Genomic DNA, 115,343 nt, shown 5'->3' on the forward strand with positions numbered 1-115,343 from the left:
CTATAAGTCCATGCGCAAAGGTGAGAGAACTTAGCAATCATAAGTTCAGCAGCATGATCCATTTCTTCTTTAGAGTTTACGTTAACGGCCTTCGGGTTGAAAGCAGTCAAAGCAGAAGTTAAAGAAGATAAAACTCCCATAGGGTGAGCAGAACGAGGGAAAACGTCGATGATTTTTTTCATCTCGTCTGCAATAAAGTTATATTTTTTTATATTGTTCTCGAAAGAAGTATACTGATCCTGATTAGGCAATTCTCCATGTAATAAAAGATACATTACTTCCGTAAAGTTAGATTTTTCAGCAATCTGCTCGATTGGATAACCTCTGTAGAATAATTCTCCTTTATCTCCGTCTAAGTAAGTGATGTCGCTAATGGTAGCTCCTGTATTTTTGTAACCTAAATCCAGAGTGATTAAACCTGTCTGGTCTCTTAATTTTGAAATATCAATCCCTCTGTCTCCGATAGTACTATCCACAATTGGATATTCATATGAATTACCGTCGTAATTCAATATTACTTTGTTGTCTGACATTATTTATTTTTTTTTAAATATACTACTTTCCATAAAATACGGCAAACAAAAAATATCGCTTGCCGTTATTTATAGATTCAATTATCTTTTTATCTTGAAAGCCTCTAATCCAGGGAAAATAGCTGTTTCGCCTAATGCTTCTTCGATTCTTAAAAGTTGGTTATATTTCGCCATTCTGTCTGATCTGGAAGCAGACCCCGTTTTAATCTGACCGCAATTCATTGCAACAGCCAGGTCAGCAATTGTAGCATCTTCAGTTTCTCCTGATCTGTGAGACATTACTGAAGTAAATTTATTGTTCTGAGCCATTTGCACAGCTGCCATTGTTTCGGAAAGAGAGCCGATCTGGTTTACTTTTACAAGGATAGAGTTTGCTATTCCTTCTTTTACACCTCTTGATAATCTTTCAACATTTGTTACAAATAAATCGTCACCTACCAACTGTACTCTGTCACCAATTTTATCTGTTAGCATTTTCCAGCCTTCCCAGTCATTCTCCTGCATTCCATCCTCGATAGAAATAATCGGATATTTAGCTGCCAGTTCTGCAAGGTAAGAAACCTGTTCTTCTCTTGATCTGTGAGCACCCTTTTCTCCTTCGAATTTCCTGTAGTCATAAGTTCCATCTTTATAGAATTCTGAAGCAGCGCAGTCTAATGCCAGCATGATATCATCACCAGGCTTATATCCTGCTTTTTCGATTGCCTGAAGTAAAGTATCCAAAGCATCTTCTGTTCCGTTGAAAGTTGGAGCAAAACCTCCTTCATCTCCTACTGCTGTAGAAAGACCTCTTCCTTTAAGAATTGATTTTAAGTTGTGAAAAATTTCAGTTCCTTTTCTTAATGCATGAGAAAAAGAATCTGCCTTAACCGGCATAATCATAAATTCCTGAAAAGCAATAGGAGCGTCGGAGTGAGACCCTCCATTAATTACATTCATCATTGGAACGGGAAGTGTATTGGCATTTACTCCTCCTATATACTTATATAATGGCATTCCCAATTCTGCTGCTGCTGCTTTTGCTACAGCCAGAGAAACACCAAGGATCGCATTCGCTCCAAGATTTCCTTTATTTGCTGTTCCATCAAGATCGATCATAATCTGATCAATATAGTTTTGTTCAAAAACCGGCTGTCCAACTAAATTTTCTGCAATTACTTCTTTTACATTTTCAACAGCTTTCAGAACTCCTTTTCCTAAATATTCTGAACCTCCGTCACGCAGTTCTACTGCTTCATGCTCTCCAGTTGATGCTCCTGAAGGAACTGCAGCACGCCCCATTGCTCCGTTTTCTGTAAATACATCCACTTCAATAGTAGGATTACCTCTGGAATCCAAAATTTGTCTTGCTTCTATGTAAGAAATTGCACTCATTTTTTATTTTTTTAGTTTAGACAAATTTAATCAAAATTTAACTTTCAGGCGTATTTCAGCGGATCTTTTTGAAATAATTCCACGTTAAATTATAGTTAATCCATATTATGATAAATCATTAATTTTATCCTTTGAAATTATATTGATTTTAAAAAACAGACCGGTCCCGGTATTTTCAGATAAACTCCAAAATTCTCCTCCCTGCTCCTCTATTCTCCGCTTCATATTTCTAAGACCATTTCCAGGCAGCTGCCCTTCAGGAATGCCAGTTCCATTATCTGATATTTCCATGGAAAATATATTCTGGTTTTGGGAAAACGAGAGCTTTAGGAAACTGGCATGGCTGTGTTTATATATATTATTAACGGCTTCTTTTAAACATAAAAAAAGACAGCGCCTCAGCTCTGTGGAAACTGATGTTTCAGAAACAATATCTTCGCTTTCAGAATACACTGTGATTTCAGTTTTCTTTAAAAAGTTCCTGGTATACAATAATGCATAATCAATAAAATTCCCAAGAGTATCATTTCCTGAATTCAAACTCCACAACATTTCCCGCATAGAGATATTCATTTCTTCAGAAGTTTTTAAAAGTTCTTCTATATCATTATCCAGATCACTATTGTTTGCTTTTTGTTTCAAAAATTCAGCCTGAAGTTTCAATGCTGAAATTCCAGCTCCAAGATCATCGTGCATATCATGGGAAATCCGCTCTCTTTCCTTCTCTATTAATTTTTGCTTTTCAAGTTCCTTCTGAAGAAGCTGGTTTTTGTACTCTGCTTCTTTAAGCCGTTGCTGCTGAATGTAAAACAGTTGTTTTTTATTGTATAAGATGACTATCAAAACAACAAATATGACAAAGGTTATCAACAAAACAGCCGCAATAATATAAGTTAATCTGATTGTATCTGGCAGTTGGCTCATTGTATTTTCTTTATTGCTGATTTTCCAAATTTTCTCAGGGCAACGTAAAACATACTATACATAGCAATATTCACACAGTATTGTATATTTTTTAAAATCTGTAAAAAGGCGGGATCATTATCTTTAAGAAAAAACATGGGAATGGATCTGAAAACAAAAAAAATACTCCAAAATAATAATCCACACGATATCCAGAAATGGGGATCATCAATAATTTTAGTTTCATCAAATTTTTTTAACCTGATATAAAGCCATACAAGAACATTTAATATAAAATAAAAACAAACTAACAGCCCCAGTTCATTTTGGTAGTTTTCATCATAGAATTTAACAAACAGTCCAATATAGACAAGAACAGCAATAGTAATATATAATGAAATTTTTTTTAATTCTCCTGGAAAGATCACAGAATAATACCTGTAAAAAAATACAATCATGAAAATACTGTAATAATTAAATAAGCCGGCAAAATCAAACTCCCCTATATAAATTTTGTAATGCCCGTAAAGTTCGAGACAGAGAGACACGAATAAGAATACAGCCAAAAAATTTTGGCTGGAAAGGCCTTTCTTTCCAGCTAAAATTATGGATTTCACAGCATCTATGAGAAGAACCGCCAAATATAATATCTGCAGAATCATTTTTTACGGATATAGTGATCCCATGTCAAAATACCGTTCACCGGAATATGATACCATGGTAAGCTGCTTTTCCCTGAACTCGTAGTATGTACTGTAAACCACCGTTGATAATCTGAGGTTATTCTGTTTAATAACTGCCATTACATCACTTATTTCACATAAATAGATAAGGTACTTATCACAAACATGACTCAACATATTGGCCAGATCACGGAAATGATAGGAGATGGTAACCGTATTACCTTTTCCATTATTAGGAAAATACTTATTTAATTCATTAAGATATCTGTTTTTATAGGCTGTTTTATAAATCGTCAGGGTCTCATCTGAAATTCTCAAATTCTCCAGGACATCATCTGTATTGAGTATTAAATAGTTATGCCCATCAATAGTCCTTTCAGTTTGATCTTCTAATGAAACCGCAAAATAAATAAGGTTATCCTGTTCAAAATTCGGCTGAAGATACACATTATGATTCTTCCTGTTAATTTCCACCAGACTAAATTTTAAATATTTAGCATCTATCTGAAGCATCTTTTTAAACAGATTTTCCAGAAGCGGGTATTTGATTTCATAAATCCCATTGGCATTAAAGTTCAGATTTTTCTCCCTCATCATTTGCAGCATACCTTTTTGAGAGTTACTAATAAAACTTTCCGCTACAATATGATCAACTTCTATAAACTCCTGCCCTTCTGTTAAAATATCAAATTTATTACCAATCGGTCCATGTGCGATTGAAGTTCTTTTTTCAACAGTTTCCTGATGGGTTTGATTTGAATTTTCCATGATGAATTAGTTTTTTAATTGGTTTAGTTTATTTATTGCTTCCACTTTATTACTTACATGTAGCTTTCTGTAGATATTGCCTACATGCTTTTTTACAGTATCTATACTGATAAAGACCTTATCGGCTATTTCCTTGTACAACAGTCCCTGTGATAACAGTTCAAGTATTTCTTTCTCACGTGCTGTCAGCTCATCAAAGTCTTTGATTTCCGGAAGAACCCTTTCAAAATGGCTCAAAACCCTCCGGGCAATGGAAAAGCTCATTGGAGCCCCGCCATTGTATACATCCCGTATGGAGGCAAGAATTTTATCCATGCTTTCCCCTTTAACCAGATATCCCATAGCGCCAGCTTTTAAAGAGTTAAATATTTTTTCGTCATCTTCAAAACTGGTACACATGATAAATTGGGTTCCCTGCATTTCTTTTTTGAGTTTTTCAATGATTTCAATCCCCAACATATCCTGAAGCTGAATATCCATCATAACAACATCCGGTGCAATGTCCGGCAGATTTCTCAAAGCATCACTTCCATCAAAGAACTGTGCAATTACCTTCATGTCATTTTGATAATTAATAACTTTCTTCAACGCATTGTTGTAGTTCTTTTCATCCTCCACTATAGCTATTGAAATACTCATGAGACTTTTGTTTGTAACAAATTTCAGCAGAAACTAAAGCAAAATCAATTACCTGTTTGTGTAATTTTGAATTTTCAGTCTTTAGTTTTATTAAATTTAATCAATTTTACATTCAAAATAAATATTTATCTGAATTAATTTCAATATAAAAAGGAAAACAGTAAATAAGTGACAATACTGCATCAAAATCAACCCTTATTTGAAATGATCATGATCAGGTCAATTTAAATGAATTTATATATCTTTTTTAGAAACACAGCAAAAAGAGGATCACACTTGAATATTCTTGAAAATTTCCCATATGGTAAGGCATGATTTTTGTAAAATTTTCAAAACAAAAATTAATATTAAATATCAAATAATATAATCATGAAAAAAGGTCTCTCCGTACTTAGTGCAGTACTTGTATTAACAGCAATAAGCTGTAAGAAAAATGAAAGCGGGAATAAAAGTGTTATTAAAACAGATAGTTCAGAAACACTGGTTACAGATACGAATGGAAAAATTGACTCAGTAACTCAAAGCTCAACAATCACAGATATTAACGGGAATAAATTTGTAAAAACAGACTTTGTTTATAAAGCAACGGACGGGACACTGGTAAAAGTAGTCTTTAAAAATGATCCAAAAGAAAGTACTGTAGCCATCACCAGCAATAAGAAAACATTTACACTTCCGAAAGCAGAAACAAAAGGTGATGAAACCATTTACAAAAAAGATGATATGACTGCAAGAGTAAAAGGAGACAGTCTCCATCTGGAACAGGGTGATAATATTATTGAGCTGAAAAGAACTAAGATATAAAATGCAGAAAACGTCCACATAATCGGGCGTTTTTCTATTAATGAGAAAAATAGTTTTATCTCTTATCCGATAGCTAATACAAAAAAAACCATCCAGAATCTGGATGGTTTTTATTTATCTCTGAATGAATCTTATTCCTCAGTTTTTTCTTCAGCAGAATCAGCTGCTTCAGCCTTAGGCTCTTCAACTTTCTCTTCTGCTTTTGGAGCTTCAGCAACTACTGCTTCTGCTTTTTTAGCAGTCGTAGATCTTCTGCTTCTTCTTGTAGCTTTTTTCTCTTCAGCATTAGGGTTGTAAAGCTCATTGAAATCTACCAATTCGATAAGAGCAGTATCAGCAGCATCACCTGGTCTGAATCCTGTCTTGATGATTCTTGTATAACCACCGTTTCTTTCAGCGATTTTAGGAGCTACAGTTCTGAATAATTCAGCAACCGCAAATTTATTTTGAAGGTAAGAGAATACTACTCTTCTGTTATGTGTAGTATCTTCTTTTGCTTTTGTTAATAGAGGCTCAACATATACTCTTAAAGCTTTAGCTTTAGCTACAGTAGTGTTGATTCTTTTATGCTCAATTAGAGAACAAGCCATATTAGAAAGTAAGGCACTTCTGTGAGAAGCTGTTCTTCCTAAGTGATTGAATTTTTTACCGTGTCTCATTATTAATTATTTATCAGCGTCTAACTTATATTTTGCAACGTCGAAACCGAAGTTAAGACCTTTTGAATGCACTAATTCTTCTAGTTCTGTCAAAGATTTTTTACCAAAATTTCTGAATTTCATCAAATCAGACTTACTGTAAGAAACCAATTCTCCAAGAGTTTCTACTTCAGCTGCTTTCAGACAGTTAAGGGCTCTTACTGAAAGATCCATATCTGCTAATTTAGACTTAAGTAATTGTCTTGTGTGAAGAGTTTCTTCATCGTATTGGATAGATGCTTTTACAGCTTCAGTTTCAAGTGTGATTCTCTCATCAGAGAATAACATGAAGTGATAAATTAATATCTTAGAAGCTTCAGTTAAAGCATTCTGAGGGCTGATAGAGCCATCAGTTTCTATATCTAATACAAGTTTTTCGTAGTCTGTTTTTTGCTCTACACGATAATTTTCAATGCTGTATTGTACTTTCTTGATTGGCGTGAAAATAGAGTCAATAGCAATAGTTCCTACAGGAGCATTGTTTGACTTATTTTGTTCTGAAGGAACATACCCTCTACCTTTTTCAATATTGAAAGTAATTTCGAAAGTTACATCACTGTTTAGGTTGCAGATCAGTAAATCCGGGTTTAGAACCTCAAATCCGTTGATAGACTTTCCTAAATCACCAGCAGTAATAACCGTTTGACCTGAAACCTTAGCAACTACCTGCTCGTTAGCCTGGTTTTCTGCTACAGCTTTTAATCTTACTTGTTTAAGGTTAAGAATAATTTCGGTAACATCTTCGATTACTCCTGGAATAGTTGAAAATTCGTGCTCTACACCTTCTATTTTGATAGATGAAATAGCGTATCCTTCCAGAGAAGAAAGCAACACTCTTCTCAAAGCATTACCGATTGTAAGCCCGAAACCTGGTTCTAAAGGTCTGAATTCAAATTGACCTTTAAATTCATCAGAGTTAAGTAAAATTACTTTATCGGGTTTTATGAATTGTAAAATTGCCATATTATTGGGTTGAGCAAAAATTTGATTAAAAAATTATTTAGAGTAAAGTTCGACGATAAGCTGTTCCTTAATGTCCTCCGGTATCTGGATTCTTTCAGGAGCAGAAACGAAAGTACCTTCTTTCTTCTCATCGTTGAATTGTAACCACTCATAGTTTGACTTAGAAGCCAATGCATTGGTAACAACTTCAAGAGACTTAGACTTTTCTCTTACAGCGATTACATCACCAGCTTTAAGCAAATAAGATGGAATGTTTACCAGTTCTCCGTTCACAGTAATGTGTCTGTGAGAAACTAATTGTCTAGCAGCAGATCTTGTTTTAGCAAAACCTAATCTGTATACTACGTTATCCAATCTGGATTCGCAAAGTTGTAATAGAACTTCACCTGTTACACCCTTACTTCTGTGTGCTTTATCGAATAAGTTTGCAAACTGTCTTTCTAAAATACCATACGTATATTTAGCTTTTTGTTTTTCAGCTAACTGAACTGCATATTCTGATTTTTTAGCACCTCTTCTCTTGTTAGGACCGTGTTGTCCTGGCGGTTGGTTCTTTCTTTTTTCGAAGTTTTTATCATCTCCGTAGATTGCAGCACCAAACTTTCTAGCAATCTTAGTTTTAGGTCCAATATATCTTGCCATAATGGGTAAATTCTAAAAATTAAACTCTTCTTCTTTTTGGTGGTCTACATCCATTGTGTGGCATTGGAGTCACATCAATGATTTCGCTAACTTCAATTCCTGAATTGTGGATAGATCTGATTGCAGATTCTCTACCTGCACCAGGACCTTTCACAAACACCTTTACTCTTCTTAGTCCAGCTTCGTGAGCTACAGCAGAGCAATTTTCTGCTGCCATTTGAGCAGCGAAAGGAGTATTCTTTTTAGAACCTCTGAATCCCATTTTACCGGCAGATGCCCAAGAAATTACTTCTCCGTTTTTATTTGTCAAAGAAATAATAATATTATTGAAAGACGCTTGGATGTGAGCTTCACCAATTGCCTCTACTTTTACTTTTCTTTTTTTAACTACTTTAGTTTGTTTTGCCATAATTCCTAACGATTATTTACTAGCTTTTTTCTTGTTAGCAACAGTTTTTCTCTTCCCTTTACGTGTTCTAGAGTTGTTTTTCGTTCTCTGGCCTCTTAAAGGTAATCCAAGTCTGTGACGTATTCCTCGTTGGCATCCTATGTCCATCAATCTCTTGATGTTCAATTGCACTTCAGATCTCAATTCTCCTTCTACTTTAACGTTTTCAGAGATATATGTTCTGATTGCAGCCAATTCATCGTCATTCCATTCGTTGACTTTCTTGTCTTCGCTGATACCGGCAGCTTTAAGGATTTCAGAAGAAGTACTTCTTCCTACTCCGTAGATGTAAGTTAAACCGATAACACCTCTTTTGTTTTTTGGTAAATCAATACCTGCAATTCTCGCCATAATTTAATGTTAACCTTGTCTTTGTTTAAATTTTGGGTTCTTCTTGTTGATTACGAAAAGTACACCTTTTCTGCGTACAATTTTGCAATCAGCACTTCTTTTTTTAATTGATGCTCTTACTTTCATTTTGATAGTATTTATTTTTTAACAAATGCCAAATGGAATGCTTGTTCCATTTGGCTATTGTTTAATATCTAAATGTGATTCTCCCTTTTGTTAAATCATAGGGAGACATTTCTAGTTTTACCTTATCACCAGGTAAAAGTTTAATATAATGCATTCTCATTTTGCCGGAGATATGAGCAATAAGTATATGCCCATTTTCCAACTCTACACGGAACATGGCGTTCGAAAGTGCTTCCACGATCACGCCATCCTGTTCAATATGTTTTTGTTTTGCCATAAATTAATATCCAGTCGTTCTTGATAATTTAGACTGCATTAAGCCATCATAGTGATGGTTCAGCAGATATGTATTAATCTGTTGAACTGTATCTAAAATTACACCCACCATAATTAATAGGGACGTTCCCCCGAAAAACAGGGCAAACGCATCTGTCTGAACAAAGCTTCCATGCACAATTGCTGGAAGGACTGCAAAGATAGATAAAAAAATTGCACCTGGCAAGGTAATTTTTGATAAAATATCATCTAAATAATCAGCGGTCTCTTTTCCGGGTCTTACTTTCGGTACTAAACCTCCGTTTCTCTTTAAATCATCAGCCATCTGGTTTACCGGAATTGTAATCGCAGTATAGAAAAATGAGAAGATAATAATTAATAGCGCAAACAATACATTGTACTGCCAGCTAAAAACATTCTTGAAACCAGCAAGAAAAGTATTTGATTCATCGAATTTTGTTAATAATCCTGGTACGAACATCAATGCCTGGGCAAAGATAATCGGCATTACACCAGCAGCATTTACTTTCAATGGAATCCATTGTCTCGCTCCCTGCATAAGATTTCTGTTTACACCTCCTCTTGCTTGAGCTCTGCTTACATACTGAATCGGAATTTTTCTGACAGCAACAGATAGTATTACTGCCAAAAGAACTACCAGCATCCAGAATAATACTTCAATAAGGATCATGATTGATCCCATTCCTCCTTTTCCGTTCTGCACGGCCATTTCCTGTACGAATGCCTCAGGTAATCTTGAAAGGATCCCCACCATAATCAGGATAGAGATACCATTTCCGATTCCTTTATCGGTAATCTTTTCACCCAGCCACATTGCAAACACTGAACCGGCAACCAGGATAACAATACTTGGTAACCAGAACATGATTGAATTAGGCTCTACATAATATGCAGACTGGAACTGAGCATATGGTAAGAATAATTGAGTAATAGAAGTTAAGTAAGAAGGTGCCTGTACCAGACAAACTCCGATTGTTAACCATCTTGTAATTTGGTTCAATGTATTTCTACCTGACTCTCCATCTTTCTGAAGCTTCTGAAGATAAGGAATAGCCATCCCCATCAACTGAACAATAATAGAAGCAGAAATATAAGGCATGATTCCTAACGCCATTACGGAAGCGTGGCTGAAAGCTCCCCCCGTAAACGACGAAAGCAAGCCAAGGAGACCTGCTCCTTGCTTGTTACCGCCTTGATTTTTATAATGCTCTAAGAGATCTCCCACCTCCGCAAGGTTAATTGCAGGAAGTGAAATATAAGATGCGAATCTATACACAAGGATAATACCTAACGTAAAGAGAATTTTATCTCTTAATTCCTTTAGGCTCCAAATATTTTTAAGGGTTTGTATAAATTCTTTCATTAGTAAGTATTATAAGGTAATTGCTTTTCCACCTGCTTTAGCAATAAGCTCTTCAGCAGATTTAGTGAATTTGTCAGCAGAGATTGAAACCGCAGATTTCAATTCTCCTCTACCCATAATTTTCACTAATTCGTTTTTAGAAATTATCCCGTTTTCAATTAAAACTTCTTTCGTGATATCTCCGGTGATGGATTTGTTCTCGATTAAAGTTTGAATAGTATCAAGGTTAACTCCTCTAAACTCTTTTCTGTTTACGTTTTTGAATCCGAATTTAGGCAATCTTCTTTGTAAAGGCATCTGACCTCCTTCAAAACCGATTTTCTGAGAATAACCAGCTCTAGATTTCTGACCTTTGTGTCCTTTTGTTGAAGTACCTCCTTTTCCACTACCTTGACCTCTACCAATTCTTTTTGAGTTGAAAGTAGATCCTGCAGCAGGTTTTATGTTATTTAAATTCATTTTAATTTCTCTTTTTTAAAATTATTTTTGAACTTCAAGTAAGTGGCTCACTGCAGCTATCATTCCTAAGATAGAAGGAGTAGCTTCATGTTCTACAACTTGGTGAAGTTTCTTTAATCCTAATGCTTCAAGCGTTCTCTTTTGGGTTTTTGTTCTACCAATAGCGCTTCTTACTTGCTTTACTTTAATTGTTGCCATTGTTTTAATTATTAACCGTTAAACACTTTACTTAGAGAAACTCCTCTCATTCTAGCGATTTCTTCAGGTCTTCTGATATCCAATAACGCTTTGAAAGTAGCTTTCACTACGTTGTGAGGGTTAGAAGATCCTTTAGATTTTGAAAGGATATCGTGAATACCAGCAGATTCCAATACTGCTCTTACCGCACCACCTGCGATAAGCCCTGTACCGTGAGAAGCAGGTCTTAAGAAGATATCTGCACCACCGTATCTGGCAGTAGTCTGGTGAGGAATAGTGTGGTTCATTACAGGAACTTTCACAAGATTTTTCTTAGCATCTTCAACAGCTTTAGCAATTGCAGAAGCAACCTCTTTAGATTTTCCTAAACCAAAACCGATAACACCTTCTTCATTTCCTACTACAACGATAGCAGAAAATCCGAAAGCTCTACCTCCTTTTGTTACTTTTGTTACTCTGTTAACAGCTACGAGACGATCTTTTAATTCTAATCCTCCCGGTTTTACTCTTTCTATATTATCTAGTCCTAACATATTTTCCGAAATTTAATGATTAGAATTTAAGTCCTCCTTCTCTCGCACCATCAGCTAGAGCTTTTACTCTACCGTGATATACGAATCCGTTTCTGTCAAATACAATATTTTCGATTCCTGCAGCGATAGCTTTAGCAGCGATAGCTTTACCAACAGCTGTAGAAACTTCTGTCTTAGTACCTTTAGCGTCAACACCTTTCTCTCTGGAAGAAGCTGATACTAAAGTTTTACCATTTTTATCGTCGATTAACTGAGCGTAAATTTCCTTATTACTTTTATATACAGATAATCTTGGCAATTCAGAAGAACCAGAGATTTTTCCTCTTACTCTTCTTTTGATTCTTATTCTTTTTTCTAATTTACTTAATGCCATAATACTTATAATTTATTAAGCAGATTTACCAGCTTTACGTCTAACATTTTCACCAACGAATCTTACACCTTTTCCTTTGTATGGCTCAGGCTTTCTGAAAGAACGGATCTTTGCAGTAACCATTCCTAGAAGTTGCTTGTCATGAGACGTTAAAGTAATAATTGGGTTTTTACCTTTTTCAGTCAATGTATCAACTTTTACTTCACTTGGAAGTTCTAATACGATACCGTGAGAGAATCCTAAAGCCAACTCAAGTTTTTGACCTGCGTGAGAAGCTCTGTATCCTACCCCTACTAGTTCTAGTTTCTTTTCGAAACCTTCTGAAACACCAACAATCATGTTGTTGATTAACGCTCTGTATAAACCGTGAAGCGCTTTGTGTTGTTTAGAATCAGATGGTCTGTTCACATTAAGTTCACCATCTTTCTGTTCTAAAGTAATTCCTGCTGTAAGCTCCTGAGAAAGTTCTCCTTTAGGACCTTTTACAGTTACCACACCATTATTTTCAGTGATTGTAACTCCTGCTGGAATTGTTATAATTGCTTTACCAATTCTTGACATTTTCCTCTGATTAAAAATTAATAAACATAGCAGATTACTTCACCGCCTACTTTCTCTTCTCTAGCTTTCTTATCAGTCATTACTCCTTTAGAAGTAGAGATGATAGCTATACCCAAACCGTTTAGTACTCTTGGAAGCTCAGCTGAACCTTTGTACTGTCTCAAACCTGGTCTTGAAGCTCTTTGAATAGACTTAATAGCAGGTTTGTTGGTTTGCTTATCATACTTTAAAGCGATTTTGATCGAACCTTGAACAGCGTTATCCTCAAACTTGAAGTTTAAGATATACCCTTGATCAAATAAGATCTTAGTAATCTCCTTTTTGATTTTCGATGCAGGAATTTCCACCACTTTGTGGCCTGCGCTTTGTGCGTTCCTTACTCTTGTTAGGAAATCTGAAATTGGATCTGTTACCATTTTTCTTTTATAAATTATTGGTTAAAGAACAATCAGTTTTGAAAAGACTTGAAGAGTAAAATATCAGACTTCAGAAATCTTCGGTCTGATATTTTTATTCTTTAGTATCTTGACAACTTAATTGTCCCGATTTTAATTAGTGATTATTACCAACTAGCTTTTCTTACTCCCGGGATCAATCCGTTATTTGCCATTTCTCTGAAAGTTACTCTGGAAATACCGAATGTTCTCATGTATCCTCTTGGTCTACCTGTTAGTTTACATCTGTTGTGTAATCTTACAGGAGAAGCATTTTTAGGCAATTTTTGAAGTCCTTCGTAATCACCAGCTTCTTTAAGAGCTTGTCTTTTAGCAGCGTATTTAGCAACCAGTGCTTCTCTTTTGCGCTCACGCGCTTTCATTGATTCTTTAGCCATTTCTTAGTTCTTTTTAAATGGTAAACCGAAGTGAGTTAATAATGCTTTAGCTTCTTTATCTGTTTTCGCAGTAGTTACGAAAGTGATGTCCATCCCCTGGATTTTTTTCACTTTGTCGATTACGATTTCAGGGAAGATAATCTGCTCAGTAATACCTAAGTTGTAGTTACCTCTACCATCGAAACCATCAGCCTTGATTCCAGAGAAATCTCTGATACGAGGCAAAGCAGAAGAAGTAAGTCTGTCTAAGAATTCATACATTCTGTCAGCTCTTAATGTTACTTTAGCTCCTACAGGCATTCCTTTTCTCAATTTGAAGGCAGCTTCGTCTTTCTTAGAGATCGTACCAACAGCTTTCTGACCTGTGATATTCGTTAGTTCTTCTACAGCATAATCAATGATCTTTTTGTCTGCAGTAGCATCACCTAAACCTTGTGATACAACGATTTTCTCTAATCTAGGTACTTGCATTACTGACTTATACCCAAATTCTTCCATCATTGCAGGAACAATTTTCTCTTTATATGCTTTCTTGGGTCTTGCTATATATTCCATGTGTTATTTAAAATTATAAAGTTTCACCCGTTTTTTTGTTGATTCTAACTTTCTTATCTCCTTCGATTTTGTAACCTACTTTGATAGCTTTTCCGTCTTTACCAACTAAAGCTACATTTGAGATATGAATAGAAGCTTCTCTTTCAACGATTCCTCCTTGAGGATTTGAAGCTGAAGGCTTAACGTGTTTTTTAACGATATTAAGTCCTGCAACAACTACTCTAGGGTCTCTTCCTTCTTTTTTGATCACTTCAATAACTTCACCAGTCTTACCTTTGATATCTTTCTTACCAGTAGTAATGATTACGTTATCTCCTCTTTTTATTTTTAACTTTGACATTTCTTTTAAAAATTTTAAAAATTAAAGTACTTCAGGAGCTAATGAAATGATTTTCATATATTCTTTGTCTCTCAACTCACGAGCAACTGGTCCGAAAACACGGGTTCCTCTCATTTCTCCTGCTGCATTTAGTAATACACAAGCATTGTCATCGAATTTGATGTATGAACCATCTTTTCTTCTAACTGCTTTTTTAGTTCTTACTACTACAGCTTTAGATACCTGACCTTTTTTAGCGTTTCCTGATGGTGTAGAATCCTTGATAGTAACAACGATTTTATCACCAACTGAAGCATATCTTCTTCTGGTTCCTCCCAGAACTCTGATAACCAATACTTCTTTAGCACCAGTGTTATCAGCAACTTTTAATCTTGATTCTGTTTGTAACATTATTACTTAGCTTTTTCAATGATTCTTACTAATCTCCATCTCTTATTCTTGCTCAAAGGTCTAGTTTCCTGGATTAAAACTGTATCTCCCTCGTTGCATTCGTTGTTCTCGTCGTGTGCAGTATATTTTTTCGTTTTTAATACGAATTTACCGTACATCGGGTGTTTCATTCTCATCGTTTCACTAACAACAATGGTCTTTTCCATTTTATTGCTGGAAACCACTCCGATTCTTTCTTTTCTTAAATTTCTATCCATTGTAAAATGAAATTATTGTTTGTTAGTTAACTCAGTGTTTAGTCTTGCGATTGTTTTTCTCAAATCTCTGATTTGAATCGGGTTTTCAATTGGGCTGATTGCATGAGCCAATTTCAATTTAGAATATTGAGCTTTTGCTTCAGTTAATTGAGCTTGAATATCACCCGCGCTTAAATTTTTAATATCAGCTTTTTTCATTGTATTCAAAGATTATAGAGGTTTAACAAAATCGTTAGCAACGATGAATTTAGTAACTACTGGTAATTTCTGTGCAGCAAGTCTAAGAGCTTCTTTCGCTACTTCGTAAGGAACTCCACCTACTTCAAACATAATTTTACCTGGCTTTACTACAGCTACCCAATATTCAACAGCTCCTTTACCTTTACCCATCCTTACTTCAGCTGGTTTTTTAGTAATTGGCTTATCTGGGAAGATTTTGATCCATAGTTGACCTTCTCTCTTCATATATCTTGTCGCAGCGATACGAGCCGCTTCAATTTGTCTTGCAGTGATCCAAGCTCCTTCTGTAGCTTTGATCCCAAAAGTTCCGTATGCAAGTTGACTACCTCTTTGGGCATTCCCCTTCATCTTCATCTTGTGAACTCTACGGAATTTGGTTCTTTTTGGTTGTAACATAATTTCTAAATTTTAGATTTTAGATTTTAGATTTTAGATTTTTTTTAATTTTAAAAAAGTAACGGTAATTTAAAATTCAAAATTTCTAATCTAAAATTTTAATTATTATTGTTATTGTTGTTGTTTTTTCTAGGTCTTCTGTTGTCTCTGTCTCCTCCTCTGTTTCCTCTGTCTGACTGACCACCTTTTTTCTGTTGTCCCACTAATGGAGAAAGTTCTCTTTTACCGTAAACTTCACCTTTCATGATCCAAACTTTTACACCTAGTCTACCATAAGTAGTGTGAGCTTCAGCCCAGTGATAATCGATATCAGCTCTGAAAGTTGACAATGGAATTCTTCCTTCTTTGAAAGATTCTGATCTTGCCATTTCAGCTCCGTTCAATCTTCCTGAAATCTGAACTTTGATACCTTCAGCACCCATTCTCATAGTACTTGCCATTGCCATTTTAACAGCTCTTCTGTAAGAAATTCTGTTTTCAATTTGCTTAGAAATACTATCAGCAACCAGTACAGCATCTAATTCAGGTCTTTTGATTTCGAAGATGTTAATTTGAATATCCTTACCTGTAAGTTTCTTCAACTCTTCTTTTAATTTATCAACTTCCTGACCTCCTTTACCGATGATAAGTCCCGGTCTAGCAGTAGTAATAGTTACTGTAACTAATTTTAAAGTTCTTTCAATATAAATTTTTGAAATACCACCTTTAGATAATCTAGCTTCAAGGTATCTTCTGATTTTGTAGTCTTCAGCGATTCTGTCTCCATAATCGTTTCCGCCAAACCAGTTAGAATCCCATCCTCTGATGATACCTAATCTGTTACCAATTGGATTTGTCTTCTGTCCCATACCTTGATTAATTTTCTTTGTTACCTAAGATTAATGTAACGTGGTTAGATCTTTTTCTGATTCTATACCCTCTACCTTGTGGAGCTGGTCTTAGTCTCTTCAATTGTCTTGCACTATCCACGAAGATTTCTTTAACGATAAGGTTAGCTTCCTCAATGTCAGCTCCTTCGTTTTTCACTTGCCAGTTGGCAATTGCAGAAAGAAGTAATTTTTCTAATTTGTTAGAAGCTTCTTTCTTAGAATATTTTAGGATATAAAGTGCTTTGTCTACCTGCTCTCCTCTGATGATATCAGCAACTAATCTCATTTTTCTTGGAGAAGACGGGCAATTATTTAATGAAGCTTTAACAACGTCTTTGTTTGCTTCTTTTCTTGCGATTGCGCTATCTTGTTTTCTAGATCCCATGTTTATCTGCTTCCTTTGTTTTTGTTACCACCATGACCTCTGAAAGATCTTGTTGGAGAAAATTCGCCTAACTTGTGACCAACCATGTTTTCTGTAACGTAAACAGGGATAAAAGATTTCCCGTTGTGTACAGCGATAGTTTGTCCTACGAAGTCCGGAGAGATCATAGATGCTCTAGACCAAGTTTTGATAACTGTCTTCTTACCAGACTCTATATTTGCCTGAACCTTCTTATCTAAAGTATGATGAATGAACGGTCCTTTCTTAAGTGATCTTGCCATAATTATTTTCTTTTAGATACGATGTAACGGTTAGACACTTTGTTTTTCTTTCTAGTTTTGTAACCTTTAGCCGGTTTACCGTTTCTAGATCTTGGGTGACCTCCTGAAGAACGTCCTTCACCACCACCCATTGGGTGATCTACAGGGTTCATTACTACCGCTCTTGTTCTTGGTCTTCTACCTAACCATCTGCTTCTACCAGCTTTACCTGATACAGTTAATTGGTGATCTGAGTTGGAAACTGATCCAATCATTGCCATACATTCAGTAAGAATCATTCTTGATTCTCCTGAAGGTAATTTGATGATTGCATATTTACCATCTCTTGAAGTTAATTGAGCTGAAGAACCAGCACTTCTTGCTAAAATTGCACCTTGTCCAGGCTTCATTTCAACACAAGAGATTACAGTACCCAATGGAATATTTTTCAATTTCATTGCGTTACCTACGTTTGGTTCAACGCTTTCTCCTGAAACTACTTTCTGATCAACTTTGATACCGTTTGGAGCGATGATATATCTCTTCTCTCCGTCTGCGTACTCTAATAAAGCGATAAATGCAGTTCTGTTTGGATCGTATTCTACAGATTTTACAGTTGCTTCAACGTTTGCTTTGTTTCTTTTGAAGTCAATAATTCTGTATTTCTTTTTGTGTCCACCTCCGGTGTAACGCATGGTCATTTTACCTGTGTTGTTACGTCCACCTGACTTTTTAATACCAACTACTAGAGATTTCTCTGGTTTGTTAGTAGTAATTTCCTCAAAATTGTTTACAATTCTGAATCTCTGTCCCGGGGTGATAGGTTTTAATTTTCTAACAGACATTACTATTATTTATAATTAATAATTAATTTACAGCAAAAATATCGATAACCTCTCCTTCAGCAAGTTTGATTACCGCTTTTTTCAATTTGTTTGTCTTTCCTACTTGAAGACCTTTTTTAGTGTATTTTGAAGAAACCTTCGGAGCATAAATCATTGTGTTAACGTCTGCTACTTTTACACCGTAAGCCGCTTCAACAGCTTTTTTGATCTCGATTTTATTCGCCTTAGGATTTACTAAGAAAGAATAAGAACCTCTTAAATCTGTAAGGTAATTAGCCTTTTCTGAAATAACTGGTTTAATAATAACTGACATGACTTATTTCTTTAAATTTTCCTGGAATTTTTCAACTGCACCTTCGAAGAAAATAATTTCACCTGCATTTACTAAATCGTAAGAACTGATTTCGTTGAAGTTCATTACTTTAGTTTTAGGTAAGTTTCTTGAAGATAAATACACATTCTTATTAGCTTCAGGAAGAACGAATAAAGACTTTTTACCGTTAAGTTCCAATGCATTTAATACATTGATGAAATCTTTAGTCTTAGGAGCGTTTAAGCTCATATCTTCTAAAACTTTAATGCTGTTGTCTCTCATTTTTTGAGATAAAACAGATTTTTTAGCTAATCTCTTAAGAGCTTTGTTCAATTTGAATCTGTAATCTCTTGGTTTTGGTCCGAATACTCTACCTCCACCTCTGAATACAGGAGATTTGATATCCCCGTATCTGGCAGAACCTGATCCTTTTTGCTTCTTAAGTTTTTTAGTAGAAGCTGTAATTTCGCTTCTTTCTTTTGCTTTATGAGTACCTTGTCTCTGAGCAGCAAGATACTGTTTAACTTCTAAGTAAACCGCGTGCTGATTTGGCTCAATTCCGAATACTGTTTCGTCTAGAGTTACTTTTCTTCCGGTCTCTTTTCCTGATGTATTTAATACTACTAGTTCCATTTTCTGATAATTACATAAGAATTTTTAGCTCCCGGAACAGCACCTTTTACTACTAAAAGATTTTGTTCTTGATCAACTTTTAACACTTGAAGGTTTTGAACAGTTACCTGCTTACCTCCCATTCTTCCAGCCATTCTCATCCCTTTGAATACTCTTGAAGGGTCTGAACCAGCACCGATAGAACCTGGAGCTCTAAGTCTGTTGTGCTGACCATGAGTTGCCTGCATTACACCTCCAAATCCGTGTCTTTTAACAACACCCTGGAAGCCTTTACCTTTAGAAGTACCTGTTACATCAACATACTCACCTTCAGTGAATAAATCAACTTTTACTTCTTCTCCTACTTTCACTTCATCAACGAATTCTCTGTAGAATTCAACCAACTTAGCTTTAGGAGCAGAACCAGCCTTTTTAAAATGACCAGCTAACGCTTTACCAACGTTCTTCTCACTCTTGTCATCGAAACCTAATTGAACAGCTTTATAACCGTCTTTTTCTAAGGTTCTGACCTGTAAAACCGAGCATGGACCAGCTTGGATAACTGTACAAGGAATATTTTTTCCTTCTTCGTTAAACAAAGATGTCATACCGATTTTTTTACCAATAATACCTGACATTGTTTATATTATAATAAAATTTATCCTTTATTTATCACCATTTTCCGGAGGTCTGAAGTAATTTCTACTTTTGATATAGGCATACCACGCCCCTAAAATGAGTGTGCAAATTTATGAATTATTTTATAACTGACAAATATTTCGAGTAAAATATTTTGATTTTTAATCATTTAGCGATTTCAGATAAAAAGCTATCCAAAATTCTGAAAACACTCTTTGAAGCTCAAAAAGAAAATCATTATATATTTTATTCCGCCCAGATTCAGAATTCCTCGCAGACAGAAACCGCCCTCATGGAGAAAAGTGAATGATTAAATACATTCTGAGAATCATCAGCAATCAGATATTCCGAATTATTTTAAAAGATTCTGATTGACAGCAAAGACATTTTAAGGTAACAACTCCATATCAATTTCATTTGCTATCGCTCCACCCGATAATTCAATGGCAAACTCCAATTTTAATCTCAAGGACCATTAAATTGTTTGCTCACGACCTGGAGCAGAAAGAAAAAGAAGAAAGATTTTCTGGAAAGTACAAACCAATCCATTCTTAATTAAAACAGAAACCCTCTAAAACCAGATCGCCTCTATTTTAATTTTGAACAATTGAATGCTGCCTATTTCACAATAACCGTTACTCCTCTTTCTTCCAATGCAGACATATCTTCCTTACCTATACCATCATCTGTAATCAGATAATCCACCTGATCCAATGAGGCAATTTTACCAAATCCTTTTTTATTCAGTTTTGAGGAATCAGCCAAAACTACTGTTTTATCCGCACATTCAATCATAACCTGGTTAAGATGCGCCTCTGCAGCATTGGAAGTACTGATTCCAAACTCAAGGTCAATTCCGTCTACACCCAGAAAAAGTTTATTACAGGAAAACTGCTTGAGAATTCCTTCTGAAATGGATCCTACAATTGAGGTTGAACTTTTCCTGACCTCTCCTCCCAGCTGGATCACATTAATATTAGGATTATTACAAAGTTCAATAGCCACCCTTAATGAAGAAGTTAAAACAGTTAGCGATCCGAAGTTCATCAACATTCTTGCAAGATAGTGCATCGTAGTTCCTGATGCCAGTATAATACAGTCATTTTCCTGGATCAATGGAAGCGCAGCTCTGGCAATAGCTTGCTTCGCCTCTACATTAATATTCTCTTTCTCCCCTACATTCTTTTCATAAGCATACCTTACCTGTTTACTTGCTCCTCCGTGATTTCTGAAAAGAAGCCCAAGACTTTCGAGATAGTTCAGATCCTTTCGGATCGTAACCGAAGACACATTAAGTTTTTCGCAAAGATCCTGCACAAGCACATGTCCTTTATCATTCAACTCTTTAAGTATTTCATCCTGCCTTGGTAATAGCTTTTCCATTTTATTCGTTTCACCAAAAATACCGATTTTTTTCGACATCTTAAAATTTCATTTATTTTCTTTTTGCTTTCATTTTTAATTTATATATTTGAAAACGAAACATAAACGAAACATTTATGAAACGAAACGAAGAACTCAGTAAATTAACCAATGTAAAAGAATGGGACTTTATTGTCATAGGAGGAGGAGCCAGTGGTTTAGGTTCAGCATTAGATGCGGTAAGCAGAGGATTCAAAACTTTATTGCTTGAATCTCACGATTTCGCAAAAGCAACTTCCAGCAGAAGTACCAAACTGGTACATGGCGGAGTCAGATATCTTGCCCAGGGAGATGTCGGATTGGTAAAAGAAGCATTGAAAGAAAGAGGTCTTCTTGCAAAAAATGCAGCACATATTGTAAAAAATCAGTCCTTCATTATTCCCAACTATACATGGTGGGGAGGTATCTACTATAAGATAGGACTATCTGTGTATGATTTTCTTGCCGGAAAACTGAGTCTGGGTAAAACAAAATACATCAGCAAATCAAAAACAATCGAAAAGCTTCCCACTATTGAACAAAACCACTTAATGAGCGGTGTTGTTTACCAGGACGGACAGTTTGATGATGCAAGGCTTGCGATCAACCTTACCCAAACCATTATTGAAAAAGGAGGAAGTGCTGTTAATTATGTAAAAGTAATCAACCTTTTAAAAGATGCTTCTGATAAAGTAATTGGTGTTGTTGCAGAAGATCAGTTCTCCAAGCAGCAATATCAGATTCATGGTAAAGTGGTTATCAACGCTACGGGGGTATTTACGAATGATATTCTCAATATGAACAATCCAAAGCACGGGAAATTTGTTGTACCAAGCCAGGGAATTCACCTGGTACTGGATAAATCCTTCCTGAAAAGCGATGATGCGATCATGATTCCGAAAACATCAGACGGCAGGGTTTTATTTGTTGTTCCGTGGCATGACAGAGCTTTGGTAGGAACTACAGATACTCTTTTAAAGGATGAAAGCTTTGAACCTCGTGCCCTGGAAGAAGAAATCAATTTTGTTTTAAATACAGCAAGACAATATTTAGCTAAAAAGCCAACACGTGAAGATGTAAAATCAGTTTTTGCAGGTCTTCGCCCGCTTGCAGCTCCTAAAGATGGAAGTAAAAGCACAAAAGAAGTTTCCCGAAGCCACAAAGTGATTACCTCAGAAACCGGATTAGTTTCCATTATCGGAGGAAAATGGACCACATACCGCAAAATGGCAGAAGATACTGTAGATGAAGCTATGAAAGTTCACAGGTTAGGAAACAGTCCATCAAAAACAGAGCATCTTTCTATTCATGGAAATATAAAACCGGAACAGGTAGACAGAACCAATCATCTATATGTTTACGGATCTGATATTCCTGCCATAAAAGCATTACAGGAAAGCAACCCCCGCTATGCACAAAAGATACATCCGGATCATCCTTTCACTGTGGCAGAAGTGGTATGGGCTGTAAGAGCAGAAATGGCAGAAACCATTGAAGATATACTGGCAAGAAGAGTACGTTTGCTTTTTCTGGATGCAAGAGCAGCAATAGACAGCGCTCACAATGTAGCAAGGATCATTGCTGAAGAAAAAGGATATTCTGAAGAATGGGCTCAGCAGCAGGAAAATGAATTCATTGAACTGGCAAAAGGATATTTACTAACTCCTTATTCACCTAAAGTTATCAACCTAAATTAGCACTATATACATGAATGAAAAGCTTATCCTCGCTCTAGACCAGGGGACAACTTCCTCCAGAGCGATTCTCTTCAACCATAGTGGAGAAATTAAATATGTATCTCAGAAAGATTTCAGACAGATATTTCCTACTCCGGGATGGGTAGAACATGATCCTAATGAAATCTGGTCCTCACAAATCTCCGTAGCAGCAGAAGTGATAGCAAAAGCAGGAATCTCCGGACTGGAAGTTGCCGCTATCGGAATTACCAATCAACGTGAAACAACCATTGTATGGGACAAGGAAACTGGTGAACCTATTTACAATGCCATTGTATGGCAGGACCGCAGAACTTCAAAATACTGCGATGAACTGAAAGAGCAGGGACACGCAGAAACAATCAAAGAAAAAACCGGACTTGTTCTGGATGCCTACTTTTCAGCCACCAAACTAAAATGGATCCTTGATCATGTAGAAGGCGCAAGACAAAAAGCTGAAGAAGGAAAATTATGTTTCGGAACTGTTGACACATGGCTTGTATGGAAACTTACCCGCGGAAAAATGTTTATCACGGATGTTTCCAATGCCAGCAGAACAATGCTTCTGAATATTCACACTCTGGAATGGGATAATGATTTATTAGAGCTATTTGACATTCCTGAAAATATCCTTCCTGAAGTAAAGCAAAGCAGTGAAATATATGGTGAGACAGCTACCACTCTATTCTCTACCAAAATTCCGATAGCAGGTATTGCCGGTGACCAGCAGGCAGCCTTATTCGGGCAGATGTGTACCACTCCGGGAATGGTAAAAAATACTTATGGAACAGGATGTTTCCTATTAATGAACACAGGAACAGAAGCTGTTTCTTCTAAAAATAACCTTCTTACTACTGTAGCCTGGAAAATCAATGGAGAAGTCAACTATGCACTGGAAGGAAGTGTATTCGTAGGAGGCGCAGCTATTCAATGGCTGAGAGATGGTCTTAAGCTTATTCACTCTTCTGAGCAGGTAAACGAACTGGCTGCTTCCGTAGAAGATAATGGCGGTGTTTATTTTGTTCCTGCATTAACAGGTCTTGGTGCCCCTTACTGGGATCAGTATGCAAGGGGAACGATTGTAGGGATCACCCGTGGAACTACCGATGCCCATATTGCCAGAGCTACCCTGGAAGGAATTGCATTTCAGGTATATGAGATTGTAAAAGCAATGGAAGCAGATTCCGGAAGAGCCAGTCTTGAATTAAGAGTAGACGGCGGCGCCTCTGCAAGTGATCTTCTGATGCAGATCCAGTCTGACCTTTTCGGATTTAAAATCACAAGACCAAAGACACTGGAAACTACAGCTCTTGGAGCAGCCTACCTGGCAGGACTTGCAGTAGGATATTGGAAAAGTATAGACGAGATCCAGGAACAATGGATTGTAGACAAAGACTTCCACCCTCAACTGGACAAAGAGAAGGTAAATAAAATGACCCACTTCTGGAAGAAAGCTGTAAAAAGTGCTCAAAGCTGGATTGAAGATTAACTCACTTATCAAAAAAAACTTATATGACCCCATTTATTGCAGAAGTTATCGGCACGATGCTTCTTATATTGTTAGGCAACGGTGTTGTAGCCAATGTTGTCTTAAAAGATACGAAAGGAAATAATTCCGGATGGATTGTTATTACTACCGCATGGGCACTGGCCGTTTTTGTGGGAGTAACCGTTGCAGGGCCAATAAGTGGGGCCCACCTGAACCCGGCAGTAACCATTGGTCTTGCTGTTGCAGGAAAATTCTCATGGGACCTTGTTCCGTCATATATCGCAGCGCAGATGATCGGAGGAATGCTGGGTGCATTTCTAGTATGGCTGTTTCATAAAGATCATTTTGCTATTACAGAGGACGAAGGTGCAAAACTAGCATGTTTCAGTACCGGTCCGGCAATCAGAAAAACGTCTTCCAATCTTATCAGTGAGATCATCGGGACATTTGTACTTGTATTCTGCGTATTTTACTTTGCAGATCCAAGTATTTCCTTGCAGGCAGATCCAACCGCCAAAGTAGGCCTGGGTTCTATCGGAGCGATCCCAGTTACGTTTGTAGTTTGGGCAATCGGCTTATCTCTGGGAGGAACTACAGGATATGCCATTAACCCGGCAAGAGATCTTGCTCCAAGAATCATGCATTCCATCTTACCTGTAAAGGGAAGCAGTGACTGGGGATATGCGTGGATTCCTATAGTAGGTCCGGTTACAGGAGCTATTATCGCAGCAGTATTATATGGATTTTTAAAATAAAACAAATGATGAGAAAAATCTTAAAGGGAATCTTCGTTCTTGCTTTAAGCACAGGAAGGTTATTTTCACAGGAAAGTGGTGAAGCTAAGGAAACCGAAGAAGGAAGGCTTGATTTTACAGCCAACATTCAGAACAACCACTTATGGAGAGGACTTATTATCACTGACAAACCTGTAGTAATGGGGAACATTTCTTATGCTTTAGATGCAGAAAAGAAATGGAAGGTAGGAATCTGGGGCGCATCTGCATTAGCGGATGACAAAGACAACACCCATTATAAGGAGATCAATTATTACATTCAATATTCAGACGGTCGTTTGTATATCGGATTGTGGGATCTTTACAATTCCAGGAATATCAATACCGCAGTGGCGGCAGATGACATTTTCAGTTACTCACAGAGAAGGACTGCCCATATTATTGACTTAAGAACCAACTATACTTTCGGACCTTCATTCCCGATCAATATTGAAGCTGATATCATGCTGTACGGAGGTGCCAATGCCGGAGAGGTTATTCTGGAACCCGACGGAAGCTATAAGAAAAACAGATACTCCACGTATATTCAGGCGAGCTATCCTGTTATTAAAGGACAGAAAGTTAATCTGGATGCATTTGTAGGTGCCGGGTTTGCTCTCAATGATAAAACCTTTTTGTATGGTAACGGTAAAAACAGTTTCGACATCGTTAATGTAGGAGTAAAAGCCGGAAAAGTTGTTAAGATTACAGATCATTACAGCCTTCCTGTATCCATGATGGCTATGTGGAATCCATCCAATAAGTATGCAAGAATTCAACTTGCAGCAACCGTTTTTTAATTTAACTTCAAATAGATTACAGAAGCCACTCCATTCGGGGTGGCTTTGTTATTACTTTCCCGTCAAAAGGGTATTCATTTTTTTAGTTCCGTATTTCTTCTGAACTACAATAACCGGGTTTTTACGGCTTACTATTTGCCGGAATATCTTTACTTTTGAAAAAAATATCTATGAAAAAGTTTTTCAGTTTAATAATTCTGTGCATCAGTATTTTTTACATGGGCACAGCAGAAAGAGGTTCCTTTTATTGGATACAGGACTTTTGATATCATGAAAGGATATAGCGGTACCGGCACTCCTCATTATTATCTGGATGTTAAAAACAATGGCGATGTACATTTTGGCTATGTCCAGGTGAATCAAGCCAGCGGAGAAGAAACAACAGAGGAAGTCAACGCAGGTAAATATGCACCTAATAAGGTAATGAAAGTAGTTTTTAAAAAATATGAGGAAACCTTTTTCGTGAAATTTGACAAAGATAAAATCTATCTTACTGATGAAAAAGGAAATGTTAAGAACCTTGAAGGCTGCTGCTCAGCCAGTGAAAGCATCAATAAAGAAATCTGTACATGCGAAAGCGAATTTTATAAGTAGTAAAAATATTTATAGAGAAAGCCACTCCATCCGGGGTAGTTTTCTTGTTACGGGAAGCTTTATACCGTAACATTATATAAAATTCTTCATCAGCACACCAACCACCGGGATTTTACGGTTTATATTCTGGCTAAATATCTTTATTTTTGAAAATATTTTCTGATCTCAATGAGAATTTTAAAAACCTTATTGCTATTCCTTCTTTTTCTTGTTACGTCCTGTACCAGAAAAGAAAGTCATCCTTATACATTTTATTATTGGAAAACCCATCTGAAACTGGACAAGGAAGAGAAGAGAGCATTAGACCAGGCAACCGTTCCTTATTTGTACACCAGGTTTTTTGATGTAGATAAAGTGAATGGGAAATTCCAGCCCGTAGCTGTAATTACCAAAGATAAAAGCTTCCAATCCGACAAGCAGATCGTTCCAACAGTTTTTATTACCAATCAGACTTTCCTTGGCATTTCCGCAGAAGAAATCAGATTTCTGGCAGAAAGCATCCATCTTTTAGTTAAAAAGAAAGCGGAAGACTACCAGCTGAAAACGAATAATGAAATTCAGATCGACTGTGACTGGACCGCCGGAACACGAAATGATTATTTTGAATTTCTGAAAGAACTGAAAAAAATCTCCGGAAAAGAAGTCACCTGTACCCTTCGTCTTCATCAGGTGAAAGATAAAACACAAACCGGAATTCCTCCCGTGAATAAAGTATACCTGATGTGTTATTCTACATCATCACCATTGGAAGAATCTGACAAGAATTCGATTCTGGATGTTAATATCTTAAAAAGCTATCTTTCTAAAATGGAAGACTACCCTATCAGGAAAGTTGAAGTAGCGCTTCCTATTTATTCCTGGGGGATCATTACCAATCATTTAGGCAAGCATAAACTGATCAATGCCTTATCTGACAGAGACCTGGAAAATCCAAATTTTAAAAAGACAGCTGATCATCAGGCTGAAGTTCTGAAAGATGGCTTTTACTTTGGAAGTTATTTAAACAAAGGGTTCAAAATAAAGGTAGAAGAAATCTCTGAAGAACAACTTGAAAAAGTTACCAGTTTTCTACAGAAAAAAATCCCACATTTTAATATTATTTATTATCAATTAGATAGTAAATTTGTGTTAGATCGGAAATTTTAATCTCCCGGAGATAGAAATCACCTGCCTGGAACCATACCATAAAATATTATAAAACTAAAAACACTACAAACCCCTATGAAAAAGCATATCCTTTCACTTGCGGTTGTATCACTTTTCTATACTAAATCTGACGCCTGCGCATGGTCAGATCCTGATTATGATTACTTCAACCTTTTTACGCAAACCATCATCAAGGACAAGGCTTATCTTCCTTTTCTGCATAACTATTCAAGCAGGTTTTATGGAGGATATAACTCTTCACTGATTCCTGATGATAATATTGAAACATGGAAAAAGTTCTTTAACAATCAGCTTAGTTATTCTGAAACCCAGAATCTGGTATATAAAGTGAGCATGAACGACCTGAATGCTTTAAAGAACGGAAATCCGACAAATCCGTTTTTACAAAAACTGGGTACCGGATTTTACCAGAAATATAAGGAAGGTATTGACTATTTAATTGAGGCCAAATACCTTGAGCCTTATATGAGCATCAATTATATCGAAAGTGAAAACTCATTTTATTATGACAGAGATGCCAACAGAAAAAATGCTACAGCTCTTGATTATAATAAGACCATTGCTGCTTTAACGTCTTTATACAATGCAGCAAGAAATCCTGAAATCAAGCAGCGCTACGGATACCAGCTGGTACGTCTGAATCATTATACCAGAAACTATGACTCCGCAGTACAGGCTTTCAAAACCTATGTTGCCCCTATCAAATTAAAAGGAACCGTATATTTCATGTCCCTTGACCAGCTTGCCGGAGCGCAAAGAGGATTGGAGATGAACAGCGATGCCAACTGGAACTTTTTCCAGGTATTCATGAACAGCAAAGACCGCAAGGAGTCTGCATTTGTTTCTATGAAACTTTCAGACACGGCTTCTTTCAGCAATATCATGAAAAGAGCCCATACGAACGAAGAAAAGAATATGGCTTATTTTCTGTTAGGATATGAAGATTTCAACAATCCTATTCCTATTATGGAAAAAATGTATGACATCAATCCAGATTCTGAGATCCTGAAAGTAATGGCTGCAAGAAGTATCAATGAACTTGAAAGAAGCTACCTTCCTACTTATTATTATACCGATGCTGCTTCAGGAAAAGTCTCTGTCCAAAGAGGTAAAACAGATGCCCAAGATGCAAAGAATACTCAAACCGCAACAACTGCTCCGGAAGTAAAAGAAGAAAAACTTTCTTTCTGGCAGAAAATCGTAAGGTTTTTCAAAAATCTTTTCGGAGGTTCCAAATCTGATAAAACAGGCAGCGAAGTAAAAGCCGATCAGAGTGATGATGAACTATTCAGCAATCCGGACAGAATCCCTTTCTACACAAGAACAGGATATTATTATGATGAAAAGACTCAGGACTACCTGGATGATCTTGAAAAATTCACAGAAAAAACAAAAGAGAAATCTAAGGATGAATACTGGCAGATTGCTGATGCTTATCTCAAGTTTCTGAAAAAAGATTATAAAGGCAGTTCTGAAATCCTAAGCGATATCAAAACAACAAATCCGGAATATCAGGAACAGATCAAACGAATGAAAGTCCTGAATGATATTGTTTCCCAGCCTAGAATTGACGCAGCATATGAAGATCATCTGATGAAAGATTATGCCGAATATTTCGTAGAGAAAAAGGTAGAAAAAGACACGGCCACTACTGATAATTTTGATTATTATGGTGAAGTACCGTCTACTGCAGATTTCCTGAAAGATGTACTTGCTAACCGTTATTTCCTTCAGGGCGAAGATGGTAAATCATTCCTGATGAACAATAAGCTTTCGGATCTACAGTATAATCCGAATTCAAGTCTCGTAAAAAGTGTGGAAGAATTCTACAGAAAACCCAATAAAACCCAGTTTGAGCAGCAGATTATTGCCAAAAACATGGACAGTGTAGGCGATATTGATGCTTTCTTCAATACAATTTATGGAGACAGAGCAATGAGACTTGCCGACTTTGAAAAAGCAAAGTCTTATTACGAAAAAGCCAGAAACTTTGCCGGTATTCCGAGACAGAATTATGAGTGGACAGAAAAAGAGGGTCAAACTATTACGGCAAAACAATATGCACCTGCTGAATACAATGGATTTAAAAACATTTCAAATCTTGTGTTCGGGCATAATGTATGGGAAAGCTTTGAAAGCCCTGATACCGAAAGTATGGAAGCAGAAAATTACACTGATTTCCCTTTCATCAAATCAAGCATGGACAAACTTGAGCTTGCAGATGCATTGATCCAGCTTAAAAAGATTGGAAACGGAACGGGTGAAAAGGCCGCAAAAGCCAATCAGCTTATTGGGAATCTACTATATAATACATCTATTTTAGGATATTACCGTCAGTTGTTTGTAATGGATATTGACAACAGTAACGGAGGTAAATATGATTTCTGGAATACTGACAGAAAGAATCCTTACCAGTATTATTATAAGAACTTCCTGGATACGTCTTATATTGAACCTGATAATTTTGATCTGTCAATCAATTACTACCAAAAAGCCCTTAAGCTTTCAAATAATAAGGAAGAGAAAGCAAGAATCCTGTTCCAGATGGCAAGTGCTGAACAAGGCAAATATTATCAGTATGAAGCTAAAGCCCCAAAAGATTTTGATTATTCTGATCCGAAATGGTCTGAGAAAGAAGATGCCCGCCAAAAGGAAATGGACAATCTTAAAAACCAGAAATACAGAACCTACTTTGCCCAGTTGAAAGCTCAGTACTCAGATACTGAAACAACGAAAAACTTAATGGGAAGCTGCAGTTATTTCAATTATTTCATGAGATAATCGTTTTTTAAAATATGCAAAAAAGGAATCAATTCGATTCCTTTTTTTGTTCCTGCTTCTCTATCCATTCTTCATGTTTTCTTTTGAAGAATTCATATTTATAATCCTGATTTCTCTGAGCCGCATCTATAGAGTGAGAAGTATGAATATCCAGATCCTTTTTTGCCAACCGCGCCAGCTGCTCATAATAATGGTGAAGCTGGTCAAGCTCTGCTTCCGTGAGATCTTCAATATCTACAATCCTGTTACTCGCTTTTTCATGTGCCGCAATCATTTCGTTGAGCTTTATCTGTATTGCTTTCGAATCCTTATTCTGGGCTTTCTGAATCAGGAAGACCATCAGAAAAGTAATGATCGTGGTTCCTGTATTGATTACAAGCTGCCATGTTTCTGAATAGTCAAAGAGAGGGCCTGTTATCGCCCAGGCTATAACAATAAGCACTGCTCCGGTGAAAGCCACAGGGCTACCCGTAAACTTTACGGCCCAGTTCGAAAATGTTTCAAAGAGGTTTTTATTCTTAGGGTTCATGATACAAGTTATTTTACATAAATGTATTAAATTAACCCGATACAGATTATGACGATAATCGTAAAATTTTATTGTAATTTATTTCAATTTTTTAAACCGATGCCACCAGATAAGAAATCCTGTAACGGGTAGTGAACATCCAATGAGAGATACAATAAAATATAAGATTATACTTGGAAGTCCCATAATTTCCCCTGTATGCAGAGGCTTTGCCAGAGATGTAAACTGTTTATTGAGTGGTTTATCTGAAAATAATTCTTTAGTTTTAAAAACTCCTGTTTTATCAAAAGTAACTTCATTAGGCAACATCATTCCCAGGAAGTTATGCCTGTTTGTTTTAGTAACTACAAACCGTGGGTTCTCTTTATTGGGTAACTCAATACTGGTAACAGCAGTATAAGGAAGGTATTGATCGGCAGATTGTAGAATATTATCTATAGAGGCTATTGCGGTGTTTTTAAGATCCTTCTTTTCATCCTGCTTCTGAAGCATATCTTCGAAAAGCCCACCAAAAGCATCATCTTCACCCTTATCTTCAGAAATATGATCTATTGAAGTACCACCCAGACTTACTATAATCGCATTTTTCATCCACGGATAAGTTACATACAACCCTGTAACAGCCATAAAGAAAAGCATCAGAAAAGTGTAAAAGCCAAGGGTATTGTGAAGATCATAATTCATTCGCTGGAATTTTGCTTTCAACATTACAGTTAATCCCTGTTTCAGAAATTTCAGTTTTTTGGGAAGCCAAAGGATAAGCCCTGAAAGCAATAGAATACAGAACACAAGTACTCCTGCTCCTACAATCTGTCGTCCTGCATTTCCCATCATAAGGTTTCTATGGATATCCAGCACCACTTCAAAAAAGCGGTTTGCACTGGTATCTGCCTGGCCAAGGATTCTACCTGTATATTGATTATAATATGCACTTTTATCCAACCCGTTTTCACGATAACCTATCACGTAGCTTCTTCCTTTTTCATCCGGGATAAGCAAAGATGTAAGCTGCTTATTCTGCTCAGAGAGTTCCAGTTGTATACTATCCGGGCTTTTAGCTTGTTTATGAACTGAACTAATATAAACCTTGTCCCGGTTAATAAGATCTATAATCTGATTTTTAAATGCATATAAACAACCGGTAAGACACATAATCAAAACAATAATACCTGATAAAAGCCCAAGCCAGAGATGAATAAGCCACATCAGATATTTTGTGAATGATTCATTTTTCCTTCTTTTTCTATAGAGACTTTTAAATAATAGTTTCATTGGGAATTAATGACAAAAACATTAAGATGGTTGGGACATCTTAATGTTTTCTAATTAAAATTGATATGAATGATTAATGTTTTGAAAGGAAGCTGCACGTGTACCTGTTATCCTTTTTTCCGGATTTCACCGGATTCGGAAATAATTATTTTCTTCCTTTAAACTGAACATCTTTTACGATCTCCTCAAATTTCGTATAGTGTTCAGGGGTAAGTGCTTTCTGAATGACAGCTTTTCTCTGTGCATCAAATTTTTCCCAGTATTCCTTTGCCAGATCATTATTCCCGTGATACACATCATGAGCATCATTAAATGCTTTTTCAAATGCATCATTGGCGGCATTTACTACTTTAAATTCCTCTTCCGAAAGCTGTGCTTCAGCTTTTATTTTTTCAAGAAGAACGTTATCATATCTCGGCCTTTTTCTGGAGTTCTCATCAACAAATCTGTTAAATTTTTCCATTTGTGGAGCATCCAGAACTTTTGCCATTTCAAGAGACTGCTGTGCTCTAAGTTCTTCATTTTTGATTCCAAGTGCTACACGGTCCATATTTCCTCCCTGTGCCTTTGCAGCCTGAAAATTCTGTTCCTGTAACTGCTGATATTTTGCAGTGATCTCATTAAAGCTTTTTTCCTGTTCAGCGGTAAGCTTTACTTCTGCTTTGAACTGATTGTAATCTATTCCTTTCTTTTTATCTCCCGAGCACGATATTGTCACAGCTCCCAGCGCTAATGCTAAAAATAATGTTTTTATAGTTTTCATAATTGATGATTTGCTGATTAGAATTTATAGTTTACCTGTACGGCAAAATTTCTAGGCTGGATCTGGTCAATATATCCTCCTCTGAAGTATGAATTATATCCTACTGCATCAAAGATATTGTTGAAGAATCCTCTTATTCCCAATCCATTTTTGAAAGAATACCCTACCTGCGCATCTACTGTAGTATATTGAGGCATGAAGAATGGTTTTTCTCCGGGTTGTGTTCCGTTAACATGGCCGTTTGATGTATTGGTATACTTTTGTTTATAGTCGTCAACTGGCCTTTTTCCTACAAAATAAATTCCGGCGCCAACATCAAGACCTGTAAGGATTCCTGCATCAAATTTATAATTCAACCATGCATTTGCAGAATGCTTAGGGGTATTAATAGGTGCTGAGCCATTAACAAATGATGGACTATCTTTATATTGGGCATCAACATATGCCCATCCTGTCATCACCTGGAGGTTTGGAAGAATTTTACCGATTAACTCTACCTCCACGCCCTGTCTTTTCAAATTACCGGCTAAAGCATATGTTCCTGTCGGATTACCCTTGTCAAGAAGCTCATATGATAAATTGTCTGTATTGATATCAAAAAGGGTCACATTAAATCTCAATCTTTCATTTAGCCAGTCAGATTTAATTCCTGCTTCCCATTGCTTTGTTGTGGATGCACCTACCGTTCCTCCGCTGAACAGTACATTATTAGAACTTCTCAAAGATGTTGTACTTGTATAGGATCCAAATATGTTCATATTTTCAACAGGTGATATCATAATCCCCAGTGAAGGATTCCATGCATAATCTTTTTCTTTATCTGATCCTATTAATCTACTGTAGCGTACCCCTAAATGAGCTTTAACATATTTATTGAAAGTAATAACGTCTTGTGCCATTAATCCCATAGTAGGAGTTACCGTATTAACAACCGGATTTTTCTTTATTAATTCAAAATTATCAGGATCAATATTTGAAGGCAGCATGTTATTAATATCATTCAGAACATTGATGACATCAACTTCTTTTGCCAGATAAGACTTAGTAGTTACATTAGATTCTTTCCAATCAAAGCCTACCTGAAACGTATGTTTCATAAAGCCAGTCATAACATCAGCTCCAATAAAGTCAAACTGAAAAGCTTTATTCAGGTCTTCACGCTCAGATTTCGTTAATGATCTGTTTCTCATTTCATTCGGGTTCTTACTATCAATAGGTGACAATGCCGCTCCAACAATATTTGTCTGATAAGAAGAACTCATATATGCAGCTCTTAATTTTAGATTTTTAGTCAGCTTTCTTGTAGCCGTTGTTGAAAAATTGAAAGTTTCAGTTTTGGCATTATCTGTAGAGAAACCAAGGAATTTTCTTCCGGGCATTTTATATATTGCTTCCGTATCTCCTTTTGCCAGGTTAACCGTTCCTCTGTCCGGAGTAGTATTGTTATGCAGATAATCCATTTCAACCACAATCTCGGTTTTATCATCTGGGCGAATTGCAATAGATGGATTTACATAAATACGATCTGTATTAATAAATCTTCTGAAGCTATTGCTATTCTGATAAGCGGCATTTAATCTTACAGCAATTCTTCCCTGTGAATCCAAAACTCTCTGAAAATCTACTGTTGGTCTGTAAAAATCCCAGCTTCCATATCTGAATCCAACATTTGTCTGATTTATAAACTTAGGAACTTTAGTAACAACGTTAATCACTCCACCGGCTGATCCTAATCCATCCCCTATACCTTGTGTAACAGCAGCAGATCCTTTAATTACCTGAATACTTTCTATTCCCTGCATATCAGTAAGCATTGCTGCAGTACGAAAATCAGAATCCATCTGAACTCCATTCTTCAAAACAGGGACTCCCCTGTATCCTCTGATTGACATACTTTCTCTGGTTCCTCCATAGCTTCCGAATTGTGTAACTCCGGGAACATTCTTAGCCACATCCGTAACAGTTAAACCTCCCAAATCTTCAATTACTTTATAGGAAATTACTGAAATACTCTGGATCTGGTCTCTCGTCTTCAAGGGCAGTCTCGTGATGGCTTCAAGGCCTTCAGGTTGTTTCTTTCTTTCACCGAACAATTCTACTTCATCAATTTCTTTTGACTTCTTTATAGAATCATTCACTTGCTGTGCGTTTGCAAAAACCCCACCCAATACAAGCAGAGAAAAGGATACTACTTTATTCATCTGATAATTTTTTGCAAATTTATTATTTTTATTAATTCTAAATAAATAAACAAAGGTGACATATGTCACCTGAACAAGAGTAATTATTGCAGAATTAATAATATTTGCACCAATATTAGATCAATATATCAAATTCCTTTTAAATATCTTAGCCGTTACATCTCATTAACCTTTTATGGATAGTAAATTCAAAACGAAATAATCATAAAAAAATCCGCCCCTAAAAAGGGACGGATTCTATAATCATTGCAAAGTATGCAATTATCACACTTTAATTTCAACGTCTACACCGCTTGGTAACTCTAATTTCATTAGAGCATCAACCGTTTTAGAAGAAGAAGAGTAGATATCCATCAATCTCTTGTGAGCAGAAAGTTGGAACTGTTCTCTTGCTTTCTTGTTTACGTGTGGAGATCTCAACACTGTGAAGATTCTCTTATTTGTTGGCAATGGAATTGGACCGTTTACAACAGCACCAGTAGCCTTTACCGTTTTTACGATTTTCTCTGCAGACTTATCTACCAAATTGTAATCGTAAGACTTAAGTTTTATTCTGATTCTTTGTGACATTTTAATCTAATTTAATATTAACCTTTAGCTTTAGCGATTACTTCTTCAGCAACGTTTTGCGGAGCAGCTTCATATCTTTCAAACTCCATAGAAGATGTAGCTCTACCAGAAGATAATGTTCTTAATGAAGTTACATAACCAAACATTTCAGAAAGTGGAACGAAAGCTTTGATTACTTTAGCATTGTTTCTGTCATCCATACCGTTTACAGTACCTCTTCTTCTGTTAAGGTCACCTACGATATCACCCATGTACTCTTCAGGAGTTACCACCTCAAGTTTCATGATTGGCTCCATGATAACAGCTTTAGCAGCTCTACCAGATTCTTTGAATCCTAATTTAGCAGCTAATTCGAATGATAACTGGTCAGAGTCAACTGCGTGGAAAGATCCATCTTTCAATGTAACTTTCATTGATTCAACTTCGAATCCAGCTAATGGACCATTCTTCATTGCTTCCTTGAATCCTTTTTCAACAGATGGAACGAATTCTTTAGGAATGTTACCACCTTTAATTTCGTTGATGAATTCAAGACCTGTCTTACCTTCGTCAGCTGGACCGATTTCGAATACGATATCTGCGAACTTACCTCTACCTCCAGACTGCTTTTTGTAAACCTCTCTGTGGTTAGCTTTTTGTGTAAGAGCTTCTTTATATTCTACTTGCGGCTGTCCTTGATTAACTTCTACTTTGAACTCTCTTCTCATACGGTCAACGATGATGTCAAGGTGAAGCTCACCCATACCAGAGATGATAGTTTGTCCTGAAGCTTCATCAGTTTTCACTGTGAAAGTAGGATCTTCTTCTGCCAGTTTAGCCAAAGCATTACCCATTTTATCCTGGTCAGCTTTAGTTTTAGGCTCAACAGCGATACCGATTACCGGATCCGGGAAGATCATTGATTCAAGAACGATAGGGTTCTTTTCATCAGATAGGGTATCTCCTGTTTTGATATCTTTAAATCCTACAGCTGCACCGATATCTCCAGCTTCAATATATTCTACCGGGTTTTGCTTGTTAGCGTGCATCTGATAGATTCTGGAAATTCTTTCTTTGTTTCCTGATCTTGTATTAAGAACGTAAGAACCAGCATCCAGTCTTCCTGAATAAGCTCTGAAGAATGCCAATCTACCTACGAACGGGTCAGTAGCAATCTTAAATGCTAATGCAGCAAAAGGCTCGTTTACATCCGGCTTTCTTGTGATTTCAGCATCAGTTCTTGGATCTGTTCCTTTGATATCGTCTTTATCCATTGGAGAAGGAAGATATTTACAAACAGCATCAAGCATGAACTGTACTCCTTTATTCTTGAAAGAAGAACCACAAGTCATCGGGATGATAGAAAGGTCAATAGTAGCTTTTCTTAATGCTTCGTTGATCTCATCTTCAGAAATTGAATCCGGATCTTCGAAGAATTTCTCCATCAAAGTCTCATCATAATCAGCTACAGCCTCTACTAATTTTTCTCTATATTCAAGAACCTCATCCTTCATATCATCAGGAATCGGAACCACTTCAAAAGTAGCACCTTGTCCTGCTTCATCCCATACGATAGCTCTGTTTTTGATCAAGTCAACAACTCCTTTGAAATCTTCTTCTGCACCAATTGGAAGAACGATTGGAACTGCATTGGATCCAAGCATTTCTTTTACTTGCTTACATACATTAAGGAAGTCTGCACCTTGTCTGTCCATTTTGTTAACGAATCCCATACGAGCAACTTTATAGTTGTCCGCAAGTCTCCAGTTGGTTTCAGACTGAGGCTCTACTCCATCTACTGCAGAGAATAAGAATACAAGACCATCTAATACTCTCAAAGATCTGTTAACCTCTACTGTAAAGTCAACGTGTCCCGGTGTATCGATAATATTGAAGTGATATCCTTTAGTTTCAGGTAAATTCTTTCCCTGATCTGTTGGGAAATTCCAGGTACAAGTAGTTGCAGCTGAAGTAATAGTAATACCTCTTTCTGCTTCTTGCTCCATCCAGTCCATCGTAGATGCACCTTCGTGAACCTCACCAATTTTGTGAGTTTTACCTGTATAGAATAGAATTCTTTCTGTAGTGGTAGTCTTACCTGCATCAATGTGAGCAGCAATACCAATATTTCTTGTAAATTTAAGATCTCTTCCCATTTCAGATTAGAATTTGAAGTGCGAGAAAGCCTTGTTAGCTTCCGCCATTTTGTGAGTATCAGTTTTCTTTTTGAAAGCTGCACCTTCTTCTCTTGAAGCAGCTACAACTTCGTTAGCTAATTTCAAAGCCATTGACTTATCATTTCTAGCTTTAGAATATTTGATTAACCATTTCATTGCCATAGAAATTTTTCTGTCAGCTCTGATTGGCATAGGGATCTGAAAGTTAGCTCCACCTACTCTTCTAGAACGTACTTCTACGTGAGGCATTACATTAGTAAGTGCATCTTTCCAGATTTCAAGTGCAGTTTTTTCGTTATCTCCTTTTTTAGTTTCCACGATATCCAATGCATCATAGAAAATTTTGAATGCGATAGACTTTTTACCGTCTAGCATCAGGTTATTTACGAATCTTGTTACCAATTGATCATTAAACTTCGGATCTGGTAACAACGGTCTTTTTTTAGCTTTTGTCTTTCTCATTGTCTTATTCCTTATTTAATGATTATTTTTTCTTTCCTTTTGCTGGTGCTGCAGCTGCCTGACCTGGTTTTGGTCTCTTAGCTCCATACTTAGATCTTCTTTGTGTTCTTCCATTTACACCTGCAGTGTCTAATGCACCTCTTACGATGTGGTAACGTACTCCCGGTAGGTCTTTCACCCTTCCGCCTCTTACCAATACTATCGAGTGCTCTTGAAGATTATGTCCTTCGCCCGGGATGTAGGCGTTAACTTCTTTACCGTTAGAAAGTCTTACCCTTGCAACTTTTCTAAGTGCAGAGTTAGGTTTCTTAGGTGTAGTAGTATATACTCTCGTACATACACCACGTCTTTGTGGACAAGAATCAAGGGCAGCCGATTTGCTCTTCTTGGCAAGCGTGGCTCTTCCTTTTCTTACTAATTGTTGAATAGTAGGCATTTAATTGCTTTTTATTTTAGGGTGCAAAAATAATAATATTTTTTTAATTGACAAGCAGTTAAGTATTTTTATTTGTGTCTGAAAAAATATTTTTTCCATAAAACAGCACCTGTTACTTTTTCTATTTGCCTTACTGTAGCGGATATTTTAAAAATCACCTCTTATTACCACAGTATCAATTAATTTATATGTTTTTAAAATTTAATGGCAAAGCTAACAAAACAGACTTCAGGAATTGATTAACAAATTGTTATCTTATCTTTAAAATACAGATCATCCTTTTCATTCCATTATTGTAACCTGTACATTTTTATTCCATTTAAAATTTTTAACATTTTGCTTTAGGGATTCATGAATATCCGGATCTATGGAATAAATAAACAGATGTTTTTCAGCCAGGACCACATTTCTGCCTTTTACTTCCAGATAAGCTACCTTCTTCCAGTTCTTCGGAGTATGCCCGTCCAGCCACTCTTCATAGGCTATAGCCAGCTTATATTTATTTTTGATGGTATATTGCAGTAAAAAATCTTCAAACTCCTGATCCAGTTTTTTCCCCCCGATTCTGAACCTGACCATTTCATTTGACCCAAGCCCCATAAAATCCAGCAAATGGATATCGGTAAAATAACAGATTGCTCCAATATCGTTGGCAACTACATGTTCTGTATTATAGTATTCTTTTAAAAATCCGGCAGATTGTATCTGCTGTTCATATATATTGCTGCTGCCATTTGTTATGACCACATGAGCATATCCAAATTTGTATAACAACAATATAACGTTAACAATAATAAATACTCCAGTTATTTTTTCTGTTTTGAAAGCGGACAAAGGGTGGACAAAAAAAGACTTTAGCCTGGGAATAAGCACCATTGCAAAAGCACATAAAAGATAAGCTTCATACCTGAACACTCCTTTTATTTCACTGAACAGACAATGCTGAATAAGGGTAAGAGACCAGACCACAATCAAAAAATTACTCTCAATTACCTTCCGGAAATCTCCCTCCTTCTTATAATCTTTATATAACAATATAAAACTGATCAGCAAAGGAAATAATCCGATTTTATAAAAACTGATATTTAAAATCAGCTTTTTTATGACCAGATCAAAGACCTGCATGACAACATTTCCTGAAAAATCCAGCAAAGTCCCTTTAACAACGACGGAATTCGGAAAAAAATATCCGCTCTCAGGATAATTGAAATAACCAAAGAGAAAAATAGGAGTAAAGCCCAGCAGGAGAATCAGAGCCGCATGCTTAAATTTCCGGACCAGTAAAAAAACAAAAGCAAGGGATACAAAATAAAACATGCTTTCAAATCTTATCAGACCCAGCAATAATATTGTTCCATACAAGCAATATAAACTATATCTGGTTCTATAAACCCTCCATTGATAAAAAAAATAAATATTGGCAGCAATAACTGATACCTGCAGAACATGCTCCATCCCTGATACAATCTGTACATGCAGTACTGCAAAAAAAAGAGTAAACAAAGATGCCGCAATAATAAGTATTGTTTTACTGAAATACAGTGAGTAATATTTATTAAGAAGAATGATAAGCAATACAGTTGCAGCTATATTGAAAATCAGCGGTATGAGCGCGTGATTTCCAAAGATAAAAATCAGTACACTTAAAATAAGTGTAAATACAGGAGATGACGAGGATGATGAAAAGCTATATTCAGTAATTCCCCAAATTCCATGAACAGCAAAATTCTTAGCAATTGCCAAATGAATGTAAGCATCATCAAGGATGTAGGTAAAATAACCTTCTGTAGCAGACAGCATAATCAGGATATAGACAAAACATGTCCCAAAAAATACAGCAGATGTTATCAATAAGCTTTTCATGTTCTGCAATATTAATACTTCCAAACTATTTTAAAAAATTTTCTTATAGTTATCATCTATTAATAATCAGTGAAGTTCGGCACAATATTTCGTAAATTTGGGATATAAAGGTAATACTTATTATTACCATCTGCTATTTCACGACAACGCCACAGTAAAACAGCAATTATATCAGAAATAAATAATAAATATATTCATATGAAAAACGCAAGTATCATTGGCCTTAAAGAAGCCGATTGTAAAAAGATTGCAGACAAGTTAAATGTACTATTAGCCAACTATTCTGTCTTTTATCAGAATACCAGAGGTTCACACTGGAACATCAAAGGGGATCAGTTTTTTACGCTTCACCCGAAGTTTGAAGAATTGTACAACAGCCTGGTTTTAAAAATTGATGAAATTGCAGAAAGAATCCTGACATTAGGTGCTACTCCGGCACACAACTACTCTGATTATTTAAAAGTAGCTACAATTAAAGAAAGTAAAGAAGTGAGTGATGCTGCCAAAAGTGTTGAATTAATTCTAAGTTCATTCAAAGTAGTACTTGATCTTCAGAGAGAGCTTTTAGATATTACTGATGCTGCAGGTGATGAAGGAACAAACTCGCAGATGAGCGACTATATTACGGAACAGGAAAAAGAAGTATGGATGTATAACTCTTATCTTGGAAAATAACTCAATACACTCATTGAAATATTTCAAAAAAATCGCCTTACATTTAGGCGATTTTTATTTTTTATATTTATATTTGCGTTAAAATTACACATATTATGAACGATGTAAGATTGAACTCCATATTAGATAATGATTTTTATAAGATAACCATGCAGAATGCAGTGGTGAAACTATTCCCGAGCTCTATTGTAAAATACGAATTCATTAACAGGGGAAAACATCACTTTCCTGAGGGTTTTGATATTGCTTTAAGAGAAGCTGTAAACAAAATGGCGGAACTCAAACTTACAAAAGACGAAAAGAAGTTCATGGCAAAAACCTGTCCCTATATTGATCTGCCGTATCTGGATTTTCTGGAAGGTTATCATTATGATCCTTCGGAAGTCAAGATTCATCAGGAAGGCGGAGATCTTTCTGTAATTGTTGAAGGACTATGGTACAGAACCATTCTTTGGGAAGTTCCTTTATTGGCCCTGATCAGTGAACTCCACTATGAAATGAACCATATGGAGCGAGACTCTAATGAAGTCGTTATGGGAAAAACCATTGAAAAGGCAGAATCATTAGGCAGACTTGGAGTAACTTTTGCAGAGTTCGGAACCAGAAGAAGACATTCCTACAAAGTTCAAAACCTGGTCATGGAAGCTTTGACACAGAAAAAAGATTCCACCTTTATAGGAAGTTCAAACGTTCATTTTGCAATGAAGTACGGAGTTAAACCCATTGGAACCCATGCTCATGAATGGTTCATGTTCCATGCTGCTGAATATGGTTTTAAGATGGCCAATGAATTAGCGTTGGAACATTGGGTAGATGTATACAGAGGTGATCTTGGAGTGGCTCTTTCAGACACCTATACAACCGATGTATTCTTCCAGCAGTTTGATAAAAAGTTCGCCAAACTTTTTGATGGCGTCCGTCATGACAGTGGTGATGCTTTAGAATTTGCAGACAAAACAATTGCCCATTACCAAAAGAACGGCATTAATCCTATGTTTAAATATATTATTTTTTCTGATGCCTTAAATCTTGAGAAAGTAGAAGAAATAACAAACTATTGCAGAGGAAAAATTGGTATTTCGTTTGGAATTGGAACCAATCTCACCAATGATGTAGGACTAAAACCAATGAATATTGTGATGAAGCTGATTGGGGTACAGGCGCCCAATAAAGAATGGATTCCAACGGTAAAGCTTTCTGATGAGCATGGTAAATATACTGGGGATCCTAAAATGATTGAACTGGCGAAAGAATTTTTAAGAATTAAAAACTAAAATATGAACCTAAAAATTTCCCTCACACTTACTATTCTGGCTGCAGGGTTATCATTTGCCCAGCAGAAAACAGAAAAGCTAAAATTCAATCAGGAACTGGCAACATCTTTGGGAGCAGATAAATATGGTATGAAACCTTATACGATAGTCATACTGACAACAGGCACTGCAAAGATTGAAGATAAAACCAAAATGGGTGAACTTATGAAAGGCCACATGAACAATATCGGAAAGCTGGCTGATGAAGGAAAAATTGTTGTTGCCGGACCTTTTCTGGAGAAGAATAAAGAAAATTACAGGGGCATGTTTATTTTCAATACGAAATCTAAAGAAGAAGCCGAGCAATGGGTAAAAACCGACCCCGCTGTTCAGGCAGGAGTTTTCAGTTATGAAATTTTTCCATGGTATGGATCCGCAGCCCTTCCGCTATATCTGAAGCATCATAGTGAAGTCACAAAAGAAGAACTATAATAAAAAAACCCTCTTATGAGGGATTTTTTATTAGTCAAAACAGATAAACGGTTTGTTCTGCGGATAACAGCAATAAGGATTACTACAGAATATATAACCCGCATTACAGCCTCCATCTATTGGGGCTTCACAAGCAAATGCCCCGCTGCCCAACACATTTTTCAGTTCTTTTCGATTTAAATTCTTTAAATTTTTCATAGTTATTGGTATTAGTTAATTTCCTACTCTTCAGATTTTCGGACACCTCTTTATTATTTCTCTATAACAGGAGTTAAATATACAATAATACTTTTAAATAACTAAAATTCAAAATATTATATTAAATTTAGAACAAAAAGCATTCATTACTATTAGGAACAGCTGTATATTAAAAACATTATAATAAACCAATTAAAAATTAATCCATGAAAAAAATGAACTTAACAAAACTTTCAAGAACAAAACAAAAGAATGTATTTGGCGGAGATCTACATCCGGCATTAAATTGTAACGGAGGATGCAACGGTGAAGCCATGATCAGATGTCCTGACGGTTCAACAACTATGACTGATTATGTATGCGCAGGCGGACAGTGTATCGTAAATACCGGATACTGTAAACCACTAGTCCTTGAGCCTATTGGTTCAGTTGACCCAAGCCCGCTACTTCCATAGCAGTCCCCGGAAATATAAAAGCTGTCACAAAAAGATAGCTTTTATCTTATCCTTCTCCTTGTTTTTTGCTTTTTATTATCTTTAAATAAATAAAACAACTATGAAAACCATTGAAGAAGTGCTGACAAAGCTGGATAAAATCATTATACGGTGTAAGGAAAATAAAAGCCCTTCAGGATATTTTGCATGCACATACCGGATTATGACTGCACAAGTTCTGAAGGGAATTCAACAGAAAAAATTTGAAGATAATCCCAGAATGACAATACTTGATATTGCTTTTGCACAAAGATATCTTCAGGCATGGGACAGTTACAATAAAGGAGAAAGATGTACCAATTCATGGTATATGGCCTTTGAAGCTGCTAAAAACAAAAATCTGCTGATCCTGCAGCATATATTTCTTGGCATGAATGCACACATCAATCTGGACCTGGGTATTTCTGCGGCATCTATTATGCCTTACCGGAAGATAAATCCATTGAAAAAAGATTTTGAAAATATTAATAATGTCATTGCTTCGATTAATCAGAGCGTACAGGATTCTTTAAACAAAATCTGCTATCCTGTAGATCTCATAGATCAACTTTCTGATGGGAAAGATAATGCCATCCTTGATTTTGCTATATCCAAAGCCAGAGATACTTCCTGGGCAACCGCAGTCATTGCATCCAATACACCTAATTTCTTAAGAGAATCTGTGACCGGCATTGTAGATTATGCCGCAGCAAAAGTCGCTACACAAATTCTTAATCCGAAAATTCTCACCGCTTCTCTTTTAAAAGAATTAAAAAAGTGTGAAAGCAGTGATGTGGTGAAAAATATTGAAATTTTAGAATCTACAAGTACCCGTTAACAAAAAGCCGGGATCTACCTGTCGGATCCCGGCCATAATGAACAAAATAAAAGAAACTATAAAATTTCCTTATGCTTTTTACGATAGGCATAATGGAAAATTACCGGCAGTATTGTAAATGACAGCAGCATACAGATAATCAATCCTCCTACAATCATAATGGCTAAAGGCTTCTGAATTTCAGAACCCATTCCGTTTGATATGGCCGCCGGAAGAAGTCCCATGGATCCCATCAGTGCAATCATAACAACCGGACGGATCCTGCTTTGTACCCCCCTGGATATTGCTTCTTTTAAAGGCATCCTGTTTTGCAGATTTTCTTTCATTACGCCAATCAGAACAATCCCGTCAATAGTAGCAACTCCAAAGAGAATAATAAATCCGATTCCCGCAGAGATTCCAAAAATAGTTCCTGTAACCCAAAGGGATAAAAATCCACCGATAAATGCAAACGCAAGTGTTATAGAGGAGATCAGTGTATCTTTCATATTTCCAAAGTTGAAGTACAGCAACATCAGAATAAGAATCAATGAAATCGGAACAACCATCGCCAGCTGCTTTGCAGCCCTTTCTTTGCTTTCAAACTCACCTGCCCATGTCATTTTATGATTCTTCGGAAGTTTTACTTCTTTATCGACCTTAGATTTAGCTTCACTAATTGTACTGCCCAAATCACGCCCTTCTATATTAAATCCTACACCAATATACCTGCTGTTTCCTTCCCGGTAAATAAAAGACGGACCGGTATGATAATCTATCGTAGCAATTTCTTTCAGCGGCACTTTTTTATTATCCTGGGTCGGAATAAGGATATCTCCCATTTTTTCAGGTGTGTCACGGTATTGTTTTTCAAACCTGAGCATTACGTCAAACATTCTTTCCTGTTCATAGAACTTGGTAGCCGCCTGGCCTCCAATCGTCATTTCAATAACAGCCTGAGCATCTGCCATAGAAACACCGTATTTTGCCATTTTAGAATCATGAAGCTGAATTCTGAGTTCCGGAAGCCCGATATTCTTAAAAACATTTACATCGGATATACCAGGAACCGTTTTGATAGAATTAGCCACCTGATTGGCATACTCTTCAAGCTGAAACAGATCATTTCCGAATATCTTAATAACCAATGGAGCTTTTACCCCCGCCACATATTCTTCTACATTATCCTGTATGGGCTGACTAAACCCGAAATTAATTCCAGGATATTTTTCGAGAGAGGTCCTCATTTCTTCAAGAAGTTCTTCTTTAGATACTTTTTTCTTCCATTCCTTTTCCGGTTTTAGCTGAATATTAAATTCAATATTAAAAAACCCTGTAGGATCTGTCCCGTCATTAGGTCGCCCGGTCTGGGTCATAACAAATTTCACTTCATCATACTTCATTAAAATCTCTTTCATCTCTTTCGTTAACCGTACCGACTCATCAAGATTTACACTGTTGGGAAGTGTGGCACGTACATAAATTGCCCCTTCATTTAATTTAGGCAGAAATTCAGAACCGTAATTTGAAAATCTCCAGCCACAAACAGCCAGCAAGGCAATAAACCCAATAATAAACCCTTTTTTATACTGGTCACTGAATTCATAGATCTTATAAATATTTACCCTGAAAAATTTGGAAATAAAGTTTTCCTTTTCTTCTATATTCTTAGTCAGTAAAAGCTTACACATGGCCGGAACATACGTTAAGCTCAAAATTAAGGATCCCAGTAATGCATAGCCTAATGTGAACGCTAATGGAGAGAACATTTTACCTTCCACTTTCTGAAACGAGAAGATTGGCATCAATGCAACAATAAGGATCAACAGGGCAAAAAATATATAGCCTGCAACGCTTCCTGCACTTTTTTTAATAATACCCAGTTTTGAAATTTTATTAAACCTGCGGAGTCCTATCTTCTTTGCTTTATGCTCAAGGGCAACAAATACATGTTCTACGATAACCAGCGTTCCTTCCAGCAATAACCCGAAATCCAATGCTCCCATAGAAATCAGATTAGCCGGTAATCCCTGGATTTTAAGCATTATAATAGCAAAGAGAAAAGCCAGAGGAATAACCGAAGCTACAATAAACGTTGTCCTCCAGTTATAAAGGAATACAAAGACAATAATGGAAACCAGAATTACTCCTTCAATCAGATTTTTAGACACAGTATGAACTGTTGTATTCACCAGTTCTGTACGATCAATGATGGGTACAATCTGAACATCGCCCGGAAGTTCTCCCCCATTTAACTGCTCAATCCTTTCTTTGAGCTTTGTAATCACTTCACTTGGATTTTCCCCGCGAAGCATAATAATAATTCCTTCTACAACATCATTTTCTTTATTATATCCTACCTGTCCCAGTCTCGGTTTTGCAGAAACTTTAACTTCAGCAACATGCTTTACCAGAATAGGTGTAGATCCTTTTACTTCAATCTGAATGTTTTCAATATCCTCTTTTTTTTCCAAAAGACCAATTCCCCGTACTACATAAGCCTGATCTCCTTTTGCAACTACATCTCCTCCTACATTGATATTGCTCTTTGACACTGCTTCATATACATCCAGCGGGGAAAGGTCATAATTGTGCAACTCTGTAGGATTGATCTTTATTTCATATATTTTTTCTTCACCTCCGAAACTTACCACATCAGCTACACCCGGAACAGCCAGCAGCTCTCTTTCAATCACCCAGTCCTGAATAGCTGTAACTTCTTTGATCGGCAATTTACTTTTAATCATGTACCGGAAAATCTCACCGGTAGCTCCTGACGGAGGCTCAATACTATATTCTGCCCCATTCGGAAGTTCCACATTACCCAGTTTATTGGAGGCATATTGCTGTGCATAAAAATCATCAACATGGTCATCAAAAATTACTGTTACCACAGACAAACCAAATAAAGAAATGGAACGCACTGATGTTTTATTCGGAATTGCATTCATCTCTTTGGAGATTGGCAATGTCACAAACTTTTCTATCTCTTCAGCACTTCTTCCCGGCCACTGGGTAATAACCCTCACTCTTGTATTGGTAACATCCGGAAATGCTTCAATAGGAGTGTGTATATAAGAATAGATCCCTCCTGCCAGCAGCAGAAAAGTTCCCAAAAGAACAATCAATGAATTTTTTAAAGAGAAGGAAACTATATTCTGTACAAACTTTCGCATTATTTTCCGGAGTTATTTGATTGGTTTTTCAGATTTTCATAGATCAGCAGTCCATTGGAAGCAATAATATTTTCACCTGGTTTTAAGTTTCCTTCTACATAAATATACCGGCTGTTGGACGTAATTTCTGTTACCGGCCTGATTTCCAGATCACAATCTTTTTTATATACGACAACATAGCTTTGGTTATTATCAAAAATCAAAGACCTGGCAGGAATTGCCAATGCACTTCTGTTTTGTGGATTAACAGGAAGAACAATATCTGCTGACATTCCCGGCCTCAGCTTCATTCCATTATTATCCATAATGATTTTAGCTTTAAGCACTCTTTCATTTTCATTAAAGACCTGGGAAATATTATCGATTTTTCCGGAGAAACTATCATCAGGATAAGCAAGCGTCTTTACTTCTACCGGCTGATCTACATAAACATGCCTCATATTGGTTGCGTACACATTCGCCATCACCCAGACTTTATCCAGATTGGAAATGGTAAACAGCTGATCTCCGCCTGCTGTAACAGGCATTCCTTTTGAAATATTCTTGGAAACCACATACCCGTCTGCGGGAGCTTTTATCTGAATGGTGCTTCTTCCCGCCGAATACAGCTGCAGGTTCTTTTGAGTCCTGGAAATATTGGATTGTAATATAGCCACTTCAGACCTGGCCTCCTGTAAATCCTTCTGAGAGGCAATATCGTCTTTATACATGGCTTCTACAGAGGCCAGCTTTCTCTTAGCTACTGCCAGCTGAGCCTGTAAGGTTTGTGTGTCATCCTGCATTTCATTAACTGTCGTACTTTTTACACTTGCCAGTACCTGACCTTTTTTTACATAGTCTCCTAAGGAAAAATAAGTATTGGTAACCACTCCATCCACAAGGCTTACAAAAGGCACCGTTTTATCGGAATTGCTTTCGACTTCTCCTGTAAGGGTAATGCTCTCTTCAATGGGCCGTATTTCTGCCTTGACGAGTTTAATATCTCTTTTAAGCTCTTTGCTGAGACAATAGCTTTTCTTAACTTCATTATTCTGCTTTTGATCTTTACAACCGGTAACGGTAATCAAAGCGGATAAACAAATCATTGCAGCACATCCGGTAATATTTATTTTCATAAGTATGTATTATAAATCCTGACCTACAACATATTGCAGGTTTTCATAGTATTCGTTAAGTTCTTTTTTGGTATCGAGTATGACCATCTTATTTCCGATATAGGTATCCAGAAAGTCCATATATTCCAGCATACTGATATTTCTTAACCTGAAATTCTTTTCATGGCTGACGAGTAATCCATCAAGGGTAAGTTCATAATGATCGTCAATTTCCCGGGAAATCTGCTGAGTTCTGATGTAATTTCTAAAAACAGAAGAAATCTCATTTTCTGATTTCAGAATATTCTTCCGGGTTTCATTTTTCTTTTTTTGAATCTCCAGCCTGGCATCCTGAATATTTCCTTTATTTCTGTCAAAAATGGGGAGATCAAAAGAAACTCCCAGTCCAATAAAGTCTTTCATAATATTTCCACCCCGGTCATATCCTATTGAAACGGCAACGTCGGGAGTCTTCATGGCATTTTGTATTTCCAGATTTTTCTCGGCATGTTTCTCTCTGTTTTTAGAAATCATAATATCCGGGCGGTTCTCTTTTGCTTTTTCTGTCCACTGGACCATTTCCATTTCTGAAAACTGCTTTTCCGGCATCGTTAATGAATCAGAAATAACAATATAAGTTGAAGACGGAATCATCAGTAAAGCTTTTAATTCTGTCTGATGCTCTTCAAGGCCCTGTTTCAGGGAAATCAGTCTTTTCTTAAACTCAATCTCCTGTGCCTTTAAGCGCATGTATTCTGCTTTACTGATATTCCCAAGGTTTAATTGGCTGTTATACGATTTTGTCAGCTTTTCAATAGACGAGATCTGATTTTCATAGATCTTCTGTTGTTCCTGATTATACAGTATTTCCGTAATGGTATTTCTAAGGGTTCTTTTGAGTTCCCGCAGTACCTCCTGCAATTCATATTTTTCTCCCTCAACTTCAATTTTCTGGAGCTCAATATTTTTTCTCCTTTTACCGGCTGTCTGAATAACCTGCTCTATTTCGGCAGAGATCTGCGTGTTCTTACCCCAGTTTCCGATTAATGCGGGCTGTTCTTCAATATCATAGGTTCTCCATAGGTTCACTTCGCTGATACTTAATTTGGGATTAGGCCAGTATTTTGCCTGAACAGCACGTGCTTCTGCCTGAGAGATCTCCAGTTTCTGAGCAATAAGATCGAGATTGGTGGTAAGAAAAACTGCTTCAGCTTCCTTTCGGGAGATTTTCACGGTATCGGAAATCTGCGCAGAAAAGAAACCGAAGTAATGAATATAAAATAGTGTAAAAATAATCTTGTTCAAAAGTCTCATATTTAAGACCACAAAATTATATTCCTGATATTAGACTCAATTTCGAATGAAATTAAAATTCAGTTAGTCCAACATTAGAGTTTGATTAGAATGCAGTAACATACCTAAAATTCCGTACCTGAAACCAGGAATAGTATGCGGAAATAATATATTAAATATTAAGAGGAAAAGTAAGCAGTACAACTGTTCCTTTATTTACTGTAGAATCAATTTTCATGGAAATATGGTGATGATCAAAGATGCTTTTTGACAATGAAAGCCCTATGCCGCTTCCTTTGATATTATCCACATTTTTTCCTCTGTAAAACGTTTCTGTAATTTTTGTCAGATCCTCTTCCGGAATTCCTCTTCCATGGTCTTTTACTTCAACTTGTAACCGACTGTTTTTTTCGGACAATATAATGGTCACTGGACCCTGAGAGTATTTTATTGCATTTTGTACAATATTGTATAAAGCGAGATAAAGCAAAGTTTCATTTCCCGGAAATTCCAGCAATGCAGGACGTGTAACATTCAGCCGGATGGCAATGCCGGATTGCTTTTCCTTTGCTTCGGATTCAAGTTTTGCATAGATCTTCCAAATAAGTTCATCTATTCTTATTTGTTTATGAGATGCTTCAAGCTTAGCCATCCCGGACATCAGTAATAGGTTATTAAGAATATTCTCGATTTCATAGACGTGGTCCAGAGATTCCTTAGCTACACTTTTATACTCCTCCGGAGTTCTGTCTTTTTGGGCAAAAACTTCAAGGTTTCCGGAAATAGCAGCCAAAGGAGTCTTGAACTCGTGGGAGACATAATTGATAAAGTTTTGTTGAAGTAACATACTTTCAGAAATCCTGCCCAGTAATTTATTATATGACTTAATCAGTTCCTCAATCTCATCATTGGTATTGGTAGAAGTGATTGCTGTAGAAATATTGTTATAATCAACTTTATTAATGCGTTCTACTACATTTGAGATCGGCTTATAAACAATTTTTGACAAATACCTGCTGAGAAAGTAAATGACCAGCAGCCCGATCACAAGGACTGACAGCATAATAACAGAAAGCCGGATCATCTGGGAACGGAAAGAATCATTGGATGATTTTACAAACACCACAAAATCCCCCTGATTATCAGGATAAAATATTCCGTAATAAAAACTGTTGTCAGACATAAACTGCACACCTTTATTATTCCTTGCAATCTGCAGATGGCGGAGTTTTATATTGGGATCGCTCAGATTCTGTCCGAATGTGACCACATTGTTCTGATTAAAAACTGCAACCCTGTTATTCTGGATCAGATAATCATACTCTTTTTTGATCTGGGCATGGCGGTCTTTAGGAAGCTCATCTTTTTCAAGATAATAGATCGCTGAAATAAGCGCTGTATTCCTCAGTTTCTCAAAATAAAATATTTTTGTGCTGTCATAATAGGCAAAAAATATTACCACAAATGTGACAATAGAAACAATGCCGAAAGAGAGGCTTGAGATAAGGGTAAATCTGTTCCTTAACGTCATTTTCAGTCTTTGATTACATATCCGGTTCCTTTTACGGTATGGATAATTTTCTTGTCAGTCTCATCAATCTTATTCCTGATATACGAAATATACACATCCACTACATTTGTGGCATTATCAAAATCTATTCCCCATACCTTATGCAGGATCTGGGTCCTGCTCAATACTTTGTTTTTATTTTCCATCAGGAAAGTAAAGAGCTTATATTCAGTTGGGGAAAATTCGATCTCCTGATTATTCTGAGCAACTTTGTGAAGGTCTGTATCAATCACAATATTACCACAGGATAGCAGCTGGTTTTCTTTTTGATAGCTTAGTTTATTTCTTCTGGTTAACGCCCTGATCCTTGAAATAAGTTCCTCAAAATGGAACGGTTTAGACAAATAATCATCTGCTCCCAGATCAAGCATCTTTATTTTATCATCCGGACTGTTTAAGGCACTTAAAACAATAATCGGAGTATAAATTCCTTTAAACCTTATAATCTGGGTAAGCTGCATACCATCCAGTCCAGGCAGCATTATATCCATTAAAATAATATCAAAATCATATGTCGTAAGAAGTTCTCTGGCTTTTTCACCTGAATCAGCAAGTGTCATATTATAACCTGCCTCAGTGAGCCCTTTAATAAGAAAGTTACTTATTCTCTGATCATCTTCTACCAACAAAATATTCATAGATTCCCGAAATTTCCCATAAATATAGGTATTCTATTTTAGAAAGGGATATGACAGGAGGTCCTGGCAGATTCAAATCTCTTTCTGAACACTATTCCCTGCAGAAACTTCCGGCTTTTTTCCATAATTTTGAGGAATGGAGATGACCTATTTAATTATCGGATTTATTGTTGGCGGATTGCTGGGAGCCGTTATGGTATACTTTGCCCTGAAATCTTCAACCGTTTCGAGAAGTTCTTATAATGAATTAAACAACCAGTATATTAAAATCAATTCCGATCTGGCAAATTCCGGTCTGAAGATACAGGAATTGATTCAGAAAAACGACAAAGAAAAAGAACAGAGTCTGCTTCATCAGGATCTGCTGAACGATCTTAAAAATGAATTCGCCAAAATCTCTGCTGAATATTCTTCACTGAACACTCAATTTTTGGAACTGAAGCAAACCAATTCCAAACAGACATCTTATATAGAAACGCTGATTGCAGAAAAGCAGGACATATTTGCCAAAAACTCAGAGCTTTCTGCAAAAAATGAGAGCCTCCAGAAATTATTAGTAACCCAGAAAGAAGAAATTACAAAAATTCAGGAAGATTCAAAACTTCAGTTTGAGAATCTGGCCAATAAAATCCTGGAAGAAAAGACGGAAAAATTTACAGCTTTGAACCAGAATAATTTGAAAAATATCCTTGAACCATTTCAGGAAAAAATTACTGATTTAAAAAATAAGGTGAATGAAGCGTATGAAAAGGAAAACAAAGAACGTTTCTCCCTTGCTGAAAAGGTAAAAGAACTGGCAGAACTGAACCAGCAGATTTCCGAAGATGCCAAAAAACTTACCCGTGCTCTGAAAGGAGAAAGCAAAACCCAGGGGAACTGGGGTGAAATGATCCTGGAAAGTATTCTTGAAAAATCAGGATTGGTAAAAGGAAGGGAATATTTTCTGGAGCATGAATTGCGTGATGAAGATAATAAAGCTTTATTCTCGGAGTTTTCCGGAAAGAAAATGCGGCCTGATGCTGTGGTAAAATACCCTGATGAAAGAAATGTTATCATTGATTCCAAAGTATCTCTTACTGCTTTCACAGAATTGGTAGATGAAACCGATGCTGATGTTTATGCAATGAAACTGAACCAGCACCTTGGATCTATCAAGAATCATATTAATCAGCTAAGTCAAAAAGCGTACGATGACTATGGAAAATCGCTGGATTTTGTGATGATGTTTATCCCAAGTGAACCTGCCTATATTGCAGCAATGCAGGCTGACCAAAATCTTTGGAATTATGCTTATGAAAGGAGAATCCTCTTGCTTAACCCCAGTAATCTGATTACCTCACTTAAACTGATTGCCGATCTTTGGAAACGGGAGTATCAAAACCGAAATTCTATGGAAATTGCAGAACGCGGCGCCAAACTCTATGACAAATTTGTAGGCTTTGTGGAAAATCTGGAAAAAGTAGGTCGAAATCTTGACCAGGCCAAGAATGTATATAATGATGCCTACAAACAGCTGTACACCGGAAATGATAATCTTGTGATTCAGACTCAAAAGCTGAAGTCATTAGGAATCAAAAACAAGAAAGATCTGCCACAGAGCCTTATTGACAACAGTAATCTTATTGAACCATCAGAAAACGAATTCCTGTGAAAAGATCCTTTACCCCCATCATTGCAGCAGGTTGCCTTTTCATGATCGCAGGGAATATTATACCTATAAAATCCCCTGAGCAGCCGAATACATCAAAACAGAAAGCTCCGGTTTCATAAAATAGATTGTATGTTTTCCTACGCATCATATCCTTATCCAAAATCCGAATCCTTCAAAGAAATTTTCGTTTCCTCTCTGGGAGCCGGACTTTCTGTATACCTGTTTCTGATTATTTTTCAGCCTTTTGGTACGGAAAACTTCCAACATCCCTACAAATTTTTACTGCTCTTCCCCTATTGTATTATTTTTGGAATCACATTTTTAATTACCAATCTTATGGTCTCCCGGTTCACCCACTGGAATATCGGAGCCGAATTCCTGAAAATAGTCATTATTTTATTCATTGGATCTGTTTTGTCCTACTTTTACAATTCTTTATTTTTAAGCCATGTAAAGCTTGAACTGGGAAATTTTTTCTACATGTTTCTGTATTCTCTGGCAGTTGGCATCCCGATTTCTATCATATATGTTTTATCAAGATATATCTATCTAAAGAATATTTATGAAAATTCTGCGCGTGATATTTCTCAGCATATAACGGTGCCTACTACTGAACTACGACAAAATCCCTTGAAAATTTCAACACAAAGTACTGAGCTCATCATCGACGAGAATCATTTTCTATGTATTCAGGCCATGGAAAATTATTGTATATTTTATTTTTTGGAAAATAATAATGTAAAAAAGATACTGATCAGAATAAGTCTTACCAATGCTTTGATGCAAATCGAAACAAATTTTATCAAAAAATGTCACCGTTCTTATATTGTTAATCTTGGAAGAGTAAAAAGCCTTAAAGGGAATGCCCAGGGTTATAAATTAATTCTTACGGAAATTGATTTTGAAATTCCTGTTTCAAGAACTTTTATTTCTTCAATTATTCCTCAAATAAAACAACAGAATTCTTAAGCTTTGTTGTTCATCACTATTCTTTGCTATTCATCACAATAACTGGAAAGGAAAGATTTAAAGTCACATTTTTGCTCAAAAATTAACAGATATGAGTAAAAACATCCGCTTCTTTTTCATTTTTATTTTAGGCTTTATCAGCTATTATCTCTTTGATCTTTTTTATTTTAAAACCATTCAGAATTTCTCAAAAAATATATTCCACAGCAAAGCATTAGCTCATGTAACAGCCTATTCAGTGACTTTAATTCCATTGATAATTACCTTAAAAGTATTATTCCCCCAAAAAAACATTCTGACTCTATTTTCATTAAACAAGCCTATTATCAAAGGATTTACACCAGCTTTTATCGGAACCCTTCCAATGCTTATCGGTTATTCAATTCATTTTAAAGCAATCAGTAGAATAAACGTTGAAACCCTGTTCATTAATACGCTATCTTCAGCATTTTTTGAAGAAATAATTTTCAGAGCCTTTCTGATCGGAATCATATATAGATTTACCCGGCTTGGTTTTTTGTCATCTGCATTATCAGGTTCTTTACTGTTTGCACAGGTACATTTATATCAAAGCCAGAACATTACAGTCCTTGCTGAGATCTTTGCTATCACATTTTTAGGCTCCATATTCTTTGCCTGGGTATATTTTGAATCGGAATACAACTTATGGACCGCAATATTCCTTCATTTCTTTATGAATCTGTACTGGGAAATCTTCGATGTATCAGAAAATGTTTCCGGAAATCTTTATGGAAATCTTTATAAGGTATGCTCAATTGTCGTTATGATTATACTTATCATTCATTTGAAAAGGAAAAATAAATCTCCGTTTGAAATCAAATGCAAAGACCTTTTTATCAAAACCAGGGAAGTTCAATCATAAATTTTACATAATTTTGCGGAATGTTGATAGAAAGTTTTCAAAACGATAAAATAAAAAATGTCACTAAGCTCCTTACTGACAACAGGTTTCGTAAAAAATCAAAAGTTTTTGTAGTAGAGGGCCAGCAGGAAAACGAAAGAGCCATCCAGTATGATTTTGAACCGCTGGAGTTCTTTATCTGTGAAAATATATTTAAAGGAAAGCTGCCTCTTGGGAAAATTCATTATGTAAGTGAAAGAGTATATGAAAAAATAGCATATAGGGGAACGTCTGAAGGGATTATTGGTATTTATCAGATTAAAGAAAATGTTTTATCAGATTTCAATCCAAAAGAAAATGCTACTGTCATTATTGTTGAAGGTATAGAAAAGCCGGGAAATCTGGGAGCTATTTTAAGAAGCTGCGAAGCTTTTGGAATAAATGCCCTTATTGTTGCGGATGGAAAAACAGACTTTTACAATCCTAATGTGATCAGATCGAGTGTTGGCTGTCTTTTCGGTATGGAAGTTTATCAGGCTGAAAATAATGAAGTTTTTGATTTCCTACAGAAAAACAAGTTTAATATTTACACAACCCTTATGGACGAAAGTGCTGAAGATCTTTATATAAGAGATTTCAAACAGCGTTCTGCTGTATTATTCGGTACTGAACATTCAGGTTTAAGTGATTTTTGGATCGGGAAAGGTAAAAACACCCTGATCCCTATGGCCGGAAGTATTGACTCACTGAATCTAAGCAATGCTGTAGCCATTACCTGTTATGAATCTCTGAGACAGAAAAAAGGATAATAATATTCCGTATAGAATTAATTAGGTATTACTATTTCTCTTATGAGCATAAAAAAACCGTTTCACAGGGTGAAACGGTTCCTTTATTTTTAAGCTTATGCTAAAATTATTTCTTAGCAGCGTCTTTTGCAGCATCTTTAGCAGCGTCAGCAGCTCCTTTAGCAGCATCAGCAGCTCCTTTAGCAGCGTCAGCAGCACCAGCAGCAGCATCTTTAGCAACTTCAGCTCCAGCAGCAGTAGTAGCAGCAGCAGCATCTTTAGTAGCATCTACAGCAGTAGTAGCAGCAGAATCAACAACTTTAGCAGCAGAATCAACTACAACAGCAGCAGAATCAGCAGTAGCAGCAGCAGAATCAGTAGTTCCTTCAGTAGAAGTAGCTTCAGTTTTTTTACAAGCAACTAGAGAGATTGCAGCGATAGCAGCTACGAATAATGACTTTTTCATAATAAATTAAATTTAATTTTGTTAATATTGTTTTATAAAATTTTCTTCTGTTCTGTTATTTGAACAAGACAAAGGTAGAGCAGTTAGAAAATTTGTCTATGAAAAATAATTGTAATACCTTTGTAAAATAGTTTTACAAAAAAACACAACTGATAATCAACAATTTAATTATTTTTAAAAAAATTGACAGATTTAGATCTACTACACTTTGAACAGCTAAAAAAGGATGTCCAGAGTCAATATTTGAAAGAATACACCCCTTCTCATGATGATATTTCAAAATGGAAGGGTATAGATATTATATATTTCCAGGAAGACCTTCGCAAAAAAGCCAAAGGCAATATCAGCGAAAAGTCTTTTTACACCTACTTCAAAAACTCACCGGTCACTAAGCTTCCCAGAATTGACATGCTCAATTTACTCAGTATTTATGCGGGATATGACTCTTGGTATGAATTCAAAAAGCAACATCTTTTTGCAGGAGAATTATTACAGGAAAATGAAGATCAGGAGGATGAAAATCTTCAGGAACTGGAAAAAACCGTTTCAGTGTCCCCTGAACTTCCAAAAACTGAAGTTCAGGCCAAAAAAGTTGAAATCCCAACCCCTGAAAACGGAGATTTACAAAAATCAACTACTGATAATCAAGATGTTACCATAAAAACAAATTCCTCAATAAATTCTATTGATCCTCCCGCAAAAAACTTTTTCAAAAAGAATGCATGGGCACTTGTTACTTCCGTTTTGATAGCTGTTACCGGTTTACTGGGCTTTAAAGATGTGCTATTTTCGAAAACCTACAAATACTGCTTTATAGATAAAGACCGAAGTGTAAATGTCATCAACACCCTTGACATCATGGTGATCAAAGAAAATGAATCGCCTATTATGTATAAGATCAAACCGGGGGAATGTTTTTTATATTCTACAAAAGACAAAAATCTTAAAATGCGCATCAGCGCGCCATTCTATGAACCTCTGGAAGTTAACCGGAACCTGGAAAATGCACCTGAAGAAGAAAAGATTGAGCTTAAACCTGACGATTATAAAATGGCGGCCTATTATTTCTCGATAAAAGATGTAAAAGGAGGAAATCCACAGGAACAGGTCGCACTGATTAAACAAAAAAGAAATCAGTTAGAAAATTTAATCAGCAATAATGCTGTGATATACCAGGTTTATGATAATGACACTTACGGTATAGAAAGACTTGACAAACAAAAATATATTACCCTGGTGACCACTCCTACTACTTCATTAAAAAATCTTAATGTAATAGAAATGAAAAAGGATACTAACGGTAAGATCATATCCATCAAATTTAAAATCGCATCCACAGATGAAAAGAATAAATAATTTTTTAGTTTTTGCAGTGCTTTCCCTGGTAATCTTTGCCTGTAATAAAAAGACTGAGATTAGCGATCTGGAAAAACTCCGAAACAGTAACAATACCAAAAGCTACCCTGCAGTACAGATGGACAGCATGCAGGCAATCAACTCTATAACCAAACAAAAAGTTCAGGAATTACTGGATTTATCTACTCTTTACCTTTCTGGCAACAGGAATACGGAAATAGACACAGTAATATACTCACAGATGCAAAGCTATTTTCATAAACCCGATTCATTGACCTTTAAAAGGTTATTCACAGAATTGGACAGCCTGAAAGTAAGATCAGTAAAGGTCAATAACCTTAATGTTTATAAAGAGTTTTATAAAAAAGACACATTGGATTATGCCAGATTCAATGTAGAGTATTTTGATGACAAGAATAAATCATTGGGAAGCTTTGAAAAAAATGCACAATACATCCTTCTTTCTACTCCAAAACTGAAAAAGGAATTCAAATTTTATTTTCTGGACTTTTATTCCAGGCCGCTGGTGAAAGACAGCACTTCTCTGGGAGTCACCAAGTAATCCAGGGGAATATCATTCTCCCAGACATCATCGATATCTTCATCGGGGTCAAAATAATTGATTCCGATTTTTTTTGAATCAGGAGAAATACTTTGAAACAAGCCGTCATAAAATCCTTTACCGTATCCTACCCTATTTCCTTTTTTATCACAATATAATAAAGGGGTAATCACATAATGGAAGTAATTTTCACCGGAATCATCATTAGATACAGGCTCCGAAATCCCCCAACTGTTGGTTTCAAAAACAGTATCTTTAAAAATTTCAATATTAATCAGCTTATCAGCTACAATTTTAGGCACATAAACACGGATATTCTGTGCTAAAAAGTATTGAATGAAGATTTGGGTATCAATTTCCATTCTTGCCGGAATCGTGATAAAAATATGTACTTTCTGCGATTCTTTCGGACTGAAATACCGAATGAAGTTTTCAAAAATCTTTTGACATAACAAGAAAGCCTCATCGGTAGACAAGGCCTTTCTTTTTTGGGTATATTTTCTTCTAAGTTCAGCTTTCAGCATAATTATTAATTGATTCTTACAGAAATAATTTTCACAGGACAGGCGTTAGCTGCTCTCTCCAAATGCTCAAATGCTTCCTGATCAGGTGTTTTTAAAGTATAGAAACCTTTTTTATCTACTGTCTTAAGCAATACTGATTTACCATCTTTTTTAGACATTCTAAAATATTCCGGAGCGAATTCAACACAGTAATTACAACCAATACATTTATCTCTTTGAAGTGTAGCTATGACCATTATGTTTTAACAATTTTATATAACTTGTCACTTGGTCGTATACGGAACCTCGTAGGGAAAGTAATCACATCAGACTTAGTTGCCTTATCAGCTCCTTCCTTCTTATCAACGATCATGTTTTCGATGATCATTTCCCGTGATCCTGTAGTAGGTCCCTGTATAAGCACACTGTCTCCTACAGAAATATCATAGGCTTCAACCAAAAACTCTGCGATATTGGCTTTCGGATAGAAATGCCGCCCTTTTCCTATATAGACTTTCTTTTGTGTTGCGCTGGACCCTGAGTTCGAAGACCAATCACCAAGCTCCTGTCCAAGATAATACCCACTCCAGAAACCTCTATTGTATACAGTTTCCAGGAGTTTCATCCATTCATCAACTTTTTCCTGGGAAAACGTTCCTTCAGCAATACTGTCAATTGCTTCTCTATAACATTTTGTAACTGTTGCTACATATTCCGGAGCCCTTCCTCTTCCTTCTATCTTCAGGACTTTTACCCCGGCATCTGCAATCTGATTCAGAAAACCAATTGTACAAAGGTCTTTGGGGGACATCATATATTCATTATCAAGTTCAATTTCAAAACCTGATTCCTGATCAATCACAGTGTATTTTTTCCGGCAGTTCTGTTTGCAGGCACCTCTGTTTGCTGAAGAATTATGGGAATGCAGGCTTAGATAACACTTCCCGGATACAGCCATACATAAGGCACCATGCCCGAAAATTTCCACTTCAACAAGATTACCGGATGGTCCTTTAACCTGGTCTTTTTCAATCTGAGTACAGATTTTTTTGATCTGACTGATACTCAATTCACGGCTCATCACCATTGTATCAGCAAAAAGAGCATAGAATTTTACGGTCTCAATATTGGTTATATTAATCTGGGTAGAAATATGCACCTCCATGCCAATTTGTCTTGCATAAGAGATTACAGCCTGATCCATTGCAATTACTGCTGTAAGACCTGCTTCTTTAGCTTTATCTAAAAGTGTTCTAACGATAGACAGATCATGATCATATATTATGGTGTTAAGGGTAAGATACGTTCTTACTCCTTTTTCAGCACATCTTCTGGCGATTTCCGGCAGATCATCAATGGTAAAGTTCATTGTTGCTCTTGCACGCATATTGAGTTGTTCAACTCCAAAATAGACAGAGTCAGCACCATTATCTATAGCCGCCTGAAGCGATATGAAATCTCCTGCAGGAGACATCAATTCTATTTTTCCGCTTGTTGTCATTTTAAGCCCTGAATTATTAAGTTGTTAAAACAGAAATAATTTATTGAAAGTTCTGCATTATGCATCCTGCACAATTCTGTACAGCTTATCAGATAAGCGAACTCTGAATGGAAGCTCCAAAGTAATCTGATCTCCCATCTTAGCGGTTTCACAAGGACCTCCATTAGCATAGATTTCAGTAATGGTAACTTGCTGTTCCCCCGTTGTAGGACCTGAAATTAATACTTTATCTCCAACTGATAACGCTTTATGCTCAATTAAAAACTGTGCAATTTTTGATTTTGAATAGTAATGTTCTGCTCTACCAATCAGTTCTTTTTTAACAGCAATCTTCTGGCGGATATTTTTTGTTTCAGCTTTTGCTAAAGGTTTATTTGGTAAATCACCAGACTTTTTAAATTTCAAAGCATCGGACTTTCCTTTCCTGAATACTTTGTTTCCTACCTGTTTGCCTTTTCTTAAACGCAATTGTTCCTCTAATGGTAAATGGATCGTTTCAAGGCATTCTGTAGAACAGCAGTTTTCCATTGCCGCCTTACATTCGTCACATTGAATAAACAATAAATGACATGCATCATTAGAACAATTGGTATGATTATCACATGGTTTACCACATTGGTGGCATTGCGAAATAATATCATCTGTAATCCTTTCACCCAGCCTGTGATCAAATACAAAGTTCTTTCCAATAAATTTACTCGGTATCCCCTCTTCTTTTATTTGTCGGGTATATTCAATAATTCCTCCTTCAAGCTGGTATACGTTTTTGAACCCCTGATGTTTAAAGTAGGCACTGGCCTTTTCACAACGGATTCCTCCTGTACAATACATCAACAGGTTTTTATCTTCTTTAAAGTCCTGCAATTGTTCATTAATAATCGGCAGACTCTCTCTGAAATTTTCCACATCCGGAGTAATAGCACCCTCAAAATGACCTACTTCGCTTTCGTAATGGTTTCTGAAATCTACTACGATCGTATTCGGATCTTCAAGAAGATCATTAAATTCCCTTGCTTTCAGATGAACTCCTTTGTTGGTAACATCAAAAGTTTCATCATTCAAGCCGTCAGCAACAATTTTATTTCTGACTTTTATAGTTAATTTTAAAAAAGAATAATTATCCTGATCTACCGCTACATTTAAACGGATTCCTTTCATGAAGTCATAAACTTCCAGCGTATTGCGAAAAGCCTCAAAATTATCAGCAGGTACACTCATCTGAGCGTTAATTCCTTCATGTGCAACATAAATACGTCCAAGAGCATCAAGTGCATTCCAGGCTATAAATAATTCGTCGCGAAATTTTTTGGGATCTTCAATTTTGGCATACGCATAGAAAGACAAAGTAAGACGGTCTTTACCGGCCTCATCAATAAGTTTAGCTCTTTCTTCTGCGCTTAAGGTGTTATACAGTTGCATGCTATAAACGTTTTAAGTGAGAAAAATATTTTTGCAAAGATAATAATTTTCCGGATTAAGATAAAATCAGGCCGGAACAGGAGGAAATAATGGACAGCACCTATGAGTTGGGTATGTTTTTTTTATTAAATATATTTAAAGAGGAGAAACTTTATTACTTTAATATTTTTTTAAGTTTTGTTAACTATGACATTAACAATTATGACATAATGTATAAAATGACATAACAGCCGTTAAATTTTAGTTAAAATTGAAACATAGCATACTAATTGCTTACTTATTTAACATTAAATTTGTTTACTCAAAAACATAAAAAGGAAATTAATTAATAAACAAGAAAGATATACAATGAAGAGTACTTTAAAAAAACTATTACCATTTGCAGTAGTTGGAGTCATTTCCGGAGCTACTACCGTTGGAGCAATACAATATTTTGGACATAATTCCAATAACGGGGATCAGTCTTATTTTACAACGGCAGCACCTACGGCCACATTTGCGGGAATGAATACCGGAGCAGTGGGTGATGATTTCGTAAAGGCAGCAAAAACAACAGTTCCTGCTGTTGTTACTATTAAAAACTACCAGAACCGTACTTCGAGCAGAGCATCGGAGCAGGATCTGTTCGATTTTTTCTTTGGGGATCCATTTGGAGGAAGAGGCCAGCAAAGACAAAGGCAGCAGCAGGCTCCGGACAATATGCCATCAGGGATGGGTTCAGGAGTTATCATTTCCCCGGACGGATATATTATTTCGAACAATCACGTTGTGGCAGGTGCAAATAAACTGGAAGTGGTTTTAAGCAATAAGAAATCATATATTGCAACTCTGGTGGGAACAGACCCTAATACAGATATATCATTATTAAAGATCGAAGAAAAAGGTCTCCCTTATTTAAATTTTGCCAACTCAGATAATATAGAAGTAGGACAATGGGTACTTGCTGTAGGAAATCCGCTGGGCTTAAATTCAACGGTAACAGCTGGTATCGTTTCTGCCAAGGGAAGAGGGATCGGAATTTTAGGAAGTCAGGGCAAAGCTGCCAACCCTATTGAAAGTTTTATCCAGACGGATGCCGCAATTAATCCCGGTAACTCCGGTGGTGCGCTGGTAAATACTAACGGCGATCTTATCGGAATAAACTCAGCAATTCAGTCTACCACAGGATACTACCAGGGGTACGGATTTGCTGTTCCGGCTAATCTTGCCAGAAAAATAGTGGAGGATATCAAAAAGTTCGGAATTGTTCAGAGAGGATTCCTGGGAGTTCAGTCTTTAGATCTTTCAAACGATCAATTGGTAGCTGCTTACAATAAGCAAAATAAGACAAACCTGAAGGCCGGTTCAGGAGTATATGTTACAGGATTCGGGGATAACAGTGGTGCTGAAGATGCAGGTTTGAAAAAAGGAGACATCATTACTAAAGTAGATAATTATGCCATTACAGATTTTGCAGATCTTTCAATGTCGATCGGAAGCAAACGTCCCGGTGATAAAGTTCTGGTAACCTATGTAAGAGCCGGTAAGGAAAATACTACCACAGTAACCCTTAAAGATCAGAAAGGAGGCACTTCCACAAGAACCAAAGCAGACCTTAGTGTTACTGAAAAAATCGGTGCTGAATTCGATCCGCTTAATGACAGATTCAAAACTGAATATGGATTAAACAGCGGTGTGGTTGCTAAAAATGTAACAGAAGGAAGTGAGATGGCTAAAATAGGAATTGTAGACAACTACATCATTATAGAGATCAATGGCAAGCCGGTGAATTCACAAAAGGATGTTGAAAAAGTATTGGATAAATACCAGGGGAATGTACAGGTGAAATTTGTGGACGACTACGGAAGAATCTATACGAAAGGGTTTAAAATGCCTTAATTAAAACAAGTTTTCTAAATAAAAAATGCTCTGGAATCCAGAGCATTTTTTATTTAGTTTTATTCATTTTTTCAGCAATTCTTTTCTTCTTATTTCTTTCATAAATCACTTCTACAATTTTACCCCCTATCCAGGAAAACGGAAAAAAGGTGAGAAAAATGGAGATCTTATAAAATGTTGGATGATAAGGAAAAATAATAACATCCAGCATTGCGATAAAGAGCATGATAAAACCGATAAGAATAGCATAGGCTACTTTAGCATATTTAACGATGATAGCCGTTGCAACGCCACCGATGGTAGTTCCCAGTCCGGAAATAAACAAAAGGAAGCCGAAGAATGCCTTATCATCTTTCATGCTGAAAAGAAACCTCTGCCAGTGCTCAAACGGAGCAAAAGCTTCAAAAGTTACCCATTGCGGAAACGCCCTTATACCAAGAGTAATAATAAGCCCGGCTATACCAAGACCAATCAGCACCGCAATTGTATTTCTTATAAAATTCATTAATCCTGATGTGCAATCATAGAAATTTCAATATCCACATTTTTAGGCAGACAAGAAACCTGCACTGTCTCACGGGCAGGATAGCTATCTGCATCTAAATAAGACGCGTAAATATCATTCATTACGGCAAAATCATCCATATTCTTAAGGAAGATCGTTGCCTTTACAACATTTTTGAAAGTCATTCCGGCTTCTGTAAGAATAGCCTCCAGGTTTTTCATCACCTGATGTGTTTCTTTTTCAATTCCCTCTACCAATTTACCAGTTGCCGGATCTACAGGGATCTGACCGGATATATATAAAACTCCGTTTGCCATATTAGCTTGTGAATAGGGCCCGATAGCTGCAGGTGCGTTAACTGTATTGATTATTTGTTTCATACGGATATTTATTTTTTTATTAGATCTATACCATCTGTTTTTATGACTGCCACATCATATTATTAACAGTAATTTTTCAGGTTTATTTGACTGCAAATATAAAATTTATATTCTCAAATGACAATCTGAGATTAGAAAGGTGCATTAGGCTGGGTGAAGCTTCTGTCTTTGTATTTCAGGGCATCACTTAAAATATTGGCTTTTATCCCGATAAAGAAGTCATATACTTTATACTGTCCGAAAGGAACCCAGTTAAAATTAATGGTAAAACTTCGCTGATCTCTTGAGAAGCCGATTCTCGTGTATGCCAGTTGCTTTGTAACCATATCATAGTGGGTACTTCCATTGATATTCCAGTACGGGGTGAGCTTGATACTTCCATCCAGACCTATTGATGCAATCTTACTTCCAAATCTGTTCAGCCCTTTCGAATAAGCATAATTTGCATTAACATTTAAAGTCCATGCCTGATCAAAATGAGCATAATTATCATCGTCAAAATAATAATTTTCATTTCGGACCTCTCCTTTTGATGAATATTTTTTAGCATAATCTGTTTTCTCTCCAAAGAGCTCACTGCTTAAAGGATATGACAGCTGAATATTGAATCCCTGTACGCTGAAATGTCCGAATTCTTCTGTTCTTATCCCTGTATCCTGACCCGGAACAAATGCGATTCTGTACGGATCAAGAGTAAGGCTTGTATTAACTGTCAGTTTACTGTTAAAGAAAGAAGACTGTCCGTTTATGGAAATAATTGACCAGGGATGATCTTTAGCTGCAAAGTTATAGTTCCCTGAAAGGTTTAGTGATTCAAAGATTTTAATTTTTTTTACTCCGGTAGAATCTTTTTTAGACTTTACCTTCATTTCAATATTGTTTCCTATATTAAAACCTAACGCTCCCACCAATCCGCTTGACGGACTACCTACAATGCCTTTTTCAAAAATTGAATACGGAGTAAGTGCTCCGTTTGCATCATAATAATTTTTATAATATCCGAAATTCGGGCTTGAAAAATCAGGGGAATAAGTAAAGCCGATGCTTGGAGTCATCATATGTCTGACTGCCTCCACGGCAGATCCTTTTTTAAATTTCAGCATACCGTAAAGAGTTGTCTGAAGACTGGCCGTAGTAGAAAATGTAGAATATCCTGCAAATTTTTTATTGATCTCATCTACCGTAACATTCTTTACAGGGTCATAATATCTGTTTAATGATTTTGTGGTTAAGGCATTATCAATATTAGCACTTAAGCTGAAGGTAAAATATTTGGCCAAAGTAGTATTGGTTGCCAGTGCAATATTATTTTTTAGTCCGGTCTGCATCTTATCCCACATTGCTTTTGTAAACAATTCATTTTCCTGTGTATTGACAAAGTTTGTAAGGTTAAATCCTGTATTTACCGTAATATTTTCCAGAAGACCCTGTCTCACCCCGGTTTTTGATTTAAAAAGGTAAAATTGGTTTACCGCAACATTCATCTGTGGAAGGCGAAGATCAGCTAACCCTGTCGCAAAGTTTTGAGAATAGGATGCTGTTCCTGTAATGGTTATCGGTAGTTTTAAGAATCTCTTGGTAAGGGTTACCGTAGAGTTCTGTTGTGTATTCAATACATTTTGATTAAAAATATAATTGTTATTTAATGGATTATTGTAAAATTTAGTACTTACAATATCCACCGATGCGCTGAATGTTAGAAAAGGATTGGCTTTTGTATCCTGAGAGTGGGTCCAGTTAATCCTGTAGGTACTGTTTCTAGTGTAATCATCCAGCCCTTTTATCCCTCTTACCATAGTCCCCACGTCTGCATTAAAACTCCCCGAATAGCGGTATTTCTTCTGGTAATTCATCTGAGGACGCAGATTCCAGCTTCCTTTTGTATAAATATCTGCCAGTACTTTAAGGTCAAAATGTTCACCTATCGGCTGATAATATCCTATTCCGTTAAGGAAAAAACCAACATCTTCCCGCTCTCCAAAGCTGGGAATGAGAATACCTGCAGCCCTTTTTTCTGAAAACGGAAGAATCGCAAATGGCATAACCAATGGAGTCGGCACCTGTTCAATGTACATCTGAATAGGCCCCGTAACAATCTGCGATTTATTTTTAGATTTAATAAGCTTGATATTCGAAGCTCTCATAAAGTAATCGGCCGCAGTATCTTTTTTCTTGATAAAGTAATCATCCGTTGTATAATCTGCTCTTTTCATAGCAAATACAGAGTCATTATACTTTTTGGTTTTCTGCGCTATAATAACTCCTTCACTTTCTTCAGTCCGGGCATTATAAGCTATAGCCTGCTTCGTTTTGGTATTATAGCTGAATTCGCTTGTCTCATACTTTTTCCCTCCCTGCATGGTAATTACAGGTTCAATAATCTTTCCTAAAGAATCCTGTTTCCCACGGGCATAGATCATATTTTTGTTATCATCAATAGAAATATAATCTGCATCAATCTGCATATCCTGATACTTTACCTGGGCATTTTTATTGAGGAATGTCATTTTTTTTGGAATATCCCTTCTCTGATCATCTGCCTTTGTACGTAAAACATCATCCAAAGCTTCTTTTTTTGCAACTATGGTATCCTTTTTGGAAATAGTATCATTAACCTCATTTTTAGGCAATTTTTCAGGCGTTTCCTGTGCTAAAAAATTGTTAAAAATTAGGATAATTAAAATTTGTAATATATTTTTGAGGACGGTTTTGGCCAATTTTATTCTATATAATTAAGGCCCAAAATTAATATAATTTTTATAACTGTAAGATGCACAAACAAAATTTTAAAATAATTTTATCATTTCTCCTTATCCTTATCAGTAACCTTATTTTTTCCCAAAAGAAGTTTACAATCGTTCTGGATGCGGGTCATGGAGGAAGCGACCACGGGGCAAACAGGACCTATTCTGACATTGGAAGAGTTGCCGAAAAGGACATTACCCTCGCCATAACCTTAAAGCTTGGGGTAATGCTTGAAAAAAACAGAGATTTCAAAGTAATATACACCCGCAAATTTGATGAATATCCATCATTATCGGACAGAACGAATCTGGCTAACAGAAGTAAAGCCGACCTGTTTGTGTCAATCCACTGTAATTCTTCACAAAGGCCTACTGCATATGGCACTGAAACATACGTACAGGGGCCTAACCAAAATAATGAAAACCTTGAAGTTGCAAAAAGAGAAAATGATGTGATTTATCTGGATGAAAAGGATAAGCAGATTTTCGGATCATATAATCCTGATTCTCCTGAATCATTAATTGCTTTAAAGCTTCAGCAGAGCAAATACCTGGAATCAAGCCTCCTTCTGGGCGGATTGGTAGAAGACAATTTTGTGAATAAAGACAAAAGGTTTTCAAGAGGTGTATTTCAAAAGAACCTGCACGTTCTTCGTATGAACGCCATGCCTTCCGTACTTATAGAAACCGGATTTATCAACCATCCCGAAGAAAGCCATTATATTGCTTCTGATAAAGGACAAAGTGAAATCGCCGAAAGCATCTATAATGCAATCATTGATTATAAAAAAGCAATAGACCGTAAAACCGGCGGCGCTGTAGCCATCAAAAAACAGGAGCCTGAAAAACCGGCGGAAGTACCATTAAAGAATGACTTCAGAATCCTGCTTATGAGTTCTCCTACCAAATATAATGACGGAGATCCTGCACTGAAAGGACTTAATTATATTCTTACCATTAAAGAAAACGGGCAATACAAATACTACTATGCCGTAACCAATATGGCTTCCGTAAGGGATATCAACTTAAAATCTGCAAAAGATGCAGGGTTCAGAAATGCTTTTGCCGTAGGATTTATGCCTAACCAGAAAATAAGTATGGGCTATTATACTATAGAATTGTATGCAGGTGACAAACTGAATGGAAACTCTTATATCCTTCAAAACCTTAAAGACGTTGAAAGAACTAAAGACAGTGGTGTGTTCTATTATACTTATGGAAAAGTATATACTTTAGAGGATGCGGTCAAGCTTCAGAAAGAACTTGAAGGTAAAGGAATTAAGAATACTGTAATACAAAAAGTCTATAAATAATTAAAAATAATTTTGAAGTTAAAAAGTTAATTATTATTTTTGCAACCTCAAAATTTGGCCTATTCGTCTAGTGGTTAGGACTCAAGATTTTCATTCTTGCAACAGGGGTTCGATTCCCCTATAGGCTACCAAATTTTATATCATGCCGGATTTAAAAATACAAGAAGCAAAATTGCTTTTTAAGAAAATCCACTCTAACCCAAAAAGTTATGATTTAAAAATCAATGAAGACGGGATTACAGGCAGGGATGATAAAATAAGTTTCAGGCTTTACAGGACCGGAGAAAGGGTTGCTTTTGAAGTAACAATAGATGAATTCACTTTCACCAACACTACTGGAGAATGGAACAATGCGATGATCATGTTAGGAAACACGATCAAAAAACTTGAAAAAGAACAGGAAAATTTAAAAATAGAACAAGCAATAAATAAACTTAGAAAATACCTTTCAGAAGAAAATTAAAAATTTTTGAAAATAAATTTGGTAGTTTAAAAAAAAGTTTATAGTTTTGCACTCACATTTGAACGATATGGCAAATCATAAATCAGCATTAAAGAGAATTAGACAGAACGAGGCTAGAAGACTTCGTAACAGATACTACCACAAGACTGCTAGAACTGCAATGAAAGTCTTGAGAAATGAGGAAGATAAAGCTGCTGCAACAGAGCAACTGCCAAAAGTTATCGCTTTATTGGATAAATTAGCTAAGAAGAACATTATCCACAAAAACAAAGCTGCTAACTTAAAAAGCAAATTAACAAAACACGTTAATAAATTAGCGTAAAAGCATAGTAGGCCCGTTCGTCTATCGGTTAGGACCTCAGATTTTCATTCTGGTAAGAGGGGTTCGATTCCCCTACGGGCTACAAAACTAAGAGTTGATACTTGTAAAAACAAAAGCTAACACATCAGCTTCGGCTAATGGAAGATAGAGGGCCCGTTCGTCTATCGGTTAGGACCTCAGATTTTCATTCTGGTAAGAGGGGTTCGATTCCCCTACGGGCTACTAAACAGGACAAATGAAATATATTTTCATTTGTCCTGTTTTTTTTTAAAGGTAATCCGTTGTTTATCTGAAAGATATAGTTTGCGATTACGTTCATTCGGGCGGTTCGATAAGTTTTTCCGTCAAACTCCAATTTTTCAGGGAATATCGAACCAATCACAGCTCTCCTTGTATGGATTTCGCCCTCTCTATACAGTTTCGGGATATTTACGATACTATGTAAAGCCCTGTCTAAAGCCTTGTCGATATTGATGCTCTTAGTGTCCGAACCATCCTTGCTCAACTGTTCTTCCAAAGTTTCAATCCGTTCCCTGCATTCCTTTTTGATTTCGAGGTATTCCCCGTCATCAATGGTTTCCGCAAGCAGTTTGTTCCGTGCAACGGATAGCTTTGCGTTAAGGCGGTCTATTTCTTGTGCAATCCGTTTCTTTTCATCAAATGGGTTCTGCGCAAACTTTTTGTAGTTATTCAACAGCAGTTTTTTGAGAACGTTCTTTATGCCACCGTCCAATTCAAACTGAAACAACCCCTCTTCAAAAATATCGTTGGCAACTTCGGCTTTCTGACGGAAGCCACACGAAGAAACACAATGGTAATAGTAATAGCGGTTCGTTCTTCCTTTGGAAGCACTTCCCGTTAGGTTGCGACCACAGTCAGGACATACCAAGAAACCTCTTAGAGGCAGGTTTTTGTCCGAAAGTATTTTGGTGTTCGGATGTTCCATCCTTTTGTTTCCGTCCAATACAAGTTGCACCTTATTGAAAAGTTCTTCACTTATAAGCGGTTCGTGCTGACCTTGCACCAAATGGGCTTCCTCGTCCTTGAATTTTGCAATGAATATCTTGCCACAGTACAGCGGATTGCGTACAGCTACGTGGAAAGCACTTCTGCTCAATTTCGTTTGGCTCTGTGCATTCATTTTCTGCCGTACTTGGTCACAGGCGAACACGCCCTTAGCTATCTCGTTGAAAGCCCAACGCATACTTGACGCTTCGGGTTCTTTGGGAGCGATGTATTTTCGTCCGTCTTCTTTGCTCCTGTTGATGTATCCGAATGGTGCTTTCCCCATCAAACGCCCTTCTTTCCTTGCCCTGCGCATACCGTAGAATGTGTTCAATGCCCTGCGGTCGTTCTCCACTTCGGGAGCAGAAAGATATATCGCAAGCATCATCTTGTTTTCGGGAATGGAAAGGTCTAAGGGCTGTTCCACAGCCTGCGGTTCTATGCCAAGTTTGTTAAGTGTGCTAATCATCTGATAGGCATCACCTGCATTACGGCTGAACCTATCCCATTTGGTAAACAGGATAAGGTTGGTCTTTGAACTTTTCTTTTTAAGATTGTTCAGGAGTTTTGTCCATTCAGGACGGTTAAAGGTCTTAGCGGAATGGTCTTCATAGATAACCTGTCCGACAGCAATCTTATTGGTTGAACAAAATCGTTTCAAGCGTTCCTCTTGATCACGCTGTGAATATCCTTTGTCTGCCTGTTCATCGGTGGAAACACGTATGTATAAATCTGCTCTTTTCATCGCTAATCTCTTTAAATGGATAATGTGTCTTGGGGATTTGCTAATTTACGAAATAAATCATTCAACATCAAAGCATTCCCGAATAACTATCATCGTAAGGTTGTACAGAAATTCCATAATCAGTTCGGCTTCTTCCTGCCCCACGTCAATACCCTCTTTGCGGAGAAGCTCCATTGCTTCTTCGATAGGTATTTTCTCTATTTCCTTTCTCTCCTGCATCGCCTAACGCTGTGTTGTTATGGCTAAAATAGTTAGAGAAATAAGTCAGCCTCCCAATGTTGCAGTCAGAGGTCGTGTTTGGCGTGCAGAGGTAGTTTGTACAGTTTTTACACTTCTCCAATCCGACTTACATAGTCAAGTTTTGGTCTATTATGGCTTGGCATCATTTGTCGTTCAGAGGTAGCATTTGGCATTATGATGTATGATAATGGTTCACAACACATCCCCTTACTTTGTAAAGAAGCTACGGAGGTGTTTTAATGCGAAAAGACAAAGTATTTACGGACACGATAAAAACAGTTTCGGACTGTTTTTTTTTCGGCTAACTCCAATCCGTTTGCAGGACGGATTTCTCTGAACCCCTGTTCAGAGCAAGTTATCTCTTGAGGTCCTCGAAATGAATTTCAGTACCTCAAAAGCACTTGCCCTTGCAGGAGGCTGAAAACCGCTCCGAAGTCGCAGTTTTGGTTTAACATTAAAATGGATTTATTATGGAAGAGAAGAACAGAAAACAGATTAGGAAAACAGGAAGGAAACCGAAGAATGACCCTGCGGTCAATCGGTATTCCATTAACCTGAATGCAGAAGACAATGCCAAGTTTCTTGCCCTCTTTGACCAATCGGGAATGAAGATAATGGCACATTTCATTACGGCTTGCATCTTTCAGAAGACGGTAAAGACCGTAAAAATTGATATGAATGCAGTTGAATATCACACAGGACTGACCAAATTTTTCGGTCAGTTTCGGGGAATATCAACTAATTACAATCAGATTGTAAAGCTGTTGAACGCCAATTTTTCGGATAAAAAAGCATCGGCATATCTCTATAAATTGGAAAAGCAGACAGCAGAAATGAAAGAACTGTTGCTAAAGGTTTTAATTCTTTCCGATGAATTTGAAAAGAAATACCTAAACAAAGAGTAGAAATATGATTGCAAAAATCGGAAAGGGAAGCAATATGTACGGAGCGATTTTGTACAATCAGCAGAAAGTGGACAAGGAAAATGGAGAAGTTTTGTTGCTGAACAGGCTACCCGATACAATGGACGGCAGGTTTTCTGTAGCGTATTTTAATAAATGCTTTGAACCATATTTATCAGCAAATATCAAAACAGAAAAGACGGTACGCCATATATCGCTGAACCCAGATCCTGCGGATAAAATCAGCGATAATCAATTTACAGAAATGGCACAGGAATATATGGAGCGTATGGGCTACAGCAATCAGCCATATATTGTTTTCAAACATACGGATATTGACCGAACGCATATCCACATTGTTTCGACCTGTGTAGGCATTGACGGAAAGAAAATCCCTGATGATTACGACCATCCACGCTCAATGGCTATCTGTCGGGATTTGGAGCAGAAATACAACCTGCGCAAAGCCACCGAGCAGGAGCAGAAACAAGCCAACAAAGTTTTCAGACCTGTGGATTACCACAAGGGCGATATCAAAAGTCAGATAGCTTCGGTAGTCCGTCATTTGCCGAAGTATTACAGCTTTCCGACTTTGGGAAGCTATAATGCTTTGCTGTCGCTATTCAACATTATAGCGGAAGAAGTCAAAGGCAAGCGGAACGGTCAGACCGTAAACGGATTGGTCTATGTGGCATTGGATGACAATGGCAACAAGGCAAGCAATCCGTTCAAAGCATCGCTTTTCGGAAAAGATGCAGGCGTAGCACAACTGCAAAAACACTTTGAACAGTCCAAAGAGAAAATGAAAATCAACCCTGCAAGGAGTATCCTGAAAAACACGATAGAACTTGCCATACATACCACAAATAACGAAACAGATTTTAGAAAGCAATTGACCGAGCAAGGCATCAATACCGTTGTAAGACGTAATATTGAAGGACGAATTTACGGTATGACCTTTATTGACCACGAGAGCCGTAGCGTTTGGAATGGTTCAGCTTTGGATAGAGACCTATCGGCAAATGTCTTTAACGATTGGTGGAACAACGGAAATAAGCCCGAATTGAAGATACAGGACAGCCCAGTTTCCAATACGAACACAATAGACAACCAACCAAAAGACCTTTTTGGGTTTATTCCGCAGGAACATTCGTCTAATTTCGATTTGGGATTATTCAGCCTGTTACCCGATGCACAGGGCGTAGATTACGAGGAAGAACAGTTTGCTAATCGAATGAGGAAGAAAAAGAAGAAAGGGAGGAGGTTGTGAAAGTATATTGAAAAATACATTTTGTATGATGTCAATAGCTCATTTTAAACTTAAAATATAAATTTGTCTATAATATAAGTGTAGGAAATTGTGACAACAACCTTTATCACAATATGGCACGAAATGGTCAATAAACTACATTAAAAATCGTAACTATTTTCAGGGAAGATTACAATATCATTAGGGCTTTCTGGTTGTTGATTTAATTAAAGAATTAGTCAAGATGGTCGTATGCTACTAAGTAAGACAAATGGACTCAATCAGTAGAACTTGCAGATCAAATAAGATATTATCATTCTATCTTTAAATAAGGTATCTAGATGCAGATTTTTTTGTCCATAATCTGTAACATTTTAAGTTCTTCTGTATTTATCTATGTATAATGGAAATCTATTTTAATGGAATTCGAAAATCTATATAAAAAGTACTCGAGTAAAATATTCAGGGTTTGCTTTGGCTATTTCAATGATACAGAAAAAGCCAAAGACGTGATGCAGGATACTTTTATTACCGTATTCACGAACTTGAATGAGCTCAAACATAAAGAAAATATAGCTGGATGGATATACAGAATTGCGAGCAACAAATGCCTCAGGCAGATCGAGAACGAAAAGAAAAAACAACTTGTTAGGGAATATAGTTTTTTTGATCATGAGGAACTAGATCCTCGTCTGGAGGAGACTAACTTTGTTAGACTCCACCGTTGCATAGCTGAACTTCCGGATATGGACAGGCTGATAATAGGCTTTTATCTGGAGGATCTAAAGCAGGATAAAATTGCTGAAATATTAGGACTGAGCCACTCAAACATACGGGTTCGGATCCATAGGATAAAAGAAGTGTTATCGAAAAAAATGAAGGAAGATGAATAAGGATATCTTGGACTTAAAAAAAACTTGGCAATCATTGGAGATAGATCCGAATGAATCGTTCTATGATTTTAACCAAACTCTGCAACATTGGAGAAAAAGGAAAAGAATAATTGTTTTCCTCTGGTCCATTGCCGTTATACTTTTCTCAGGAATAAGCTTTGTCTACGTCATCTATACAGATGAATTGAACAGCATGAGCAAAAGCATTTCAGAGATTATCCTGCTCGTGATATCGGTTCATCTATTCGGATATTCTTGGCGGAGGATTACGAGAGAACGAAAAGAATATCTGTCAAACAGTACCGATTTTATCCGGACCCTTCCAGATATCCATATTAAGCAAGGGCAACGTGAGCTGATGATGTTCTGTATAGTGTCAACATTTTTTCTGATTGCGGTTTTTCTCTATTTTTTAGATTCATTGCTTCCCTCTCCTGTCAGCGTTATACTGTCATCAGCATTATTATTGATCCTTACAGGCATTCTATGGACAATATTGAAACAAATCCTTTGGAAAAGGATAAAAAGAAAGAACCAAAGATTATCGTCCAAAATAGCAGAAATTTTGCAATATGATTAAAAATATAGTTTTTCTTTTATTGATCTATATTCCATTTTTTGGGTTTGGTCAAACAAAAAGCATCCTCTTTAAAGGAGTTAATAGGAAATACATTATCTATACTCCGAAAGGCTATTCAGTTGATAGATCTTACCCGATAGTGTTCAATTTCCATGGTGGGGGGATGACACCTGCTGAGCAGATGCTCTATACAGGTATGAACAGAACAGCTGACAGGCATGGATTTATCGTTGTCTATCCAAAGGGGATAAACGAAGATTGGAATGTAGGCTATGGCATGTCCTACAGGGATGGAACTGACGATATAGGTTTCGTTGACAGCCTTCTTTCGCATATCGAAAAGGAACATAAAATTATAGAGAACAAGGTATTCGCTACCGGACTGTCCCGTGGAGGATTTTTCTGCCATAGGATTGCATCAGAACTGCCACATAGATTCTCAGCGATCGCAAGCATCGGCGCAAACCTTCCTGATTCAGTGGCCGTTTATCATAAGCCTCAAAACCCAATTTCTGTCCTTATGGTGAACGGAAAGGTAGATCAGTTAGTCAATTATGATGGAAAGAAAGGTGGCTATTTTTCAGCTAAGGATACTTATGAGTTTTGGAAAACGAACCTCTTTAATATAGCAGATGCTAAGCCTCTGCATATGGACAGAAAGTCTGTACATGGCAAATCGGTCACGATCCTGGAATCACAAAGCTGGGATCGAAACTTGACATTGATCACGATCGAAGATGGTGGACACACATGGCCTGGAGCAGATGACTTTAATATTGGCCTTCCGATCGGGCCTACATCAAAGGAACTCGATATCAATGAATATATGTGGAACTTTTTCAATAAAAATCAGTGAAAGCTGAGACTTTCACCGGAATGATTTCAAAGGATAAAAAAATGACATTCAATTATCTGTTGCGTAAAATTGCACCTTTTGGGAAACCAGATAGCCTTTTGAGGATGTTCAGAACATGTTATGTCCTGTTATGGATACTCCTGCCGTTAGCTGCTGCTAGTCAATCCCTGCAAGGTAAAATAGATGATCTCCTAAAACAGGAGAAACTCTCTGGCGCAGTTTATTCGACTATAAAAGACAGTCACATTACATCGTTTAGCTCCGGACTTAAAAATTTGGAGACGGGCGATCCAATGCTTTTGGACGATAAAGTTCATGTGGGTTCCTTAACCAAGACCTTCCTTGCAATAGGGATCTTGCGATTGGCTACCCTCAATATGCTCGATCTGGATGATCCAATAAAGAAATATTTGAAAGACCTGCCTATGGACAACCCTTGGGAAAGTTCCAACCCTGTTACGATTCGGCATCTGCTTGACCATACCTCTGGTATGTCCGACATTCGACTTTGGCACTTCTTCAGTACGGGGGCGACCGCTCAAACACCATTAAACGAGTTTTACGGAAGGAATCCTAAGGTACTGGACGTACATGTTAAACCCGGAACAATGTTTTCCTACTCCAATATAGGATATACGCTACTAGGCATGCTGATAGATACTATCGTAAAGGAGCCATACGAAGATTATCTCGACAGAAACCTTCTCCGGCCAATTGGTCTTAAGAACAGCTCTTTCCATTTCAGAACCCAGCACGAAGACAAAAAGCTGGCCATGGGGCATTTTGACAATGGAGATCCGGCCTTTGCTATGCCGATCTATGTTCGCCCTGCAGGCCAGTTTACAACTACAGCTGAAGATATGGGAACATTTTTGCAGTTTTTGCTCAACGGTGGACGATTAAATGACCAGGAATTCATCAAAAAAGAGTTCATCGATCAAATGGGATTACCGGTAAATACGATTGCCGCAAAAAATGGACTGAGATTGGGCTATTCTCTGGGAGCTCTATCCAGAGATCGCCATGGTGTTGTCGGAATAGCCCATTCGGGAAACACGATTGGCTTCAGGGCGATGTATTACCTCTTTCCAAAAGAAAAAAAGGCATTTTTCATAGCGCATAATATGGACAGCGAAACCGCCGATTATGATCTGTTCAATAAAACCCTGATCGATCATCTGGATCTGGACACTTTACGAGTGCAAATCGGTTCAGTAAAGAGTTCGTCGTCTGTACAGGATTCCGAATGGGAAGGCTATTATGTCCCTGTATTTACAAAGATTCATCCCATGGAACTCATCGATGTGATCAGCGGATATACTGTTGTGAAAAATAGCGGAAACGGTATTTCTATCCGACCCTTTCAAAAGAAAGAAATTTTTGCAAAGACAATAGGTAACGCGCTGTTTGTTGCACAGGGCAGAACAGCAGCTTCCCACTTGTTCTATAAGGATGGATCGGGCGTAACATTTCTCACAACCGGCACAATGACCTTAAAAAAGATAAGCAGCTGGAAAATCTACCTGAGCACGATCAGTGTTGTTCTTGGGGTCGTCGCGGCTTTACTCATGATTCTTAGTTTCATCATTAATTTATTCAGGAGAAAATGGAAATATTTCATGTCACCAGCTATGTTCTGTATTTCGACGTTGATATTGTTCACGTTATCCTTACTATTTGTATCAAGTATTGATATGATAAGAATAGGAAATAAATCCCCGCCCACTATGATGATCTATGCGTGTACCTTTTTACTTCCGGCTGGTTGTTTTATATCTCTGATAAAATATGGATCAACGCTAAGTAAGAGTATAAAACGTATTGATTTCTGGCTGATCGTTTTGGTTTCACAATTCGTTATAACACTCTGGTCATATAATCTGATACCCTTTGCAACTTGGGAATGATGGAATCAATGAACAGATCGCGGTTTATCCTGAAATATTTGGTTTAACATTAATTAATAATAAAATATAGTACAGTATGAAAAAGACAAATTTTAAGATTAGATTTTGCAAGACTTTAGTTTTGATGATTGCACTCATAACCTTTGTGGGCTGCAGCAAAGATGATGACAACCCTAATCAGGGAACAGGTTCGATTGACGTTGCAGTAGGTACATATAAGGGCGCCTATAGAATTGATGGTGTCAATTACTTTAATGCTGTATTAATTGTCACGAAAGTAGATGATAATCGACTTAAATTTGAGGCTAAAGCTGGAGAACCTTATTCACACGCAGCTTCCAGGACCATCCGGGCAAAAGCTGATGTACCGGGGCTTGTCAATGGAGACGATGCCCAGGGACTGTTTGGTTACAAAATTGCGGAGAAAAAATTAAATTTGGTTGTGAATACACTAGAAATCCCATATAGCTTTGAGGGAGAAAAACAGTAATTGTAGAATTAAGACCAAAGACCGGTCAAACTGAAGAACTTAGGATGTGATACATATTACATCCTAAGTTCTTGTTTGTTATTGTAATTTAAGCATTTTCATTGTAACATGTTTGGGGGGTAAACTTAAATAAACTGATTTGATAGGTAAGGCATTTTCATTAAATCATATTATCTCGGAGATACAGCGAAAAGAAAACGCTATTTCGCTGTCTGCACCCAATGAGATTAATGAAGCGTACCAAATGACCATATACCTGCAAGAATACTTGGCGTCGATAAGAGAGGATGTTACAACGCAGGGCTTTAAAAACCAGTGGGAGGAAATCAATTTCTTTCGCAACATTAAGCCATACATCCTCTCCAAACTGATTTACCACAATAAGATATTCCGTATGCAGACGGCTTGTCCAGTTGACGGAGGGAAAATGTATGCGAGCTATTTTTTAGAACAGTTGCAGGAATTAAAACAGGAATATAGGGAACATATTTACAATTCAGATTTTTACAGATATTACCGGTCAGGAAGAACCGACCGTGATGAAACCTATTTTAGATTGGGCAACATCAATTTCCACGATGGACTGAATAGTTTTGTTTTTGAAATTGACCCGCTGTTTTCAACTTATTATGATAACAAAGTAGCTCGGATAATAGCCAACGAGTTACTCTACACCTACATACTTCAAAAAATCAATAATGATGAAATGGCAGGTTCTCTTTCTGCAAGGGATATTTCATCAGACGGTATTCTTTGGACGGATACCAAAAATGCACTGATAGAACTGATTTATGCTCTGTATGCGAATGGTTCTCTTTCCTACGGTAAAGTAGGAATACGAAAAATCAGTTTAGTTTTTAATATTCCATAGCAGTAACTTCCGCACTTAGGGAGGTTAGCTGTTCTAAATCCTCAAGAAAATGTTTCGAGATTTGTTCGGTTTCGGCTACAAAAGGACTTTTTCGAAAGTCCTTTTTTTTATTCTATATACTGCAATCCGATTTTTTCCTATATAGATCTTTCTGTAAATACTATGCCCTTACTGCTCAAGAATACAATCCTAAACTTGGTAACCCATATGAGGGTTATATTTTGAATTCTATATAGTCCTTGCAGAACTTAATTCAGAACTTATAAGTCTGAAGATATAAAACTACATTATTGTACTCAGCAAAACTGCCGAAAATAACAATTAAGCAATAAATTAAATATTATTCTCCGGTTCAGACATTGAAACCTGATTTACCTTCCCACTTTCACAAAGAAAAATTAATTTTGAATTAAAAATAATAATTTTACTTTATTATATTCAATTTTTACAAAATTTCCACAAAATCAAATAAAATAGCTAACATAATTATTTTATTTATAAATTTACAAAAAGCTAAAACCAAAATTTTCTACATATGAAAACTAATTTATTATTGAGCAAACGCAATCTGAGAGCAGCAGTATTTGCTTCGTTATTATTTTTTACAGGAACAAAATCCTTTGCACAAATTAACAAAGTTTACGCCAGCAGCCAAACCAACCAAACATATGGTTTATGTATAGGCTGTGGAGTATTAAACCCTCAAAATGCAGTAGGAAGTAATGAAAACGATTACTCTACCCTGCAGGTTTCTGTGGGACTGCTTGCCAGAACCGAGCAGACTTTAATTTTCCCTACCTCAAACATCATCGCAAATACCAATAAGCTTGTAATTGGTATTGGTTCAAACGGAACACCACTGTCAGCTCAGGTATTAGGAGGTATATCTATTGAAACATTTAATGGTGATGTATCAAACAATGATTATCAAAATCTTAACAATGATATTATTCAACTAGGCAGCGCAGATCCAAGCAAAGCTGAAATTGAACTGACCATGAATATTCCTTTTGACAGGGTTAAAATAAATGTAAATTCAGGATTACTAAATATTGGAGGTGAACTTCGTGTATATTATGCATATCAGTATAAAGATCCATTCATCAGTCTAAAAGCTTATAGTGAAGGCGGGCAGGTAACACTTGATAACAAACTTCCTGTAGAAGGCTCTGAAGTAACCTTAACCAACACGTCAGGAAAAGAAGTATTCCGAACCACATTGAGGTCAAATACATTTGCTTCCGGTCAGCCACAGGGTGTATATATTATGACGCTTAAAACAAAAGAGGGAAAAATGTATTCCCAGAAAATCATGATTAAATAGAATATTATATAAATGATTCCAACCCGGCAGGCTTAAACACCTTGCCGGGTTTTTACATTTATACCCAAGACGTTCTGGCTAATCCCATTAAAACAGCTGTAAATACAGCAAAGGCAAAAATATATAGAGTGTACAATTTTAAGATATCCTTTTTGTAAGCAAAAGCCCCAGCCAAAAACCGGCCGGGGCTAATGAAACAAATTAACTATGCTAAAAATTAATTTTTAAGAACCTTTTGCTGATATACAGCTTTATCTGTCACAGCTTTCAGAATGTACATTCCTTTTGGAAGCAAACTAACATTGATTTGTCCGTTATTCACCTGAACATTGATCAACTTTCCGGAAACATCATAAAGAGAAACATTTATAATCTTCTCCTGAGTTCTGAGGGTAAGAATATCCGTAACCGGATTCGGATAAATACTGAATTCCAGCTTTTTAGCTTCCGCAGTTGCTAAAGTAGAACCGGAGCTTGTTACTGATATTGTTTTTTCTATCAGTTTACCGTTTGAGTTAAATCCGATAACGATTTCGGCTGATCCGGCAATAAGAGGGGTCAATACCAATTCATCATTAGTGTTGATTACCGAAGAAACAACGGTTGGGTTAGTGTTTGACTTTACAGATTTTACAATCGCAGCAGATAAATTATCATCATCAGAAATTACTGTTTTCAGATCAATTGTAGTTACATTTCCAAGGGCAACCTGCGAAGGAAGCGTATTGCTAACAACCGGAGCAGTATTGTCAGGAAACACGGTTAATGCAGGGAACCAATAATAGTTGTCAAGTGTTTTTGTATTAACAAGATTTCCGTTTATATCAAAAGTATGGATCCAGTTCTTCTCATAATGTGCTCCATATCCACTTTCAGTTGTATTTAAAATAAGTTCTCCCGTAACAGGGCTTACCCGTAAGGCTGCACCATATGGAATCTGCTTAAACTGTCCTGTCTGTCCCGGAATTGCAGCAAAGTTTTCATTAAAAGTTTTTGAGGTCACGTCAAATTTAACAATCTGAGATCCGGAGCTCCAGCTGCTGATTGAGTTGATCCAGAATAATGCATTTTCCTTGCTGCTTGCCGTAAATTTACCGGCATTCCATGCTCCCCAGTCTCCCAGGTATTTAGTTGTGGGAATATTATAAACCTGGGTTGCAAAAGTAGTTGGATGGATACTGATAAGCTTCTGTTCCTGAATCCCCCATACACTTCCGTCTTTTGCCTGAACGACGGAATAGAAGCCTCCTGAAACAGTATTTACTACAGTATTTGTATTCGGATCAATTACAAGAATCCCTGTCCCTTGTTTTACAGCAAATACATACTGAGAAGTACGGATCATGTTTCCTATCTGTCCGCTGCCTCCTGTCCCGGCTATCAGGCTACCCACCTGGAGATTTTCAATATCAAAAAGGAAGATTCCATTGGAAGCTCCAATATAACCTTTATGCTCATTCACTCCAACAAATGACCTTCCGTCACCTCCGCCAATATCATTAAAGCCGGCAAGCTTCTGCATGGTCTGCGCATTGGCCACTACAAGCCTTCCACCGGGAGTGTATTGAGTATCTCCGCCGTCAGCAGCCTGTTTTGATACAAAATAAAATTTATCACCATAAATTGTCCCGTACTGGGTAGTTGCCCCGAAAGCATGATTATTGTTAGCCGTACTGTAAACACGGTAATTGATCTGACCATTGTTATCAATAAAATTTACGGATCCGTTTGTATGCCCAAACCATTCTTCATTTACCATAAAGAAACCGTTTGTATAGTTTGTAACATTAGTTATATTCAACAGACTCGCTGAAGCTGAATACTTGGAAACAGGAGTCAGTACGGAAGAAATAGGGACAGAGTTGAATGACGGATTAAAATTCCAGACATCCCACGAACCATTTTGAAGAATACGGGAAGTAGCACCCACACTGGAATATCCGAAACTTGTATCCGTTGGGTTTTTTATCCAGTAGGACCAATATCCGTTAGATGCCCATCCGGCTTGCCAGTGGTCATTCTGGTCGGCTGACGTATATCCGTCAAAGTTATAGGCTGTAGTGGTAACTATTCCATTAACAGGATAAAGTGGGGAGGATGTATTACCATTGTAGTACAGAGCGTTTGAATTCTGTCCGTTCAGATCAAAACCGAAACCTCCTACAGCTGTTCCCTGTGCCGTTCCCGGATAAAGTAAGGTTAAAAACCGATGATCGGCCTTGGCAATAGCTTTAATCATATCTTCACCTGTGGCAGTCCCGTTCCATTTGAACCCCCATACCAAAGCATCAGGGTTCTTACTGTCGTTCCACTGTACTACAAATGCAGCCTGATTGGTTCCTGTTCCTACCCAATACTTAATGTCTGAAAAACTGATTGATGCCGTAACAGCTGTACTAAGCGGATTTACTGTTTTCCCCTGTAAATCATTCCGGGGAACTCCCTGTACTTTTATCTGTGCATTTGTGATACATGCAAACAGAAAAAGGAAGATCAAAAGATAAAACTTTTTCATTTTTATAATTTTAAGATATTATGTTGTTTATATTTATTTAAAATGTAAATCATAAGCGCCTGCAACCTCTGTGGAAACCTCACCTACCCATCCTGCTTCCTGATTTACTCCGGTATATATTTTTATAAAGTCTATTCCCGGAAGTTTCACATACTTACCGCTTCTGTCTACAGCCCATGAAATATCAATATTTGAAGCTTCATCACTATTAGGAGCATTATCTGCATAACCATATTCATACGACTTCCCTACCCAATACGATCCGTCTCCATTTTGGTCGAAAAAATTATTGGCCAGCCTGGTTCCTGAAAAACTGCTGGAAGCCCCGGTAAACCATAAAGGATAGTAACTCTGTACATGAAATGTATTTTTTGTTTTAAAACCTTGGTTTCCCAGATTGTCACTCCATTTGATATATTCTACATCTGTCTGCCAGAATTCGGTTCCGGGTACGGGAATTTTATTTTCATCAGGTTTGTGGTAAGTAATGCTATACTCTTTTATGGTCGTATTTTTGAAGTATTCACTACCTGCTATTTCGTACCATTCATCATTATCCGGCTTTCCGTTTTTGTTTCTGTCGTAGGCTACCATAATAATTCCCGGTTCACAAGAGCCAGAACGTGGGTCACTGGCATCATTTCCAAAGAATGCATTTCCTAAGACTTTAAAATCTCTACCATTCAGATTCGGGATCGTATGGTCAAAACCAAAAACCACATATCCTCCATATCCTCCCAGGGTGATCATCGTAGAATTGGATCCCACCAACGATTCGTTTGCTTTCTGAAGCATATTTGCAGCTGTATTTCCAGGAGTATATTCCGGAATTTCATTCATGAACTGACCTACAGCCGGACGAAACTCCAATACTTTGGAAATATATTTATTATAAGGAGTTTTTTCTTTGGTTACGATGATTTTAGAATGATAAACCTGCTCGTTTCCTTTATTATTGATCTTTAAAGTGAGCGGAAAAGCATCTGCTTTTGGACTGATAAATTCAAGTTCTGAATTTTGTGAAATAATAGAATCATTGATACTCCATGTGACGGATCCCGAAGCATTGGTAGGAATGTTCAACACTTTAAAACGTTCAATGGAATAAGAATCATCAAGACCTTTAAATGTAAATTCATCCTGATCATCATGTTTACAGGCTGTCATTCCTATAAGGAAACATAATAAAAACCCGGTTTTAAAATAAGTAAAGTTATTTCTGTTCATTTCTTAAAGTTTGGTTATTTGTATAAAAAAGCAAAGTGAGCAGGGATATTTCCGCCTTCAGTTTTCCATTTAAAATGTCCGTTTTTATCAAAGCAGTACACGAATCCCAGCGAAACATAATTTCTCGCATCTGTTATATAGATATCCTCTGTAATGGGATTTACAGCAATTCCGTAAGGTGTCTTAATTGCAGTTTCATATTCTTTGTCAAAAATTCTGTTGGCAATAATTTGTTCCGTTTTCACATCAATGATTCCAAAGCTCTTTTTATAACTGTGGGTAGTGTAATTAAACTCGTTACCATAGAAATAGAGTTTATCATTGACGATTGTCATTTCACTGACTGATAAATGAAAATTTTTCTTGATGGCTCCTGTTGCGGCATCTATTAAATAAAGATTAGAAGGAACATTATAATAATCTCCTCTGGAATTTACATACAGATCACCATAATTGTCTTTTTTAATATGATGGAGATTAATGGCAACCTCTACTTTTTTGATTTCAGTAAACGAGTTCAGATCGATGACAGATACAGTATTATCATAATCAGGAGCTTTATACCCTCCGGAGTTGGCAACAAATAATTTATTTCCTATAATCTCCAGCTCCTCCGGCTGATATCCCACTACGACCTCGCGCTGGATGGAAAGAGATGTAGTATCAATTTCCACCACTTTTCCTTTTGGTGCTTTCGGGTTGACAGCCACCGGACCGGCATAGCTGCTGGCATAGGCTTTCCCTTCTTTAAAGGTTAAGTATCTGCAGTTCTGCAATGGAATAGAAGTAATTCGTTTCGCTGTTTTGGCATCCAATACTTCAATTTTGTTGGAAACATTAACAACAATATACAATTTGCTCCCATAGATTTTGACATCATTTCCTACATCTCCCAGTTCTTTTACCACATTGGGATTGATCTCAGCGTAGATATTCCGGTAATAGGTTCCTTTCGTATAATCGAAAAAATCCAGGGTACATTTATTACTTCCCATATTCCCCTCATTCAACATATAAAAACCTTTTATTGCTGTATTTTCTGAGGGAAGTCCTTCTACCACTTCCTGACGGACAATAATATCATCTGTACGGCATGATGTAAGAAAAGCTAATACAAGAAATAAAAAATAAAAGTTTAGTTTTCTCATAGGGTGAAGTTTAGAATAAGTTTAAAGTTTCTTCCGGGCATCGGATAATTGATCACCACATCATAATACTGGTTGAAAATATTATTCATTTCAAGACTTACTTTGAATTGATGATTGCCCCAGTTGAATTTTTTCTGAACAGACAGATCGTGAGTGTACCAGGGTTGTACATAATTGTACTGAATGTTGTCCTGATTCACATCATATCTTTCCCCTACGTACATCGCGCTGTAATTGAAGCTCCAGTCTTTATAATCTGCCATCAGGCTGAAAGATCCGCTATGCCATGGTGTATAAGGAATCTGATTGCGGTAAAAAGTATCTTCAGGATCACTCATGTCTCTTGCGCTTTGATAAGTGTAGGAAAGCAACGGTCTAAGAGTAACTTTTCCCAATTGAAGTTCTGTCTGCACATTCACATCTGCACCAATAATTTCAACCATTCCCAGGTTCATCATCAGCCATCGGAACATGCTTCCGTTAGGGGCCGCTACAATTTTATCCTGTACTTTATTGTAATAACCATCTACTTTAGCGTAAAAGGTTTTAAAGAAATGGCGGACATAATTCTTCTGATAAGTAAACCCTATATCATACTGATTGGTAAATTCAGGTTTCAGATAGGTATTTCCTATATTGGTATAATACAGATCATTGAAAGTTGGAAGCCGGAAAATTCTTTTATAGAAAGCCCTGAGGGTAAGTTCAGGAATGATCGCAGGCTGATAACTCATAAATACGGCAGGCGTCCATTCTCTGCTGTCTCCGGGTCTTTTGTTTTTTCTTACTTCTTCGAAGGTAAATGTTCCTAAAAGGCTACCAAGAATTTTGAACCTGTTCCACTGATATGTTGTTGCCAATGCTACCAATGTTGTATACCGTGTAGGATAAGAAAAGTTCTCCAGATTGGCATCCAGATTATTGTACTGAAAATCTCCACTCAGGCTGACATCCCAGTTGGGCGTAATCGAATAGATATTGGATGAAGAAAGGTAAAGTTCACGTTGGATATAAGTGTTATCGGTATGAATAACAGACTGCGAACGAACCGTATCCATAAAACGGGTATAATCGTAGGCGAATTTTGCTTTTAGCTGTGCGTCAAATTTTGGGAATAACTTTTTTCTCAGATTGGCCTGTACGAAATAGTTTTCATCGGAAAGTCTTGCTCCCCTTCCACCAAAACGACCATTCACAATGGGAGCCGGCATTCCACGGTCTGATATATAACCATATCCTCTGATATTCCAGCTTCCGTTGTTTAAAGTTCCGTTGAGAGAAGTTTCAAAACGTTTCGCTTTGATGTCTGAGTCCTGTCTCCGGGCAATAGTATCATAAGCCTGCTGGCCGTCAGGATATTTTTTTGCATACCGAAACCTGTAAATTCCGTCACTCTGCATAAATTCTCCACTGAAGCTGGCAGAAACCCTGTCTGAAATTTTCTGCTCCAACCGGAATGACGGATTGAAAAGATCAATGGAAGCACTTTTTGCTCTTAAAACAAGGTTAGTTTTTCTTATCCCTTTAAATACGGGAGTTTTGGGTTGTAAATAGATAGATCCTGAAGAACCAAAATCCTTTGCAGGCTGAAAAATATCACTCTTCTGACCATTATATAATGATATTTCTTCCAGATCGTCCAAAGAGTATCTTCCAAGATCTACCAGCCCGTTTTGTGCGTTTCCGAGTTGAATTCCATCATAAAAAACACCTACATGCTGGCTTCCCATACTTCGGATATTGATCGTTTTTAGCCCTCCTATCCCGCCATAATCTTTGATCTGAACTCCTGAAAAATATCGTAAGGCATCTGCCACGGAATGGCTGTTCAGCCTCTCAAGATCTTCTCCCTGAATGGTTTGAGCCGGAAGGATTTCTCTGAAATTCTTTTTGTAAAGGCTGATCACTTTAATGGTCTCCTCCTTTAAGCTGTCTTTTTTCTTAGTTTGGGAATAAACAAGTTGAATTGTTAACACACATACTGTGAAAACAATTTTTTGAATCCGGAATGTAATTAGTTTTGCCACCATTAGCTCATTCAGGGATAATGATGACGCTGATGGATATAAGAAAACAACGACAAAGCACAGCTGTCACTGCACAAAATCATTGATGTCCTAAGCTTTATTCCACGAAAGCGTCAAACGATTATTATCTGGCAGGTCTTCTGACTTACTCCATTTTTGAAATCCTTCCCATTAAAAAAAACAGTGGATATATTTTTCAAAAACTTTGGTGCGGAGCTTACAGCAGCGGGTCTGTCCCGGATTTTCACCGGATTCCCTTTTAAGAGCTTTTTACGGCTCACCAAATTTCGGCAAATATAAAAAATTATTACTTACCTCCAATTAAAATCATGATTTATAAATAATTAAAGTTCCTTTGGAGGTTTTGATATTGAATTTGCTTAATTGTATATGAAACCACAAAAGACACAAAGAGGAAACATTTAAGTTATTTTTAGTTTCAGATTAGAATAAAAAACTTTGTGACTTTTGTGGTAAAAAATAATAAGAATGGTAAAAGCTTAAGCTAACTTTATCAGATTCCGATATTCAGGAAAATACTGAGTCTGGATTTTGCTTCAATATCACCTCCTGCTAAATGAGTATACATGGGAAGCATTACTTCAGTTCCCAGACTCAGTTTTTTATAAGAGGCTTCAAAGCCTAATTTTCCGTACAAAGCGCTTCCTGCAGTATTTGGTAACGCTTCATCAAACTGTTTATTCTGAGCATAAACTTCTCCCTGAACTCCTGTCTTTACAGAAAAAATGGAGTTTTCATTTCCTGCAACCTGATAAAAACCTGCTGCTGCGTAATTCCATTGATTTCCGAAACGGTAATTTTTCTTATTTTCTGTTTTAATCGTATAGTCAGTATTGACTAAAACCGCTACCTTATTTTTCTGAAATTTATAGTTTAAAGCCGCCTGATAATCCCAGCTTCCGGTTCCCAGCTGAAAACTTGGATTAACACCAGATGTTCCTTTTTCATCAAATTTTCCCACAGGAATTTTCACACCCAAACCTCCGCTTAACTGATGAAAATTATCCTTAGAACTTACCAGCTGGTAAATTCCCATCAGGTTCAGGTCTCCTATCCCATTGATTTTGATATCTCCCTGCATCGTTTTCTTCTCATGGAAATGAAAGGGCAGACTTGCGTAAACACTAAGCTTTTTCGTCAATGGAATTTTTCCCCAAAGCTGTAAAGTATTGAAATACTGATCCTGTGTGAGGTCTTTTACAAATAAATTTTCCTTGGCTTTATAATGCTGGGCGAAGTATTTGATTCCGATAAACTGTGGGTTCAATAAAGATTCAAAGCCGGAAGATCCGTTTCCTGCTGCACAGCCGCATGCGTCACAATCATCATCAAAATCGAATCTGCTAAAGGTTTCCGGAGCACTATAAGCACTATCTCTGATGGTTTTTGCATGATACTGACTAAACAGCATCAAACTTACTATCAATATAATCTTCTTCATGTTTTCTGTAATTTATTCTGCAAATTTTGGATTGGATATAAAGCTTTTATCCGATAATGTCTTAAGAAATGCAATGATTGATTGTTTTTCCTGGCTGTTCATGGCAATTCCTACATGGCCATTCTGTTTCAGCTGAGGATCAAGATTTGCATTATCTTCTACCTGATCCGAATAGAAATTGAGTACTGCCTCTAAGGTGTAAAATCTCCCGTCATGCATATAAGGTGCTGTATATTCCACATTCCTCAGACTTGGGACCCGAAATTTCATCCAATCGACCTGATCAAGAGTAACTCTGTAACGTCCGGCATCTTTGAATTCCACATTGTAGTACATTCCCGTATTCCGGAAACTTTCATCAGTAAACAGTTCTCCGCTATGGCAGGAAGCACACTTTTTACTGAACAATGTCATTCCCTGAGATTCTGCTGAAGTCAGCTGTTCTTTTCCCTGTCTGAACCTGTCATATTTTGAATCCGCAGAAATTAAAGAAGCCATAAACTGTGATAAGGCTTTTAAAATTCTCTCCCCTGTAATAGTTTCATCTCCATATGCATTCCTGAAAAGTTTTTTATACTTCGGATCATCTTTTATTTTTGAAATGGCTTCCGGTATGGAACTGTCCATTTCATTAACGTCTGTAATGGGACTGATGGGCTGGTCATTAAGGTTATGAATGACTCCGTCCCACATATATCTTTTCAAGAAAGCCATATTTTGAATGGGTGGTGCATTCCTGATACCTATTCTGTCGTCTATCCCATGGCTTACGGTATGTCCGTGATGGGTAAATGCATTTTCCTGAATATGACAAAAGCCGCATGAAATGGTATTATTCCTGGAAAGTTTTCCCTCATAGAATAATTTCCGTCCCAGCTCCACACCATTTTTTGTCACCGGATTCATTGATTTATCAAATGTCATTTCAGGGAAATAAGAAGGAGCCTGCAGATTATACGCTTCATCTTTCTCCAGTGGTTGGATAACCTCATCAGAGCAAGAAATACAGCTTAAGACAAATACAGGCAGAACGAGTATCGCTTTGATAAAAAAATTAATCATTGTGAACGTGGTCTACTTTAAACATCATTGTAAGATTATTGGTAACGTCTACCAAATGCTGGTTTGATCCCATCAACATATCATTGGCGGTTGTAAGAGTAAGAGGTTTGTTTCCGCTTAAAAACTGATTAAGATCTGCCAGAATGTGAACAGAAGGACGGATTTTTCCTGTTACTCTGGCTGTTGTTGGAAAATTTAAAGTAATCTCACGATAAAGATCCGGGGCGTTATTTTCTGTTGTATTCCCCATATTTCCAGTATGATTCATAAATTCCTTATAAGGAGCATCTGTAGCATATTTTCCTTCCAGCTTTACAAAAACATAACCGGCAGCCCATGACCAGGACATTCCTTTCTGCTTGGCTTTAGTCCAGAACTCAGCCTGCCCGTCCTGTCCGAGTAAATAAGCCTTTTGACTGATTCCCAATCCGAATTTAATTGTTTTATAATTGTTTTTCGGAATACCATCCAGATTAAGATATATAATTCCGGCTACAGCATCTGCCTGATCTACGATAAAAGCACCTTTATCAGGGTTGTTTTCATTGTATTTAAATTCATTTCCATTTTCGTCAATCAGTGAGATGTTGCTGATTATATATTTCAAAGCAGAAAAATTATGTTTCTGACCATTGGAAGAAGTCTGAACCGTCTGATTTAGAACGATATCTCCCACATTGTTAAATCCATTTTCAAATTTGATCTGAAGCTTTCCGGGTGCAGTATCCTGTGGGTTGTCATCATCCCTGCTGCTTCCGCAGGCTGTAAAAGAGAATACAGTAAAGGCAATAAAGAATAGTGATAAAAATTTATAAATTTTCATTGTTGATTTTTTAAGTTGAATTTTTGTGTAATGTGAAAACATTTTTTGCCACAAAAAGGCACGAAAGTTCTTACACTTAAGTTATTAAGCGATAAGTTTTATGCATAAAAGAACACTTAAGCTTTTTTAAATATCAAAGATTTAATTAATGCTTTTGCGACTTTTGTGGTTAGATAGTGACAGCTAACTTAAAAAACCGGTGGTTTGAAAATATGGGTCAGAAACAGAAAAGAATAGGTTGTTTCGTAGATAAAGCTGAAATTGAAAAACACAAGTTTCTCAGTAGTGGTGATCTCTGTTGTTTCAGGCAGGATATATGTGTCCAGGATTTTCTGTCCTGAGTTTTTTATTTTCTGAAAAGGAGAAGACTCTGAATCATTGGTTTTTGCCAATTCTTTACTCAGATAACATTTCCCATTACAATGAATCTCCGGTCTGCTTTTATTAATGCAGAGAACTTTAACAATATAATTATAATTTACAGCATACTCTACCAATGGTACTAAAGGTCTTAGCCCCATATAAAGAGTAAAAAGTATGCTGTAAAATAATTTCATGAGACTATTTCCTGCTTAAAGCCTCATCATATCTTTTACTTACTTCTTTCCAGTTCAGCACGTTCCAGATTGCGGAAAGATAATCAGCTCTTTTGTTCTGATACTTCAGGTAATATGCATGTTCCCATACATCAATTCCAAGGATTGGAGTACCTTTCTCCTCCACCACATCCATAAGAGGGTTATCTTGGTTTGGGGTTGAGGAAACGAATAGTTTTCCATTTTTATCTACAGAAAGCCATGCCCAACCGGAACCGAAACGGTCTGCTCCTGCTTTGCTCATTTTTTCTTTGAAAGCATCCATACTTCCGAAAGTTTCATTGATGGCTTTTGCCAGTTTTGCAGAAGGCTGTGTATTTTTTTCAGGGGTAAGGATTGTCCAGAAAAGTTCGTGGTTATAATGTCCGCCTGCATTATTTCTTACGGCAGGACTTACCTTTGAAGTTTCTCCCAGAATCTGGATCAGGGTCTGTTTTTCCTGTGGGGTTCCCGCTATTGCTTTATTCAAATTGGCTGTATAAGCAGCACCATGTTTTGAATAGTGAATTTCCATAGTCTGGGCATCTATAGATCCCTCCAATGCATTGTAAGCATATGGCAAAGGAGTCTGTTTAAACTGAGCCATTGTAAACTGAGCCGCAAATACTGCACTTAAAGCAGCTATTTTCAAAATTTTCATAACATTTTGTTATAAGGTTAAACAATATTTCTGTAGGAAGATGAGTCTTCCTTACTTAAGCAATTTTTTAATATCTTCAATCAGAATTTCCCTGTCGGGATGGTACCTACCGGTTAACTTAGGTGTTTTTCCCTCCGGATCTTCATAATTCAGCCCTGAATAATAAAGGATAGGCATGTTATCCTTATTATATCTGCATCGGATATTCCCTTCCTGATCCACCAGGGCAATCATTCCGCTATGATTCAGGCTTTCACCTTCATCTTCCTGATCTCCGACATAAATATTAAATTGATCAGCCAGGTCACCAATATAGTTCCTGTCACCCGTCAGAAAATGCCAGTTTGGAGATTTCGCACCTATTCTTTCAGCATGTTCTTTCAAAGTTTCAGGGGTGTCATTTTCCGGATCAATACTAATGGAAACAATTCCGAAGTTGGGATCGTTAATCTCATTTTGAACAGCCTTCATATTGGTATTCATCACCGGACATATTGTAGGGCATTTGCTGAAGAAAAATTCTACGAGATAGACCTTTCCCAACATATCCTTATTGGTGATTTTTTTACTGTTCTGATCAGTCAATTCAAAATCCGGGACTTTCATCACAGTATAAAGGTTTTTCTTAAAGTACCCCATCCCTACCCCAATTCCCAGGAAAAGCAAGGCAATAACCACAATAGGAATGATTACCTTAGTCTTATTGTTTGTTTTATTATTTCTGGGCATACTTCTCCGGGGTTTTCTTGAATTCATCTTTACAGTAAACACTGCAAAAACCGTACGTTTTATTTTTATATATAGCTGTATCTTTAAGGGATCCGGCAGTTTTCATGTGACAGATCGGATCCTCTTCATTTACGACCTGTACATTTTCTATCTTCTTTCCAGAAGAGTCCATGTGACTTGCATGTTTTACCTGCGGAGTATCTTTTGCGCAGGACAATAGTGATATTGACAGAAATACTGTCAAAATAATAGGTGATTTCATTTTGAATTAAATTGAAATTAATGATAATGCTCAAAATAGAAAATACAATTTTGTAGGGACCGATAGTAATAAAAACACTGAAATATTGCTTTTTAGATCATATCTAACCCTTTCAAAATTTAAAACTAAAAATTTAGTTTATGACATCATCTACACTAACGGGGGATGAAATATTTTGGAAAAATAGTCAGTGGTATGGAAATCAAAATACTCTGATCCTGATAAGTCCAAAAGTCCGGACGGTTCTTTTTTATCAGAAAAAGAAAAAATCTCATTGGATAAAAAAATATCTAATCCGGTAATTTTTATCGTTTGGGAACTATTGGATTGTTTTTCTGTTTTTGCCAGTTCTTTTGTTACATAACATTTCCCTTTGCAGGTTGACTGCGGAATAGCTCTGTTCTCACAAAGGTTTTTGACAATATAATCGTAGTTAACAGCATAATTCACCAGTGGCAAAACGGGGCGTATTGCAATGGTAAAAATAATGAATATGGAAATTAACAACTTCAATTATTAGGTTCTGTCCTACAAAGATACTATTTCAAAATTGTTTTATACTTCATTTATGATGAATGTCATTGATCATTTTACAAATATCTTATAAAAGTTTTTTCATTTATTTCCTGAATCTGTTACCCATAAAATTAATAAAACTGTGTCTGTTATCCCGGCAATATTATCCCGATCTTTGATAAAGGCTTCAGATTTACATTTATGATTGAGATAAGAACAGCGGTTCCTGAAGATGCTCCATACATTGCATTACTGGGAAGAGTAACTTTTACCGAAACTTTTTCAGAATATTTCCGGGACCCACAGGATTTGTTTGACTACTATGAACGTACTTTTAATGTAGCGAAAATCAGAGCAGGCATACAAAACAATAACAATAAATTCTGGATTGCTTTTTGGAATGATCTTCCTATTGGCTATGCCAAGCTTAAAGTAGTTTCTCCTACGGAGTTTATTACAGCAGATGCAGTTTCCCAACTGCAGAAGATCTATGTGCTGAAAGAATTTCTGGATAAAAAAGCGGGTAAAGCTTTAATGGATCAATTGATGTATTTCTTTAACAATTCTGCCAGTACCCATCTCTGGCTTTCTGTTCTGAATTCCAATGAGCGTGCCCTTAATTTTTACTATAAAAACGGGTTTTCAAAGGCAGGTGAACATCAATTTACCATAGGTAAAGAAACATTTGATTTCATTGCCTTATCAAAGCAAAAATTTAGTTCTTTATAAAAGTTTAATCTTGTTAATAAAAGCTCTCCTGAATATTTTGGAGAGCTTTTATTTTATCCTGTTAAAACTTTTCATCCTGCCTCATTATTAATATATATGTTTTAAATAACAAAAGCCCTGCTGAATCAGCAGAGCTTTATTAAATATGATTTAGTTGTGTTTATTATTTGCTTCTTAAAATTTCATTCTCTGAATTCTCACTGCATTTAAAATAGCCAGCAAAGCTACTCCTACATCAGCAAATACGGCTTCCCACATTGTTGCCAATCCTCCAGCCCCGAGAATAAGGACAATAGCTTTAACAGCAAAGGCAAGAACAATATTCTGCCAAACGATCTTTTTAGTTTGTTTTCCGATATTGATGGCCATCGGGATTTTACTGGGTTTATCATCCTGAATCACTACATCTGCAGTTTCAATGGTGGCATCACTTCCCAAGCCTCCCATCGCAATTCCTACATCACTTAAGGCGACTACAGGAGCATCGTTTACTCCGTCTCCTACAAATGCTACGGTCTGGTTTTTAGCTTTGATTTCTTTAACCTTATTTACTTTATCCTCGGGCAGCAGATCCCCGAATGCATTGTCAATTCCCAGCTGGTCTGCTACATATTTCACTACAGTACCTTTATCACCACTCAACATCGTAGCTTTTACATTCATTTTGTGCAAATTGTCTACAGTTTCTCTGGCATCTTCTTTTATGCTGTCTGCAATGGTGATAAAGCCTGCAAATTTTTTATCGTAAGCCACAGCAATGACCGTGTACACAATATTGGTATGGTTAAGATCATAAGTGATATTGAATTTATCCATCAGTTTAAAATTCCCAATCAGAAGTTCTTTCCCATTAACCGTGGCTTTCAGCCCATGACCAGCAATTTCTTCTACATTTTCTAAAGGAATGGAATGATTGATATCTCCCACATAATTGTGAATCGCAGTTGCCACCGGATGGGTGCTTTTACTTTCAAGGGCATTAACCAGCTGAAGGATTTCTTCTTTGTTAAATTCAGGGCTTATGCTTACTTCCTGAACTTTGAAAACACCTTCTGTCATGGTTCCGGTTTTGTCCATTACTACATTCTGAATCTCTGCAATACTGTCCAGGAAATTACTTCCTTTGAACAGAATCCCGTTTCGGCTTGCCGCCCCAATTCCCCCGAAATATCCTAATGGAATAGAAATAACAAGGGCACAAGGACAGGAAATCACAAGGAAAATCAGCGCTCTGTATAGCCAGTCTCTGAACAGATAATCATCCACAAAAAAATATGGCAGTAAACAGATTCCTATGGCAAGAAATACCACAATAGGAGTATACACTTTAGCAAATTTCCTGATGAACAATTCTGTAGGAGCTTTCTGAGCGGTGGCATTCTGAACCAATTCCAGAATTTTGCTCAGTTTACTGTCCTCATAAGCCGTATTTACTTTTACCAAAGCAATACTGTTCATATTGATCATCCCGGCAAGGACAGTTTCTCCTTTATTTTTGGTATCGGGTTTACTTTCCCCTGTCAGAGCCGCTGTATTGAATGACGCTGATTCTGAAAACAGCTCACCATCCAACGCCAGTTTCTCACCGGGTTTCAACTGTATGATGTCTCCAATTTTAGCTTCTTTTGCTTTTATTATTTCAGGCCTGTTATTATTGTCCATAACCGTTACCTCATCCGGACGCTGGTCCAATAACGCTTTTATATTTCCTTTGGCTCTGGTAACAGCCATTGACTGGAATACCTCTCCAACCGCATAAAATAACATTACCGCTACTCCTTCAGGATATTCTCCGATAGCAAAAGCACCAATGGTTGCAATACCCATCAGAAAGAATTCTGAAAACACGTCTCCCCTGATGATACTTTTATAAGCATCCTTCAATACCGGGAATCCTACAGGAATATAAGCTGCCAGGAACCATACCAGACGTACCCAGCCTGTAAACCATTCGGGTTTTATATAGTTATCAAAGGTAATTCCCAATAATAAGATGATAAAGGATATAATGGCAGGGAGGAACATCTGGAAAACCTTCTGATCTCCTGAATCGTGAGAGTGATCGTGGTCATGTCCGTCTCCTTCTGAGTGATTATGTTTATGTCCTTTCGTATCTGGCTTTTCCGGGGTTGTACTACAGCATTTTTCCATAACTGATATTTTTTATACAAATGTAAAGGTGAGACTGATGCAATGCTATTGCAAACTTTCAAGACAGTTTTCGCAGATTCCCTTGGCAAACAAGCGTATTTCATCTATCCTGAAATTGGTCTGTATGTTTTCAGGGAATGAAATATCGTCTTTGCAGGTAGTTTGTTTGCATATTTTACAATAGAAATGCAGATGCCAGTCTTTGTGTGTTTTTTCATCACAATCATCTTCGCATAGTTTGTATTTAGTGGTGGTATTCTCCTGAATGCTGTGAACAATTCCTTTTTCTTCAAAGGTTTTCAATGTTCTGTAGATGGTAATCCTGTCAGCATTTTCAAAATGATTTTCTATTTCAGAAAGGGATAAAGCCGCATCCTGAGAGCTTAAGAAATCATATACCAGAATCCTCATACTGGTGGGTTTGGTATTTTTATCAATGAGTTTGTGTTCTATATCTTTTTTCATTATACGTTTTTAAAATTTTACAGATGGGCTTCATTTTCTTCGTAGCCTTGCTCTTCTATCTGAAAAGTTGTATGGCTGATTTTAAAGTTATTCACAGTAGTATCTGTCAATGTTTTTAATAATTGATTTTGAGAATATCCGTTCTCTTTTACAACATGCGCGCTCATCGCATTTACACTGGATGTTAGTGACCAGACATGCAGATCATGAATATTTTCCACACCCGGAATTTGTTCTAATGATTGGCGAAGTTCCCGGATATTCACGTCTTTTGGGGTTCCTTCCATTAAAACATTAATGGCTTCTTTCAAGAGTCTCCATGTTCTGGGGAAGATCAATAGCCCGATGGCAGCTGAAATTAAAGGATCAGCATAGTACCAGCCGGTTGTCAGCATAATGACTCCGGCAATCATTACACCTACTGAAGTAAGCATATCTGAAAGGACTTCAAAATAGGCGCCTTTCATATTCAAACTTCCTTCTGAGTCTTTTCTCAGGATCATCATTCCGACAATATTGACGATCAACCCTATTCCTGCTACAACCAGCATCGATTTACTTTGTACTTCAGGCGGATTCTGAAAACGCTGATAGGCTTCAAACAAAACATAGATCGAAATGCCCAGTAAAACCACTGCATTAATCACAGCTGCTAATATTTCTGTTCTGTAATAACCGTATGTTCTGGCAGGATCTGCTTTTCTTTCTCCAATTTTGATGGCTATAAATGCCAGCAATAATCCTACCACATCCGTCAGCATATGGGCTGCATCGGCTAATAATGCAAGACTGTTGGTCAATATACCCCCTATTACCTCAGCGATAAGATAAGTTCCGCTGAGGCAGAGTACAATCAGGAGGCTCTTTTTATGTCTGCTTCCTGCAGAAACCGTTTGTGTTGGTGTGTTTTCCATAGGGTGTATGGTTTATTTACATTTCATAATAAGATGTATTTTCTTTTTTGGGCGGAACATTCTGCTCTCCCGTCATCTGTCTGATATTGATTTCTATGGTCTGTGCCAGCGAAGTCATCGGTGTATCTACAGGTCCGTTTTCAAAAGGATCCTGCATTATGATGGATGTTTTTTCAATAGCAATGAATGTCACCGGGACCAGGAAAGTAATCGCAATTTCTACCAACAGCTGTGAATCATCAAGCCCAAACGGAAGGATAGCCGCAAAAACATAGATCAGAATATGAACTAAAACACTATAAGACCGTGGAAAAACGGTATTCTTCAGTCTTTCGCATTTTCCCATACTGTCGCAGAGTCTTGTGACGATATCATTCAGCTGCATTTGCTGGAAATCGGTCAGTCCTTTGGAAGCTGCAATTTCTTTCAGTTGCCTGGAGTGTTCGTCCAGGATTGCGTTGGGAATATTCACTGCTTTGATCTGATGTTGATCCAGATAATGCTGAACTTTTTCAGAAAAAGGTAACTTTCTCAAAGATTCACCAAGTGCATACGTCCAGATGATCTGTCTTTCTGCAAAATCTTTTATTATTTTGTCTTCTTCTACCCGCATAAACTGAATGATAAGCCTTACAAAAGTCCGGGAATCATTTACGATAGCCCCCCAGACAGTTCTGGCTTCCCACCATCTTTCGTAAGACTGGGAAGTACGGAATGCCAGCAGCAATGATACTGCTGTTCCAAGCAATGCAGGAATATTCAAAGGCAGTGATATCCTGCGAAACCATGGCAGCTCGTCCAGAAGACCAATGGCTATGGCAAATATTCCGATCAGCAGAATTTGGGTTTTTATTTCACGGATGAAATACCAGACTGATATTTTTTTGTTTAATAACATAATCAGGTCATTTATTAAAAATTCGGAGATACTCTTTACTTTTTCCTGCCGTCTTTATTCAATAAAAATTCCGTAAACAGCTCTAATATAAGGATAAAAAACGATATTTTACGGGTTCCGGCTGCTTTCATTAATGTTCGTGTTCTCCGGAATTCACCAGTTTTGCGTTCACGAAAAAGGCTCCTTTCACTACAATCTTTGCATTGTCCGGAATATTTCCAACCGGAGTTATCGCTGTATAACCCATATCTGATGTTCCTTTCACTACTTCTATTTTCTCAAAATTTAAGGTTTTCGGATGTGGTTTTCCTTTTTCATCGTGTTCTTCTTCAGCTTTTTTATCAGTCTGAATAAACACGTAATATTTCCCGTCTGCTTCTACAATGGCTTCTGTAGGAACTGCCGGTGTTGTACTCTTATCAAGGCTTACAATTCCCGTGATATTCATTCCGTCGATTAATCCTGATTTGTTCCCTATCACTTCACAATGCATAGAGATAGTTTTACTTTCGTTCTCAAAAGAAGATCCTATGCTGTAAATCCTTGCATCATATTCGGTTTCCGGGTTGTTGGTCAGTTTAAAATGAACAATCTGCCCTACTCTCATTTTAGGAAGATCTTTTTCAAATACCTGAAGATCGAGATGAATAGAGCCATTATCAATCACTGTGGCTACGGGAGAAGAAATATCTACATAACTTCCGATCTGTGCGGTAATACTGCTGATTGTTCCGCTGATGGGTGCTGTGATCACCAAACCGGATTTCATGTTTCCATTGCTGACTTTTCCCGGGCTTATACCCATCATCTGAAGCTGTTTTAAAAGGGATGCTCTCTTTGTTCTTAAGGTTTTCAGCTCTGCATCGGCGCTCTGAAGGTTTTTCTTAGCTCCTGCATCATTATCAAAAAGCTCTCTTTGTCTTCTGTACTCCTGTTCTGCATAGGTAATTCTGCTGTTGGTCGTCAGATAATCTTCCTGAAGCTGAATATATTCCGGATTGGCAATGGTAGCAATCACCTGCCCTTTTTTCACAATACTTCCTACCTGAATATTGATGGTTTTGATGATTCCTCCATACAGGGAAGTGATGGTAGCTTTATTACTGTTGGGCACACTCAGCAAACCGTTGGCTTTTATAGTGGATGTAAGCTCTTTCATTTCTACAGTTCCCAAAGCAACTCCTACAGATTTCATTTGTTCTTCTGTAAGAGAAGCTATGTTTTGGGGTTCCTCGTCATGGCCTTTTTCGGACTGCTCAGTTTTAACATCTGCCTTTTCCTGCTTTCCGCAGCTTATGATGGAAAGAGCCGTGACTGTAAGATATATGATATTGTGTTTTAGTTTCATGTTATTTATTGATGATTGAATTAATAGTAACGACAGATTGATTCACCTGCTGGATAGATTCCAGGTATTTTAATTGAATATTTGTGGCAGTCTGCAAAGCAAAAAGATATTCCACATAGGAAATTTCCCCTGTTTTATATCCCAGTTGAGCTGCTTTTACAATTTTTTCAGCATTCGGCAGTGCCTGATTTGTGTAATATTCGTACTGCTGTATGTCCTGCTGATACTGGTTGAAGGCATTTTCCAACTGAGCAGAAAGCTGTTTTTGCTGCATTTTAGCGTTGGCTTCAGCAACCTGCCTTTCATATTCCAATGCCTGAATTCTTGCTTTTGTAGCTCCAAATGTCAATGGAATCGCTACTCCTACTGTTGCTGACTGAAAACGCTTTCCGGAATTATAAAAATTCTCCTGTCCGTTGATGGTGTGGAAACCTATCAGAGACTGGTTGGTATATCCTAAACTGAAATCGGGAAGCCCAAGCGATTTTTCAACTTTTTTATTTTTTTCGGCAATTTCCATTTCCTGATAAAAAGCTTTTACAGAAGGATTGCTGGCTACCACGGTACTGTCCAGTACACTTTCTGCTGTCAGAGGAATATAGTCTTTATTAAACGGAACTTCAATATCTTCAGAAGTGTTCATAAGAGTTTTTAAATTCTTATAAGCATTATTTAGATAAACTTCATTTTGTCTGAGCAGCAGGTCAATTTCTCCTTTCTGGGCTTCTGCAGTACTGATTTCAATCTTTTTAATATCTCCGGCTTTGAATCTGACGGTTGCAATCCTAATAAATTCCTCATAGTATTGGTCCAGGCTGGTCAGCTGGGCTTTATTATACTGGAGATATTCGATCTGGTAATAGTAGGTACGAACCTGTTTTATCAGTTCATTGGCCGTAATTTCCTTATCAACCTGCTTACTTTTAATATTCTCATTGATTAAGTCTTTTCTTGCTTTAAAAAGTGTTGGGAAAGGAATACTTTGTGAGATGACAAACGACTGGTCAAACTTCGGACTGTTGTACTGCCCAAGCTGTGCTTCAAAACTTAATTTCGGAAGTTCTTTCGCCGTTGCCCTTAATGCTTCGGCGGATTTAATACTTAAGTCTTTTGACTGTAAAGTCAAATTATTATTCAACGCCTGCTCTACTGCCTGTTCTACGGAAACCGGTCTGGACTGTGCTTTAAAAGTCTGTCCCGGTATCATAAACCCGACAACAAGAATTGCAGTATACATTCCTGTATTATTATTTTTCCTTTTCAAAATCTTTGTGTTAAAAATGATATACAGCATCGGTAAAACAAATAGTGTAAGGAAAGTTGCTGTAACCAAACCTCCGATCACGACTGTAGCAAGAGGTTTCTGTACTTCCGCCCCTGCTCCGGTGGAAATAGCCATCGGCAAAAATCCTAATGAAGCTACTGTAGCCGTCATTAATACGGGCCTTAATCTGGTTTTTGTTCCTTCAAATACCCTTTTCAGAATATCGGTTTCACCTTCTTTTTCCAGCTGGTTGAATGTCCCGATAAGAACAATTCCGTTCAATACTGCCACTCCAAACAGGGCTATAAATCCAATTCCGGCACTGATACTAAATAGCATATCTCTCACTAAAAGTGCAAATACACCACCAATAGCACTCATAGGAATTGCTGTAAAGATCAATGCAGCCTGTTTGAACGAACGGAATGTAAAATACAGAAGCATAAAAATAAGAAGTAATGATACCGGAACAGCGATCATCAGACGCTTGCTTGCCTCCTGCAGGTTCTCAAACTGTCCTCCGTAGGTAAAATAGTATCCGGAAGGAAGTTTCACTTTATCCAGTTTTGTCTGAATATCTTTCACCACACTTTCCACATCACGGTCTTTTACGTTGAAGCCAATCACAATTCTACGTTTTCCCTGTTCACGACTGATCTGTGCCGGTCCAAGTTTGTAACTGATATCAGCCACCTGTGACAATGGAATCTGAGCTCCGCTGGCGGATGTAATCATCAGGTTATTCACATCTGAAATGTCTGTTCTGTGAAGACTGTCCAGACGGACTACCAGATCAAAGCGCCTTTCATTTTCAAAAATCTGACCGGCAGCTTTTCCGGCAAAGGCTGTGCTTACCGCATTATTGACATCTTCGATATTCAATCCGTAATTGGCGATTCTTGTTCTGTCATACTGTACATTGATTTGCGGAAGGCCGCTTACTCTTTCAATCTGAGGCGCTGTAGCACCGTCAACGGTCTGAATAATTTTCCCGACTTTATCTGCATATATGGCAAGGGAATCCAGGTTTTCTCCAAAAATCTTTACGGCAACATCCTGTCTGATCCCGGTCATCAGCTCATTGAAACGCATCTGAATAGGCTGGTTTTTCTCAAAGAATACCCCAGGAATCGTTTCCAGCTTTTCACTGATCTCATCGGCCAGTTCATTGTAGGATTTCTTGGTTTTCCATTCGCTTTGTGGCTTCAATACTACAATCATATCTGTAGCTTCAGGAGGCATCGGATCTGTAGGCACCTCAGCAGAACCGGTTTTCCCTACTACCATTTTCACCTCATCAAACTGCTTGATAATCCTTGATGCCTGCATAGAGGTTTCTATACTCTGACTCAATGAGCTTCCCTGAGGTAAAATACAATGGAATGCAAAATCTCCTTCCTGCAGCTGCGGGATAAACTCCCCTCCCATATTCTTGAAAATAAAAGCAGAGATAAGAAAAACCACAGCAGTCACTGAAACAATCACATATTTTACTTTGATCGCTTTCTGTAATAATGGCTGATATATCTTTTGAAGACGGTTCATCATTTTATCAGAAAAAGTTTCTTTGTGGGATATTTTCTTAGATAAAAACAGGGCACTCATCATCGGGATATAGGTCAAAGACAGAATCAATGCTCCCAGAATGGCAAATCCTACTGTTTTAGCCATTGGGGTAAACATTTTTCCTTCTACCCCTGCCAAAGTAAGAATCGGGATGTAGACGATAAGGATGATGATTTCTCCGAAGGCGGCACTGCTTCTTATTTTTGATGCAGAAAGGAATACTTCCTCATCCATTTCAGACTGTGTCAAAGCACGGGTAGATTTTCTTACGCCTAAATGATGCAATGTGGCTTCTACAATAATTACAGCACCGTCAACAATCAACCCGAAATCTATCGCTCCAAGGCTCATCAGATTGGCACTCACACCGAAAACATTCATCATTCCTAATGCAAACAGCAAGGAAAGCGGAATGGCTGAAGCTACAATAAGTCCGGCCCGCAGGTTTCCAAGAAAAATCACAAGAACGAAAATAACGATCAGGGCTCCTTCGATGAGGTTTTTCTCTACAGTATTGATCGCCCTGTCTACAAGGTCTGTTCTGTCCAGAAATGGTTCTATTACCACATCATCTGGAAGGGACTTCTGAATGGTCGGAATTTTTGCTTTGATATTGCTAACTACTTCATTACTGTTGGCTCCTTTAAGCATCATCACTACACCACCTACGGCATCTACTTTTCCATCATAGGTTAATGCTCCGTAACGAACGGCACTTCCCAGACGGACATCGGCAACATCTTTTATAAAAATGGGAACGCTTCCGGTTTCGTTTTTAACAGCAATGTTTTTAATATCTTCCAAAGAGGTAACCAGGCCAATTCCACGGATAAAATAAGCATTCGGCTTTTTATCAATGTAAGCACCTCCTGTATTCTGATTGTTTTTTTCAAGGGCTGTAAATATTTCGGTGATGCTGGTTCCCATTGCTTTTAAACGATTGGGATCAATGGCCACTTCATACTGCTTTAATTCACCTCCAAAACTGTTAATTTCCGCCACCCCCGGTGTTCCGTTCAGCTGCCTCCGGACAATCCAGTCCTGCATCGTCCGGAGTTCTTTGGCATTATATTTTTTCTCGCTTCCTTTTTTAGGGTGAAGAATATACTGATAGACTTCTCCAAGGCCTGTACTCACTGGAGCCAGTTCAGGAATGCCTACTCCTTTGGGAATTTCTTCCACTGCATTTTTCAGCTGTTCATTGATAAGCTGTCTCGCAAAGTAAATATCTACATTTTCTTTGAACACGACTGTAATCACAGAAAGCCCGAATCTTGAAATACTTCTTGTTTCCTGAATATCGGGCACATTGGCTATGCTTTGTTCAATAGGAAATGTCACCAGCTGTTCCACTTCCTGCCCCGCCAATGTAGGACATACGGTAATAATCTGTACCTGGTTATTGGTAATATCCGGCACAGCATCTATCAGTAATCTGGTGGCGCTCCAGGTACCCCAGATGATCAGCACCAAGGTCATCAAACCAATGATCACCTTGTTTTTGATACTGAATTTTATAATTTTATCTAACACGATTTGTATTTAATTTTATTGAAATAATGAATGCATACAGCATAACATACTGCAGCAAAAATATCCTGAAAACCTCTGCAATGGTATTGCAAAGTTTCAAGCACAGGTAGGTATCAGAAAGCAAAACTTTCTGAAAATCAATAAAAATTAAATCTTAGGAGGCTGCCAGATAGGATCGTAAACCTGGTAAGCAAAATCGTTTTTGTGAAATAGAATCTTCTTTGAAAAGTAAGCTGGAATTTGCTCAGGAATTTCTAACAACGGATCCATTTTAAATGCTGAAACCGTAATCTGGCAACAGCTGCATGCACACAACGGAGAACAGATATCTCCTTTGTCTGTGGAATGTGGCTCATGGATGCTTAATGCTAATTTTTTTTCTCCTGAATCAAATGCAGTGGACACATCTTCACACGGCATTAATGATAACACCATGAAATAAACTGCCAGTATCCATCTTAAGAGATTCATTGTTACAAAGGTAGAGATTTTTTGTAAATTGAGAAATTATTCATTTTAAAGTCCAAATTTGATTACAAATCTTCTTTATTTATTAGCTTTGTATAATATAGACTGCAATGATATGAATTAAATGATGATTAAATATATTTTTTTATTCTTTACATTATGCACAATTACAAACTGTGTATCGACAAATTTCGAAAGTTACAAATCAATTGAGAATTTAAAAAGAGATAAGGAACACTATGAAATTAAAGATGTAAATAGTAAAGCTAATTATGTAAAAGTAGGTCTAAGTACTCTTTACAATATACAAAACCACTATTCTATATACATCTCTTTTAAAAGTAAGGATATGACTGTTACAAGTATTCGATCTTCTACTTTCGGGGAAATAACCCCATCTTCTCATGATAGGATCTATCTCAGAAAAATTGAAAAAAAACCGATTACCGACACTATTTACATTAGTTTCCCGAACAAAGTATATGCATTTTACTACAAAGAAAATTTGAACTAAAAATAAGGCTGCCACAATTTAATCTGTGGCTATTTTATCACTCCTATTAAAAAAACCACCGCAAAAGCAGTGGCTAAAAAAATCAAATCTAGTTATTAATTTAAACTATAAGTTCGGATTATTTTCAATTTCTTTTTGTGGAATACTGAACAGATAATAATTACTGTTCGGAACAAAAGCAGACTGATCAGGGAACGCAAAAACCGAATGCCCTCTTCCATCAACTGTTTTTACGGTTCCATCAGGTGTGGTTACCTGAACTTTTATAGGCTGGCCATTTGCATCCACAAAGCGTTTTCTGATTACTGTTCCCTGAGTTCTGATAATATCTGAAAGCGAGAACCCTTCTCCAAACAACTCTTTTCTTCTTTCAATTAAGATTTCCTTCACAACAGCATCCTGAGATAAAGCCCCGCTATATGCGTTTGCATTTCTTGCAGACCTCAACTGATTCAACACAGTAACTGCCTGAGCTACATTTCCACCTCTTGCTTCTCCCTCTGCTTCAATAAGATACATTTCAGCAGCACGCATATAGACAATATCAGCAATAAGCCCTGTTTTAAATTTAAATTTAGCATATCTCAGCAAACCTTCCCTTCCTTTAAGTCCGTCCCATGAAAATAACTGGTACCTGATATCATTGGTATCGAACAAATCTTTAAAATAAGGATCCGCCATAAAGTTATAATAATAACTTCCTGATGAAGATACATCGAGAAAATGGAATGCATAACTTGCCCCGGATTGTTCCTGGGTCTGTCCGTGTCCCCAGATCCATTCTGCATTATTAATATCATTAAACCCTTCTTTGTATTTTTCGGGGGCCATCAGAGGATAACCTTCCCTCGCAATTCTGGCAGCGGCGGCGGCTTTATTCCATTCTCCGGTATTCAGATAGGCTCTGGCTAAAATTCCGTTCACTACAGCACGATTGATCTTATCTTTATTATTTCTTGTATAGTCTTTCAGCAAATTATCAGCCTCTGTAAGGTCACCTTTGATCAACGTATAGATTTCTTCCAGGCTCGCTCTCTTCTTTCCAACTGTACTTATGGTAGAAGGTTCAGTATAAATCGGAGCCGTTAAAGCATTTTTATCTTTAAGGTAGCTGAACTGATAGAAGCTGGCAAGATTCAGATAACAAAAAGCCCGTAATGCCTTAGCCTGTCCTTTTACCTGGTCCTTTTTTTCCTGGCTTCCTTTTGTTCCATCTATTTTTGCAATAACATTATTCATATTATTAATTGTGGAATAGAGCAATGACCAGATAAACAACGGGCGGCTTGCTGTATTATTCACCATCTCGGTAAAAGCATAGGTAGAAGCAAAGCCATACTTATTGGTCAGTACAGCTACATCACTTCCCATCGCATCACTGGCTCTTAAAACTGTTGAATAACCAATATTAGCGTAGGTTGTGCCATCATCATTAAATCTTGCCCAGGTTCCGTTAATTACGGTTTCTGCACTTTCAGCGGTTTTGAAAACCTCTTCATCATTAGCCTGATCCGTAGGTGCAGTGGTAAGTTCACTTTCACAGCTGACAAGAGACCATACTGCCAACAGAGTAAAAGATAAATATTTTAGTTTTTTCATTTTTTTCAATTTTAAAATTAAAGAGTTGCCTGAAGACCAAAAGTGATTGTTCTCATTGCAGGATATCTGTAGTAGGTAGTTCCATCCAGTGCCTGCTCTGGGTCCATTCCTTTATGTTTATAGAAAGTCAGAAGATTCTCTGCCTGTATATATATTCTGAATTTTTTAAGACCCAATTTTTCAAAATAATCCGAAGGAAGTGTATATCCAAGGCTTACATTTTTAAGTCTGGCATACGTTCCCGAATACAAAAATCTGGAAGAAGAGGAGGTCCAGTTATTCGTAATTGTACTCAATGCAGGAACATCAGTATTACGATTTTCCGGTGTCCATCTGTTCAGCATTTCCGCACTCCATGCTCTTCCTCCCGCACTACCGTTATGCATAATTGAAGTATAATCTGTATCCAGAATTTTCCCTCCTATTTTAAATGTCAGCAATCCTGAGAAATCAAAGTTCCTGTACACGATACTGGTACTAAGCCCTCCTGTTACTTTAGGAAGTGCTGACCCTTGTAATGTTCTTGTTGCTTTTGCATATTCAGAAGTAGTACCTTCTACCGTATTTCCGTTAGCATCTGTACTGATTGTTTTCCATAATGGCTTACCGTTTCCGGGATCTACTCCTACCCATTCCGGGATATAGAAGTCATATACAGAACCTCCCACCTGCAATAATTTGGTTCCTGTAAGGATAGAGCCTTTAGGTAACTTTGTAATCTTATTACTTAATGTGCTCAGATTTAAGTCTATATTCCATTGAAAATCATCATTTCTGATTGGGGTAGTGAATAATGAAAATTCAAAACCTGTATTTTTTATAGTCCCTATATTAGCCGGAAAGTCGCTGATTCCAATGGATGGAGCAACAGGCATATTGAACAGAAGATCCTGGCTTTTTCTCTGAAAATATTCAACATTACCTTTTATCCTGTTATTCAGGATTGCAAACTCTAACCCTACATTCAAATTAAGATTTGTTTCCCATTTTAATTCATTTGTTCTAGCTTTCTCAAGTACTGCTCCCGGTTCTCCGAGGTTGTTATAAAACTTATAGAGTTCCTGATAAGCATAGTAAAGCGGGAGTTTGTTAGGTTGAAGTAACTTATCATTTCCCTGGCCTCCATAACTCGCACGCAGGGTCAGCTGATTAAAGAAATTCAGGTTTTTGATAAATTCTTCGTTGGAAATCTTCCATGATCCTCCGACAGACCAGAATTTCCCCCATCGGTTATCTTTAAAAAACCTTGATGAACCATCTGCCCTTCCAGACGCAGAAATAAAATAGGTATTATTGAAGTCATACTCTACTTTACCCAGGTAACTCAGTAAACTCACCTTATCACTGTTTCCACTAAAGCTTCCCAATAAAGCTGCGGCATCCGGCTCATAGTAATAGGGGAGTGAAAACTGGCTTCTTGTTCCGGATATCGTCTGATAATCATATTTGTAAAACTCCTGCCCTGCTAAAACGTTTAAATGATGCTTTCCGAACTTTTTGTCAAAAGTCAGAATATTACTGGTTGTATAAGACAGTGTTCTGCTGTTTGATTTCGTAACTGATCCTCCGATCTCTGTGCCTTGTCCAATCAACGGATTTGAATAATAATGTCCATTATAATTCACTAAATCTACTGAAAAGCTTGACCTGAATTTCAATTCCGGCAGGAAGGTAAAATCCAGAAAACCTTTTCCCGAGAAATTATCTTCTTTATTTTCATTCTTATCTAATGGCAGAGTTGCAGCCAGGTTTTGATTCTGAAGAGCATTCGTAGGTCTGTATTTTCCAAAATCATATATTCTGTTTCCTGCAGCATCCAAGACATAAGATCCATCTGCATTTCTCTCATAGTATGGATAAAAGGATGGGACTGATCTTGCAGCCTGAATAATATTACTCGTATTAGAGTCCGAAGAAGTCGGGGCTTGCTGAATACTATTGGTATAGCTTAAATTCACTCCTACATTCAGCCATTTTTTTACTTCGGAATTGATTTTTAATCTTGTACTGTATTTTTTAAATCCGGATTCAATGGCTATTCCTTTATCATCCAGATATCCCAATGAGAAAAAATAATTGCTTTTCTCACTTCCCCCGCTGATATCCAGATCAACCTGATTTCTGGAAGCCACTCTCTGCAAAACATCTCTCCAGTCATCATTCCACAGAGCAGTAGCACCTGGTAATAATTTCCCATCGGTTCCTACAGGTTTAGGATATTTAATTCCATATGGGTTAATTCCCAGGCCCGTACCTGAAACCAGGTTGTCTGTAGCCATCTGTGCTGCCTGCTGATCATTTACCTGAGAAGATCTATAACCATTTCTCATAGCTTCCCAGTATAGCTGAAAATACTGATCTGTATTCACCTGCTCATAATCTTTTACAGCTCTGCCGGAAAACCCCTGACTGATATTAAAGTTTATTCTTGCTTCTCCTTTTTTTCCTGATTTTGTCGTAATAATGATAATCCCATTCGCTCCTCTTGAACCATACAGGGCACTTGCTGTTGCATCTTTCAATACACTGACAGATTCTATATCATTAGGACTTATTGAATTAAGGTTTCCGTCAAATGGAATTCCGTCAACAACATATAAAGGGTCACTGGAAGCACTGATTGATCCGATACCTCTGATCCTGATGGTTGCTGTAGACCCCGGCTGCCCGGAGGCACTTGTAGTCTGCACACCCGGTACTTGTCCTTCTAATGCTTTCGTGATATTGGTAACGGGTCTGTTATTAATCTTATCACTGGAAATAGTTGCCACCGAGCCGGTGTAACTCGTTCTTTTAGCTTTTCCATAAGCCACTACTACTACCTCCTCGAGTTCCTTTTCTTTGAGAGTATCTTTTTTAGCCTTGACTGATTGCCCGCTGATACTGTTAATTCCAAGGAAAAACACAGCAACAGATGGAATCCAAATTTTTGGATTTGTTAAATTTTTATTAATCATAATCAATTTTATTTATCATATATCAAAATTTTGCCCTTTGCAGATAATACAGCAAAGGGCATCGATAAATACGATAAACCAAATGCTTATTTTCCCTTTAAAAGGCTGAATGTAACACCTTGCCTGCTAGCAGGTTGTTAAGATTTCACAGGGTCAGTTCCCTCCATCTTTCTTTATAAGCCGATCGAAATATGTTTGCAAATCTAAAAATATTTAGTCTACAAAACAAGTAGACTTTTTATTTTTCATGATAATTTTTCAAAATTTAACTTAATTTTTAAATAAAACCCATTAAAATAGCCTGTTACAAAATTTAACATTTCAATATATATGATAAATATCATTAAAAATATTTTAAAATACACAAAGTAAACAGAATAGATATTTTTTGTGCTTACCTGGAAATTTCTTTACTTTTATAAAATGAAAGTTTTGATTATAAACGGACCTAATCTTAATCTTTTAGGGACCAGAGAACCTGAAATCTATGGAAACGTTTCTATGGAAAGTTATTTGGATATTTTAAAATCCGAGTTTACCTCTCATGAAATAAAATATTATCAGTCGAATATTGAAGGGGAGCTTATTAACAGGCTTCAGGAAGATGACTTTGATGCGGTAGTTATTAACCCGGGAGCTTTTACCCATTACTCTTATGCTATTGCGGATTGTTTAAAAAATATTCAGAAATATAAAATAGAGGTTCATATCAGCAATATCTATAAAAGAGAAGAATTCAGACAAAAATCCGTAACAGCAGCCAATACAGATGCTGTATTATCAGGTTTTGGTATGGATGGATATAGATTAGCCTTATTAAGTCTAAAGTAATTTGCAGTCATTTATTTCCACTGATTAAGATAACCAGAAAACAACTTGTGAAAACAAAGGATAAAATTTATTGTAACTCCATTGGAATTTATTCCAGGCAATTAACGAAGAGAAAATCTTATATCGTTGAGGAAATAAGTTCTGAAAATGTAAAAATCTGTAATGACGAAGGAAGACTTAAATGGTATCCTAGATTTTATTTTAGTCTAAGCAATGAACCGGAAATAATTTCAATTCAAATAGATGATAAAATAGAGAATAATAAATCTGATGCTATTGAAGTTACTATTGAATTTTCCAACAAAGAAAAATATTGGCTGACTTTCACTACTCCAAAGTATTTAGATAAAATACTGGATGAAGAATCTTATCTCTCTTCAAAACATTTCATCATTATAAAAAATCTAACTGAAAAATCTATCCTATCAACAATCTATAAATTGGATGAACAGAATGAACTGATAGAAAATTGTAAAAAATATTAATAAAAAAGCCTCATCAGTGATGAGGCTTTTTGTATGTATGCCAGGAACTATCAGATAGTCTGTTCCTGTAATTGAGGTCCTGAAGCCACTAACTTCTTACCTTCTTCTGTATCACAGTACTGCTCAAAGTTTTTAATATATCTTGAAGCAAGATCTTTTGCTTTTTCTTCCCACACTGAAGCGTTTTCGTAAGTATCTCTAGGATCCAGGATACCTGCAGAAACATTTGGCAATTCAGTAGGAATTTCAAGGTTCATGATCGGAACCTGAGTTTTAGGAGCATTATCAATAGAACCATCTATGATTGCGTCGATAATTGCCCTTGTATCTTTCAGGGAAATTCTCTTTCCTGTACCATTCCAACCTGTATTCACCAAATATGCTTTAGCACCGTGCTCCTTCATTTTACCGATCAATGTTTTGGAATACATTGTTGGGTGCAATGTCAGGAATGCTTCACCAAATGCAGGAGAGAAAGATGGCTGCGGCTCTGTAATTCCTCTTTCTGTTCCGGCCAGTTTAGAAGTGTAACCACAAAGGAAGTGGTATTGTGCCTGATCTTCATTCAGGATAGAAACCGGAGGAAGTACTCCGAATGCATCTGCTGAAAGATAAACAATCTTCTTAGCGTGACCTGCTTTAGAAGGCAATACGATTTTGTTGATATGATAGATTGGATAAGAAACTCTTGTATTTTCAGTGATAGATCCATCTGTGTAATCTGCTACTCCATTGTTAATAACAACGTTTTCAAGAAGTGCATCTCTCTTGATCGCCCTGAAAATATCCGGTTCTTTTTCTTCTGACAAGTCAATTACTTTAGCATAACATCCTCCTTCATAGTTAAATACTCCGTTGTTATCCCATCCATGCTCATCGTCACCGATAAGGTATCTTTTAGGATCTGCTGATAAAGTAGTTTTACCTGTCCCTGAAAGACCAAAGAATAAAGCTACATCACCTTTTTCTCCTACGTTTGCTGAACAGTGCATTGATGCCATTCCTTTTAGCGGCAGGTAATAATTCATCATGGCAAACATTCCTTTCTTCATTTCACCTCCGTACCAGGTACCTCCGATAATCTGTAACTTTTCAGTAAGGTTAAACATAATAAAGTTTTCAGAATGCAAGCCCTGTGCTTCCCAATTTGGATTTGTTGTTTTGGAACCATTGATTACAGTGAAATCTGGTTCACCAAAGTTTTCTAACTCATAGTGAGAGGGACGGATGAACATATTGGTAACGAAATGTGCCTGCCATGCTACTTCCATTATAAATCTCACCTTAAGTCTTGTATCTGCATTTGTTCCACAGAAAGCATCTACAACATAAATTTTCTTAGCTTCAGAAAGCTGATTCGCCACTAGTTCTTTACAAGACCCGAAAATTTCCGGAGTAGTAGGTAAGTTTACTTTACCATCCCAGAAAATTGTATCTCTTGTAACATCATCCTGAACAATATATCTGTCTTTAGGTGAACGACCTGTGAAAATTCCTGTTTTTACTGATACCGCGCCAGATTCTGTAAGCTCAGCTTTCTCAAATCCCTGATTTTCAAGAGAAACTTCAGCCTGGTATAATTCTTCATAAGAAGGATTATACACTACTTCATAGTTTCCTTTAATCCCTAATTTCTCTAAATCCTGGATGATTTTAGTGTTTTTCATTTTACTTATATTTTCTATTTCTTTATTGCTTTCAACAAAAATAATATTAATTATTTGTTAAAGGTGGTTTAAATATACTGATATAAGTCAGAATGGCAAACAAAAAAACAGTTTTGTAAACTACTGATTATGAGCCAATTATTTCAAACCAATCAAAAACAGCAGGAAAACCTTTATCCCAAAAATAGCCCTTATAGTCCCCAAATTTGGCACTCATTACAAAATCTCCGCCCCATGCGCCCAAACTTTTGACAAATGAAGGGCAATCTGAGAATAATCTCTCTTTAACTGTGAGAATTTCAAGAAAATCGGCTATTTTTCGCTCATGAATCATCATTAATTCGGAAAAATTTTCCAATTCATCGCATAACATTATTTTCTTTGTGATTTCCGAAAATTCATTAACCAGTTCCGGAGACTTCTTTTTTGATTTGTAAAAATTGATTCCTTCCCTGCTGTCCTGTTTCTGATTTAAGTGGATAAAAATCAGTTCATTTTTAAAAGAAGGATTAAACCTGACCTTTTCATATTTAATCTCAGGTTTACTCTGAAAAAGGACTGCAGATTTTTCTTTTGCTACCGCAATATCATATCCGCTTCCTCCCAGGCTTATCGTATTAAGGTGGAAAGGATCAATCCCTGCCCATTCTGCAAGGTTGGTCATCAGCGTAGAACTGCTTCCCAAGCCATAGTCGGCAGGAAACTGAAGATTGGTTTTTAAATGGTAAGTAAGGTTAGTCTTGAATTTGGTGCGGGAAAGCTGCTGAACATTCTTCAATGTCTTAGTAATAAATTCAGCGCTTGACGGAATGTTGGTTTCCAAGATCTGCCAGGTTTTATAGTTGATGACAGTCTTTAACCATAATATGTCCTGATGATAGGCCTCCCATATAATGAGAGATCTATTATCATCTGTTTCTTCAAAGAAAAACTCTTGTCCCAGCCTGGTAGGTACCGCTAGGACAAGAGCTCCGTCGATTGCGAAATATTCTGAAGTAAGCATAAGCTTGCCCGGTGAAAATATCGCATTCATATGTTCTTCATTAAATTGCAGAAGTAGATTCTACTGATCCGTCAATTTTTTTGATCAATCCCTGAAGGGTCTTCCCCGGCCCTACTTCAACAAAGTTAGAAGCTCCGTCTTTAATCATATTCTGAACAGATTGTGTCCATTTCACAGGACCTGTAAGCTGAGCAATAAGGTTTTGCTTAATTTCATCAGGGTTTGTTACTGCTGTAGTAGTAATATTCTGATATACGGGAATTGTTGCTTTTCTGAATTTTGTTGTTTCAATAGCTGCGGCCAGTCTTTCCTGCGCCGGCTGCATCAATGGTGAATGAAACGCTCCGTTTACCGGCAATAACAAAGCTCTTTTTGCTCCCGCTTCTTTTAACTTTATACAAGCTTCCTCTACGGCAGGAGTCTCTCCTGAAATCACTAATTGCCCAGGACAGTTATAATTTGCAGGAACTACAATTCCACTGATCTGAGCACAGATTTCTTCCACCTTAGCATCTTCCAGCCCTAAAATAGCAGCCATAGAACTTGGATTAGCATCACAAGCCTCCTGCATTGCTTTAGCTCTTTCGGATACTAATTTCAAGCCATCATCAAATGATAAAACTCCATTGGCAACCAATGCAGAAAATTCACCTAAAGAATGTCCTGCTACCATTTCAGCACCAAGACCGTTAACGGCTTTTAATGCTGCTACTGAATGTATAAAAATTGAAGGCTGGGTAACCTCTGTTTTCTTAAGATCCTCATCTGTTCCGTTAAACATAATGGAAAGAATATCGAATCCTAAAATTTCATTGGCAGATTCCATCAGATCTTTGATATCTTTTCTAGAATCATACAATTCTTTTCCCATTCCTACGAACTGAGAACCCTGCCCCGGAA

117 protein-coding genes, 3 tRNA genes, 1 pseudogene and 2 riboswitches (2 of these 123 cut by a window edge) are annotated in these 115,343 nt (G+C 37.1%); of the genes and pseudogenes, 38 read left to right on the top strand and 83 right to left on the bottom strand.

All coding sequences use genetic code 11. The features are described from left to right. From DRF59_RS02320 to DRF59_RS02345, 5 genes are all read right to left on the bottom strand, one after another. Positions 1-533, bottom strand: the start of a protein-coding gene (locus DRF59_RS02320; RefSeq protein WP_115956702.1) for a citrate synthase. The gene continues 754 nt to the left of window position 1, outside the view; the window shows 533 of its 1,287 coding nt (coding positions 1-533); it begins with the start codon at positions 531-533; the stop codon falls past the left edge of the window. 81 nt (positions 534-614) lie between these two features. After that, positions 615-1,907: a phosphopyruvate hydratase gene (gene eno, locus DRF59_RS02325; protein ID WP_115956703.1), complete on the bottom strand. Its 1,293-nt coding sequence runs from the start codon at positions 1,905-1,907 to the stop codon at positions 615-617. A 105-nt stretch (positions 1,908-2,012) separates the two neighbouring features. Beyond that, positions 2,013-2,831 carry a sensor histidine kinase gene (locus DRF59_RS02330; RefSeq protein ID WP_115956704.1) on the bottom strand — a complete coding sequence of 273 codons (819 nt, stop codon included), beginning with the start codon at positions 2,829-2,831 and terminating at the stop codon, positions 2,013-2,015. 644 nt (positions 2,832-3,475) lie between these two features. After that, complete coding sequence (locus DRF59_RS02340; protein WP_115956706.1) at positions 3,476-4,261, bottom strand: hypothetical protein; 786 nt, start codon at positions 4,259-4,261, stop codon at positions 3,476-3,478. Between the two features lie 6 nt (positions 4,262-4,267). Then, positions 4,268-4,900, bottom strand: coding sequence for a response regulator transcription factor (locus tag DRF59_RS02345; protein WP_115956707.1), 633 nt, complete (start codon positions 4,898-4,900; stop codon positions 4,268-4,270). A gap of 369 nt (positions 4,901-5,269) precedes the next feature. On the opposite strand from DRF59_RS02345, the gene DRF59_RS02350 reads away from it, so the two are divergent. After that, on the top strand, positions 5,270-5,704 hold the full coding sequence (locus DRF59_RS02350; protein ID WP_115956708.1) for a hypothetical protein: 435 nt from the start codon (positions 5,270-5,272) through the stop codon (positions 5,702-5,704). Between the two features lie 131 nt (positions 5,705-5,835). Here the strand turns inward: DRF59_RS02350 and rplQ are convergent, their stop codons facing one another. From rplQ to DRF59_RS02495, 29 genes are all read right to left on the bottom strand, one after another. Further along, positions 5,836-6,363: a 50S ribosomal protein L17 gene (rplQ, locus tag DRF59_RS02355; protein WP_062650893.1), complete on the bottom strand. Its 528-nt coding sequence runs from the start codon at positions 6,361-6,363 to the stop codon at positions 5,836-5,838. A gap of 6 nt (positions 6,364-6,369) precedes the next feature. Continuing rightward, positions 6,370-7,365 carry a DNA-directed RNA polymerase subunit alpha gene (locus DRF59_RS02360; protein ID WP_115956709.1) on the bottom strand — a complete coding sequence of 332 codons (996 nt, stop codon included), beginning with the start codon at positions 7,363-7,365 and terminating at the stop codon, positions 6,370-6,372. Between the two features lie 33 nt (positions 7,366-7,398). After that, the gene (rpsD, locus tag DRF59_RS02365; RefSeq protein WP_115956710.1) at positions 7,399-8,007 is read right to left on the bottom strand and encodes a 30S ribosomal protein S4; all 609 of its coding nucleotides are present in this window, start codon (positions 8,005-8,007) and stop codon (positions 7,399-7,401) included. A gap of 19 nt (positions 8,008-8,026) precedes the next feature. Continuing rightward, positions 8,027-8,416, bottom strand: coding sequence for a 30S ribosomal protein S11 (gene rpsK, locus DRF59_RS02370; RefSeq protein ID WP_002983263.1), 390 nt, complete (start codon positions 8,414-8,416; stop codon positions 8,027-8,029). A gap of 12 nt (positions 8,417-8,428) precedes the next feature. Continuing rightward, on the bottom strand, positions 8,429-8,806 hold the full coding sequence (gene rpsM, locus DRF59_RS02375; RefSeq protein WP_002983260.1) for a 30S ribosomal protein S13: 378 nt from the start codon (positions 8,804-8,806) through the stop codon (positions 8,429-8,431). 9 nt (positions 8,807-8,815) lie between these two features. Further along, the gene (gene rpmJ, locus DRF59_RS02380) at positions 8,816-8,932 is read right to left on the bottom strand and encodes a 50S ribosomal protein L36 (RefSeq protein WP_007839480.1); all 117 of its coding nucleotides are present in this window, start codon (positions 8,930-8,932) and stop codon (positions 8,816-8,818) included. Positions 8,933-8,993: 61 nt separating this feature from the next. Beyond that, entirely contained in the window at positions 8,994-9,209 is a 216-nt protein-coding gene (gene infA / locus DRF59_RS02385; protein ID WP_002983257.1) for a translation initiation factor IF-1, read from the bottom strand. Positions 9,210-9,212: 3 nt separating this feature from the next. Further along, on the bottom strand, positions 9,213-10,592 hold the full coding sequence (gene secY, locus DRF59_RS02390; protein WP_002983253.1) for a preprotein translocase subunit SecY: 1,380 nt from the start codon (positions 10,590-10,592) through the stop codon (positions 9,213-9,215). Positions 10,593-10,601: 9 nt separating this feature from the next. Continuing rightward, positions 10,602-11,051 (bottom strand): 50S ribosomal protein L15, encoded by a 450-nt coding sequence (gene rplO / locus DRF59_RS02395; protein WP_115956711.1) that lies wholly within the window; start codon positions 11,049-11,051, stop codon positions 10,602-10,604. 21 nt (positions 11,052-11,072) lie between these two features. Further along, a complete protein-coding gene (rpmD, locus tag DRF59_RS02400; protein ID WP_029297759.1) occupies positions 11,073-11,249 on the bottom strand; it encodes a 50S ribosomal protein L30 in 177 nt (58 codons plus the stop codon). A gap of 11 nt (positions 11,250-11,260) precedes the next feature. Beyond that, positions 11,261-11,782: a 30S ribosomal protein S5 gene (gene rpsE, locus DRF59_RS02405; protein ID WP_042721505.1), complete on the bottom strand. Its 522-nt coding sequence runs from the start codon at positions 11,780-11,782 to the stop codon at positions 11,261-11,263. A gap of 19 nt (positions 11,783-11,801) precedes the next feature. Beyond that, complete coding sequence (gene rplR, locus DRF59_RS02410; RefSeq protein WP_066695967.1) at positions 11,802-12,155, bottom strand: 50S ribosomal protein L18; 354 nt, start codon at positions 12,153-12,155, stop codon at positions 11,802-11,804. A 15-nt stretch (positions 12,156-12,170) separates the two neighbouring features. Next, positions 12,171-12,716 (bottom strand): 50S ribosomal protein L6, encoded by a 546-nt coding sequence (gene rplF, locus DRF59_RS02415; protein ID WP_115956712.1) that lies wholly within the window; start codon positions 12,714-12,716, stop codon positions 12,171-12,173. 17 nt (positions 12,717-12,733) lie between these two features. Further along, positions 12,734-13,132 (bottom strand): 30S ribosomal protein S8, encoded by a 399-nt coding sequence (gene rpsH, locus DRF59_RS02420; RefSeq protein WP_115956713.1) that lies wholly within the window; start codon positions 13,130-13,132, stop codon positions 12,734-12,736. 146 nt (positions 13,133-13,278) lie between these two features. Next, entirely contained in the window at positions 13,279-13,548 is a 270-nt protein-coding gene (rpsN, locus tag DRF59_RS02425; protein WP_002983233.1) for a 30S ribosomal protein S14, read from the bottom strand. Positions 13,549-13,551: 3 nt separating this feature from the next. Further along, positions 13,552-14,103, bottom strand: a complete 552-nt coding sequence (rplE, locus tag DRF59_RS02430; RefSeq protein ID WP_115956714.1) for a 50S ribosomal protein L5 — start codon at positions 14,101-14,103, stop codon at positions 13,552-13,554. 13 nt (positions 14,104-14,116) lie between these two features. Beyond that, complete coding sequence (gene rplX, locus DRF59_RS02435) at positions 14,117-14,443, bottom strand: 50S ribosomal protein L24 (RefSeq protein ID WP_072883927.1); 327 nt, start codon at positions 14,441-14,443, stop codon at positions 14,117-14,119. 21 nt (positions 14,444-14,464) lie between these two features. Then, positions 14,465-14,833 carry a 50S ribosomal protein L14 gene (gene rplN, locus DRF59_RS02440; protein ID WP_002983226.1) on the bottom strand — a complete coding sequence of 123 codons (369 nt, stop codon included), beginning with the start codon at positions 14,831-14,833 and terminating at the stop codon, positions 14,465-14,467. A gap of 2 nt (positions 14,834-14,835) precedes the next feature. Further along, positions 14,836-15,090, bottom strand: a complete 255-nt coding sequence (rpsQ, locus tag DRF59_RS02445; RefSeq protein ID WP_027381310.1) for a 30S ribosomal protein S17 — start codon at positions 15,088-15,090, stop codon at positions 14,836-14,838. A gap of 12 nt (positions 15,091-15,102) precedes the next feature. Continuing rightward, positions 15,103-15,288, bottom strand: a complete 186-nt coding sequence (rpmC, locus tag DRF59_RS02450) for a 50S ribosomal protein L29 (RefSeq protein ID WP_027381309.1) — start codon at positions 15,286-15,288, stop codon at positions 15,103-15,105. Positions 15,289-15,300: 12 nt separating this feature from the next. Further along, a complete protein-coding gene (rplP, locus tag DRF59_RS02455; RefSeq protein ID WP_002983219.1) occupies positions 15,301-15,726 on the bottom strand; it encodes a 50S ribosomal protein L16 in 426 nt (141 codons plus the stop codon). Positions 15,727-15,824: 98 nt separating this feature from the next. Beyond that, a complete protein-coding gene (rpsC, locus tag DRF59_RS02460; protein ID WP_034694675.1) occupies positions 15,825-16,574 on the bottom strand; it encodes a 30S ribosomal protein S3 in 750 nt (249 codons plus the stop codon). A gap of 7 nt (positions 16,575-16,581) precedes the next feature. After that, on the bottom strand, positions 16,582-16,980 hold the full coding sequence (rplV, locus tag DRF59_RS02465) for a 50S ribosomal protein L22 (RefSeq protein ID WP_050020604.1): 399 nt from the start codon (positions 16,978-16,980) through the stop codon (positions 16,582-16,584). A 2-nt stretch (positions 16,981-16,982) separates the two neighbouring features. Beyond that, entirely contained in the window at positions 16,983-17,261 is a 279-nt protein-coding gene (rpsS, locus tag DRF59_RS02470) for a 30S ribosomal protein S19 (protein WP_002983209.1), read from the bottom strand. Positions 17,262-17,263: 2 nt separating this feature from the next. Next, a complete protein-coding gene (rplB, locus tag DRF59_RS02475; protein ID WP_002983208.1) occupies positions 17,264-18,085 on the bottom strand; it encodes a 50S ribosomal protein L2 in 822 nt (273 codons plus the stop codon). A gap of 22 nt (positions 18,086-18,107) precedes the next feature. After that, entirely contained in the window at positions 18,108-18,398 is a 291-nt protein-coding gene (rplW, locus tag DRF59_RS02480) for a 50S ribosomal protein L23 (RefSeq protein ID WP_002983204.1), read from the bottom strand. Positions 18,399-18,401: 3 nt separating this feature from the next. Beyond that, on the bottom strand, positions 18,402-19,031 hold the full coding sequence (rplD, locus tag DRF59_RS02485; protein WP_115956715.1) for a 50S ribosomal protein L4: 630 nt from the start codon (positions 19,029-19,031) through the stop codon (positions 18,402-18,404). Further along, on the bottom strand, positions 19,022-19,648 hold the full coding sequence (gene rplC, locus DRF59_RS02490) for a 50S ribosomal protein L3 (RefSeq protein WP_050020602.1): 627 nt from the start codon (positions 19,646-19,648) through the stop codon (positions 19,022-19,024). The genes rplD and rplC overlap by 10 nt, the downstream gene beginning before the upstream one ends. A 619-nt stretch (positions 19,649-20,267) precedes the next feature. Further along, complete coding sequence (locus DRF59_RS02495) at positions 20,268-21,032, bottom strand: DeoR/GlpR family DNA-binding transcription regulator (RefSeq protein WP_115957005.1); 765 nt, start codon at positions 21,030-21,032, stop codon at positions 20,268-20,270. A gap of 116 nt (positions 21,033-21,148) precedes the next feature. On the opposite strand from DRF59_RS02495, the gene DRF59_RS02500 reads away from it, so the two are divergent. From DRF59_RS02500 to DRF59_RS02530, 7 genes and pseudogenes are all read left to right on the top strand, one after another. Continuing rightward, positions 21,149-22,747 carry a glycerol-3-phosphate dehydrogenase/oxidase gene (locus DRF59_RS02500; RefSeq protein WP_115956716.1) on the top strand — a complete coding sequence of 533 codons (1,599 nt, stop codon included), beginning with the start codon at positions 21,149-21,151 and terminating at the stop codon, positions 22,745-22,747. Between the two features lie 10 nt (positions 22,748-22,757). Beyond that, positions 22,758-24,254, top strand: a complete 1,497-nt coding sequence (gene glpK / locus DRF59_RS02505; RefSeq protein WP_115956717.1) for a glycerol kinase GlpK — start codon at positions 22,758-22,760, stop codon at positions 24,252-24,254. A gap of 20 nt (positions 24,255-24,274) precedes the next feature. Further along, positions 24,275-25,009, top strand: a pseudogene (locus DRF59_RS02510) (MIP/aquaporin family protein); the annotation flags it as partial. A 5-nt stretch (positions 25,010-25,014) separates the two neighbouring features. Next, complete coding sequence (locus DRF59_RS02515) at positions 25,015-25,827, top strand: hypothetical protein (RefSeq protein ID WP_115956719.1); 813 nt, start codon at positions 25,015-25,017, stop codon at positions 25,825-25,827. 270 nt (positions 25,828-26,097) lie between these two features. Next, a complete protein-coding gene (locus DRF59_RS02520) occupies positions 26,098-26,421 on the top strand; it encodes a hypothetical protein (protein ID WP_241505462.1) in 324 nt (107 codons plus the stop codon). 168 nt (positions 26,422-26,589) lie between these two features. Then, positions 26,590-27,567, top strand: a complete 978-nt coding sequence (locus tag DRF59_RS02525; RefSeq protein ID WP_115956720.1) for a hypothetical protein — start codon at positions 26,590-26,592, stop codon at positions 27,565-27,567. A gap of 75 nt (positions 27,568-27,642) precedes the next feature. Next, positions 27,643-30,369, top strand: coding sequence for a hypothetical protein (locus tag DRF59_RS02530; protein ID WP_115956721.1), 2,727 nt, complete (start codon positions 27,643-27,645; stop codon positions 30,367-30,369). A 28-nt stretch (positions 30,370-30,397) separates the two neighbouring features. Here the strand turns inward: DRF59_RS02530 and DRF59_RS02535 are convergent, their stop codons facing one another. From DRF59_RS02535 to DRF59_RS02575, 9 genes are all read right to left on the bottom strand, one after another. After that, entirely contained in the window at positions 30,398-30,898 is a 501-nt protein-coding gene (locus tag DRF59_RS02535; RefSeq protein WP_115956722.1) for a low affinity iron permease family protein, read from the bottom strand. Between the two features lie 78 nt (positions 30,899-30,976). Beyond that, on the bottom strand, positions 30,977-32,170 hold the full coding sequence (locus DRF59_RS02540; protein ID WP_115956723.1) for a PepSY-associated TM helix domain-containing protein: 1,194 nt from the start codon (positions 32,168-32,170) through the stop codon (positions 30,977-30,979). A 145-nt stretch (positions 32,171-32,315) separates the two neighbouring features. Then, positions 32,316-32,933, bottom strand: coding sequence for a hypothetical protein (locus tag DRF59_RS02545; RefSeq protein WP_115956724.1), 618 nt, complete (start codon positions 32,931-32,933; stop codon positions 32,316-32,318). Positions 32,934-32,950: 17 nt separating this feature from the next. Continuing rightward, positions 32,951-35,134 (bottom strand): TonB-dependent siderophore receptor, encoded by a 2,184-nt coding sequence (locus tag DRF59_RS02550; protein ID WP_115956725.1) that lies wholly within the window; start codon positions 35,132-35,134, stop codon positions 32,951-32,953. 264 nt (positions 35,135-35,398) lie between these two features. Next, positions 35,399-35,704: a 30S ribosomal protein S10 gene (rpsJ, locus tag DRF59_RS02555; protein ID WP_002661363.1), complete on the bottom strand. Its 306-nt coding sequence runs from the start codon at positions 35,702-35,704 to the stop codon at positions 35,399-35,401. A 17-nt stretch (positions 35,705-35,721) separates the two neighbouring features. Beyond that, positions 35,722-37,839 carry an elongation factor G gene (fusA, locus tag DRF59_RS02560; RefSeq protein WP_115956726.1) on the bottom strand — a complete coding sequence of 706 codons (2,118 nt, stop codon included), beginning with the start codon at positions 37,837-37,839 and terminating at the stop codon, positions 35,722-35,724. A gap of 6 nt (positions 37,840-37,845) precedes the next feature. After that, complete coding sequence (rpsG, locus tag DRF59_RS02565; protein WP_002983149.1) at positions 37,846-38,322, bottom strand: 30S ribosomal protein S7; 477 nt, start codon at positions 38,320-38,322, stop codon at positions 37,846-37,848. 22 nt (positions 38,323-38,344) lie between these two features. Further along, complete coding sequence (gene rpsL / locus DRF59_RS02570; protein ID WP_002983146.1) at positions 38,345-38,758, bottom strand: 30S ribosomal protein S12; 414 nt, start codon at positions 38,756-38,758, stop codon at positions 38,345-38,347. A gap of 282 nt (positions 38,759-39,040) precedes the next feature. Further along, a complete protein-coding gene (locus DRF59_RS02575; RefSeq protein WP_115956727.1) occupies positions 39,041-40,621 on the bottom strand; it encodes a hypothetical protein in 1,581 nt (526 codons plus the stop codon). Positions 40,622-40,819: 198 nt separating this feature from the next. On the opposite strand from DRF59_RS02575, the gene DRF59_RS02580 reads away from it, so the two are divergent. The 3 genes from DRF59_RS02580 to DRF59_RS02590 all read left to right on the top strand — a co-directional run bounded on the left by DRF59_RS02580 (position 40,820) and on the right by DRF59_RS02590 (position 43,041). Continuing rightward, entirely contained in the window at positions 40,820-41,296 is a 477-nt protein-coding gene (locus tag DRF59_RS02580; RefSeq protein ID WP_115956728.1) for a Dps family protein, read from the top strand. A 95-nt stretch (positions 41,297-41,391) separates the two neighbouring features. After that, positions 41,392-42,570, top strand: coding sequence for a nicotinate phosphoribosyltransferase (gene pncB / locus DRF59_RS02585; protein ID WP_115956729.1), 1,179 nt, complete (start codon positions 41,392-41,394; stop codon positions 42,568-42,570). 3 nt (positions 42,571-42,573) lie between these two features. Continuing rightward, on the top strand, positions 42,574-43,041 hold the full coding sequence (locus DRF59_RS02590; protein WP_115956730.1) for a YciI family protein: 468 nt from the start codon (positions 42,574-42,576) through the stop codon (positions 43,039-43,041). Between the two features lie 30 nt (positions 43,042-43,071). On the opposite strand, the gene DRF59_RS21250 is transcribed toward DRF59_RS02590, so the two are convergent. Further along, entirely contained in the window at positions 43,072-43,239 is a 168-nt protein-coding gene (locus DRF59_RS21250; RefSeq protein ID WP_407643378.1) for a bacteriocin-like protein, read from the bottom strand. Positions 43,240-43,454: 215 nt separating this feature from the next. Between DRF59_RS21250 and DRF59_RS02595 the strand changes: the two genes are divergently transcribed. Next, a complete protein-coding gene (locus tag DRF59_RS02595; RefSeq protein ID WP_123873647.1) occupies positions 43,455-43,694 on the top strand; it encodes a hypothetical protein in 240 nt (79 codons plus the stop codon). Between the two features lie 100 nt (positions 43,695-43,794). Beyond that, positions 43,795-44,550, top strand: coding sequence for a DUF5995 family protein (locus tag DRF59_RS02600; RefSeq protein WP_115956732.1), 756 nt, complete (start codon positions 43,795-43,797; stop codon positions 44,548-44,550). 56 nt (positions 44,551-44,606) lie between these two features. On the opposite strand, the gene DRF59_RS02605 is transcribed toward DRF59_RS02600, so the two are convergent. The 5 genes from DRF59_RS02605 to DRF59_RS02625 all read right to left on the bottom strand — a co-directional run bounded on the left by DRF59_RS02605 (position 44,607) and on the right by DRF59_RS02625 (position 52,300). Beyond that, positions 44,607-47,705 (bottom strand): efflux RND transporter permease subunit, encoded by a 3,099-nt coding sequence (locus DRF59_RS02605; protein ID WP_115956733.1) that lies wholly within the window; start codon positions 47,703-47,705, stop codon positions 44,607-44,609. After that, the gene (locus DRF59_RS02610) at positions 47,705-48,820 is read right to left on the bottom strand and encodes an efflux RND transporter periplasmic adaptor subunit (RefSeq protein WP_115956734.1); all 1,116 of its coding nucleotides are present in this window, start codon (positions 48,818-48,820) and stop codon (positions 47,705-47,707) included. The genes DRF59_RS02605 and DRF59_RS02610 overlap by 1 nt, the downstream gene beginning before the upstream one ends. Before the next feature lie 9 nt (positions 48,821-48,829). Then, positions 48,830-50,113: a TolC family protein gene (locus DRF59_RS02615; protein ID WP_115956735.1), complete on the bottom strand. Its 1,284-nt coding sequence runs from the start codon at positions 50,111-50,113 to the stop codon at positions 48,830-48,832. Positions 50,114-50,264: 151 nt separating this feature from the next. After that, positions 50,265-51,623, bottom strand: coding sequence for a sensor histidine kinase (locus DRF59_RS02620; protein ID WP_115956736.1), 1,359 nt, complete (start codon positions 51,621-51,623; stop codon positions 50,265-50,267). Between the two features lie 2 nt (positions 51,624-51,625). Beyond that, entirely contained in the window at positions 51,626-52,300 is a 675-nt protein-coding gene (locus DRF59_RS02625) for a response regulator transcription factor (protein WP_115956737.1), read from the bottom strand. Between the two features lie 136 nt (positions 52,301-52,436). Between DRF59_RS02625 and rmuC the strand changes: the two genes are divergently transcribed. From rmuC to DRF59_RS02645, 4 genes are all read left to right on the top strand, one after another. Then, complete coding sequence (gene rmuC, locus DRF59_RS02630; RefSeq protein ID WP_407643379.1) at positions 52,437-53,951, top strand: DNA recombination protein RmuC; 1,515 nt, start codon at positions 52,437-52,439, stop codon at positions 53,949-53,951. 129 nt (positions 53,952-54,080) lie between these two features. Beyond that, positions 54,081-54,920, top strand: coding sequence for a LytTR family DNA-binding domain-containing protein (locus DRF59_RS02635; RefSeq protein WP_115956739.1), 840 nt, complete (start codon positions 54,081-54,083; stop codon positions 54,918-54,920). Positions 54,921-55,011: 91 nt separating this feature from the next. Next, positions 55,012-55,803: a CPBP family intramembrane glutamic endopeptidase gene (locus DRF59_RS02640; protein ID WP_115956740.1), complete on the top strand. Its 792-nt coding sequence runs from the start codon at positions 55,012-55,014 to the stop codon at positions 55,801-55,803. Positions 55,804-55,823: 20 nt separating this feature from the next. Then, positions 55,824-56,591, top strand: a complete 768-nt coding sequence (locus tag DRF59_RS02645) for a TrmH family RNA methyltransferase (RefSeq protein ID WP_115956741.1) — start codon at positions 55,824-55,826, stop codon at positions 56,589-56,591. A gap of 106 nt (positions 56,592-56,697) precedes the next feature. Here the strand turns inward: DRF59_RS02645 and DRF59_RS02650 are convergent, their stop codons facing one another. Further along, positions 56,698-57,036: a hypothetical protein gene (locus DRF59_RS02650; RefSeq protein WP_115956742.1), complete on the bottom strand. Its 339-nt coding sequence runs from the start codon at positions 57,034-57,036 to the stop codon at positions 56,698-56,700. A gap of 183 nt (positions 57,037-57,219) precedes the next feature. Here DRF59_RS02650 and DRF59_RS02655 point away from each other — a divergent pair, with 183 nt between their 5' ends. Together DRF59_RS02655 and DRF59_RS02660 are read left to right on the top strand one after the other, a co-directional pair. Then, entirely contained in the window at positions 57,220-58,392 is a 1,173-nt protein-coding gene (locus tag DRF59_RS02655) for a hypothetical protein (RefSeq protein WP_115956743.1), read from the top strand. Continuing rightward, complete coding sequence (locus DRF59_RS02660; RefSeq protein WP_115956744.1) at positions 58,376-58,954, top strand: hypothetical protein; 579 nt, start codon at positions 58,376-58,378, stop codon at positions 58,952-58,954. Before DRF59_RS02655 ends, DRF59_RS02660 begins: the two co-directional genes overlap by 17 nt. Here DRF59_RS02660 and DRF59_RS02665 read toward each other — a convergent pair. From DRF59_RS02665 to trhO, 4 genes are read right to left on the bottom strand one after another with little or no spacing between them, the layout of a single operon-like run. After that, positions 58,903-59,478, bottom strand: coding sequence for a 5-formyltetrahydrofolate cyclo-ligase (locus tag DRF59_RS02665; RefSeq protein WP_115956745.1), 576 nt, complete (start codon positions 59,476-59,478; stop codon positions 58,903-58,905). The genes DRF59_RS02660 and DRF59_RS02665 overlap by 52 nt on opposite strands. Before the next feature lie 5 nt (positions 59,479-59,483). After that, a complete protein-coding gene (locus tag DRF59_RS02670; protein ID WP_115956746.1) occupies positions 59,484-59,714 on the bottom strand; it encodes a ferredoxin in 231 nt (76 codons plus the stop codon). Continuing rightward, positions 59,714-60,958 (bottom strand): peptidase U32 family protein, encoded by a 1,245-nt coding sequence (locus tag DRF59_RS02675; protein WP_115956747.1) that lies wholly within the window; start codon positions 60,956-60,958, stop codon positions 59,714-59,716. Before DRF59_RS02675 ends, DRF59_RS02670 begins: the two co-directional genes overlap by 1 nt. A 57-nt stretch (positions 60,959-61,015) precedes the next feature. Then, complete coding sequence (gene trhO / locus DRF59_RS02680) at positions 61,016-62,377, bottom strand: oxygen-dependent tRNA uridine(34) hydroxylase TrhO (protein WP_115956748.1); 1,362 nt, start codon at positions 62,375-62,377, stop codon at positions 61,016-61,018. Between the two features lie 348 nt (positions 62,378-62,725). Here trhO and DRF59_RS02685 point away from each other — a divergent pair, with 348 nt between their 5' ends. Then, on the top strand, positions 62,726-64,255 hold the full coding sequence (locus DRF59_RS02685) for a trypsin-like peptidase domain-containing protein (protein WP_115956749.1): 1,530 nt from the start codon (positions 62,726-62,728) through the stop codon (positions 64,253-64,255). 49 nt (positions 64,256-64,304) lie between these two features. Here DRF59_RS02685 and DRF59_RS02690 read toward each other — a convergent pair whose 3' ends face one another. The 3 genes from DRF59_RS02690 to DRF59_RS02700 all read right to left on the bottom strand — a co-directional run bounded on the left by DRF59_RS02690 (position 64,305) and on the right by DRF59_RS02700 (position 67,857). After that, on the bottom strand, positions 64,305-64,760 hold the full coding sequence (locus DRF59_RS02690; RefSeq protein WP_115956750.1) for a hypothetical protein: 456 nt from the start codon (positions 64,758-64,760) through the stop codon (positions 64,305-64,307). Next, entirely contained in the window at positions 64,760-65,140 is a 381-nt protein-coding gene (locus DRF59_RS02695) for a RidA family protein (RefSeq protein ID WP_115956751.1), read from the bottom strand. The genes DRF59_RS02690 and DRF59_RS02695 overlap by 1 nt, the downstream gene beginning before the upstream one ends. A 131-nt stretch (positions 65,141-65,271) precedes the next feature. Further along, on the bottom strand, positions 65,272-67,857 hold the full coding sequence (locus DRF59_RS02700; RefSeq protein ID WP_115956752.1) for a putative LPS assembly protein LptD: 2,586 nt from the start codon (positions 67,855-67,857) through the stop codon (positions 65,272-65,274). Positions 67,858-67,910: 53 nt separating this feature from the next. On the opposite strand from DRF59_RS02700, the gene DRF59_RS02705 reads away from it, so the two are divergent. The 6 genes from DRF59_RS02705 to DRF59_RS02730 all read left to right on the top strand — a co-directional run bounded on the left by DRF59_RS02705 (position 67,911) and on the right by DRF59_RS02730 (position 70,204). After that, complete coding sequence (locus DRF59_RS02705; protein WP_185144895.1) at positions 67,911-69,197, top strand: N-acetylmuramoyl-L-alanine amidase family protein; 1,287 nt, start codon at positions 67,911-67,913, stop codon at positions 69,195-69,197. Positions 69,198-69,253: 56 nt separating this feature from the next. Further along, positions 69,254-69,328, top strand: a tRNA-Glu gene (locus DRF59_RS02710). 11 nt (positions 69,329-69,339) lie between these two features. Then, complete coding sequence (locus DRF59_RS02715; protein ID WP_115956753.1) at positions 69,340-69,660, top strand: hypothetical protein; 321 nt, start codon at positions 69,340-69,342, stop codon at positions 69,658-69,660. A gap of 67 nt (positions 69,661-69,727) precedes the next feature. Further along, positions 69,728-69,982 (top strand): 30S ribosomal protein S20, encoded by a 255-nt coding sequence (gene rpsT / locus DRF59_RS02720; protein ID WP_115956754.1) that lies wholly within the window; start codon positions 69,728-69,730, stop codon positions 69,980-69,982. Positions 69,983-69,992: 10 nt separating this feature from the next. Continuing rightward, positions 69,993-70,064, top strand: a tRNA-Glu gene (locus tag DRF59_RS02725). Between the two features lie 68 nt (positions 70,065-70,132). Continuing rightward, a tRNA-Glu gene (locus DRF59_RS02730) sits at positions 70,133-70,204 on the top strand. Here DRF59_RS02730 and DRF59_RS02735 read toward each other — a convergent pair. Beyond that, complete coding sequence (locus tag DRF59_RS02735; RefSeq protein ID WP_115957009.1) at positions 70,167-71,732, bottom strand: recombinase family protein; 1,566 nt, start codon at positions 71,730-71,732, stop codon at positions 70,167-70,169. The two genes, DRF59_RS02730 and DRF59_RS02735, sit on opposite strands and share 38 nt — an antisense overlap. Before the next feature lie 57 nt (positions 71,733-71,789). Next, entirely contained in the window at positions 71,790-71,951 is a 162-nt protein-coding gene (locus tag DRF59_RS20890) for a hypothetical protein (protein WP_167456637.1), read from the bottom strand. A gap of 491 nt (positions 71,952-72,442) precedes the next feature. Between DRF59_RS20890 and mobA the strand changes: the two genes are divergently transcribed. From mobA to DRF59_RS02780, 9 genes are all read left to right on the top strand, one after another. Next, positions 72,443-72,877, top strand: coding sequence for a conjugal transfer protein MobA (gene mobA, locus DRF59_RS02740; protein WP_115956755.1), 435 nt, complete (start codon positions 72,443-72,445; stop codon positions 72,875-72,877). A gap of 4 nt (positions 72,878-72,881) precedes the next feature. Next, complete coding sequence (gene mobB, locus DRF59_RS02745; RefSeq protein WP_115956756.1) at positions 72,882-74,144, top strand: conjugal transfer protein MobB; 1,263 nt, start codon at positions 72,882-72,884, stop codon at positions 74,142-74,144. A 398-nt stretch (positions 74,145-74,542) separates the two neighbouring features. After that, a complete protein-coding gene (locus tag DRF59_RS02750; protein WP_115956757.1) occupies positions 74,543-75,016 on the top strand; it encodes an RNA polymerase sigma factor in 474 nt (157 codons plus the stop codon). Beyond that, entirely contained in the window at positions 75,009-75,596 is a 588-nt protein-coding gene (locus DRF59_RS02755) for a hypothetical protein (protein ID WP_115956758.1), read from the top strand. Before DRF59_RS02750 ends, DRF59_RS02755 begins: the two co-directional genes overlap by 8 nt. After that, positions 75,589-76,452, top strand: coding sequence for an alpha/beta hydrolase family esterase (locus DRF59_RS02760; protein ID WP_115956759.1), 864 nt, complete (start codon positions 75,589-75,591; stop codon positions 76,450-76,452). The genes DRF59_RS02755 and DRF59_RS02760 overlap by 8 nt, the downstream gene beginning before the upstream one ends. Before the next feature lie 104 nt (positions 76,453-76,556). Continuing rightward, entirely contained in the window at positions 76,557-78,359 is a 1,803-nt protein-coding gene (locus DRF59_RS02765) for a serine hydrolase domain-containing protein (RefSeq protein ID WP_241505471.1), read from the top strand. Positions 78,360-78,483: 124 nt separating this feature from the next. Continuing rightward, positions 78,484-78,849: a hypothetical protein gene (locus DRF59_RS02770; RefSeq protein ID WP_115956761.1), complete on the top strand. Its 366-nt coding sequence runs from the start codon at positions 78,484-78,486 to the stop codon at positions 78,847-78,849. Between the two features lie 139 nt (positions 78,850-78,988). Continuing rightward, on the top strand, positions 78,989-79,720 hold the full coding sequence (locus DRF59_RS02775) for an RteC domain-containing protein (RefSeq protein WP_241505464.1): 732 nt from the start codon (positions 78,989-78,991) through the stop codon (positions 79,718-79,720). Between the two features lie 535 nt (positions 79,721-80,255). Next, on the top strand, positions 80,256-81,044 hold the full coding sequence (locus DRF59_RS02780; protein WP_115956762.1) for a T9SS type A sorting domain-containing protein: 789 nt from the start codon (positions 80,256-80,258) through the stop codon (positions 81,042-81,044). 217 nt (positions 81,045-81,261) lie between these two features. Here DRF59_RS02780 and DRF59_RS02785 read toward each other — a convergent pair whose 3' ends face one another. From DRF59_RS02785 to DRF59_RS02840, 12 genes are all read right to left on the bottom strand, one after another. Then, positions 81,262-83,559 carry a DUF5074 domain-containing protein gene (locus DRF59_RS02785; RefSeq protein ID WP_115956763.1) on the bottom strand — a complete coding sequence of 766 codons (2,298 nt, stop codon included), beginning with the start codon at positions 83,557-83,559 and terminating at the stop codon, positions 81,262-81,264. Between the two features lie 33 nt (positions 83,560-83,592). Continuing rightward, complete coding sequence (locus DRF59_RS02790) at positions 83,593-84,786, bottom strand: cell surface protein (RefSeq protein WP_115956764.1); 1,194 nt, start codon at positions 84,784-84,786, stop codon at positions 83,593-83,595. A 14-nt stretch (positions 84,787-84,800) separates the two neighbouring features. Further along, positions 84,801-85,934 (bottom strand): YncE family protein, encoded by a 1,134-nt coding sequence (locus tag DRF59_RS02795; protein ID WP_115956765.1) that lies wholly within the window; start codon positions 85,932-85,934, stop codon positions 84,801-84,803. After that, positions 85,931-87,910 carry a TonB-dependent receptor plug domain-containing protein gene (locus tag DRF59_RS02800; RefSeq protein WP_317126569.1) on the bottom strand — a complete coding sequence of 660 codons (1,980 nt, stop codon included), beginning with the start codon at positions 87,908-87,910 and terminating at the stop codon, positions 85,931-85,933. Before DRF59_RS02800 ends, DRF59_RS02795 begins: the two co-directional genes overlap by 4 nt. A gap of 164 nt (positions 87,911-88,074) precedes the next feature. Beyond that, positions 88,075-88,261: riboswitch (cobalamin riboswitch) on the bottom strand. A 214-nt stretch (positions 88,262-88,475) separates the two neighbouring features. Continuing rightward, a complete protein-coding gene (locus DRF59_RS02805) occupies positions 88,476-89,423 on the bottom strand; it encodes a transporter (RefSeq protein ID WP_115956767.1) in 948 nt (315 codons plus the stop codon). Positions 89,424-89,435: 12 nt separating this feature from the next. Beyond that, entirely contained in the window at positions 89,436-90,485 is a 1,050-nt protein-coding gene (locus tag DRF59_RS02810) for a cytochrome-c peroxidase (protein WP_115956768.1), read from the bottom strand. Then, positions 90,478-91,308, bottom strand: a complete 831-nt coding sequence (locus DRF59_RS02815) for an MbnP family protein (RefSeq protein WP_115956769.1) — start codon at positions 91,306-91,308, stop codon at positions 90,478-90,480. The genes DRF59_RS02810 and DRF59_RS02815 overlap by 8 nt, the downstream gene beginning before the upstream one ends. A gap of 188 nt (positions 91,309-91,496) precedes the next feature. Continuing rightward, positions 91,497-91,865, bottom strand: coding sequence for a hypothetical protein (locus DRF59_RS02820; protein ID WP_241505465.1), 369 nt, complete (start codon positions 91,863-91,865; stop codon positions 91,497-91,499). A gap of 4 nt (positions 91,866-91,869) precedes the next feature. After that, a complete protein-coding gene (locus DRF59_RS02825; protein WP_115956771.1) occupies positions 91,870-92,544 on the bottom strand; it encodes a superoxide dismutase in 675 nt (224 codons plus the stop codon). 51 nt (positions 92,545-92,595) lie between these two features. Continuing rightward, positions 92,596-93,273, bottom strand: a complete 678-nt coding sequence (locus DRF59_RS02830; protein ID WP_115956772.1) for an SCO family protein — start codon at positions 93,271-93,273, stop codon at positions 92,596-92,598. Continuing rightward, a complete protein-coding gene (locus DRF59_RS20980; protein WP_185144896.1) occupies positions 93,260-93,535 on the bottom strand; it encodes a YHS domain-containing protein in 276 nt (91 codons plus the stop codon). Before DRF59_RS20980 ends, DRF59_RS02830 begins: the two co-directional genes overlap by 14 nt. A gap of 150 nt (positions 93,536-93,685) precedes the next feature. Then, positions 93,686-94,048: a hypothetical protein gene (locus DRF59_RS02840; protein WP_167456638.1), complete on the bottom strand. Its 363-nt coding sequence runs from the start codon at positions 94,046-94,048 to the stop codon at positions 93,686-93,688. 204 nt (positions 94,049-94,252) lie between these two features. On the opposite strand from DRF59_RS02840, the gene DRF59_RS02845 reads away from it, so the two are divergent. Further along, positions 94,253-94,780, top strand: a complete 528-nt coding sequence (locus DRF59_RS02845; RefSeq protein ID WP_115956773.1) for a GNAT family N-acetyltransferase — start codon at positions 94,253-94,255, stop codon at positions 94,778-94,780. Positions 94,781-94,954: 174 nt separating this feature from the next. Here the strand turns inward: DRF59_RS02845 and DRF59_RS02850 are convergent, their stop codons facing one another. From DRF59_RS02850 to DRF59_RS02895, 9 genes are all read right to left on the bottom strand, one after another. Continuing rightward, the gene (locus DRF59_RS02850) at positions 94,955-96,931 is read right to left on the bottom strand and encodes a heavy metal translocating P-type ATPase (protein ID WP_115956774.1); all 1,977 of its coding nucleotides are present in this window, start codon (positions 96,929-96,931) and stop codon (positions 94,955-94,957) included. Between the two features lie 45 nt (positions 96,932-96,976). Continuing rightward, positions 96,977-97,396: a Fur family transcriptional regulator gene (locus DRF59_RS02855; RefSeq protein WP_115956775.1), complete on the bottom strand. Its 420-nt coding sequence runs from the start codon at positions 97,394-97,396 to the stop codon at positions 96,977-96,979. 17 nt (positions 97,397-97,413) lie between these two features. Continuing rightward, positions 97,414-98,310, bottom strand: a complete 897-nt coding sequence (locus tag DRF59_RS02860; protein ID WP_115956776.1) for a cation diffusion facilitator family transporter — start codon at positions 98,308-98,310, stop codon at positions 97,414-97,416. A 16-nt stretch (positions 98,311-98,326) separates the two neighbouring features. Continuing rightward, positions 98,327-99,208 carry a bestrophin family protein gene (locus DRF59_RS02865; RefSeq protein WP_115956777.1) on the bottom strand — a complete coding sequence of 294 codons (882 nt, stop codon included), beginning with the start codon at positions 99,206-99,208 and terminating at the stop codon, positions 98,327-98,329. Positions 99,209-99,338: 130 nt separating this feature from the next. Then, the gene (locus DRF59_RS02870) at positions 99,339-100,556 is read right to left on the bottom strand and encodes an efflux RND transporter periplasmic adaptor subunit (RefSeq protein ID WP_115956778.1); all 1,218 of its coding nucleotides are present in this window, start codon (positions 100,554-100,556) and stop codon (positions 99,339-99,341) included. A gap of 1 nt (position 100,557) precedes the next feature. Beyond that, positions 100,558-104,919 (bottom strand): CusA/CzcA family heavy metal efflux RND transporter, encoded by a 4,362-nt coding sequence (locus DRF59_RS02875; protein WP_115956779.1) that lies wholly within the window; start codon positions 104,917-104,919, stop codon positions 100,558-100,560. A gap of 147 nt (positions 104,920-105,066) precedes the next feature. Beyond that, entirely contained in the window at positions 105,067-105,390 is a 324-nt protein-coding gene (locus tag DRF59_RS02880) for a DUF6660 family protein (protein WP_115956780.1), read from the bottom strand. Positions 105,391-106,006: 616 nt separating this feature from the next. Further along, on the bottom strand, positions 106,007-107,500 hold the full coding sequence (locus DRF59_RS02890) for a RagB/SusD family nutrient uptake outer membrane protein (protein ID WP_115956782.1): 1,494 nt from the start codon (positions 107,498-107,500) through the stop codon (positions 106,007-106,009). Positions 107,501-107,517: 17 nt separating this feature from the next. Further along, complete coding sequence (locus DRF59_RS02895; RefSeq protein WP_115956783.1) at positions 107,518-110,457, bottom strand: SusC/RagA family TonB-linked outer membrane protein; 2,940 nt, start codon at positions 110,455-110,457, stop codon at positions 107,518-107,520. Positions 110,458-110,540: 83 nt separating this feature from the next. Continuing rightward, positions 110,541-110,639, bottom strand: a riboswitch (SAM riboswitch). A 241-nt stretch (positions 110,640-110,880) separates the two neighbouring features. Here DRF59_RS02895 and DRF59_RS02900 point away from each other — a divergent pair. Together DRF59_RS02900 and DRF59_RS02905 are read left to right on the top strand one after the other, a co-directional pair. Continuing rightward, complete coding sequence (locus DRF59_RS02900) at positions 110,881-111,288, top strand: type II 3-dehydroquinate dehydratase (protein WP_115956784.1); 408 nt, start codon at positions 110,881-110,883, stop codon at positions 111,286-111,288. A gap of 47 nt (positions 111,289-111,335) precedes the next feature. Continuing rightward, positions 111,336-111,773, top strand: coding sequence for a hypothetical protein (locus tag DRF59_RS02905; protein WP_115956785.1), 438 nt, complete (start codon positions 111,336-111,338; stop codon positions 111,771-111,773). A 50-nt stretch (positions 111,774-111,823) separates the two neighbouring features. Here DRF59_RS02905 and pckA read toward each other — a convergent pair whose 3' ends face one another. The 3 genes from pckA to fabD all read right to left on the bottom strand — a co-directional run. Beyond that, on the bottom strand, positions 111,824-113,440 hold the full coding sequence (gene pckA, locus DRF59_RS02910; RefSeq protein ID WP_115956786.1) for a phosphoenolpyruvate carboxykinase (ATP): 1,617 nt from the start codon (positions 113,438-113,440) through the stop codon (positions 111,824-111,826). Between the two features lie 127 nt (positions 113,441-113,567). Next, positions 113,568-114,473 (bottom strand): GYDIA family GHMP kinase, encoded by a 906-nt coding sequence (locus DRF59_RS02915; protein ID WP_115956787.1) that lies wholly within the window; start codon positions 114,471-114,473, stop codon positions 113,568-113,570. A gap of 10 nt (positions 114,474-114,483) precedes the next feature. Next, a protein-coding gene (fabD, locus tag DRF59_RS02920; RefSeq protein ID WP_115956788.1) for an ACP S-malonyltransferase crosses the window boundary here: on the bottom strand, positions 114,484-115,343 show its 3' portion. It continues 16 nt past the right edge of the window; only the last 860 of its 876 coding nucleotides appear in the window; its start codon lies beyond the right edge, outside the window; it ends in the stop codon at positions 114,484-114,486.

It is taken from the genome of Chryseobacterium flavum (genome assembly GCF_003385595.1).
GTDB classification, from domain to species: Bacteria; Bacteroidota; Bacteroidia; order Flavobacteriales; family Weeksellaceae; genus Chryseobacterium; species Chryseobacterium flavum.

What these genes read in the sequence shown, in the direction of transcription:
- eno (WP_115956703.1), bottom strand. Translation starts at nt 1,907, where the DNA reads ATGAGTGCAATTTCTTACATAGAAGCAAGACAAATTTTGGATTCCAGA.
- DRF59_RS02330 (WP_115956704.1), bottom strand. Translation starts at nt 2,831, where the DNA reads ATGAGCCAACTGCCAGATACAATCAGATTAACTTATATTATTGCGGCT.
- DRF59_RS02340 (WP_115956706.1), bottom strand. Translation starts at nt 4,261, where the DNA reads ATGGAAAATTCAAATCAAACCCATCAGGAAACTGTTGAAAAAAGAACT.
- DRF59_RS02345 (WP_115956707.1), bottom strand. Translation starts at nt 4,900, where the DNA reads ATGAGTATTTCAATAGCTATAGTGGAGGATGAAAAGAACTACAACAAT.
- DRF59_RS02350 (WP_115956708.1), top strand. Translation starts at nt 5,270, where the DNA reads ATGAAAAAAGGTCTCTCCGTACTTAGTGCAGTACTTGTATTAACAGCA.
- rplQ (WP_062650893.1), bottom strand. Translation starts at nt 6,363, where the DNA reads ATGAGACACGGTAAAAAATTCAATCACTTAGGAAGAACAGCTTCTCAC.
- DRF59_RS02360 (WP_115956709.1), bottom strand. Translation starts at nt 7,365, where the DNA reads ATGGCAATTTTACAATTCATAAAACCCGATAAAGTAATTTTACTTAAC.
- rpsD (WP_115956710.1), bottom strand. Translation starts at nt 8,007, where the DNA reads ATGGCAAGATATATTGGACCTAAAACTAAGATTGCTAGAAAGTTTGGT.
- rpsK (WP_002983263.1), bottom strand. Translation starts at nt 8,416, where the DNA reads ATGGCAAAACAAACTAAAGTAGTTAAAAAAAGAAAAGTAAAAGTAGAG.
- rpsM (WP_002983260.1), bottom strand. Translation starts at nt 8,806, where the DNA reads ATGGCGAGAATTGCAGGTATTGATTTACCAAAAAACAAAAGAGGTGTT.
- rpmJ (WP_007839480.1), bottom strand. Translation starts at nt 8,932, where the DNA reads ATGAAAGTAAGAGCATCAATTAAAAAAAGAAGTGCTGATTGCAAAATT.
- infA (WP_002983257.1), bottom strand. Translation starts at nt 9,209, where the DNA reads ATGGCAAAACAAAAACATATTGAACAGGATGGCGTGATCGTGGAAGCA.
- secY (WP_002983253.1), bottom strand. Translation starts at nt 10,592, where the DNA reads ATGAAAGAATTTATACAAACCCTTAAAAATATTTGGAGCCTAAAGGAA.
- rplO (WP_115956711.1), bottom strand. Translation starts at nt 11,051, where the DNA reads ATGAATTTAAATAACATAAAACCTGCTGCAGGATCTACTTTCAACTCA.
- rpmD (WP_029297759.1), bottom strand. Translation starts at nt 11,249, where the DNA reads ATGGCAACAATTAAAGTAAAGCAAGTAAGAAGCGCTATTGGTAGAACA.
- rpsE (WP_042721505.1), bottom strand. Translation starts at nt 11,782, where the DNA reads ATGTTAGGACTAGATAATATAGAAAGAGTAAAACCGGGAGGATTAGAA.
- rplR (WP_066695967.1), bottom strand. Translation starts at nt 12,155, where the DNA reads ATGGCATTAAGTAAATTAGAAAAAAGAATAAGAATCAAAAGAAGAGTA.
- rplF (WP_115956712.1), bottom strand. Translation starts at nt 12,716, where the DNA reads ATGTCAAGAATTGGTAAAGCAATTATAACAATTCCAGCAGGAGTTACA.
- rpsH (WP_115956713.1), bottom strand. Translation starts at nt 13,132, where the DNA reads ATGGTAACAGATCCAATTTCAGATTTCCTAACAAGAGTAAGGAACGCA.
- rpsN (WP_002983233.1), bottom strand. Translation starts at nt 13,548, where the DNA reads ATGGCTAAAGAATCAATGAAAGCGCGTGAGCGCAAAAGAGAAGCACTG.
- rplE (WP_115956714.1), bottom strand. Translation starts at nt 14,103, where the DNA reads ATGGAATATATAGCAAGACCCAAGAAAGCATATAAAGAGAAAATTGTT.
- rplX (WP_072883927.1), bottom strand. Translation starts at nt 14,443, where the DNA reads ATGTCAAAGTTAAAAATAAAAAGAGGAGATAACGTAATCATTACTACT.
- rplN (WP_002983226.1), bottom strand. Translation starts at nt 14,833, where the DNA reads ATGTTACAAACAGAATCAAGATTAAAAGTTGCTGATAACACTGGTGCT.
- rpsQ (WP_027381310.1), bottom strand. Translation starts at nt 15,090, where the DNA reads ATGGATAGAAATTTAAGAAAAGAAAGAATCGGAGTGGTTTCCAGCAAT.
- rpmC (WP_027381309.1), bottom strand. Translation starts at nt 15,288, where the DNA reads ATGAAAAAAGCTGATATTAAAAATTTAAGCGCGGGTGATATTCAAGCT.
- rplP (WP_002983219.1), bottom strand. Translation starts at nt 15,726, where the DNA reads ATGTTACAACCAAAAAGAACCAAATTCCGTAGAGTTCACAAGATGAAG.
- rpsC (WP_034694675.1), bottom strand. Translation starts at nt 16,574, where the DNA reads ATGGGACAGAAGACAAATCCAATTGGTAACAGATTAGGTATCATCAGA.
- rplV (WP_050020604.1), bottom strand. Translation starts at nt 16,980, where the DNA reads ATGGGATCTAGAAAACAAGATAGCGCAATCGCAAGAAAAGAAGCAAAC.
- rpsS (WP_002983209.1), bottom strand. Translation starts at nt 17,261, where the DNA reads ATGGCAAGATCACTTAAGAAAGGACCGTTCATTCATCATACTTTAGAT.
- rplB (WP_002983208.1), bottom strand. Translation starts at nt 18,085, where the DNA reads ATGTCTGTTAGAAAATTAAAACCTATCACCCCGGGACAGAGATTCAGA.
- rplW (WP_002983204.1), bottom strand. Translation starts at nt 18,398, where the DNA reads ATGTCAGTTATTATTAAACCAGTTATTTCAGAAAAGGCTAATTACCTT.
- rplD (WP_115956715.1), bottom strand. Translation starts at nt 19,031, where the DNA reads ATGGAACTAGTAGTATTAAATACATCAGGAAAAGAGACCGGAAGAAAA.
- rplC (WP_050020602.1), bottom strand. Translation starts at nt 19,648, where the DNA reads ATGTCAGGTATTATTGGTAAAAAAATCGGTATGACATCTTTGTTTAAC.
- DRF59_RS02495 (WP_115957005.1), bottom strand. Translation starts at nt 21,032, where the DNA reads ATGGAAAAGCTATTACCAAGGCAGGATGAAATACTTAAAGAGTTGAAT.
- DRF59_RS02500 (WP_115956716.1), top strand. Translation starts at nt 21,149, where the DNA reads ATGAAACGAAACGAAGAACTCAGTAAATTAACCAATGTAAAAGAATGG.
- glpK (WP_115956717.1), top strand. Translation starts at nt 22,758, where the DNA reads ATGAATGAAAAGCTTATCCTCGCTCTAGACCAGGGGACAACTTCCTCC.
- DRF59_RS02515 (WP_115956719.1), top strand. Translation starts at nt 25,015, where the DNA reads ATGATGAGAAAAATCTTAAAGGGAATCTTCGTTCTTGCTTTAAGCACA.
- DRF59_RS02520 (WP_241505462.1), top strand. Translation starts at nt 26,098, where the DNA reads ATGAAAGGATATAGCGGTACCGGCACTCCTCATTATTATCTGGATGTT.
- DRF59_RS02525 (WP_115956720.1), top strand. Translation starts at nt 26,590, where the DNA reads ATGAGAATTTTAAAAACCTTATTGCTATTCCTTCTTTTTCTTGTTACG.
- DRF59_RS02530 (WP_115956721.1), top strand. Translation starts at nt 27,643, where the DNA reads ATGAAAAAGCATATCCTTTCACTTGCGGTTGTATCACTTTTCTATACT.
- DRF59_RS02535 (WP_115956722.1), bottom strand. Translation starts at nt 30,898, where the DNA reads ATGAACCCTAAGAATAAAAACCTCTTTGAAACATTTTCGAACTGGGCC.
- DRF59_RS02540 (WP_115956723.1), bottom strand. Translation starts at nt 32,170, where the DNA reads ATGAAACTATTATTTAAAAGTCTCTATAGAAAAAGAAGGAAAAATGAA.
- DRF59_RS02545 (WP_115956724.1), bottom strand. Translation starts at nt 32,933, where the DNA reads ATGAAAACTATAAAAACATTATTTTTAGCATTAGCGCTGGGAGCTGTG.
- DRF59_RS02550 (WP_115956725.1), bottom strand. Translation starts at nt 35,134, where the DNA reads ATGAATAAAGTAGTATCCTTTTCTCTGCTTGTATTGGGTGGGGTTTTT.
- rpsJ (WP_002661363.1), bottom strand. Translation starts at nt 35,704, where the DNA reads ATGTCACAAAGAATCAGAATAAAACTTAAGTCTTACGATTACAATTTG.
- fusA (WP_115956726.1), bottom strand. Translation starts at nt 37,839, where the DNA reads ATGGGAAGAGATCTTAAATTTACAAGAAATATTGGTATTGCTGCTCAC.
- rpsG (WP_002983149.1), bottom strand. Translation starts at nt 38,322, where the DNA reads ATGAGAAAGACAAAAGCTAAAAAAAGACCGTTGTTACCAGATCCGAAG.
- rpsL (WP_002983146.1), bottom strand. Translation starts at nt 38,758, where the DNA reads ATGCCTACTATTCAACAATTAGTAAGAAAAGGAAGAGCCACGCTTGCC.
- DRF59_RS02575 (WP_115956727.1), bottom strand. Translation starts at nt 40,621, where the DNA reads ATGAAAAGCTTATTGATAACATCTGCTGTATTTTTTGGGACATGTTTT.
- DRF59_RS02580 (WP_115956728.1), top strand. Translation starts at nt 40,820, where the DNA reads ATGAAAAACGCAAGTATCATTGGCCTTAAAGAAGCCGATTGTAAAAAG.
- pncB (WP_115956729.1), top strand. Translation starts at nt 41,392, where the DNA reads ATGAACGATGTAAGATTGAACTCCATATTAGATAATGATTTTTATAAG.
- DRF59_RS02590 (WP_115956730.1), top strand. Translation starts at nt 42,574, where the DNA reads ATGAACCTAAAAATTTCCCTCACACTTACTATTCTGGCTGCAGGGTTA.
- DRF59_RS21250 (WP_407643378.1), bottom strand. Translation starts at nt 43,239, where the DNA reads ATGAAAAATTTAAAGAATTTAAATCGAAAAGAACTGAAAAATGTGTTG.
- DRF59_RS02595 (WP_123873647.1), top strand. Translation starts at nt 43,455, where the DNA reads ATGAACTTAACAAAACTTTCAAGAACAAAACAAAAGAATGTATTTGGC.
- DRF59_RS02600 (WP_115956732.1), top strand. Translation starts at nt 43,795, where the DNA reads ATGAAAACCATTGAAGAAGTGCTGACAAAGCTGGATAAAATCATTATA.
- DRF59_RS02605 (WP_115956733.1), bottom strand. Translation starts at nt 47,705, where the DNA reads ATGCGAAAGTTTGTACAGAATATAGTTTCCTTCTCTTTAAAAAATTCA.
- DRF59_RS02610 (WP_115956734.1), bottom strand. Translation starts at nt 48,820, where the DNA reads ATGAAAATAAATATTACCGGATGTGCTGCAATGATTTGTTTATCCGCT.
- DRF59_RS02615 (WP_115956735.1), bottom strand. Translation starts at nt 50,113, where the DNA reads ATGAGACTTTTGAACAAGATTATTTTTACACTATTTTATATTCATTAC.
- DRF59_RS02620 (WP_115956736.1), bottom strand. Translation starts at nt 51,623, where the DNA reads ATGACGTTAAGGAACAGATTTACCCTTATCTCAAGCCTCTCTTTCGGC.
- DRF59_RS02625 (WP_115956737.1), bottom strand. Translation starts at nt 52,300, where the DNA reads ATGAATATTTTGTTGGTAGAAGATGATCAGAGAATAAGTAACTTTCTT.
- rmuC (WP_407643379.1), top strand. Translation starts at nt 52,437, where the DNA reads ATGGAGATGACCTATTTAATTATCGGATTTATTGTTGGCGGATTGCTG.
- DRF59_RS02635 (WP_115956739.1), top strand. Translation starts at nt 54,081, where the DNA reads ATGTTTTCCTACGCATCATATCCTTATCCAAAATCCGAATCCTTCAAA.
- DRF59_RS02640 (WP_115956740.1), top strand. Translation starts at nt 55,012, where the DNA reads ATGAGTAAAAACATCCGCTTCTTTTTCATTTTTATTTTAGGCTTTATC.
- DRF59_RS02645 (WP_115956741.1), top strand. Translation starts at nt 55,824, where the DNA reads ATGTTGATAGAAAGTTTTCAAAACGATAAAATAAAAAATGTCACTAAG.
- DRF59_RS02650 (WP_115956742.1), bottom strand. Translation starts at nt 57,036, where the DNA reads ATGAAAAAGTCATTATTCGTAGCTGCTATCGCTGCAATCTCTCTAGTT.
- DRF59_RS02660 (WP_115956744.1), top strand. Translation starts at nt 58,376, where the DNA reads ATGAAAAGAATAAATAATTTTTTAGTTTTTGCAGTGCTTTCCCTGGTA.
- DRF59_RS02665 (WP_115956745.1), bottom strand. Translation starts at nt 59,478, where the DNA reads ATGCTGAAAGCTGAACTTAGAAGAAAATATACCCAAAAAAGAAAGGCC.
- DRF59_RS02670 (WP_115956746.1), bottom strand. Translation starts at nt 59,714, where the DNA reads ATGGTCATAGCTACACTTCAAAGAGATAAATGTATTGGTTGTAATTAC.
- DRF59_RS02675 (WP_115956747.1), bottom strand. Translation starts at nt 60,958, where the DNA reads ATGACAACAAGCGGAAAAATAGAATTGATGTCTCCTGCAGGAGATTTC.
- trhO (WP_115956748.1), bottom strand. Translation starts at nt 62,377, where the DNA reads ATGCAACTGTATAACACCTTAAGCGCAGAAGAAAGAGCTAAACTTATT.
- DRF59_RS02685 (WP_115956749.1), top strand. Translation starts at nt 62,726, where the DNA reads ATGAAGAGTACTTTAAAAAAACTATTACCATTTGCAGTAGTTGGAGTC.
- DRF59_RS02690 (WP_115956750.1), bottom strand. Translation starts at nt 64,760, where the DNA reads ATGAATTTTATAAGAAATACAATTGCGGTGCTGATTGGTCTTGGTATA.
- DRF59_RS02695 (WP_115956751.1), bottom strand. Translation starts at nt 65,140, where the DNA reads ATGAAACAAATAATCAATACAGTTAACGCACCTGCAGCTATCGGGCCC.
- DRF59_RS02705 (WP_185144895.1), top strand. Translation starts at nt 67,911, where the DNA reads ATGCACAAACAAAATTTTAAAATAATTTTATCATTTCTCCTTATCCTT.
- DRF59_RS02715 (WP_115956753.1), top strand. Translation starts at nt 69,340, where the DNA reads ATGCCGGATTTAAAAATACAAGAAGCAAAATTGCTTTTTAAGAAAATC.
- rpsT (WP_115956754.1), top strand. Translation starts at nt 69,728, where the DNA reads ATGGCAAATCATAAATCAGCATTAAAGAGAATTAGACAGAACGAGGCT.
- DRF59_RS02735 (WP_115957009.1), bottom strand. Translation starts at nt 71,732, where the DNA reads ATGAAAAGAGCAGATTTATACATACGTGTTTCCACCGATGAACAGGCA.
- DRF59_RS20890 (WP_167456637.1), bottom strand. Translation starts at nt 71,951, where the DNA reads ATGCAGGAGAGAAAGGAAATAGAGAAAATACCTATCGAAGAAGCAATG.
- mobA (WP_115956755.1), top strand. Translation starts at nt 72,443, where the DNA reads ATGGAAGAGAAGAACAGAAAACAGATTAGGAAAACAGGAAGGAAACCG.
- mobB (WP_115956756.1), top strand. Translation starts at nt 72,882, where the DNA reads ATGATTGCAAAAATCGGAAAGGGAAGCAATATGTACGGAGCGATTTTG.
- DRF59_RS02750 (WP_115956757.1), top strand. Translation starts at nt 74,543, where the DNA reads ATGGAATTCGAAAATCTATATAAAAAGTACTCGAGTAAAATATTCAGG.
- DRF59_RS02755 (WP_115956758.1), top strand. Translation starts at nt 75,009, where the DNA reads ATGAATAAGGATATCTTGGACTTAAAAAAAACTTGGCAATCATTGGAG.
- DRF59_RS02760 (WP_115956759.1), top strand. Translation starts at nt 75,589, where the DNA reads ATGATTAAAAATATAGTTTTTCTTTTATTGATCTATATTCCATTTTTT.
- DRF59_RS02765 (WP_241505471.1), top strand. Translation starts at nt 76,557, where the DNA reads ATGTTCAGAACATGTTATGTCCTGTTATGGATACTCCTGCCGTTAGCT.
- DRF59_RS02770 (WP_115956761.1), top strand. Translation starts at nt 78,484, where the DNA reads ATGATTGCACTCATAACCTTTGTGGGCTGCAGCAAAGATGATGACAAC.
- DRF59_RS02780 (WP_115956762.1), top strand. Translation starts at nt 80,256, where the DNA reads ATGAAAACTAATTTATTATTGAGCAAACGCAATCTGAGAGCAGCAGTA.
- DRF59_RS02785 (WP_115956763.1), bottom strand. Translation starts at nt 83,559, where the DNA reads ATGAAAAAGTTTTATCTTTTGATCTTCCTTTTTCTGTTTGCATGTATC.
- DRF59_RS02790 (WP_115956764.1), bottom strand. Translation starts at nt 84,786, where the DNA reads ATGAACAGAAATAACTTTACTTATTTTAAAACCGGGTTTTTATTATGT.
- DRF59_RS02795 (WP_115956765.1), bottom strand. Translation starts at nt 85,934, where the DNA reads ATGAGAAAACTAAACTTTTATTTTTTATTTCTTGTATTAGCTTTTCTT.
- DRF59_RS02805 (WP_115956767.1), bottom strand. Translation starts at nt 89,423, where the DNA reads ATGAAGAAGATTATATTGATAGTAAGTTTGATGCTGTTTAGTCAGTAT.
- DRF59_RS02810 (WP_115956768.1), bottom strand. Translation starts at nt 90,485, where the DNA reads ATGATTAATTTTTTTATCAAAGCGATACTCGTTCTGCCTGTATTTGTC.
- DRF59_RS02815 (WP_115956769.1), bottom strand. Translation starts at nt 91,308, where the DNA reads ATGAAAATTTATAAATTTTTATCACTATTCTTTATTGCCTTTACTGTA.
- DRF59_RS02820 (WP_241505465.1), bottom strand. Translation starts at nt 91,865, where the DNA reads ATGAAATTATTTTACAGCATACTTTTTACTCTTTATATGGGGCTAAGA.
- DRF59_RS02825 (WP_115956771.1), bottom strand. Translation starts at nt 92,544, where the DNA reads ATGAAAATTTTGAAAATAGCTGCTTTAAGTGCAGTATTTGCGGCTCAG.
- DRF59_RS02830 (WP_115956772.1), bottom strand. Translation starts at nt 93,273, where the DNA reads ATGCCCAGAAATAATAAAACAAACAATAAGACTAAGGTAATCATTCCT.
- DRF59_RS20980 (WP_185144896.1), bottom strand. Translation starts at nt 93,535, where the DNA reads ATGAAATCACCTATTATTTTGACAGTATTTCTGTCAATATCACTATTG.
- DRF59_RS02845 (WP_115956773.1), top strand. Translation starts at nt 94,253, where the DNA reads ATGATTGAGATAAGAACAGCGGTTCCTGAAGATGCTCCATACATTGCA.
- DRF59_RS02850 (WP_115956774.1), bottom strand. Translation starts at nt 96,931, where the DNA reads ATGGAAAAATGCTGTAGTACAACCCCGGAAAAGCCAGATACGAAAGGA.
- DRF59_RS02855 (WP_115956775.1), bottom strand. Translation starts at nt 97,396, where the DNA reads ATGAAAAAAGATATAGAACACAAACTCATTGATAAAAATACCAAACCC.
- DRF59_RS02860 (WP_115956776.1), bottom strand. Translation starts at nt 98,310, where the DNA reads ATGGAAAACACACCAACACAAACGGTTTCTGCAGGAAGCAGACATAAA.
- DRF59_RS02865 (WP_115956777.1), bottom strand. Translation starts at nt 99,208, where the DNA reads ATGTTATTAAACAAAAAAATATCAGTCTGGTATTTCATCCGTGAAATA.
- DRF59_RS02870 (WP_115956778.1), bottom strand. Translation starts at nt 100,556, where the DNA reads ATGAAACTAAAACACAATATCATATATCTTACAGTCACGGCTCTTTCC.
- DRF59_RS02880 (WP_115956780.1), bottom strand. Translation starts at nt 105,390, where the DNA reads ATGAATCTCTTAAGATGGATACTGGCAGTTTATTTCATGGTGTTATCA.
- DRF59_RS02890 (WP_115956782.1), bottom strand. Translation starts at nt 107,500, where the DNA reads ATGAAAAAACTAAAATATTTATCTTTTACTCTGTTGGCAGTATGGTCT.
- DRF59_RS02895 (WP_115956783.1), bottom strand. Translation starts at nt 110,457, where the DNA reads ATGATTAATAAAAATTTAACAAATCCAAAAATTTGGATTCCATCTGTT.
- DRF59_RS02900 (WP_115956784.1), top strand. Translation starts at nt 110,881, where the DNA reads ATGAAAGTTTTGATTATAAACGGACCTAATCTTAATCTTTTAGGGACC.
- pckA (WP_115956786.1), bottom strand. Translation starts at nt 113,440, where the DNA reads ATGAAAAACACTAAAATCATCCAGGATTTAGAGAAATTAGGGATTAAA.
- DRF59_RS02915 (WP_115956787.1), bottom strand. Translation starts at nt 114,473, where the DNA reads ATGAATGCGATATTTTCACCGGGCAAGCTTATGCTTACTTCAGAATAT.